The organism is Sphaerisporangium flaviroseum (assembly GCF_039537005.1).
GTDB classification, from domain to species: Bacteria; Actinomycetota; Actinomycetes; order Streptosporangiales; family Streptosporangiaceae; genus Sphaerisporangium; species Sphaerisporangium flaviroseum.
In genome coordinates this window covers 173014-288356 of sequence record NZ_BAAAZR010000028.1, presented here as the reverse complement: position 1 = coordinate 288356, position 115343 = coordinate 173014, and the positions used below count along the sequence as shown (strand labels likewise).

The 115343-nt window shown below is 70.3% G+C and carries 93 protein-coding genes, 1 other RNA gene and 2 pseudogenes (2 of these 96 only partly in view); 66 read left to right on the top strand and 30 right to left on the bottom strand.

Translation table 11 applies throughout. The annotated features are described in order from the left end of the window. From ABD810_RS29225 to ABD810_RS29210, 4 genes are all read left to right on the top strand, one after another. Window positions 1-223, top strand: partial view of a phosphocholine cytidylyltransferase family protein gene (locus ABD810_RS29225; protein ID WP_344947858.1) — the 3' portion only. Its footprint begins 512 nt before the window's first position; 223 of the gene's 735 nt are visible here — the last part of the coding sequence; the start codon falls outside the window, past its left edge; the stop codon is at window positions 221-223. A 76-nt stretch (window positions 224-299) separates the two neighbouring features. Further along, a complete protein-coding gene (locus ABD810_RS29220; RefSeq protein ID WP_344947855.1) occupies window positions 300-1340 on the top strand; it encodes an iron-containing alcohol dehydrogenase family protein in 1041 nt (346 codons plus the stop codon). Beyond that, entirely contained in the window at window positions 1318-2085 is a 768-nt protein-coding gene (locus tag ABD810_RS29215; RefSeq protein ID WP_344947533.1) for a CDP-alcohol phosphatidyltransferase family protein, read from the top strand. The genes ABD810_RS29220 and ABD810_RS29215 overlap by 23 nt, the downstream gene beginning before the upstream one ends. Before the next feature lie 189 nt (window positions 2086-2274). Beyond that, on the top strand, window positions 2275-3174 hold the full coding sequence (locus ABD810_RS29210) for a glycosyltransferase family 2 protein (protein ID WP_344947530.1): 900 nt from the start codon (window positions 2275-2277) through the stop codon (window positions 3172-3174). Window positions 3175-3242: 68 nt separating this feature from the next. On the opposite strand, the gene ABD810_RS29205 is transcribed toward ABD810_RS29210, so the two are convergent. Then, window positions 3243-4928: an ArnT family glycosyltransferase gene (locus ABD810_RS29205; protein ID WP_344947527.1), complete on the bottom strand. Its 1686-nt coding sequence runs from the start codon at window positions 4926-4928 to the stop codon at window positions 3243-3245. A 602-nt stretch (window positions 4929-5530) separates the two neighbouring features. Here ABD810_RS29205 and ABD810_RS29200 point away from each other — a divergent pair. Further along, complete coding sequence (locus ABD810_RS29200; protein WP_344947524.1) at window positions 5531-5986, top strand: hypothetical protein; 456 nt, start codon at window positions 5531-5533, stop codon at window positions 5984-5986. A 319-nt stretch (window positions 5987-6305) separates the two neighbouring features. Here the strand turns inward: ABD810_RS29200 and ABD810_RS29195 are convergent, their stop codons facing one another. Beyond that, complete coding sequence (locus ABD810_RS29195) at window positions 6306-7577, bottom strand: FAD-dependent monooxygenase (RefSeq protein WP_344947521.1); 1272 nt, start codon at window positions 7575-7577, stop codon at window positions 6306-6308. A gap of 76 nt (window positions 7578-7653) precedes the next feature. On the opposite strand from ABD810_RS29195, the gene ABD810_RS29190 reads away from it, so the two are divergent. The 3 genes from ABD810_RS29190 to ABD810_RS29180 all read left to right on the top strand — a co-directional run bounded on the left by ABD810_RS29190 (window position 7654) and on the right by ABD810_RS29180 (window position 9987). Continuing rightward, window positions 7654-8193: a TetR/AcrR family transcriptional regulator gene (locus ABD810_RS29190; protein WP_344947518.1), complete on the top strand. Its 540-nt coding sequence runs from the start codon at window positions 7654-7656 to the stop codon at window positions 8191-8193. 132 nt (window positions 8194-8325) lie between these two features. Then, the gene (locus ABD810_RS29185; protein WP_344947515.1) at window positions 8326-9441 is read left to right on the top strand and encodes a helix-turn-helix domain-containing protein; all 1116 of its coding nucleotides are present in this window, start codon (window positions 8326-8328) and stop codon (window positions 9439-9441) included. A gap of 27 nt (window positions 9442-9468) precedes the next feature. After that, complete coding sequence (locus ABD810_RS29180; RefSeq protein ID WP_344947512.1) at window positions 9469-9987, top strand: PIN domain-containing protein; 519 nt, start codon at window positions 9469-9471, stop codon at window positions 9985-9987. 322 nt (window positions 9988-10309) lie between these two features. Here ABD810_RS29180 and ABD810_RS29175 read toward each other — a convergent pair whose 3' ends face one another. The 5 genes from ABD810_RS29175 to ABD810_RS29155 all read right to left on the bottom strand — a co-directional run bounded on the left by ABD810_RS29175 (window position 10310) and on the right by ABD810_RS29155 (window position 18018). Further along, window positions 10310-11005, bottom strand: coding sequence for an acetoacetate decarboxylase family protein (locus tag ABD810_RS29175; protein ID WP_344947509.1), 696 nt, complete (start codon window positions 11003-11005; stop codon window positions 10310-10312). Window positions 11006-11244: 239 nt separating this feature from the next. After that, complete coding sequence (locus ABD810_RS29170) at window positions 11245-12360, bottom strand: glycosyltransferase (protein WP_344947506.1); 1116 nt, start codon at window positions 12358-12360, stop codon at window positions 11245-11247. A 101-nt stretch (window positions 12361-12461) separates the two neighbouring features. Further along, window positions 12462-14255, bottom strand: a complete 1794-nt coding sequence (locus tag ABD810_RS29165) for an acyltransferase family protein (RefSeq protein WP_344947503.1) — start codon at window positions 14253-14255, stop codon at window positions 12462-12464. 219 nt (window positions 14256-14474) lie between these two features. Beyond that, window positions 14475-16373, bottom strand: coding sequence for an LCP family glycopolymer transferase (locus tag ABD810_RS29160; RefSeq protein WP_344947500.1), 1899 nt, complete (start codon window positions 16371-16373; stop codon window positions 14475-14477). Window positions 16374-16518: 145 nt separating this feature from the next. After that, the gene (locus tag ABD810_RS29155; protein ID WP_344947497.1) at window positions 16519-18018 is read right to left on the bottom strand and encodes a hypothetical protein; all 1500 of its coding nucleotides are present in this window, start codon (window positions 18016-18018) and stop codon (window positions 16519-16521) included. A gap of 222 nt (window positions 18019-18240) precedes the next feature. On the opposite strand from ABD810_RS29155, the gene ABD810_RS29150 reads away from it, so the two are divergent. From ABD810_RS29150 to ABD810_RS29135, 4 genes are all read left to right on the top strand, one after another. Then, a complete protein-coding gene (locus tag ABD810_RS29150) occupies window positions 18241-20376 on the top strand; it encodes a hypothetical protein (RefSeq protein WP_344947494.1) in 2136 nt (711 codons plus the stop codon). A 31-nt stretch (window positions 20377-20407) separates the two neighbouring features. Further along, window positions 20408-21289 carry a permease-like cell division protein FtsX gene (locus ABD810_RS29145; RefSeq protein ID WP_344947491.1) on the top strand — a complete coding sequence of 294 codons (882 nt, stop codon included), beginning with the start codon at window positions 20408-20410 and terminating at the stop codon, window positions 21287-21289. A gap of 138 nt (window positions 21290-21427) precedes the next feature. Beyond that, a complete protein-coding gene (locus ABD810_RS29140) occupies window positions 21428-22312 on the top strand; it encodes a glycosyltransferase family 2 protein (RefSeq protein WP_344947488.1) in 885 nt (294 codons plus the stop codon). 1 nt (window position 22313) lies between these two features. Then, window positions 22314-23393, top strand: a complete 1080-nt coding sequence (locus ABD810_RS29135; RefSeq protein ID WP_344947486.1) for a glycosyltransferase family 4 protein — start codon at window positions 22314-22316, stop codon at window positions 23391-23393. Here ABD810_RS29135 and ABD810_RS29130 read toward each other — a convergent pair. Next, complete coding sequence (locus ABD810_RS29130) at window positions 23348-24292, bottom strand: lysylphosphatidylglycerol synthase domain-containing protein (RefSeq protein ID WP_344947484.1); 945 nt, start codon at window positions 24290-24292, stop codon at window positions 23348-23350. The two genes, ABD810_RS29135 and ABD810_RS29130, sit on opposite strands and share 46 nt — an antisense overlap. A 162-nt stretch (window positions 24293-24454) precedes the next feature. Here ABD810_RS29130 and ABD810_RS29125 point away from each other — a divergent pair, with 162 nt between their 5' ends. The 7 genes from ABD810_RS29125 to ABD810_RS29095 all read left to right on the top strand — a co-directional run bounded on the left by ABD810_RS29125 (window position 24455) and on the right by ABD810_RS29095 (window position 34528). After that, on the top strand, window positions 24455-25297 hold the full coding sequence (locus ABD810_RS29125; RefSeq protein WP_344947481.1) for a class I SAM-dependent methyltransferase: 843 nt from the start codon (window positions 24455-24457) through the stop codon (window positions 25295-25297). Window positions 25298-25345: 48 nt separating this feature from the next. Further along, window positions 25346-26269, top strand: a complete 924-nt coding sequence (locus tag ABD810_RS29120) for a lysylphosphatidylglycerol synthase domain-containing protein (protein ID WP_344947478.1) — start codon at window positions 25346-25348, stop codon at window positions 26267-26269. Window positions 26270-26507: 238 nt separating this feature from the next. After that, window positions 26508-27635, top strand: coding sequence for a glycosyltransferase family 4 protein (locus ABD810_RS29115; RefSeq protein ID WP_344947475.1), 1128 nt, complete (start codon window positions 26508-26510; stop codon window positions 27633-27635). A 14-nt stretch (window positions 27636-27649) separates the two neighbouring features. Further along, complete coding sequence (manB, locus tag ABD810_RS29110; protein ID WP_344947472.1) at window positions 27650-28753, top strand: mannose-1-phosphate guanylyltransferase; 1104 nt, start codon at window positions 27650-27652, stop codon at window positions 28751-28753. Between the two features lie 87 nt (window positions 28754-28840). Continuing rightward, window positions 28841-29713, top strand: coding sequence for a DNA-3-methyladenine glycosylase family protein (locus ABD810_RS29105; RefSeq protein ID WP_344947469.1), 873 nt, complete (start codon window positions 28841-28843; stop codon window positions 29711-29713). Window positions 29714-30028: 315 nt separating this feature from the next. After that, on the top strand, window positions 30029-32584 hold the full coding sequence (locus tag ABD810_RS29100) for a bifunctional FO biosynthesis protein CofGH (RefSeq protein ID WP_344947466.1): 2556 nt from the start codon (window positions 30029-30031) through the stop codon (window positions 32582-32584). Window positions 32585-32755: 171 nt separating this feature from the next. After that, window positions 32756-34528 carry a substrate-binding and VWA domain-containing protein gene (locus ABD810_RS29095; protein WP_344947463.1) on the top strand — a complete coding sequence of 591 codons (1773 nt, stop codon included), beginning with the start codon at window positions 32756-32758 and terminating at the stop codon, window positions 34526-34528. A gap of 9 nt (window positions 34529-34537) precedes the next feature. On the opposite strand, the gene ABD810_RS29090 is transcribed toward ABD810_RS29095, so the two are convergent. After that, window positions 34538-35857, bottom strand: coding sequence for a coenzyme F420-0:L-glutamate ligase (locus ABD810_RS29090; protein WP_344947460.1), 1320 nt, complete (start codon window positions 35855-35857; stop codon window positions 34538-34540). Further along, window positions 35854-36780, bottom strand: a complete 927-nt coding sequence (gene cofD, locus ABD810_RS29085; protein ID WP_344947457.1) for a 2-phospho-L-lactate transferase — start codon at window positions 36778-36780, stop codon at window positions 35854-35856. Before cofD ends, ABD810_RS29090 begins: the two co-directional genes overlap by 4 nt. A gap of 214 nt (window positions 36781-36994) precedes the next feature. Between cofD and ABD810_RS29080 the strand changes: the two genes are divergently transcribed. From ABD810_RS29080 to ABD810_RS29065, 4 genes are all read left to right on the top strand, one after another. Continuing rightward, window positions 36995-39331 (top strand): hypothetical protein, encoded by a 2337-nt coding sequence (locus tag ABD810_RS29080; RefSeq protein ID WP_344947454.1) that lies wholly within the window; start codon window positions 36995-36997, stop codon window positions 39329-39331. 281 nt (window positions 39332-39612) lie between these two features. Then, a complete protein-coding gene (locus ABD810_RS29075) occupies window positions 39613-39855 on the top strand; it encodes a WhiB family transcriptional regulator (protein ID WP_114031515.1) in 243 nt (80 codons plus the stop codon). Window positions 39856-40095: 240 nt separating this feature from the next. Then, complete coding sequence (locus tag ABD810_RS29070; protein ID WP_344947451.1) at window positions 40096-43170, top strand: glycosyltransferase family 2 protein; 3075 nt, start codon at window positions 40096-40098, stop codon at window positions 43168-43170. Further along, the gene (locus ABD810_RS29065) at window positions 43167-44597 is read left to right on the top strand and encodes a DUF5719 family protein (protein WP_344947448.1); all 1431 of its coding nucleotides are present in this window, start codon (window positions 43167-43169) and stop codon (window positions 44595-44597) included. The genes ABD810_RS29070 and ABD810_RS29065 overlap by 4 nt, the downstream gene beginning before the upstream one ends. A gap of 8 nt (window positions 44598-44605) precedes the next feature. Here ABD810_RS29065 and ABD810_RS29060 read toward each other — a convergent pair whose 3' ends face one another. Next, on the bottom strand, window positions 44606-45070 hold the full coding sequence (locus ABD810_RS29060) for a metallopeptidase family protein (protein ID WP_344947445.1): 465 nt from the start codon (window positions 45068-45070) through the stop codon (window positions 44606-44608). A 140-nt stretch (window positions 45071-45210) separates the two neighbouring features. Between ABD810_RS29060 and ABD810_RS29055 the strand changes: the two genes are divergently transcribed. The 5 genes from ABD810_RS29055 to ABD810_RS29035 all read left to right on the top strand — a co-directional run bounded on the left by ABD810_RS29055 (window position 45211) and on the right by ABD810_RS29035 (window position 49330). After that, window positions 45211-45576, top strand: a complete 366-nt coding sequence (locus tag ABD810_RS29055; protein WP_344947442.1) for a DUF3499 domain-containing protein — start codon at window positions 45211-45213, stop codon at window positions 45574-45576. Between the two features lie 75 nt (window positions 45577-45651). Continuing rightward, a complete protein-coding gene (locus tag ABD810_RS29050) occupies window positions 45652-47007 on the top strand; it encodes a phosphomannomutase/phosphoglucomutase (RefSeq protein WP_344947439.1) in 1356 nt (451 codons plus the stop codon). Further along, on the top strand, window positions 47004-47183 hold the full coding sequence (locus ABD810_RS29045) for a Trm112 family protein (RefSeq protein WP_344947848.1): 180 nt from the start codon (window positions 47004-47006) through the stop codon (window positions 47181-47183). The genes ABD810_RS29050 and ABD810_RS29045 overlap by 4 nt, the downstream gene beginning before the upstream one ends. Beyond that, a complete protein-coding gene (locus ABD810_RS29040) occupies window positions 47180-48301 on the top strand; it encodes an SIS domain-containing protein (RefSeq protein WP_344947436.1) in 1122 nt (373 codons plus the stop codon). The genes ABD810_RS29045 and ABD810_RS29040 overlap by 4 nt, the downstream gene beginning before the upstream one ends. 66 nt (window positions 48302-48367) lie before the next feature. Continuing rightward, the gene (locus ABD810_RS29035; RefSeq protein WP_344947433.1) at window positions 48368-49330 is read left to right on the top strand and encodes a cation diffusion facilitator family transporter; all 963 of its coding nucleotides are present in this window, start codon (window positions 48368-48370) and stop codon (window positions 49328-49330) included. A 27-nt stretch (window positions 49331-49357) separates the two neighbouring features. Here ABD810_RS29035 and ABD810_RS29030 read toward each other — a convergent pair whose 3' ends face one another. Next, the gene (locus tag ABD810_RS29030; protein ID WP_344947430.1) at window positions 49358-49693 is read right to left on the bottom strand and encodes a MerR family DNA-binding transcriptional regulator; all 336 of its coding nucleotides are present in this window, start codon (window positions 49691-49693) and stop codon (window positions 49358-49360) included. A gap of 111 nt (window positions 49694-49804) precedes the next feature. Between ABD810_RS29030 and ahcY the strand changes: the two genes are divergently transcribed. From ahcY to ABD810_RS29000, 6 genes are all read left to right on the top strand, one after another. After that, window positions 49805-51232 carry an adenosylhomocysteinase gene (ahcY, locus tag ABD810_RS29025; RefSeq protein ID WP_344947427.1) on the top strand — a complete coding sequence of 476 codons (1428 nt, stop codon included), beginning with the start codon at window positions 49805-49807 and terminating at the stop codon, window positions 51230-51232. An 82-nt stretch (window positions 51233-51314) separates the two neighbouring features. Continuing rightward, window positions 51315-52565: an adenosylhomocysteinase gene (locus tag ABD810_RS29020; protein ID WP_344947425.1), complete on the top strand. Its 1251-nt coding sequence runs from the start codon at window positions 51315-51317 to the stop codon at window positions 52563-52565. Window positions 52566-52946: 381 nt separating this feature from the next. Further along, window positions 52947-53978, top strand: a complete 1032-nt coding sequence (locus tag ABD810_RS29015) for an ABC transporter ATP-binding protein (protein WP_344947422.1) — start codon at window positions 52947-52949, stop codon at window positions 53976-53978. Between the two features lie 126 nt (window positions 53979-54104). Further along, window positions 54105-55172, top strand: coding sequence for an ABC transporter ATP-binding protein (locus tag ABD810_RS29010; protein ID WP_344947419.1), 1068 nt, complete (start codon window positions 54105-54107; stop codon window positions 55170-55172). Continuing rightward, window positions 55169-56176, top strand: a complete 1008-nt coding sequence (locus ABD810_RS29005) for an ABC transporter permease (RefSeq protein WP_344947416.1) — start codon at window positions 55169-55171, stop codon at window positions 56174-56176. Before ABD810_RS29010 ends, ABD810_RS29005 begins: the two co-directional genes overlap by 4 nt. Before the next feature lie 3 nt (window positions 56177-56179). Continuing rightward, window positions 56180-57142 (top strand): ABC transporter permease, encoded by a 963-nt coding sequence (locus tag ABD810_RS29000; RefSeq protein WP_344947413.1) that lies wholly within the window; start codon window positions 56180-56182, stop codon window positions 57140-57142. A 195-nt stretch (window positions 57143-57337) separates the two neighbouring features. Here the strand turns inward: ABD810_RS29000 and ABD810_RS28995 are convergent, their stop codons facing one another. After that, complete coding sequence (locus tag ABD810_RS28995; protein WP_344947410.1) at window positions 57338-58342, bottom strand: RDD family protein; 1005 nt, start codon at window positions 58340-58342, stop codon at window positions 57338-57340. Between the two features lie 39 nt (window positions 58343-58381). Here ABD810_RS28995 and ABD810_RS28990 point away from each other — a divergent pair, with 39 nt between their 5' ends. Beyond that, entirely contained in the window at window positions 58382-59371 is a 990-nt protein-coding gene (locus ABD810_RS28990) for a stage II sporulation protein M (protein WP_344947407.1), read from the top strand. Between the two features lie 33 nt (window positions 59372-59404). On the opposite strand, the gene ABD810_RS28985 is transcribed toward ABD810_RS28990, so the two are convergent. From ABD810_RS28985 to ABD810_RS28960, 6 genes are all read right to left on the bottom strand, one after another. After that, window positions 59405-61081, bottom strand: coding sequence for a penicillin-binding transpeptidase domain-containing protein (locus ABD810_RS28985; RefSeq protein WP_344947404.1), 1677 nt, complete (start codon window positions 61079-61081; stop codon window positions 59405-59407). Window positions 61082-61214: 133 nt separating this feature from the next. After that, window positions 61215-62609, bottom strand: coding sequence for a DUF58 domain-containing protein (locus ABD810_RS28980; protein WP_344947401.1), 1395 nt, complete (start codon window positions 62607-62609; stop codon window positions 61215-61217). After that, the gene (locus ABD810_RS28975; RefSeq protein WP_344947398.1) at window positions 62609-63676 is read right to left on the bottom strand and encodes an AAA family ATPase; all 1068 of its coding nucleotides are present in this window, start codon (window positions 63674-63676) and stop codon (window positions 62609-62611) included. The genes ABD810_RS28980 and ABD810_RS28975 overlap by 1 nt, the downstream gene beginning before the upstream one ends. 23 nt (window positions 63677-63699) lie before the next feature. Then, the gene (locus ABD810_RS28970; protein WP_344947395.1) at window positions 63700-64881 is read right to left on the bottom strand and encodes a DUF4350 domain-containing protein; all 1182 of its coding nucleotides are present in this window, start codon (window positions 64879-64881) and stop codon (window positions 63700-63702) included. Continuing rightward, window positions 64878-65546, bottom strand: a complete 669-nt coding sequence (locus tag ABD810_RS28965) for a DUF4129 domain-containing protein (protein WP_344947392.1) — start codon at window positions 65544-65546, stop codon at window positions 64878-64880. The genes ABD810_RS28970 and ABD810_RS28965 overlap by 4 nt, the downstream gene beginning before the upstream one ends. Continuing rightward, entirely contained in the window at window positions 65543-66925 is a 1383-nt protein-coding gene (locus ABD810_RS28960; RefSeq protein ID WP_344947389.1) for a DUF7847 domain-containing protein, read from the bottom strand. Before ABD810_RS28960 ends, ABD810_RS28965 begins: the two co-directional genes overlap by 4 nt. Window positions 66926-67228: 303 nt before the next feature. Here ABD810_RS28960 and mtrA point away from each other — a divergent pair, with 303 nt between their 5' ends. From mtrA to ABD810_RS28930, 6 genes are all read left to right on the top strand, one after another. After that, on the top strand, window positions 67229-67906 hold the full coding sequence (gene mtrA, locus ABD810_RS28955; RefSeq protein WP_214408661.1) for an MtrAB system response regulator MtrA: 678 nt from the start codon (window positions 67229-67231) through the stop codon (window positions 67904-67906). A 41-nt stretch (window positions 67907-67947) separates the two neighbouring features. After that, entirely contained in the window at window positions 67948-69720 is a 1773-nt protein-coding gene (gene mtrB / locus ABD810_RS28950) for an MtrAB system histidine kinase MtrB (RefSeq protein ID WP_344947367.1), read from the top strand. Beyond that, the gene (locus ABD810_RS28945; protein ID WP_344947362.1) at window positions 69710-71494 is read left to right on the top strand and encodes an LpqB family beta-propeller domain-containing protein; all 1785 of its coding nucleotides are present in this window, start codon (window positions 69710-69712) and stop codon (window positions 71492-71494) included. Before mtrB ends, ABD810_RS28945 begins: the two co-directional genes overlap by 11 nt. A 135-nt stretch (window positions 71495-71629) precedes the next feature. Continuing rightward, complete coding sequence (locus ABD810_RS28940) at window positions 71630-72340, top strand: ComF family protein (protein ID WP_344947359.1); 711 nt, start codon at window positions 71630-71632, stop codon at window positions 72338-72340. Window positions 72341-72922: 582 nt separating this feature from the next. Continuing rightward, the gene (gene hpf, locus ABD810_RS28935; RefSeq protein ID WP_344947353.1) at window positions 72923-73591 is read left to right on the top strand and encodes a ribosome hibernation-promoting factor, HPF/YfiA family; all 669 of its coding nucleotides are present in this window, start codon (window positions 72923-72925) and stop codon (window positions 73589-73591) included. 138 nt (window positions 73592-73729) lie between these two features. Next, entirely contained in the window at window positions 73730-74434 is a 705-nt protein-coding gene (locus ABD810_RS28930) for a response regulator (protein WP_344947350.1), read from the top strand. A gap of 20 nt (window positions 74435-74454) precedes the next feature. Here ABD810_RS28930 and ABD810_RS28925 read toward each other — a convergent pair whose 3' ends face one another. Continuing rightward, complete coding sequence (locus tag ABD810_RS28925; protein ID WP_344947346.1) at window positions 74455-75720, bottom strand: winged helix-turn-helix domain-containing protein; 1266 nt, start codon at window positions 75718-75720, stop codon at window positions 74455-74457. 125 nt (window positions 75721-75845) lie between these two features. Further along, entirely contained in the window at window positions 75846-76133 is a 288-nt protein-coding gene (locus tag ABD810_RS28920; RefSeq protein ID WP_344947341.1) for an HGxxPAAW family protein, read from the bottom strand. Between the two features lie 288 nt (window positions 76134-76421). On the opposite strand from ABD810_RS28920, the pseudogene secA reads away from it, so the two are divergent. Beyond that, window positions 76422-78945: pseudogene (gene secA, locus ABD810_RS28915) on the top strand (preprotein translocase subunit SecA); the annotation flags it as partial. A 122-nt stretch (window positions 78946-79067) separates the two neighbouring features. Next, a pseudogene (locus tag ABD810_RS41140) lies at window positions 79068-79226 on the top strand (SEC-C metal-binding domain-containing protein); the annotation flags it as partial. A 91-nt stretch (window positions 79227-79317) separates the two neighbouring features. On the opposite strand, the gene ABD810_RS28910 reads toward ABD810_RS41140, so the two are convergent. The 3 genes from ABD810_RS28910 to ABD810_RS28900 form a co-directional block, all read right to left on the bottom strand. Further along, entirely contained in the window at window positions 79318-79812 is a 495-nt protein-coding gene (locus tag ABD810_RS28910) for an Rv3235 family protein (protein WP_344947332.1), read from the bottom strand. A 207-nt stretch (window positions 79813-80019) separates the two neighbouring features. Continuing rightward, on the bottom strand, window positions 80020-81363 hold the full coding sequence (locus tag ABD810_RS28905; RefSeq protein WP_344947329.1) for a PTS transporter subunit EIIC: 1344 nt from the start codon (window positions 81361-81363) through the stop codon (window positions 80020-80022). A gap of 30 nt (window positions 81364-81393) precedes the next feature. Continuing rightward, complete coding sequence (locus ABD810_RS28900; protein ID WP_344947326.1) at window positions 81394-82134, bottom strand: GntR family transcriptional regulator; 741 nt, start codon at window positions 82132-82134, stop codon at window positions 81394-81396. Window positions 82135-82292: 158 nt separating this feature from the next. On the opposite strand from ABD810_RS28900, the gene ABD810_RS28895 reads away from it, so the two are divergent. From ABD810_RS28895 to ptsP, 6 genes are all read left to right on the top strand, one after another. Then, the gene (locus ABD810_RS28895; RefSeq protein WP_344947323.1) at window positions 82293-83327 is read left to right on the top strand and encodes an SIS domain-containing protein; all 1035 of its coding nucleotides are present in this window, start codon (window positions 82293-82295) and stop codon (window positions 83325-83327) included. A gap of 40 nt (window positions 83328-83367) precedes the next feature. Beyond that, on the top strand, window positions 83368-83604 hold the full coding sequence (locus tag ABD810_RS28890; protein WP_344947320.1) for a PTS sugar transporter subunit IIB: 237 nt from the start codon (window positions 83368-83370) through the stop codon (window positions 83602-83604). Between the two features lie 31 nt (window positions 83605-83635). Next, window positions 83636-84085 (top strand): PTS sugar transporter subunit IIA, encoded by a 450-nt coding sequence (locus ABD810_RS28885; protein ID WP_344947317.1) that lies wholly within the window; start codon window positions 83636-83638, stop codon window positions 84083-84085. Between the two features lie 31 nt (window positions 84086-84116). Then, complete coding sequence (locus ABD810_RS28880; RefSeq protein ID WP_344947315.1) at window positions 84117-84755, top strand: HAD family hydrolase; 639 nt, start codon at window positions 84117-84119, stop codon at window positions 84753-84755. A 79-nt stretch (window positions 84756-84834) separates the two neighbouring features. Then, window positions 84835-85092 (top strand): HPr family phosphocarrier protein, encoded by a 258-nt coding sequence (locus tag ABD810_RS28875; RefSeq protein WP_344947312.1) that lies wholly within the window; start codon window positions 84835-84837, stop codon window positions 85090-85092. Between the two features lie 23 nt (window positions 85093-85115). After that, window positions 85116-86786 (top strand): phosphoenolpyruvate--protein phosphotransferase, encoded by a 1671-nt coding sequence (ptsP, locus tag ABD810_RS28870; RefSeq protein ID WP_344947309.1) that lies wholly within the window; start codon window positions 85116-85118, stop codon window positions 86784-86786. 24 nt (window positions 86787-86810) lie between these two features. Here the strand turns inward: ptsP and ABD810_RS28865 are convergent, their stop codons facing one another. Further along, window positions 86811-88790, bottom strand: coding sequence for a thiol-activated cytolysin family protein (locus tag ABD810_RS28865; RefSeq protein WP_344947306.1), 1980 nt, complete (start codon window positions 88788-88790; stop codon window positions 86811-86813). Window positions 88791-89210: 420 nt separating this feature from the next. Here ABD810_RS28865 and ABD810_RS28860 point away from each other — a divergent pair, with 420 nt between their 5' ends. After that, entirely contained in the window at window positions 89211-90929 is a 1719-nt protein-coding gene (locus ABD810_RS28860; RefSeq protein ID WP_344947303.1) for a glycoside hydrolase family 3 protein, read from the top strand. A 51-nt stretch (window positions 90930-90980) separates the two neighbouring features. Continuing rightward, window positions 90981-91631 carry an HAD family hydrolase gene (locus ABD810_RS28855; protein WP_344947300.1) on the top strand — a complete coding sequence of 217 codons (651 nt, stop codon included), beginning with the start codon at window positions 90981-90983 and terminating at the stop codon, window positions 91629-91631. Window positions 91632-92200: 569 nt separating this feature from the next. Here the strand turns inward: ABD810_RS28855 and ABD810_RS28850 are convergent. Then, complete coding sequence (locus tag ABD810_RS28850) at window positions 92201-93346, bottom strand: hypothetical protein (protein ID WP_344947297.1); 1146 nt, start codon at window positions 93344-93346, stop codon at window positions 92201-92203. Window positions 93347-93866: 520 nt separating this feature from the next. Between ABD810_RS28850 and ABD810_RS28845 the strand changes: the two genes are divergently transcribed. The 4 genes from ABD810_RS28845 to ABD810_RS28830 all read left to right on the top strand — a co-directional run bounded on the left by ABD810_RS28845 (window position 93867) and on the right by ABD810_RS28830 (window position 96352). Further along, a complete protein-coding gene (locus ABD810_RS28845) occupies window positions 93867-94373 on the top strand; it encodes a DUF6912 family protein (protein ID WP_344947294.1) in 507 nt (168 codons plus the stop codon). A 249-nt stretch (window positions 94374-94622) separates the two neighbouring features. Further along, window positions 94623-95261 (top strand): HAD family hydrolase, encoded by a 639-nt coding sequence (locus tag ABD810_RS28840; RefSeq protein WP_344947291.1) that lies wholly within the window; start codon window positions 94623-94625, stop codon window positions 95259-95261. A gap of 93 nt (window positions 95262-95354) precedes the next feature. Further along, window positions 95355-96062, top strand: coding sequence for an HAD family hydrolase (locus ABD810_RS28835; RefSeq protein ID WP_344947288.1), 708 nt, complete (start codon window positions 95355-95357; stop codon window positions 96060-96062). Between the two features lie 77 nt (window positions 96063-96139). Next, on the top strand, window positions 96140-96352 hold the full coding sequence (locus ABD810_RS28830) for a FitA-like ribbon-helix-helix domain-containing protein (protein WP_425566970.1): 213 nt from the start codon (window positions 96140-96142) through the stop codon (window positions 96350-96352). A gap of 25 nt (window positions 96353-96377) precedes the next feature. On the opposite strand, the gene ABD810_RS28825 is transcribed toward ABD810_RS28830, so the two are convergent. Together ABD810_RS28825 and ABD810_RS28820 are read right to left on the bottom strand one after the other, a co-directional pair. Next, entirely contained in the window at window positions 96378-96557 is a 180-nt protein-coding gene (locus tag ABD810_RS28825) for a hypothetical protein (RefSeq protein WP_344947282.1), read from the bottom strand. A gap of 92 nt (window positions 96558-96649) precedes the next feature. Further along, window positions 96650-97543 (bottom strand): alpha/beta fold hydrolase, encoded by an 894-nt coding sequence (locus ABD810_RS28820; protein ID WP_344947279.1) that lies wholly within the window; start codon window positions 97541-97543, stop codon window positions 96650-96652. A 36-nt stretch (window positions 97544-97579) separates the two neighbouring features. On the opposite strand from ABD810_RS28820, the gene ABD810_RS28815 reads away from it, so the two are divergent. Further along, window positions 97580-98116, top strand: coding sequence for a helix-turn-helix domain-containing protein (locus tag ABD810_RS28815; protein ID WP_344947276.1), 537 nt, complete (start codon window positions 97580-97582; stop codon window positions 98114-98116). Window positions 98117-98370: 254 nt separating this feature from the next. Continuing rightward, window positions 98371-100257 carry an acetoacetate--CoA ligase gene (locus ABD810_RS28810; RefSeq protein ID WP_344947273.1) on the top strand — a complete coding sequence of 629 codons (1887 nt, stop codon included), beginning with the start codon at window positions 98371-98373 and terminating at the stop codon, window positions 100255-100257. A 43-nt stretch (window positions 100258-100300) separates the two neighbouring features. On the opposite strand, the gene ABD810_RS28805 is transcribed toward ABD810_RS28810, so the two are convergent. Further along, window positions 100301-101884: an FAD-binding oxidoreductase gene (locus tag ABD810_RS28805; RefSeq protein WP_344947271.1), complete on the bottom strand. Its 1584-nt coding sequence runs from the start codon at window positions 101882-101884 to the stop codon at window positions 100301-100303. 256 nt (window positions 101885-102140) lie between these two features. Here ABD810_RS28805 and ABD810_RS28800 point away from each other — a divergent pair, with 256 nt between their 5' ends. Both ABD810_RS28800 and ABD810_RS28795 read left to right on the top strand, forming a co-directional pair. After that, window positions 102141-102347, top strand: coding sequence for a hypothetical protein (locus ABD810_RS28800; RefSeq protein ID WP_344947268.1), 207 nt, complete (start codon window positions 102141-102143; stop codon window positions 102345-102347). Between the two features lie 44 nt (window positions 102348-102391). After that, the gene (locus ABD810_RS28795) at window positions 102392-107254 is read left to right on the top strand and encodes an NAD-glutamate dehydrogenase (protein ID WP_344947265.1); all 4863 of its coding nucleotides are present in this window, start codon (window positions 102392-102394) and stop codon (window positions 107252-107254) included. 21 nt (window positions 107255-107275) lie between these two features. On the opposite strand, the gene ABD810_RS28790 is transcribed toward ABD810_RS28795, so the two are convergent. After that, the gene (locus ABD810_RS28790; RefSeq protein WP_344947262.1) at window positions 107276-108325 is read right to left on the bottom strand and encodes a DUF8094 domain-containing protein; all 1050 of its coding nucleotides are present in this window, start codon (window positions 108323-108325) and stop codon (window positions 107276-107278) included. A gap of 83 nt (window positions 108326-108408) precedes the next feature. Here ABD810_RS28790 and prfB point away from each other — a divergent pair, with 83 nt between their 5' ends. The 7 genes from prfB to ABD810_RS28755 form a co-directional block, all read left to right on the top strand. After that, window positions 108409-109527: a peptide chain release factor 2 gene (gene prfB, locus ABD810_RS28785; protein WP_344947259.1), complete on the top strand. Its 1119-nt coding sequence runs from the start codon at window positions 108409-108411 to the stop codon at window positions 109525-109527. Between the two features lie 473 nt (window positions 109528-110000). After that, window positions 110001-110690: a cell division ATP-binding protein FtsE gene (gene ftsE, locus ABD810_RS28780; RefSeq protein WP_114029179.1), complete on the top strand. Its 690-nt coding sequence runs from the start codon at window positions 110001-110003 to the stop codon at window positions 110688-110690. Window positions 110691-110724: 34 nt separating this feature from the next. Next, window positions 110725-111633 carry a permease-like cell division protein FtsX gene (gene ftsX, locus ABD810_RS28775; RefSeq protein WP_344947253.1) on the top strand — a complete coding sequence of 303 codons (909 nt, stop codon included), beginning with the start codon at window positions 110725-110727 and terminating at the stop codon, window positions 111631-111633. Between the two features lie 23 nt (window positions 111634-111656). Then, a complete protein-coding gene (smpB, locus tag ABD810_RS28770) occupies window positions 111657-112124 on the top strand; it encodes an SsrA-binding protein SmpB (RefSeq protein ID WP_344947250.1) in 468 nt (155 codons plus the stop codon). Between the two features lie 25 nt (window positions 112125-112149). After that, window positions 112150-114042: a penicillin-binding transpeptidase domain-containing protein gene (locus ABD810_RS28765; RefSeq protein ID WP_344947247.1), complete on the top strand. Its 1893-nt coding sequence runs from the start codon at window positions 112150-112152 to the stop codon at window positions 114040-114042. Window positions 114043-114395: 353 nt separating this feature from the next. Further along, window positions 114396-114773, top strand: a transfer-messenger RNA (tmRNA) gene (gene ssrA / locus ABD810_RS28760). Between the two features lie 372 nt (window positions 114774-115145). Beyond that, window positions 115146-115343: the 5' portion of a hypothetical protein gene (locus tag ABD810_RS28755; RefSeq protein WP_344947244.1), read on the top strand. Its footprint extends 138 nt past the window's final position; only the first 198 of its 336 coding nucleotides appear in the window; its start codon is at window positions 115146-115148; its stop codon lies beyond the right edge, outside the window.

Here is a 115343-nt window from a genome sequence, read left to right as displayed (position 1 = left end):
CATCGGCGCCACGTTGATCCGCCCGGGAGCCGCCGAGCGCCTCGCCGACGCGCTGAAGGCCACCTTCGAGCGCGACCCCCAGCTCTACTACGAGGACGGGTACGGCGAGATGGTGGCCCGCGGCGAGAAGATCGCCGTCGCTCCCATCGGCAAGGTCGCCTGGGTCGAAGTGGACAACCACGACGACCTCGCCAAGGCCCGGGAGATCGCGTGCACCTACTAGTCGCGCCGCCCTCGGGCCCACGGCTGGTCAGCGTCACGATCACGGTCCGGGAGAACGCATGCCCCTTCTAGCGCGAATGCTCATGGCCCCGCTGACCGTCGAGGTCCGCCGGGGCGCGGTGGCGCAGCTCGGGGCGCTGCTCGCCGACAGCCGCGTGGCCACCTCCGGCCGCGTCGCGGTCGCGGTCGGCGCCGGGCAGGGCGACCACATCTCCAGCATGATCGAGCCCACGCTGGGCGAGGCGGAGGTGTTCCGCGTCCCCGACGGTTCGGTCGACTCGGCCGTCTCCCTGGGCGCCGACCTGCGCAAGGGCGCGTACGAAGCCGTGGTGGGCATCGGCGGTGGCAAGACCATCGACGTGACCAAGTACGCCGCGTCGCTGGCCGGCATCCCCATGGTGGCCGTGGCGACCAACCTCTCCCACGACGGCATCTGCTCTCCCGTCTCCTCGCTGGAGCACGAGGGCGGCAAGGGGTCGTTCGGGGTCCCGATGCCGCTGGCGATCCTGGTCGACCTCGACTTCGTGCACGGCGCGCCCCCCTCCCTCGTACGGTCCGGCGTGGGCGACGTGATCAGCAACCTGTCGGCCATCGAGGACTGGCAGCTCGGCAACATGGAGCGGGGCGAGCCCATCGACGGCCTGGCGGTCGCCATGGCGCGCACCAGCGCCGAGGCCGTGCTCGGGCGCGGCGACTCGATCGAGTCCGACGCGTTTCTCACGGTTCTGGCCGAATCGCTGATCCTGTCGGGCATGTCGATGGTCGTCGCGGGATCGTCCCGTCCCAGCAGTGGCGGGGATCATGAGATCCTGCATGCCGTGGATCAGCTTTATCCAGGCTCCTCGAACCACGGCGAGATCGCCGGCATCGGGGCGGCCTTCTGTTTCTTCCTGCGGGAGGACGAGCACCGGCTGTCGCTGGTCTCCGACTGCCTGCGCAGCCACGACCTTCCTGTCATTCCCGGAGATGTCGGGCTGACGGCCGAGCAGTTCACCGCCGCGGTGATGCTGGCGCCGTCGACCCGTCCGGGGCGCTACACGATTCTCGAGCACCTGCGCCTCTCCGAGGCCGAAGTGCGCGACCGGGTGGAGGAATATGTCCGGGCCCTCGGTCATTGAGCTGCGCGCGGTCGCGCAGCCGCACACGACCATGCAACGCAACTCGGGCGAGCACTGGGCCGGCGCGCTCTACATGCGCAAGCTGTCGATCTACGTGACGTGGGCGCTGGCCCGCACACCGATCACGCCCAACCAGGTGACCGGCCTGATGATCGTGGCCGGGCTGCTCGCCGGCGTGGTGCTGGCCCTGCCGGGCCTGTGGGCGGCCGTCGCGGCCGCCGTCCTGATCCAGGTCTACCTGCTGCTCGACTGCTCCGACGGCGAGCTGGCGAGGTGGACCGCCCGCACCTCGATCACCGGGGTCTACCTCGACCGGGTCGGCCACTACTTCGCCGAGGCGGCCCTGCTGATCGGGCTCGGGTTCCGGGCCTCGGCCACGCTGCCCGACTGGTACACCGTGCTCGGCTTCGCGGCGGCGCTCGGAGCCATCCTGATCAAGTCGGAGACCGACCTGGTCGACGTCGCCCGCGCCCGCTCGGGCCTGGCGGCGACCACGGAGGCGGCGGCCGAGCAGTTCCAGTCGCCGCGGCTGCGCATGGCCAGGAAGGCCGCTGCGGCGCTGCGCTTCCACCGGGTGATACAGGCCGTAGAGTTGTCGATCATCGCCGTGTTCGCGGCCCTGTGGGACGCGGTGGCGGGTGGCCTGACGGCGACCCAGGTGCTGGTCATCGCGTGTGCCGTGTTCGCCGGGCTGCAGACGATTCTCCATCTCGTGAGCATCCTGGCGTCGAGGCGGCTTGCGTGAGATGAGAAACGATCGGAACCGGCGGCGGTCCTCCGGCGTCGTATCTCTGTCAAGGGCCACCGCCGGGCCAACAGTTGTTGTTTGGCGGGGGTTCCCTGACAGTTCCGATACGCTTATTTCGCAGTATGCAGATACAAGCTGGATTGCCCGCTCACACAGACTCGGTGATCATGACTACATGCGTTCTCCATGCGTCGGGGCGATGACGCGTTGAAGATCTCGTGTGTCATCCTCACCATGGGAAACCGGATCGCCGAGCTGGACCGGGCTGTCGAATCCGCGCTCACCCAGATAGACGGTGACGTCGAGGTCATCGTCGTCGGCAACGGCGCCGACGTGCCTCCGCTCGCCGAGGTCCCGCTGCCCGGGGCCGCGTCCGTGCGCACCGTACGCATCGCGCAGAACGTCGGCATCCCCGAAGGCCGCAACCACGGCGTCCGGGAGTGCACGGGTGACGTGGTGCTGTTCCTCGACGACGACGGCTGGTACGCCGACGGCAAGGTGGCCGCGCACGTCCGGGAACGCTTCGCGGCCGAGCCCGATCTCGCGGTGATCTCCTTTCGCGTCATGGACCCCGACGGCGGCGTCGGGCAGCGGCGCCACGTCCCCCGGCTGCGCGCCGGCGACCCGCAGCGCTCCTCACCGGTGACGACCTTCCTCGGCGGCGCGTGCGCGATCAGGCGTTCGGCGTTCCTGCAGGTCGGTGGCCTCCCTGGGCGGTTCTTCTACGCTCACGAGGAGACCGACCTGGCCTGGCGGCTCCTGGGGGAGGGCTACCGCATCGAGTACGACGCGGACGCCGTCATGTACCACCCGCAGGTCCCGCCGACGCGCCACGCCGAGTTCTACCGGCTGAACGCGCGCAACCGGGTCTGGCTGGCCCGCCGCAACCTTCCCTGGCCCCTGGCGGCGCTGTACCTCCTCGACTGGATCGTCCTGACGCTGCTGCGCGAGCGCTCCTCGCTGGCGATCAGATCCTGGTTCCGCGGCTTCAAGGAGGGCCTCCGGGAGCCCGCGGGCGAGCGCCGCCCGATGGCCTGGCGCACCGCCTGGCGCATGCTCCGCCTCGGCCGCCCTCCGATCGTCTGAACCTCGTACGCGCCTGACCCGTCCACCGCCTGCGTCCAGCCCCGCGGATCCAGGTCGGGGATCTCGTGCTAATCCGAGGTCCTCGTCCAGATCTGGTAGGAGCCGTCCCCGAAGGTGGTGGTGAACGGGAGCTCCGCGTAGAGGCGGTACCTGCCGCTGCTCGGCAGGGCCTTCGCGATGGCGGGATCGAACTTCGAGACTCCGGGTTTCTGCAGCACCACAAGGTTGTAGCGGCCGTCATCGATGGCTGCCGTATAGGCACCGGCACCGGTGTGCTTGACGCCCTTGGTATCGGTGTAGGCCAGGTGGTAGGTGCCTGTCCACTGATTCACCTTGGTGACGTTCTGGAAGTAGTAGGTGGGGACCTGCGCGATGTCCGCCAGGTACCGGCCCTCGCTGTTCACGTGTGGACGGAGCACGTTGACGAGCTTCGTCGAGTCGGGCCAGGTCGCGTAGCGCCACTGGGACTGCGCCATGCCGGAGGAGACCGCGAGCACGATGATCAGCAGACCGAGCGCGGTGCGGATGATCAGCAGGCCGACGGCGGTGGGGCGGGAACGCGGGCCGGTCGTGGTGCGGTGGAGGTACGGGCCGGTCATGGTGCGGTGGAGGTACGGGCCTGTTGTGGTGCGGTGGAGGTACGGGCCGACGATCCGGGAGAGGCCCAGCCCGGCCAGCGGTGCGAAGAAGAAGAGGCCGAACCCGACGTGCTTGTGGAGGGACACGGAGGTCGACAAGTGAATCTGGTAGGCCGGGGCGAGCAGACCCGTCCCGCAGAGCAGGAGGCACAGGATCGTGCGCCAGATCCTGCCCGGCTCTGTGCCAGTGGTCTTCTGGGCCGCTGCGGCGACCTCGCCGACCCGGCCGCGCCACACGTAGGACAGCGCCCCGAAGCACGCTAGGGCGAGGGCCGGCCCTATCCATTCGACGGAGACGTTGATCAGCGCGCTCGTGGCGTTGGTGCCGTGAGCACGGGAGGTGGTGGTGAACTGGATGCCCGCCAGGATGGAGCTGCCGTACAGCACCGTGCCGCCGATGGCACCCAGGGCGGCTGACAGCAGCACCCCGCGCCAGAGCGCGCGGGCGCCCCGATGGGGCCAGGCGACGAGGACGGCCAGGACAACGACCGTGGGGATGAACAGTCCGGCGGCGTACTTGGTGCAGAAGGCGAGGACCAGGATCGGTGCGGCGAACAGGACCGCGAACGGATTGGCCCGGTCGGTACACACCACGATCCAGGTGGCGAAGGCCAGCAGGAACAGGGCCGCGGAGTCGTAGGTCGCGAACCATCCCAGGACGATCGTCGACTGGGAGGCCACGAAGAGCACGGCCGCGAACAGGCCCGCGCGCTCGCTGAAGAGGCGGCGGGTGAGCGAATAGAGGAAGCCTGTGCAGGCAAGCATGAAGAACAGGCTCAGGGCGCGTGCCCCGGTCAGGCCGTAGAGATGGTCCATGGCCCCGGCGAGCACGGGATACAGCGAGGGTGAACCCGAGAAGGTGCTGGTGTACCAGGCGTTCACCGGAGCCCCGTGGAAGAGGTGGGCCAACTCCATGTGGCCGGCGGAGATGTACAGCGCCTCGTCCATGAAGGCGGTGTTGTGCAGTCGCACCGACAGCAGTGCCTGCACCACCATGATGAGGGCGAGGACAGCCCGGCGCACCCACGCGCGTTGGCGACCGCCCCGGGCGGACCACCCGGCCGCGGACACGCCGGCAGGTGTGTCGACGAGCGGGGCACCCGTGCTCTCCAGCACGCGCGGGGCCTCCTGGATCGACGAGCGGCTCGCCCGAGGCTCGTCCCCGGACCGCCGCGGAGGAGTGTGTCCGGTTCCGAAGGCTGGGGTGGTGATCTCAGGCTCCATCGGTCGCACGTCGTTGGAAGAAGTGTCTGGCCGGGGTCATGAGCCTCCTATCCTGCGTTCTCCTCGATGACCGCGCCGGTATTCGGCTTGCCGGAACTCTTGGCGACTGCGCGATTCGGTGATCAATCGACTGCGGTGACCGCAGGCCATAGCGTAGCCGCCCGGCGGTGACGCGCCAGGTCGGCTACGTGCTCACGAGTTCGGCCCGGCGGCGTGGAGCTCGAAGGTCGGTTTGATCAGCACGACGAGGCGGCTCGTGTGGCCACAGCCGAAGGCGGTGGCCAAACAGTGACGCGCGGAGAACTAGCGCTAACGGAATCGCATTACTCAGCTTATCGGCCTGCCGTACTCGCCGATCACGACGCCGCCCGAACACTCACTGAGGATTGGGAATGAGTAGGGGGCTACTCATGTGGGCGGGACCCGGTAAAAGCACCATGAGCCTTGAACGGTCATCTGGATGGTGACGACCACGAGACCGAAAGGCAAGAAAAATGAGTAGGGACGCAAAGGACCTTAGGGTCACTCTAGAGGCCGTAAGATGCTCGAAATCCGCAGGAGACCCCGGAGTCAATCTCGAGATCTATGGCCAGCTCGAGGCGCGGGGGGTGTTCATCAACGGCTCGGGAGATCCTGAGCCGGGATTCCGGGAGGTGCTGTGGAGCCAGAGCGAGGATGCCGGTGGGTTCAACATCGCCCCGAACACAGAGATACCCGTCAACAAGACCGCCGGGTTCGTCGTCTTCGAACGTGATTTCCTGTGGATCGGCGGCAAGATAGTCGAAGAGGATGATTTCTCTGACGACGTCCTGGGTGACGGATTCCGGAAAATACACTACAACGACATAAAGAGTGAGATCGTCACGGTCGGCTTCAACAGCGATGATCAAGAGATATTGGCGAGGTACAGAATAGAAATGGTGCGGGTCATCCCCAAGCTTGAGCCGTAGCTCGCGGGCTCCACAGGCGGAAGCGGCCGCGACGAAGTCCTCGACGTCGGCCGCGGCGCCCGGGCTTCCAGATTCGTCCTTGGTAGTCGCCGGCGGGCTTGACTGGCACGGATCGCCACCAGCTGCTGCGTCGCGGCGGGCAGGGTCGAATCGGCCACGACCTTGCCCGCGGAAACGATGTACTTCAGGAACTTCGCCGCGACCGGGTGGCCGAGGTAGTTGATACGGGGGGCCATGCTGATCTCCTTGCCGTGTCGGCTGCTCCACCTCGCTGACGAAATAGCACGGCAAGATGTGACAGCCGACCGAAGGAACGTACCTACGGGTTGGTCCGGGCCGAGGGTTGATGTGTCGTCACGGGGCGGTCGGGGGCCGAGGCTTCTGCGCGGTCTGGGGCCGGATAGTCCTTGACGGTCATCGAGTCGTGCAGGCGCAGGCCCTTGGAGTTGAGCTTGGCGAGGGCCCGGCCGATCGAGACGGGCAGCGCGGAGATCAGCCGTGCGCCCTGGGCCAGGGCCCAGACGCCGAGCCGGGAGGCCGGGATGATGGTCTTGGCGGCGCCCAGCGCGAACGCGCGGCTGTCCCGCACCGGCTCGGCCATCTGGCGTTCGTAGGCGGCGAAGGCGCGCTCGTGATCGCCTCCGGCCTCGGCCAGTTCGCCTGCCAGCACGTACGCACCAAGGACGGCCAGGCTGGTGCTGCCGCCGACGGCGGGACCAGGGCAGTAGCCCGCATCGCCGACGAGCGTCACGCGTCCGCGCGACCAGGTGTCCATGCGGAGCTGGGTGATGGAGTCGAAGTAGAACGCCGGGGTGCGGTCGAGCTCGTCGAGCCAGTGGTCGACGTCGCTGTGCATCCCTTGGAACCTCTCCCGCAGCAACTCCTTCTGCCGCCGTACGTCCCTGTGGTGGTAGTCGAGCCGGCGTTCGCTCCTGAACAGGAAGACCGCCCGCGCGTCGCTCATGTGCCGTGCGCGGTAGAGCCCGGCGGAGCGCCCGGCGCCGAGGTGGCCGAAGTATCCGCCGTCGGGGGTCAGCTCGCCAGGCATCGTCGCCACCGCCAGGTAGGCCCCGATGAACGCGGCGAAGTTCGACTCCTCACCGAAGACCAGGCGGCGCACGTTCGAGTGCAGCCCGTCGGCGCCGAGCACGAGGTCGAAGCGGCGCGGCGCCCCGTTCTCGAACGTCACCTCGCCGTCGGCGGAGATGGAGGTGATGGAGTCGTCGAAGACGTACTCGACGTCGTCGCGCGTGGCGTCGTAGTAGATCTCGCTCAGGTCGTCCCGCATGATCTCGACGTGCCGGTCGGAGGTGGCGCCGAACACCTTGGTGAGGTCGACGATCAGGGGTCGCTCGACGCCTTCCCTGAAGACGGTCATCCGGCTCGCCCCCGTGGCCATCTCCTCGATGCGGGGCAGCACGCCCATCTTCTCGGAGATGTTCATGGCGGGCCGGAACAGGTCGACGGCATGGCCGCCTGTCTTTCGCAGCGTGGGCGCGCGCTCGACCACCGTCACGGTGAACCCGTACCTGGTGAGCCAGTACGCCAGAACCGGCCCGGCGACACTCGCGCCGGAGATGAGGATCCGCATGACACCGCTCCTTACTTAACGATAGGTAAGCATAGCGCATAACTTACCTATCGTTAAGTCAGATAACCTGGGAAGCGTGCCACGACCTTCCGACACCAAGCAGCGCATCCAGGCGGTCGCCCGCGAGCTCTTCACCCGGCAGGGGGTGCAGAAGACGAGCCTGCAGGAGATCGCCGACCGGCTGGGGATCACCAAACCGGCGCTGTACTACCACTTCGACTCACGCGAGGACCTGGTGCGCAGCATCGTGCAGCCGCTGATCGAGGAAGGAGAGGCGTTCGTCACGCAGCAGGAGACACTGGGCGAGGTGGAACCCCGTGCTCTGCTCGAAGGCTATTTCGACTTCCACTACAGGCACCGCGACGAGCTTATGATCGTGCTCACCGAGCTCACCACGCTGGCCGAGCTGGGCATGATCGAGATGGTGCTGACCTGGCGAGCGCGACTCATAACGCTGCTGTTCGGCCCGGAGCCCACGTTGGCGCAGTCGACCCGCGCGGTGGTGGCACTCGGCGGACTCCAAGACTGCACGATCCAATTCCCCCAAGTCCCGGCCGGCGACCTACGCCAAGCCGCGGTCGACGCGGCCTACGGCGCACTGAGTCTCCAGCGCTAGCATCCGGACCCCGGCGACTCAGTGCCTCAGGGGCGGGGGTGTCTCGGGAAAGTAGTGGTGAAGTGGGCTCTGAACAGGGGATTTACCTCATCGCCGTTGAGCGGGCCGACGTGATGTTCTAGAATCGCACATGTGACCGTGGAAGACAGCGACTGGGTGGGGGGGCAGGTCGCCGACGCTCGCCGTCGGGCCGGGCTGACGCAAGCGGACCTCGCCGCGATGATCTCACTCGACAGATCGGCGCTCACGAAGATCGAGAACGGGTCGCGACGTGTCTCCGCGTTGGAGCTTGCGCGCATCGCCGACGCTCTGGGTGAGCGGATCGAGTGGTTCGTCAAGCAGGCGCCTGCTGCGATCGTGTCTCATCGCAACCTCCAAGAGCCGGGAGCGGTAAGTCCCAAAATCGATCGATTGGTGGAGCAGGTCGCCCGGCACGTCGAGTTCGTCCTGGCCCACGACGAGAGGCTGACGCTCGACACCCCCTGTCGGGCGCGGCCGGATTCTGGGGAAAGTGCCGAACGATCGGCCGCCGAGGCCCGTAAGCTGCTGGGGCTGGATTCGGATGAGCCCTTTTCCAACGTATCCGGGAAAGCGGCCGACATCGGCCTTCTTGTGTTCAGTTTCGATCTGGGAGCCGATGCGGCGGATGCTGCGTCGATCATGCTGGGCGAGGGCGGAGTAGCCATCATCAATGGAGGTCTCCGTATCGGGCGTCGCCGTCTGGCCACCGCTCACGAGCTGGGCCACTACCTGTTCCAGGATGAGTACACCGTCGACTGGCGTATCGCCGAGCAAGATGGCGATGATGCGTGGGAGTCACGTCTCGACCGCTTCGCCCGTGCCCTTTTGCTGCCCCCGAGGGGGCTCAGGGAATCGTGGGCCAGGCTCAGGAGGAACGGCGACCTGCGGACCACCGCAGTGAGGGTCGGCAGTGCTTTCCAAGTGGACATGTCCACTTTGGCGCGCCGGCTGCTGGAGCTCGGCATTGTCGGGCCATCTGACGCCAAGCAGGTTCGCATGGTCCGCACGACCAAAGCCGACATCGTCGAGTTGAACCTGGTGGTGCCAGACGAGTTGGCTCCGCCGTATCTGGCAAAACCGTATATCGAGTCGGTTCTACGGTTGTACCGCAACGCCACTGTCTCCACGGCTCGCGCGACCGACCTGCTCATGGACACGTGGAACGAGGACGACCTGCCGGTGCTTCCCCAACTTCCCGACAGCGCCATCTGGCAATTCGTCTCCTGATCACCCGTGGACGTCCATGAAGTACTCGTGTTCGACACGGGTCCGCTCAGCCATTTCGCGATCAACAACTGGCTTGGTCCGCTGAAAGCCGTCGTGGGCGGGCGCCGGGCGCTGATACCCGATGTCGTCGTAGACGAACTACGGGCAGGGGCGGCCAGGCATCACAGCATCACAGCCGTGCTGAACGCACCCTGGATCGAACATTACGAGCTACGCGGAAGGGAGGAGATCACGGCCTTCGGCCGGTTTTCTGAGCTCCTGGTAAGAAAGGAGCGTAACCGGGGAGAGGCGGGAGTATTGGCCCTCGCTTCTACTGTGGGCGGGGTTGCCGTCGTGGACGATCGTGCCGCGCGTAAAGCCGCCGAATCCCACAAAATCAAGACTCGCCCCACTCTCGCTCTTCTGTGCGACGCCATCAGGCAAGGCCTGCTCACGCCTATGCTGGTCGGTGAGCTCGCTGATGACCTTCTTGCCAGCGAGTACCACCTTCCTTTTGGCCCGGGCGGATTCGTCACCTGGGCCACGGAGAACGGTCTCATTCACTAATCCCGCTGAAGTCCCATGGGGACGGGAGCTCGGCTTCATGTGTGGTCTCGCCTTCGCGCTGGGTGCGCTCACCACGGCTCCGGGTAGGGCGCCAGCGTGGGGGCCGTTAGGCCCCTGGGAAGCACGCCCGAGCCGGAGGCGAGGACCGTTTCATGGTCGGGCGTGCGGTGTTTCATGGTCGGGCGTGCGGTGTTTCATGGTCGGGCGTGCGGTGTTTCGCGGTCGGGTGTGAAGCGTCTTGCTGTCGGGTGTGAAGCGTCTTGCTGTCGGGCGTGCGGTGTTTCGCGGTTGGGCGTGGAGCGTGGGCGTGTCGATGAGCGGTTCAGAGCTGGATGGGGTTGTCGAAGGTCATTTTCAGGTGGGACACCGTGGTGGTCATCAGGGCTCGTTTGGGGAGGCCTAGTTCGCTGAGTTCCTTGGCCACGGGGTGGTTGCCCAGCCTGATCAGCGCACCGCCGGGGCGGCTGCGCACGCCGTGGGGGCGCATCGTCCAGCGGGTGCGCCGGGTCACGCCGTCGCGATGGGAGTAGGCGTCCATCGGGGCCGATGAGCCGGGCACGGGCATCCCCGGACGGATCAGCAGGTCGAGGACGAGCCGGCCGTCCTTGCGCAGGATGCAGCGCTTGTACGGCGAGGACATCCGGATGTCGATCTCGGCGAGTTCTTTGGGGAAGCCCCAGATCGAGCGGCCCGCCTCCAGGGTGAACCCCTGGTCGACCGGGAGCCAGTGGATGAACGCTCCGGTGCCGTGCCGGCCGAGGTCCTTCAGCCCGGACAGCACGCTGCGCGGCGGCGGGTGCCCGGCACCCGGTGGCCGGATCATGAAGGCCACCCCGAACTCGTTGTAGGAGTCGAGGTCGCTGTCGACGTAGCGGACGAACACCAGCGTGCACAGCGCCTTGCCCGGCAGCACTTCGGTGATGTCGAGATCGGAATAGGCCAGCACGGCCCGGGCGGCGTCGGCCCGCACGAGGTACATCGCACTGCAGACCGTGGCGTCCCTGACTTCCACGGGCATGCTGACCCGGCGCCCCTGAATGAAGTGGCTAGCCATACCGATAAGTACACCAATCCGCGGTGCAGGGCGCCAGCCGTAGAAGGGGTGGAGCGTCGGCCGGCGGCGACGCGGGTGGAGGGTCAGGCGATGGCACCGGTGGAGCGGCGGGTGGCGGTTGGGGTGGTGGGTCAGGGGGCGGTACCGGTGGAGCGGCGGGTGGCGGTTCGGGTGGAGGGGCGGGTGGCGGTTGGGGTGGTGGGTCAGGCGGCGACGACGCGGTGGACGGTGGGGGCCGGGACGTGTACCGCCCACTGCTCCAGCTTGGCGACGAAGTCGCGTGCGTGGTCGGGCCAGTGGTAGTGGCCCCGGGCCTCGGCGTACCCCCGGGCGCCCATGGTGGCCCGCCGCTCGGGGTCGTCGCGCAGCCGCAGTACGGCCTGCGTCACCGCCTCGACGTCACCATAGGGGACGATCACGCCGCAGTCCGTACGGCCCACGATCGAGGCCGCCATGGGCAGCGGGGTGGTGATCACCGGCAGACCCCTGGCCATGTACTCGATGACCTTGGTGGGTAGGGACTGGCGGTAGTTGGGAACGTCGTGCAGCAGCGAGAGTCCCGCGAGCGCCCCCTGCGCCATGCGCAGCGCGTGGCTGTTCGGCACGTAGCCGAACCAGTCGAGCAGGCCGACCCGCTGGGCGTCGCGCAGCATCGGGCGCACCGTGGCGTCGGCGGCGCCGATCAGATCCAGCCGGATCCCGTGCGGCCGCAGGCTGTGGGCGAGCTCGATCATCTCGCTGACGCCCCTGGCGTGCGAAAGGTGGCCGACGTAGACGACCCGGTTGTCCCCGGGCAGCGGCGGCGGCGTGGCGGGCACGTAGGTGGTGTTGGGGACCACCAGGTGGTTGCCGGTGAACCGGTCCCGGTAGGCGGCCTCGGCCAGGATCAGGCGGACGCGGCGCTCCGCCCGCCTCTCGACCCCGTTGATCAGGTGGGGCAGCATCCTGCGCGCGACCTCGGGAAGGTAGGCCTTGGTGCCAAGGGAGCCGACGAGGTCCTCGTGCACGTCCCATACGGTCGTCGGGCGCCGTCGTGGCAGGGCGAACAGCAGCTCGACGTCGTGGACGAGCAGCAGGTCGGCGTCCTTGGCGCCCTTGCGCAGCGCGCCGCGCGCCGCGCTGAGCGCGTGGCCACGGTGCAGGCCCACGGCGCGTGGCACGTCTATGGCGTGGATCTCCGGGGGCGGAGTGACGTTGCAGTGGGTGAACGGCGCGACATAGGTCACCTCGTGCCCGGCTTCCAGCAACGCGCGGATCTGCCGGTGCATGATCCGGGCGTCCTCCGGGTGGTGGACGATCGTGCCGACACATACCTTCATATGTCGATGCTGAGCGGCGTTCCCTTCCTGCCAGGATGCGCACCGTTAATGAGGGGGGAAATGCCGCTGAACATCCGCTCTGAGATCCGTAAGCAGGTGGCCTACGAGGAGGGTCTGCGGTAGAGCCACACGAGGCGTGGTTCCAGCAGCCACTTGAAGAGCGTACGGGTCTCCGGCAGGCACAGGACGATCGCGAGGGCGAAGCAACTGCTGCTGATCGCCAGGACGCCCAGCGGCCCGTGCAGCCACGGGACCTCCAGCCATCCCATCTCCTTGGCGATGAGCACGGGCACGCCGTGGAGCAGGTAGCAGTAGAGCGTGCGGGTGCCGAGATCGGAGAACCAGGTGTTCCTGCGCGGCACCAGCGCGAGGACGGCGACCGAGACCGTCAGGGCGGCGACCAGCAGGCCCGCGCGCATGCCCATGCCCAGCCACCACGACAGGTTGAGCTCGGCGTAGCTGTCCTTGTAGTAGATGGGTTCGAGCGGCACGTAGGGGGCGAGCAGGATGGCCACGCCGGCGGCCCCGATGAGCACGCCGACCGACAGGATCTTCACCCAGACGCGGTTCAGCAGGTCGAAGTGCCGCGGCTGGAGCCAGAGGCCGAGCACGAAGAACGGCATGAGGCCGAAGAACCGGTCCATGCTGAAGTCACCGGGCAGGTCGGACAGCCCCGCGAGCAGATAGACGGCGACGGCGATCGGCAGGGGGTAGCGCATGCGCTTCCATACCGGCGTGGACAGCCGCCAGAGCAGCAGGGCGAGGAGATACCAGTTGAGCCAGGCCGGGTCGATGATCGTCAGGCTCCACTTGTGACCGAGCGCGAAGCGGAGCACGGCGTAGACGATCTCCACGATCACGTACGGCACCAGGAAGGTGTCGACCAGCTTGTTCGTCTTGGCGTTGGAGTTCCAGAAGTTCCTGCTCAGGTAGCCGCTGATGATGACGAACAGCGGCATGTGGAACACGTAGATGAACAGGTAGGCCGAGCGCGAGGAGTGCGTCGCCAGCGTGGGCACCAGGGAGTGCCCGGTCACCACGAGGGCGATCAGCACGAACTTCACGTTGTCGAGGTACGGCTCGCGGGCACGTTTGGCCGGCGCGGGCGCGGGGGCCTCCACGGCCGCCGGGGGCTCGGGCTGGTCCCACAGGTGGTTCCTGCCGTGTGTGGGCTCCGCGTCGCCTGACCAGGTGGACGGAGCCTTCCCTGACCAGGTGGGGGCGGCCTCGGCCGGGGCTTCGGTGACCGGCCGCCGCTGCCAGTACGAGAAACCGTCGGAGGCGGAGGCCTGCGGCTGCTCCTGCGGCCTGGGAGGCGCTTCCCACGCCGGCACTCCGGACCTGGGGAGGTCGCCGCCGGGTGCGGCAGGCGACGGCGCCGCACCCGGACCCGTACGGACCGGTGAGGGCGCCGTTCCCGGAGCCGTGTGGGCTGCAGAGGGCGCCGTTCCCGGAGCCGTGCGGGCCGGAGGCGCGTCGGCGACGGCTCGGGGAGGCGGTGGCTCGGTCCAGGTGGGCCTGTCGAAGGTGAAGGTCTCGGGATCGTCGTCGGCGGCCGCGGGACCGGCCTGCTCGGCGTGCCGGCCACGATCGGAATGCCGGGCGCGGCCGGGCTCCTCGGGGTTCCCGGCATGCTCGGGGACGGGCCACAGCGGTTCCCTGGCGGCGTGCTCGCCCCCATGGGGCCGGTGGCGTTCCCACGAGCCGGTGGGTGGCGCGGCGTAGTCGGGAACGGGCCAGCGGGCCGTGGGCGCATCCTCGCCGGTGTCCGGCTCCCCGCCGGGGTCCAAGGGCGCCTGCCCCCGGTCGCCGGGGGCCTTGGCCTCGTCGGCGTCGGTGGAGACGCCGTCGGTGCGTGGAGCCGGAACCTGGAAGGAGGATCTGGTGTCACTCACGGGGGAAACGCTCAGCTATCTGTCGGGAGACCAGGTGGCTTCTGACTCTGGAAGGTGCCCTCGAAGGAAGCGGCGGAACGGAGACTACGGGCTCGCCTGCCAGATCATCCACCCTAACGCCCTCGCCAGGAAATGTCGCGACGGAGCCGAAAGTTGGACATGGGGGATCATGTTAACGGCCCGACCCCACAGGGGATCGGGCCGTCAGGATGATCGGGCTCAGGTGCTGCAGACGTCCGTCTTGGAGTCGACCACGCGAGCGCTGTCGGGGATGGTGACGGGCACCTTCACGCCCTTGAAGTCGGCGCCGATGACGAGCTGGATGATCGGGCTTCCGGCCGGCGGTGTGTCGGCCGCGCCGGGGGGAGGCGTGGTGGTCGCCGAGGGGGTGAAGGGGGTGATGAGCCCGGCCTTCACCTTGCCCGAGGCGGGCGTCACCTTGGTCAGCAGCTTCGCGGCCACCGGGGCGGCGTAGTCGGCGCCGTCGGCCGCGCCCTTCGAGTACAGGACCATGGTCTGCGGCCGGTCGGTGCCGTCGGGCTGCCGCGCGTCGCCGATCTGGGTCACCTTGAAGCCCTGGGCGGCCAGCGACTCGGCGACCTCCTTGGCCTTGCCGCCGATGTTGGTGCCGTTGACCACCTGGATCCGCACCTGGCCCGGCTTGATCGCGGGTTTGTCCGGCTTGCCGGACGCGGATGCCGCGGCGCTCGGTTTGGCCGGCGCGGTGACCTCGACGTCGGTGCGCAACGACTCGAACATCTTCCCGGCGTCCGGCTGCTTCCACTGCACGCGGTCCTTGTTCGCGGGGTACGGCTCCCAGGGGACGGTGACGAACTTGACGCCCTTGGCCGTCAGGCTTCGGGCGCTCTGCGCGATCTGGATCAACGTGTCCACGTCGAGCTGGGGATCCATCACCACCGACTGGGCGGCGGCGGTGACCAGGCTCACGAGCTTGCCGGGGTCGGTCAGGGTGTCGCCGCTCGTCGCCTTCTTCACCACCTGGGAGAGGAAGATCTGCTGCCGCTTGATGCGGCTGATGTCGCTGCCGTCGCCCATGGAGTGGCGCGCGCGGACGTAGGCGAGGGCGGTCTCGCCCTTCACGATCTGCTTGCCCGCCTGGAGGTTCAGCTTGGCCTCCCTGTCCTGCACCGCCGTCGGCACGCAGATCTGGATGCCGCCGAGCGCGTCCACGATGCTCTTGAAGCCCGTGAAGTCGACCTTGATGTAGTGGTCGACGCGGATGTTGGTGTTCGCCTCGATCGTGTTGATCGTGCACCCCATGCCGCCCTCGTTGAACGCCGAGTTGATCATGTCGAGGCGGGGAGGCAGCGCGGCCTTCGTCCGGGGGTTCTTGCACGCCGGAATCTGCACCATCGAGTCGCGCGGGAAGCTGATCAGCGTCGCCTTGTCGCGGTTCGGCGAGACGTGCATGAGGATGATCGTGTCGGTGCGCTCGCCGTCACCGCCCATGTGCTGGCCGTATCGCTTGTTGTCGCCCGCGCGGGAGTCGGACCCGACGAGCAGGACGTTGAGCGCCCCGGTGGTGTTGACCGGCCGGTTGGCGTTGAGATCGTCGGTGACGTCGTCGGTGCGGACGTTGCCGAGCAGGTTGCGGTAGAGCGTGTAACCGGTCAGTGCGATCACCACCAGGATGCCGGTGAGCACGATGCTGATCCAGGCCAGGACCCGGCTGCGGCCACCGCCGGCGTCACGGCCGTTCCCGCCGCGGCGGCGCCCGTGATCGTCCGGGCCGTCCGGTGGGAGAGGTGGTCCGGCGGGCCCGCCCCGCTGGCGGCGGGCGTGCTGTTCCTCGGCCGGCGGGCCGCCCGGCGCCCCGTAGGGATGCTGCGCGCCGTATGGGTCCCCCGCGCCGTACGGATCCTGCGCGCCGTACGGATCCTGCGCGCCGTACGGATCCTGCGCGCCGTACGGATCCTGCGCGCCGTACGGATCCTGCGAAGCCGGGGGAACGCCTCGGCGACGGCGGGAAGGACGCTCGCTGTCGGCGGGGGGAGGACCGGCTGGGGACTCCGGCGACCGGCCGCGGCTGGCCCTGCGGCCGGGCCGAGGCGGCTCGGTGCGCTGGTCCCCGGTGGCGCCGTGTCGGTGCTCGCTCATTTCGTCATGAGGTTAGGTCACCGGCCCGGTTCTGGGCGGCATGATCGAAGGAATCGTCTCGTGATCATGCATGCTCCCGAGGGGTTGATCCGGCCGCAAAGCTTACCGATATGAGGATATTGCTCGAATATCGTAATCAGTGGCTTTACTGGATGTTCACAGATTCCACAGGTCGCGGGGCCTCTGACTGATCCGCCTGCCTGGCGGTCATGAGCGCCGCGGCCAGGCACGCGAGCGGCACCGCGGGCAGGACGTACCGGTAGTCGAACTCCGCCGTCGCGGCGGGGACGACGAGCAACGAGACCGACACCGCCCACGGCAGCGTCCACGGCGGCCCCGCCCGCTCACCGCGGCGGCGGCGCACCACCGCGACGACCGGCGGCAGCAGCAGCACCAGCAGCAGGACCGTGCCGGGCACCCTGGCCACGTCCTGGTAGGCCCGCGTCCAGCCCGCGAACGGCTCGACGATCCGCGTGCCGATGGGACCCTCCTCGTAGCGCACGGCCAGTTCCGCGCCGGCCATGGCGGGGGAGCGGGTGGGTGGCGGGGGGGTCACGGCGGGGAACTCATAGGCGTCGTAGATCTCCTGGTCCGGGTACACGGGACGGCCCAGGGTGAAGGACCGCGAGAGTTCCGACAGCACCGAGGCCACGTAGTCGACCGGCTGGCTGCGCAGGGCGAGGAACGCGAACCGCCCGGCGAGCCGCTCGGTCTCCCGGGTGAACGTGATGCCCGGCAGGGCCACCAGGGGAGATCCGGCGTCCCACACGTACTCCTGCGACGGCGGCCGGCGTTCGGGAGGGGTGGGGTCGCACAGCACCGCGAGGTCCGCGGGCGGGCGCATGACCCGGCAGTCGGCGAACGACATGGTCCGCGCGTACAGGAACACCCCGTTGGAGCCCACGATGCCGAACCGGTGGTAGGTCGAGGCGAACCAGGCGGCGTACCCCGCGACCGGCAGCAGGGCCACCAGGACGAGCACCCCCACCAGCCCGGCCTTCGAACGCGAGCCAAAGCGTGCCCGTCCACCCGCGGACGCCGAGCCTGACCCGCGTGCCGCCCGCATCTGCCGGAAGAACGACCATGCGGCCACGACCACGATCAGCGGCAGCCCGATCGTCCGCGTGAGCGTCGCGGCGGCCAGGAGCAGGCCGGCGGCACAGGCGCCGCGCCACGTGAGGGGGCCAAGGCAGGTGAAGACGGCGGCGACGACGAGGAAGGCGAACAGCGTGTCGGAGACAAGGAGATGCTCAAGCTGGATCTGGTAGGCGTCGAGCGCGACCGGCGCCGCGGCGAGCGTCGCCGCCCACCCCCGCCCGCCCAGCCGCAGGACGGCGGTGTAGACGAGCACCACCGTGGCCAGGCCCAGCAGGTGCTGGAGGAAGACCACGAGGCCGAAGCTGTGGAACGGCTCCAGCAGCCGCAGGAACATCGAGTACCCGGCAGGACGCACCAGATCGGGACGGGGCCGCAGCGCCGTCACCACGTAGGTGTAGGAGTCGGGGAACCAGATCGCCGGCCGGTACCCGAGCATGGTGACGATCCGCAGGACCGCGCCAAGGGAGATCACCCCGAGAAACCACCGGTGGCGCCGCGCCGCGCCGGGCACTCGGGCCCGCGCGAAGAGGGCCAGGCCCGCAGTCACCACTCCATCCCCCGCTCGACGCTCGGCGAACATGCACACGACCTGCCGGGCGGCGCGACTCCGTGGGCACCCGCGAAGTCACGCCGCGTCCTGGTGAAAGCCGCATGCGGCATGTCGGCGACCCCCACGGCGATCTGTACGGCAGGGCCGTACGCTACCTGGTCTCCCAGGCCGCGCTCGCATCACCGCACGGCGTCCCGGCGGTTAGGCTCGCGGTCACAGATGGACGGAACCTGGGTCGATCACTCACGATGGCCGTCGGCGGGCCGGGTGCTCGCCGTGATCTCGACCATGCCCGCACTCGCCCTGACCGGCTGGCTGCTCGCGGGCCTTCCCCTTCTCCTGCTCGGCGCCTTCCGCCCGGTGCCCATGCTGCTGCTCGGTGGAGCCCTCGCCACCGCCCTCTGCGTGTACGGCGTTCGGCTCGCCCGCGCGGGGGAGGGGTACGCCGACGCCACGGCGTGGCACGTCGCGGCGGTCGGTGCCATCGCGGTCGCCTCCGCCGTGTTCAACGGCGTCTTCCGCAGCGAGCAACTCGTCATCCGCAGGGACCCGGCGACCTATGCCCAGTACGCCATCTGGCTGGCCGAGCACGGGTCGCTCCCGATTCCCTACGGCACCGCGGCGTTCGGCGGCCCCGACCCCGCGCTGCGCCCCGGCAGCGTCGGTCTCTACGACCACGGCGGCGCGGTCGTCCCGCAGTTCATGCCGGGGACGCCGATGATCGACGCGGTCGGCCACTGGCTGGGGGGCGTCCCAGGACTCCTGCTGGTGCCCCCGGTGCTCGGCGCCCTGGCCGTGCCCACCCTCGCCGGGGTCGTGGCCCGGCTGGTCGGCGCGCGATGGGCACCCCTCGCGGCGCTGGTCTTCGCCGTCGCGCTGCCGATCCTTTACACCTCCCGCACGACCTTCAGCGAGATCCCGTCCCTCATCCTGCTCTTCGGGGCCATCGCGCTGGCCTTCGACGCCCGCCACCGCCCGCGCGCGGCGGCGCTCGCCGGGCTGTCCTTCGGCCTCGCCGTCCTGGTGCGCATCGACGGGCTGCGCGACGTGCTCCCGGTGCTGGCGTACGCCGGGCTGCTGATCGCGCTGCGCGGCAGGCGCGGCCGGGGCGAGACGTACGCGCGGATGGGGCCGCCGCTCCTTGGCGGGCTGGTCGCGGGCGCCGGGCTGGGGCTGGTGGCGGCGTTCGTCCTGGCCCGGCCCTACCTGAACTACCTATCCGATTCGGTCGTTCCCCTGCTCGCCATCTGCGGGCTCGTACTGGCGCTGACGGTGGCCGGCGCGGTCGTCGGGCCCAAGCTGATCCCGGTGTCCTGGAAGGCGGTGCGCACCGGATGGGCGGCGCGCCGGCTGCCCGGCCTGGCGGCGGGGCTGGTGGTGCTGGTCATGCTCGGCCTGGCCGTACGTCCCTGGGCGCAGACCGTGCGCCGGGTGGCCACGACCCAGGACGACGTGCTCAACGCGAAGTTCATCCAGGCGACGCAGGAGGCCAACGGGTTGATGCCCGACCCCGGCCGCCTGTACTACGAGAACTCCCTGTACTGGGTGATCTGGTACGTCGGGGTGCCGGTCGTCGTGCTGGCCACGCTGGCGGCGGCCGTTCTGGCGCGGCGCATGGCGCAGGGCAGGGGCTTCGTCTGGCTGCTGCCGCTGATGATCATCGCGTGGACGACCGTCACCACGCTCTTCCGGCCCGCCATCACTCCCGACCACCCCTTCGCCTCGCGGCGGCTGGTACCGGTGATCGTCCCGGGCCTGATCCTGCTGGCGGCGTGGGGGCTGCGCTGGGCGTGGAACAGAGCGCGGGGCGCCGGATACGGGGTCCCGGCGCAGCGCGCCCTGCTCGCGGTGGGCGGGGTGCTGCTGGTGGCCCCCGCCGCGATCACCTCGATCGGCACGGCGTTCTCCCCCGTCGAGCGAGGGGAGGCGGCGGCCGTCGGACGCCTCTGCTCGGCCCTGCCCTCCGACGCGTCGGTGCTGATCGTCGAGCGGGTCACCGGCGACCGCTTCACCCAGCTCGTACGCGGCATGTGCGGGGTGCCCGCCGCCCAGGTCCATCTGGCCCGTGATGCCGCTGATGCCGCCCCCGGAGCCGTGACGTCGGCGGTGGTGCGGGGCGCCGGCGCCGACGTCGCGGCGCCCGCCGATGTGGGCCGCCTGATCGGGCGCATCCGCTCCACCGGCCGCACTCCGGTCCTCCTCGCGGCCGAGCAGGCGCAGCTCTCCCCGTACGGCCCGGCCGCGCAGGTCATGAGACTCCGCACCCGCCAGGACGAGCGATCCCTCGTCGAGCCGCCGAACGGCACGTGGTCCCTGGCCATCGACGTCTGGATGGTCGTTCCGCGGACGGGTTGACCCTGTGCGCCGGCGACCGGACAGTGGACGCGTGGATCGCTCAGAGGAACCACCGAGCGCGGAGGAGCTGTCGTTCGGGGGAGATACGGATCGGGAGGAGAGGGCGTCGGCCCACCGGGGGCCGCTGGCCTTGGGCGTCGCGGCGCTCGTCCTGCTCGGCGTGCTAGGTGGCGGCGCGTGGTACCTCCGCGACCAGTCCCGCAGGCCGCTCCCGCCGCCGGACACTCCTGTGCCCGAGCAACTGAACTTCCAGGTCGCGATCTGCGATGAGGGCATCGCGCGCTGCCAGACCGACGACGGCAGGGTCATCGGGGACGCGCCGCGGATCGAGGCCGCGTTGCGCGCCATCCCGGAGATCGCCTCCGTGAGGTTCGTCAGCGCGCGCAGCACCTATCAGAGGTGGCGCGACTCACCCGACCGGGCGCCGGGGCCGGACACCGGCTTCACGCTCACCTGGGCCGACTTCATCAACACGTTCGACGGCACCCTGCGCCGCTCGGCCGACTACCCCGCTGTGGCCGCCAAGGTGATGACCATCCCCGGGGTGCAGGACATCACGCGCAAGCCGACCGACTTCTGGGCCGGCAAGGCCGACGCGACGGTGATCCTGTGCGGCCGCGGTGTGGCGAGGGTCTGTGAGTCCATCGCCGGGCGGCAGGCGACCGACGAGCAGAAGCAGGCGATCGTGGACCGCATCCACGATGTCGACGGGGTGGAGAAGATCTACTTCGAGGATCGGGCGCACGCCCTCATGCTGCGGCAGCGCTCCCACCCTGAAGGCACCGCCGGGGAGCCGACCCCGCTCCTCGATCAGATGAGGGAGAGCTTCCGCGTGAAGACCAGCACGCCCGAGGCCGCGGAAGCGGTCAGGAACGCGGTGAAGGAGCTGCCGGGCGTGGAGTGCGTCGAGTAGGCCTGCGGTGTGGCGGTCACGCGGGCGGGAAGAGTTCCCAGGTCGGGATAAGGGGGACTCCAATGCCGGCCGGGCACTGTATCCTCGCCCGACGTGAGTGTGACCGAGACGCCTGAGACTGGATCCGCCGTGGATGCGATGCCGTACGTGACTATCGTCCTGCCGTGTTACAACGAACAGGACCACGTAGTCGAAGAGGTCGAGCGCATCTGCGGCGCCATGGACGTCAGCGGTTACACCTACGAACTGGTCGCCGTCGACGACCACTCCACCGACGAGACGCTCCTGCGGCTGCAGGAGGCGGCACACCGGTTCCCCAACATGCGCATCGTGCCCTTCCACCGCAACGGCGGCTCCGGCACGGTCCGGCGCATCGGCACGCAGGACGCTCGGGGCGAGATCGTCGTGTGGACCGACGCCGACATGACCTACCCCAACGAGCGCATCCCCGAGCTGGTGCAGGTGCTGGAGAAGGACCCGGCGATCGACCAGGTGGTCGGCGCGCGCACCAGCGAGCAGGGCTCCCACAAGATCCTCCGGGTGCCGGCCAAGTGGTTCATCCGCAAGGTGGCCGAGCGCCTGGCCGGGCAGGAGATCCCCGACCTGAACTCCGGACTGCGGGCCTTCAGGAAGTCGGTCTCGCTGCCTTACCTGCGGCTGCTGCCCCCCGGCTTCTCCTGCGTGACGACGATCACGCTGGCGTTCCTGTCCAACCAGCACGACGTGCACTACATGCCGATCGAGTACAGCAAGCGGGCGGGCAAGTCGAAGTTCAGCTTCATCTCCGACGCCTACCGCTACATCCTGCAGGTGCTGCGGATGGTGATGTACTTCAACCCGCTCAAGGTGCTCATGCCGCCGGCGATCTGGCTGGTCGTGATCGGCCTGGGCAAGGGCGTCGTCGACATGGTCCGGCACCCGTTCTACTTCCCCGCGAGCACGGTCATGGTCTTCCTCTCGGGGCTGATCATCGGATCGCTGGCGCTGCTGGCCGACCTGATCGTCCGCTCCCGGGGCGCGTGAGGTGCGGATCGCGATCGTCGGCCCCGCCTACCCGTACAAGGGCGGCGGAGCCCAGCACACCACGGAGCTGGCCCACCGGCTCACGGCACTGGGCCACGACGTAGTGATCGAGTCCTGGCGCGCGCAGTATCCCTCGTTCCTGTATCCCGGTCAGCAGACCATCTCCGCGCCCGAGGGGGAGCCGTTCCCCGGCGTCCGGCGCGAGCTCGACTGGCGCCGCCCGGACGGGTGGGTCCGCTGCGGCCGCCGGCTGCGGAGCGCCGACCTTGTCGTGCTCACCGTGCTCAGCTCCGTGCAGGTGCCCGCTTACCTTGGCATCCTGTCCGGCCTGCGCCGCAGGGCCAAGGTGGTCGCGCTCTGCCACAACGTGCTGCCGCACGAGCGCAAGCCGTACGACGCGCCGCTGATGAAGGCGCTGCTGCGGCGGGTCGGCCACGTGCTGGCGCACTCGGAGGAGCAGGCGAGGCTGGCCCGTGAGCTGGCGCCCGCGCCGGTCCACGTCGCAGGCCTGCCGCCGCACCTGCCGTCGAGGGCCGGGGCCGGGGCGGCGTCCGGCGGAGTGCGGCACCGGTTGCTGTTCTTCGGCATGGTCAGGCCGTACAAGGGCCTCGACCTGCTGCTGCGGGCGCTGGCCCGCGTCCCCGGGGTGTCGCTCACGGTGGCCGGAGAGTTCTGGGGCGGCCTGGACGAGACGCGCGCCCTGATCGCCGAGCTGGGGCTGGGCGATCGCGTGGAACTGCGGCCGGGGTACGTCCCCGCGGACGAGGTGCCGGGGTTGTTCGCCGAGGCGGACGCGCTGGTGCTGCCCTACCGTTCCGCCACGGCGAGCCAGAACGCGTGGCTGGGCCACGAGCACGGGCTACCGGTCATCGCGACCCGGGTCGGGGCGCTGGCCGACCACGTCACCGACGGGGTCGACGGCCTGCTGGCCGAGCCCGGCTCGGCCGACGCGCTCACCGAGGTGATCACCCGGTTCTACGCCGACGGCGAGCCGGAGCGGTTGCGTCTGGGCGTCAAGGCCGTGGACCCCGACCCTTACTGGGCGACGTACGCCTCGGCCCTGCTCGCCTGCGGAGCCTGATTCCGCGCCAGCAGGAAGCCGAGCCCGGCCCAGAGCACGTCGGCCAGGGTGAAGGCCAGCCGCGAGACGATGGCGATGACCAGCGCGTGCGGAGCGTCCAGGACGGGCGCGAGCACCAGCACCATGGCGCCCTCCCGGACGCCGATGCCCGCGGGGACGATCACCGTCAGCAGGCCGGTCACCCACGCCAGCGCGTACGCCCCGGCGGCCACGGCGAACAGCGACGGCCCGCCGGGGGTCATGTCGCCGAGCAGCAGCCAGATGTGCACGCCGTAGAACAGCCAGCCGATCATCGTCCACGCGGTCGCGGCGAGCATCGCCGATCCGGACAGGACATGGTCGAGCGGCTCTTTGCGGGCGATCCTCAGCACCAGGTTGAGCCCGAAGGTCAGCACGCGGGGGTGCAGTCCCACGACGATGAGCGGGATCAGGGCCATGAGGTACCACGTCTGCCGGGCGACCTCCTGCGAGGTGAGGGGCAGGGTGATGGCGGCGAGCGCCAGCGCGCAGCCGAGCGAGGTCACAAGACCCACCACCGTCGCGCCGAACGTGCGGCGGGGCGGGGAGCCGTGATCGCGGGCGAGCTCCATCATCGCGGCGAACGCCCACACCGAGCCGGGGACGTACTTGCCGAGCTGCCCCATGAACAGCACCTTGGCGGCGACGCGCAGGGGCAGGGGGGAGCCGAACCCGGCGAGCACGGCCCGCCAGGCGAGGAGCATGAACCCGAGCCCGATGAGAACCGCGGCCAGCGACCCGGCCACCGTCCACCACGACAGCCGGCCCAGCGCGGCGACGGAGTCGTTCCAGTTCTTCGACAGGCCGTACGACAGGAAACCCAGGGCGACGAACGCCAGCCCCACCCGGAGCAGGGGACTCGACCGAAGGCGGCTCAACATCCGCCTAGCGTACGACTCAATGGTTACCGGCCGGTAGGTTCTCGCTCTCATCGTTACACCGGTGCGGTCGGTGGTGATCGTCGGACGAGGTGCCGAGAATGTCGGGGGCACGGAGTTGGCGTCGGGGACCCACTACTCTTGGGCGGCGTGGGTAAGGAACGGGTGGCGCAGCTCGAGTACTCCGAGTTCCAGGCCGCGATGCTGGATGAGGCCAAGCGACGGCGCAAGGCCGCGAAGATCATCGCTGTGCTCGCGCACTTCCTGGGCCGTGACCCGGACTCCGCGACCCCGGTGCTCGACGGGCTGACCGTGGCCGACATCGGATGCTCGGCCGGGTTCATCGCCGACGAGCTGGCGTCGGCGGGCGCGCGGCGGGCCTTCGGAATGGACATCGACGTGCCAGGCCTGCGCAGGGCGGCCGAGCGGTTCGGCAAGCGGGTGGAGTTCATCTGCGCCGACGGAACCGCGCTGCCCTTCCCCGACCGGTCGATCGATGTGCTGGTGTTCAACCACATCTACGAGCACGTGGTCGACCCCGACGCCATCCTGGGGGAGATGCACCGGGTCCTGGCCGACGACGGCGTGCTGTACCTCGGGCTCGGCAACCGGCTGGGTGTGATGGAGCCGCACTACAAGCTGCCGTTCCTGTCCTACCTGCCCCCCGCGCTCGCCGACCGCTATGTCCGCATGTCCGGCCGCGCCGACCACTACTACGAGCGGTTCCGCACGAGGCGAGGGCTGCGCCGGATGCTCCGGAACTTCCACGTGTGGGACTACTCCTTCCCCGTGCTCGCCTCGCCCGAGCGGTTCGCCGGAGGTGAGCTGTTCCCCGGCGCCGTCGGGCGCACGGCCCAGGCCACGCTGGCGAGGACGCCCCGCACCGCGCTGCGGGCGCTGCTACCGGTCGTGCCGACCTACCTGTGGGTCGCGACCAAGACACCCCGCAGGCCCCTCGGCCCGGCCCTGCCGCAACCGCCCGAGCCCGTACGCACCGACGTCTCCTGAGAACGCCCGATGACCCGTAAGAAAGCCGATGCATCCTGAGAACGCCCGATGACTCGTAAGAAGCTCGTCAGGCTCGCCTTCCTGGTGGTCGCGCTCGGGTTCGGGGGCTGGGCCGTCGCCGGGCGGTGGGGGCAGGTGGCGGACGGCTTCGCCAGGCTCTCCTGGCCGCTGCTCGCCGGGTCCCTCGTCGCCGTGCTGGCGGCGCTGGCGGCCGGGATGATGATGTGGCGGGCGCTGCTCGCCGACCTCGGCTCGCCGCTCCCGTTCCCGGACGCGGCCAAGGTGTTCTTCGTGGGGCAGCTCGGCAAGTACATCCCCGGGTCGCTCTGGCCGGTTCTCGCGCAGATGGAGATGGGCAAGGACCTCGGCGTCCCGCGCCCCCGCAGCGCCGCCGCATTTTTCCTGACATATCCGATCTACCTGGTCAGTGGCCTTTCGGTGGCCGTCGTGACCCTGCCGGCGTTCGCCGGTGACTCCGTGGCGCGGTACGCGTGGGTGCTCCTTCTGCTGCCCGTGCTCGTCGTGGGCCTCCATCCGCGCATCGTCAACGGCGTCCTCGGCTCGGGGCTGAAACTGCTCAAGCGGCCTCCGCTGGAGCGCCCGCTGACCCGCAGAGGCGTGCTCACCTCCGCCGGGTGGGCCTTCGCGGGCTGGGCGGCGTACGGCGTGCACCTCGCGCTGATCGTGGCCGGGCTGGGCGCCACCGGACCGCGGGTGCTGATCCTGTCACTCGGGGCGTTCGCGCTCGCGTGGTGTCTCGGGTTCATCGTGGTCGTCGCCCCGGCCGGGGCGGGAGTGCGCGAGGTCGCCATGGTGGCGGCGCTGGCGCCGGTGCTGGACCCGGGCGCGGCCATCGCCGCGGCCCTCTGCTCGCGCCTCGTCGTGTCGGCCGGAGACCTGATCTGCGCGGCGCTCGCCGGCGTGGCCGCCCGGCGTGCGGAGAACGTTCCAGTGGTTGCCGAAGAAGACTGAAGTTTCCGGATTCGTCCTCCCATTCATGACCGGAGAAGGACGAAATGGCCTGTGATTTCTCTCACGGATTCGGGGACCCTCGCAATAGAGTGAAGCTGATGGGGATCGGGGGCGAGAGCGCCGGCGGCAGCCGGGGGGACACGGCAGTGCCCCCACCGGTTCGCATGCCCGGACGGCCTTCGCCCGCACGCGGTCTCCGTCGTGCACCTGCACGGAGATCCGAAAGGAGCGATCGCTCTTGACGCCCCGAGTGCTCGTCGACGCCGCCGCTGTTCCGGCGGACCGCGGAGCCCTTATCCGCTACGTCGACGGTCTTCTCGCCGCGCTCGATCGGGCGGGCGCCGATCTCGCGATCGTCTGCCAGCCGGCCGACGCCGAGCGCTACGGTCACCTCGCCCCCTCCGCTCGCATCCTCGCCGGGCCTCCGGCGATCACGAGCAGGGGACCCCGTCTGGTCTGGGAGCAGACCGGCATACCTGTGCTCGCCAAGCAGGTCGGAGCGCAGGTGATCCACGCCCCCTACTACTCCATCCCCCTGCATTCCGGGCTGCCCACGGTGGCGACCGTCCACGACGTCACCTTCTTCACCGATCCCGAGCAGCACAACACCGTCAGGGCGTCCTTCTTCCGCTCCGCCACCCGCACGGCCGTGCGCGGTTCGGCACGCGTCATCACGCCGTCCAAGGCCACCCGTGACGAGCTGATCCGGGTGCTCGCGGCCGACCCGACGCGCATCGACGTCGCCTACCACGGGGTCGACCGGTCGCTGTTCCACCAGCCGTCGGAGGAGGAGATCAGGAGGGCCGTCGTCCGGCTCGGCCTGCACGGCCGTCCGTACGTCGCCTTCCTCGGCGCGTTCGAGCCGCGCAAGAACATTCCGAACCTGGTGAAGGGCTTCGGCCAGGCCGTGGCCGACCTGCCGTCCCCGCCCGCGCTGGTGCTGGCCAGCGGAGCCGGCTGGAACGACGAGGTGGACGCCGCGATCAGCGAGCTTCCCGTCGCCGTGCGGGTCGTCCGGCCGGGTTACCTCTCCTTCGCCGACCTGCCCGGGTTCCTCGGCGGCGCGGTGGTGGTGGCGTTCCCCTCGCGCGGCGAGGGCTTCGGCCTGCCCGTGCTGGAGGCCATGGCCTGCGGGGCGCCGGTGCTCACCACCCACCGCACATCCCTGCCCGAGGTCGGCGGCGAGGCGGTCGCCTACACCGAGCCGGACGCCGAGAGCATCAGAGACGCTCTGCGGGCGCTGCTGGAGTCGCCCGAGCGCAGGCGATCGCTCTCCGCCGCGGGCATCGCGCGCTCCAAGGAGTTCACCTGGGAAGCGTCGGCGGAGGCTCATATGGTTTCCTATCAACGAGCGGTCGATCAGTGAGCTAGCCTCGCGTTGTGACGGACAGCTACTCGCCGGAGTCGGCGCACCTTGAGGCGATTCTTCTCGTGGGCGGGCAGGGCACCCGTCTCCGCCCGCTGACTCTGAGCACCCCCAAGCCGCTGCTGCCGACGGCAGGCGTGCCATTCCTCGCCCACCAACTGGCACGTGCCAGGTCGTTCGGCGTCCGGCACATCGTCTTCGCGACCTCCTACCGCGCCTCGATGTTCGCCGAGGTCTTCGGCGACGGCTCGGCGTTCGGCCTCACGCTCGAATACATGACCGAGGACAGCCCGCTCGGCACGGGCGGGGCGATCCGCAACGCCGCCCAGGCGCTCGCCTGCGGCCCCGACGCCCCGGTGCTCGTCCTCAACGGCGACATCCTCTCCGGGCACGACATCTCCGAGCAGGTCGATCTGCACGTCTCGCGCGGGGCGGCCGTCACGCTGCACCTCACCGAGGTCGACGACCCGTCCCGGTTCGGATGCGTGCCGACCGACGAGGACGGCCGGGTGACGGCCTTCCTGGAGAAGACCCCCCACCCCGTGACGAACCGCATCAACGCCGGGTGCTACGTCTTCCAGCGGTCGGCCATCGACACGATCCCGGCCGGGCAGGTCGTCTCGGTCGAGAGGGAGACCTTCCCCGGCATGATCGCCTCCGGTGAGCTGGTGCTCGGGTACGCCGACCGCTCCTACTGGCTCGACGTGGGCACCCCGGCGGCGTTCGTGCAGGGGTCGTGCGATCTGGTGATGGGCCGCCTGGCCTCTCCCGCGCTTCCCGGCCCCTGCGGGGAGTACCTGGCGCTGGAGGACTCGAAGGTCTCGCCGAGCGCCAAGATCTCCGGCGGCACGGTCGTGGGGGCGCGGGCGGTCGTCGAGTCCGACGCCTCGGTCCGCGGGAGCGTGCTGGACGCCGGCTGCGTGGTCGAGTCCGGGGCCACCGTGGTGGACTCCGTGGTGGGCGCCGGAGCCCGCGTCTCCTCGGGGGCGGTGCTGAGGAACGCCGTGATCGGTGACGGCGCCGTCGTCGGATCGGGCAACGAGCTGCTCGCCGGCGCGCGGGTCTGGCCCGGGGTGCGCCTGCCCGCGGGCGCGGTCCGCTTCTCCAGCGACGTCTGATCCCCGGTGCTTCCCGGCGCCCCTACCCTGGATTTCGTGCGAGAACGCAGGTGGCGGCCGGAGGGGCCTCTCGATGTGGAGCCGACGATGGCGCCGCATCGCCGCGGGAGCGGCGACCCGGCCTGGCAGTCCGCCCCTGACCGGGCGATCTGGCGCACGTGCCGCACTCCCGAGGGGCCGGGCACGCTGCGCGTGACGGTGCAGGCGCGCGAGGCCGTCGTGGTGGCCCAGGCGTGGGGCCCGGGGGCCGAGTGGATGCTGGAGACGCTGCCCCAGCTCCTCGGGTCCGAAGACGAGCGATCCGGGTTCGAAGTGCTGGTCGGCCAGATCGAGTCCGGCGGTTACGCGCTGGTCAGGGAGCTGGCCACGCGCTTCAGCGGGGTGCGTGTCGGGCGGACCCAGCGGGTCTTCGAGGCGCTGGTGCCCGCCGTGCTGGAGCAGAAGGTCGTCGGCAGGGAGGCCTGGCGGGCGTGGCGCTGGCTCCTGCGCAAGTACGGCGAGCCCGCGCCGGGCCCGGCGCCGGTGGGCATGCGGGTCTTTCCCCCGCCCGAGGTGTGGCGGAAGATCCCCTCCTGGGACTGGCACCGCGCGGGGGCGGAGGCCGTAAGGGCGAGGACGATCGTCAACGCGGCCGTGTACGCGGAGAGGCTGGAGGCGGCGACGTCCGCCGAGGCGGACAGGTTGCTACGGGCGCTGCCGGGCATCGGGGTGTGGACGTCGGCCGAGACGCGGCAGCGGGCCCACGGTGACCCCGACGCGGTCTCGGTCGGGGACTACCACCTGCCCTCGCTGGTCGGGTGGTCGCTGACCGGCCAGAAGACCGACGACGCCGGGATGCTGGAGCTGCTGGCCCCCTACCGTGGGCACCGCTATCGGATCACCCGCCTGCTCGAACTTGGCGGGCGCAGGCCACCGGCACGCGGCCCGCGGATGGCCGCTCGTGACTACCGGTCATTCTGATCCGCGGCTGCCGGGTGGGTGTGTGTTCTCTGTCGGGCACGAGCGGGGTGCTCGGTCTCCAGTCACGGCCGTCGCGCGTGTCGGCGCCGAACAGCGGGGCGAGGACGGCGGCGGCGACGATGAGGGCGAGGATCAGCCAGGACATCGGGATCTCCTTGGGGGGTCGGGCAGGACTGTGACTCTTCGATTGTGTTCCTCTGCATACATTTAGTCCATCGAGAATCCGTGAGCATTACCCTTAAGGAACGCTAAAGGCCAGTGCTGGCCAGGCCCCCGCCCGTGTGTCGGGCATGGGGGATTCCGTACTGTGCCTGCATGGACGTGAACCCCACAGACGCCGCGCTGCGGCGGGCGCTGGCCAGGGCCAGAGACGGCAAGGCGCTCGACGTGACCGAGGCCACGGTTCTGTTGCATGCCCGAGGAACCGACCTGGACCGGCTCCTCGAATACGCCGGCCGCGTCAGGGACGCGGGGCTGGCCTCGGTGGGACGGCAGGGAGTCGTCACCTACAGCCGGAAAGTCTTCATTCCCCTCACCAGGCTCTGCCGTGACCGATGCGGCTACTGCACCTTCGCCACGGCGCCCGGCAAGCTCCCCGCCGCCTTCCTCAGCCCCGACGAGGTGCTGGAGATCGCCCGCCAGGGCGCGGCCATGGGATGCAAGGAGGCGCTCTTCACCCTCGGCGACCGCCCCGAGGACCGGTGGCATCAGGCCAGAGAGTGGCTGGACGCCCACGGGTACGACGACACGCTCTCCTACGTGCGCGCCATGTCGATCCGCGTGCTCGAGGAGACGGGCCTGCTCCCGCACCTCAACCCCGGGGTCATGACCTGGCAGGACCTGCAGCGGCTCAAGCCGGTCGCCCCGTCCATGGGCATGATGCTGGAGACGACCTCCCGGCGGCTGTTCGAGGAGAAGGGCCAGGCGCACTACGGCTCGCCCGACAAGGATCCGGCCGTGCGCCTGCGCGTCCTGGAGGACGCCGGCCGCTCCAACGTGCCCTTCACGACCGGCGTCCTGATCGGCATCGGGGAGACCGTCGCCGACCGAGCCGAGTCGATCTTCGCGATCCGCCGGGTCGCCCGCGAGTACGGCGGCGTGCAGGAGGTCATCGTGCAGAACTTCCGCGCCAAGCCGGACACGGCCATGCGCGGCATGCCAGACGCCGACCTGCACGAACTGGCCGCCACGATCGCGGTCACCCGGCTCGTGCTCGGCACCAAGATGCGCGTTCAGGCCCCGCCGAACCTCATCGGCGACGAGTACGACCTGATGATCAGGGCCGGGATCGACGACTGGGGCGGGGTCTCGCCGCTGACGCCCGACCACGTCAACCCCGAACGCCCCTGGCCGCAGATCGAGGAACTGGCCACCCGCACGGCCGCCGCCGGGTTCACGCTGAAGGAACGGCTCACGATCTACCCCGAGTACGTGCTGGCGGGGGAGCCCTGGCTCGACCCGCGCCTGTACGGCCACGTGGCCGCGCTGGCCGACCCCGAGACCGGCCTCGCGCTGGACACCGTCCCGGTGGGCAGGCCCTGGCAGGAGCCCGACGGCGGGTTCACCTCGGCGGGCCGTACCGATCTGCACGTGGAGGTCGACACCACCGGCCGCTCGCAGGACAGGCGCGACGACTTCGACAACGTCTACGGCGACTGGGACGCGCTGCGTGAGCGAGTGCCCACCGCGAGCGCCATCGGCGGCGACCTGCGGGAGGCTCTCCGCCGGGCCGCCTCGGATCCGGCGCGGCTCACCGACGCCCAGGCCCTCACGCTCCTGAGCGCCGACGGGGCCGACCTGGAGGAGCTGTGCCGGGTCGCCGACGACCTGCGCAGGGAGGCCGTGGGCGACGAGGTGACCTACGTCGTGAACCGCAACATCAACTTCACCAACGTCTGCTACACGGGCTGCCGCTTCTGCGCGTTCGCGCAGCGCCGTACGGACGCCGACGCCTTCACCCTGTCGCTGGACCAGGTCGCCGACCGGGCGGCCGAAGCGTGGCAGGCGGGGGCGACCGAGGTGTGCATGCAGGGCGGCATCCACCCCGACCTGCCCGGCACGGCCTACTTCGACATCGCGCGGGCGGTGAAGCAGAGGTGCCCGGAGATGCACGTGCACGCCTTCTCGCCCATGGAGGTCATCAACGGCGCCAGCCGTACCGACCTGTCGATCCACGACTGGCTCGTGGGCGCGAAGGAGGCCGGGGTCGACTCGCTGCCGGGCACGGCGGCCGAGATCCTCGACGACGACGTGCGCTGGGTGCTGACCAAGGGCAAGCTCCCGACCAAGGAGTGGGTCGAGGTCATCACCACCGCGCACCGCGTGGGCGTTCCGACGACCTCGACGATGATGTACGGCCATGTGGACACGCCCGCCCACTGGGTGGCGCACATCAGGCTGATCCGCAACATCCAGGAGGAGACCGGCGGCTTCTCGGAGTTCGTGCTGCTGCCGTTCGTCCACCACAGCGCGCCGATCTACCTTGCGGGCATCGCCCGGCCGGGCCCGACGGCCCGCGAGAACCGCGCCGTGCACGCGCTCGCCCGGATCATGCTGCACGGGGCCATCGACAACATCCAGTGCTCGTGGGTGAAGCTCCAGGACGACCTCTGCCGGGCCGTGCTCTCGGGTGGGGTGAACGACCTGGGCGGCACGCTGATGGAGGAGACGATCAGCCGGATGGCCGGCTCCGAGAACGGCTCGTACAAGACGATCACGGAGATCGCCGCGATGGTGGAGCCGACCGGACGGCCGCTCCGCCAGCGCACCACCGGGTACGGCGTCCCGTCAGAGGAGCGTGCGGCGGCGGCGAAGGCCAGCGACGGCGTCTGCGGGAGCGTGCGCCGGACCATCCCGCTGCTGGCGCGGTAGTGGGGCCGACCCGTTAGCAGGGACCGCGCATCTCCCCGAGATCTAGAGTTATCAGACACTGTTATAACAAGTTCTATGTTTCCACCGTGAGGCTACTTGCGCTGCCTACGGGGTCCGTTGGGACAATCGTCGGACTCTTTCCTGTAACAAGAGACACCGAGAGGCAAGCCCGTGGCGTCAGGTCGGCATGGTCGGCACCGCGCGGATCCGATCGTCGAGCCCCCGCGGCGGCGGGACCGCCGCCGCGGGGTCCTGGCGGCTGTCCTCGCCGTCGTCGTGCTCGCCGGCGTGCTGGTGTGGATCGTCGGCCGGCCGGGAGGCCCGTGCTCGTCCCGCGATCCGGTGCTGGTCGGGGTGGACGCCGCGGTGGACATGGCGCCGGTCGCCATGGAGGCGGCCGAGCGGTTCAACGCGACGAAGCCGGCCGTCGAGGGGCGGTGCGTGCTCGTGCAGGTCACCGAGCAGGCGCCGGCCCCCGTCCTGCGCACGCTGATCGGTGACCAGGCCGGGGTCCTCGCCGGACGCCCCGACGCCTGGATCGCCGACTCCTCGGCGTGGATACGGCTGGCGCGCAAGCAGGGCGCGCCCAACCTAGCGCCGAGCGAGACCGTGGTGGCCACCTCGCCGCTGGTGTTCGCGACCCGGCGCTCCCTGGCGCAGCGGTTCGCCACCAAGAAGACCGAGATGAGCTGGGAGATGGTCTTCCCGGCCACGGCGCGGGGGCGGCTCCAGCCGACCGAGGACGAGCCGGACATCGTCCGGATCCCCGATCCTTCCGTGGCGGGCGCCGGCATCGCCACCGTGGCGGCGGCCAGGGACATCGCCGGCACCGGCAGCCAGGGTGACAAGCAGCTCACCGCCTTCGTCCGTATGGCCCAGGCGGGTTCGGCCCCCGACTACCGCGCGATGCTCAGCGCCGTGGACGACCGCTCGTTCTGGCAGCGACCGGTCGTCATCGTGCCCGAGCAGTCGGTGTGGCTGCACAACCAGGGACTGTCCGCCGACCCCGTCGTCGCGCTCAACCCCAAAGAGGGCACGATCGTGCTCGACTACCCGTACGTGGTGACGGCGGCCGACCCGGCCGACGCGGCGGGCGCCCGCCTCTTCGGCGACTGGATGGCCTCCTCCGAGGTGCAGGCGGCGGTGCGTCGCGGCGGGTTCCGGCTCCCCGACGGCAAGGACGCGCCGCTCGGCGCCGGCTCGGAGATTCCCTCCGGCCCGCCGAGACCGCGCCCGTCCATCACCCCGACGGTGATCGACGAGGCCCTGGACGCCTGGAGCCGCCTCGCGCCGCCGACCAACATCCTGGTGCTGGCCGACTCGGGGAAGCACATGGCCGAACCCATCGGCGAGTCCAAGAACGACACTCCTCAGTCGGTCGCGCTCAAGGCCACCCACCTGGGCCTCCAGCTCTTCCCCGGCTCGACCCACATGGGCCTGTGGGAGTTCGCCGATGGGCTGGGCGGCGACAAGGGCCACCGCTCCCTGGTCGGGCTCGGGCCGATCACCCAGCCCGATCGCGACGGCGACCAGTACACCCGCCAGAGCCGGCTGGACCAGTACACCCAGACGCTCACGGTGTACAAGAACCGGAAGAGCTCGCTCTACGACACGATCCTGGCCGGATTCCGCGAGATGACGGGGCGGTACGACCCCGCGATGAACAACGCCCTGCTCGTCATCACGGCGGGAAGGGACGACGGCGTGGGCATCTCCCGGCAGGGCCTGGTCGACAAGCTGCGCAAGGAGTGGGACCCCGACCATCCCGTGCAGATCATCGTGCTCGCCTTCGGGAAGCACGTGGACGCCGCCTCGCTGCGCGAGATCTCCGCGGTCACGAACGGATCCCTGCACGAGGCCACGACGCCCGGCGAGATCATCGACGTGTTCCTCAGCGCCCTGGCCCGCCGCCTGTGCCATCCGACCTGCGCCAAGGCCCGCTGAGCGTCAGGCTCAGCGGATGAGGGTGAAGTCCGCCGCGTCGCGCGGGGGCCGGTCGCGGGGCGGGGCGGCGGGATGGCCGACGGCGACGGCGCCCATGGGGTCCCACGAGCCGGGCAGGTCGAGGACCTCCCGCACGACGTCGCGGCAGAACATCGTGGAGGACACCCACGCCGAGCCCAGGCCCTCGACGGCGAGCTGGACCAGCAGGTTCTGCACGCCTGCGCCCATGGCGACGACGAACATCTCACGCTCGGCCGTGTTCCGGCGGTCGTCGGGGTAGGTGTGCGAGCCGTCCATCACCAGGCAGGGGACCACCAGGTAGGGGGCCCGGCGCAGGACATCACCGCGCCTGACCCGGCGGGCGATCGCCTCCTCGGTGAAGCCGGTGGCGCGCAGGTCGCGGATCCAGGCCTCCAGCATGGCGTCCAGCAGCTTCTCGCGTGACGAGGGCGACTCCAGGAGCACGAAGCGCCAGGGCGTCGTGTGGTGGGGGGCCGGCGCGCTGATCGCGGCGTTGACCGCGCGCCCGACCGCGGCGGGGTCCACCGGCGCGGAGGAGAAGTCCCTGATGGTCCGGCGGGCGAACACCACGTCGGCGGAGCCGTAGCGGAACATGTCCTCGTCGGCGGGCCGCACCAGCGGCCTGACCCCGGGGCCGTCCTCGGTGGTCACCAGGTGGGAGAGCCCGCGGACGATCGCCACGGGCACCCCGTCGAGCTTGCCCTTGACCAGCTCGGCCGCCGCCGCGATCTCGTCGGCGAGCGCGGTCACCGTGGCGGACAGGGGATTGCCGTAGGTGTCGTGCCGGCCGCGGAAGTCGTCGAGCGGCCGGACGCCCGCCGCGCCGATCGCGACGTCGGTCAGGCCGTTGCGCCAGGGGCGCCCGAAGGTGTCGGACAGGATCACCCCGACGTTCGCCTTGATGCCGGACCGGATGCGGCGGGCCGAGGCGTCGGGGTCCTCGGGGAGCAGCAGGACGGTGCCGGGCTCGGTGTTGGAGGCGTCCACTCCCGCGGCGGCCATGACGAAGCCGTGCCGGGTCTGGGCGATCACGGTCTCCCCGCGCCGTGCGACGACGCGCTCGGTCTCCTCCGCGATGGCCGCCGCGCGGCTCTCGCCCTGCCGCACCCGGCCCTCCGCCTTACTGACGATCTTGGAGGTGATGACGAGGATGTCGCCGTCGGCCAGGTCGGGCGCCGCACGCGTGATCAGCTCGGCGAGGTCGTCGCCCGGCACGACCTCGGGCAGCCCCGGCAGGCCGTGGACGCTGACGGCGCGCGCCGCTCCGGCGATCGGGCGGTCCTTCCGCCCGGACCCAGGGTGGTTCATCGGGCCAGCTCCAGCGCGGCGAGGGCGATCTCGGTGGTGGCGTCGAGATCGCTCATGAGCAGGGGGCGGGCCAGCACCCGTACCCCGTCGAGCGCGACGTCCCCGTCCTGCTCGGCGACCAGCCAGCCGTCGATCAGGCGGGAGCCGTACAGCTCCAGCACCGCCTGAGCGCTGGTCTGCACGCCGATCGCGGTGAGGCAGGCGTCGGCCATGCCGCGCACCGGGGCGCCGCCGATGATCGGCGAGACGCCGACCACGGTCTTGGCCTCCAGCGCCTCGCGGATGCCGCGGATCTGCAGGATGGTCCCGATGCTGACCACCGGGTTGGAGGGCGGCAGGATCACCACGTCGGCTTCGGCGATGGCCTCCAGCACCCCGGGCGCGGGCTTGGCGTCGTCCGCGCCCACCAGGATGATCTGCTCGGCCGGGACGGAGGCGCGCAGCCGCACCCACCACTCCTGGAAGTGGATCGCCCGCCGCCCCTGCTCGTCGTTGACGACGACGTGGGTCTCGGCGCGGTCGTCGGTCATCGGTATGAGCCGCACGCCCGGCTCCCAGCGCGTGCACAGCGCCTCGGTGATGGCCGACAGGGGATAGCCGGCGTTCAGCATCTGCGTGCGCACGATGTGCGTCGCGATGTCCTTGTCACCGAGGCCGAACCACTGCGGCTCCATGCCGTAGGCGGCCAGCTCGGCCTTGATGAGGTGGTGCTCGCCTTCCCGGCCCCAGCCCTGTTCCTCGTTGATGCCGCCGCCGAGGGTGTACATGACGGTGTCGAGATCCGGGCAGACCCGCAGGCCGAAAAGAGTGATGTCGTCACCGGTGTTGCCGATGACGGTGATCTCCGCGTGGGGGACGGCGGCGCGAAGTCCGCGAAGAAAACGGGCGCCGCCGATTCCACCGGCCAGGGACACGATGCGCATGTCGCCAAGTGTTCCATTGCCGTCTTCTTGGCTCGGCCGTGGGCCGGACGGCGGGCGAAGTGATCTGCGAAACCCCTGCTCACAGGCCTATACATGGCGATAAATACTTTTTATGGGAGGCTTGCGGGAGTACTGGGGTTGTTGGGTCTCACGCCATCAAAGTGGGCAGATGTGCGAAACTGCGGGTGCCGTATGGACCCATTGGGGGGTAGTTGTGGTCAAGATTGAGCCTGGACGGCTCCGCGAGCCTGCGGCGTGGATCATGCTTGCGGTGGTCTGCGGCCATGTCCTGGTGACGGTCGTGGACTTGTTCTTCGGTGGTCTGGGATCGTCGTTCGGCGACCGTTCCAGGTTCGCTCTCGGGGGATTGACCGCGCCGGCCTACCTGGCGCTCGCACTGGGCGCGGGCGTCCTGGTCACCAGGTTCGGCCCGCCGACCCCGCGTGCCCGCCTGGTGAACCTCGTCGCCATCGTGGCCCTCGGCGTCTCCGTGCTCTTCGCTGTCATCTGCTTGGTGCCCGTCCTGCTCAACAGCGGGGGAGCCTGGAACCTCATCGAAGCCCTGGTGCTCTACCTGCCTCTGGTGGGCCTGACCGCGCTGGGCCTTGCATACGCGCTGTTCGCCGTGTGGCCCGCCCTCCCCCCTGCGGTGGCCCGGCCGCGGAAGGAAAAGACCGGCATGCGTCCCGGCGAGGCGCCGATGCCCGGCGGCCCCGGCTACGGGCCTCAGCAGGGTTACGGCCAGCAGCCCGCCCCCCACGGCAACGGCCCCGGCTTCCACCCCGAGCAGCAGCCGTTCTACGCGCAGGGCCAGAACGGCGCGCCGAACGGCCCCTCCGGGCCCCCCGCCCTGCCCCCCGCTCCGTACGCCCCCCCGCACCCGTACGTGGCCGCCGACCAGCGGCCGGCCGAGGCGTACGCGCAGCACGCGGCACCGGGCTCCGACCCCTACGCGCAGCAGCCGTTCGGCCAGCGCGCGGACCAGCCGTTCCAGGGGGCGGAGCAGCAGTTCGCCCAGCAGGGCGAGCAGCGGTTCGGCCAGCAGGGCGAGCAGCGGTTCGCCCAGCAAGGTGAGCAGCGGTTCGGCCAGCAGGGCGAGCAGCCGTTCGGGCAGCAGCCGGAGCCGCAGTTCGGTCAGCACGGCGAGCCGCAGGCACAGCCCTACGTCCCTCAAGGGGAGTCCGGCGCCGCCCAGGGTGGGGGATACGCGCCCCAGCATTCGCAGCCGCTCGACGCCTATGCGTCGGCGCTCAGGCAGGATCCGCTCGGCCAGGGTGTCCAGGCCGACGCTCTGGCCCCGCAGGCGCCCGGGTCGTACGGGCAGCAGGCAGCGGCTCCGTATGTCCCGCAGCCCTCTTCCCCGATCCCGGACCCCTATGACCGGCAGGGCCAGTCGCAGCAGGCGCCGGATCCGTACGCCGCTCAGCCGGCGTCCCAGTACGCGCCCGCGGGGGCGGGCGGCGGTGCCTTCGGCGCCACGAACGATCCCTTCGCCACCGGCGCCCGCCAGGCCGTTCCCGTGCCGGAGCCGCTCACCTCGCCGACCGCCTTCGACAAGTCCCAGACGTACGGTCAGACCGGAGCCCCGGCCGCCGGCGCATACGGTCAGTCGAGCCCCCTGGACCAGCCGTCGACTTACGGTCAGACCGGCCCGCAGGTGAGTCCCCTGGACCAGCCGTCGACTTACGCTCAGACCGGCCCGCAGGTGAGCCCGCTGGACCAGCCGTCGTCCTACGGCCAGACCGGTCCGCAGGCGGGTCCGCCGGACCAGCCGTCGTCCTACGGCCAGACCGGTCCGCAGGTGAGCCCGCCGGACCAGCCGTCGTCCTACGGTCAGACCGGTCCGCTGGACCAGCCGTCGGCTTATGGCCAGACCGGTCCGCAGGCCGGCTCGTACGGGCAGCCGGGTGGCGGTGAGCCGTACGGCGGCTACTCCGCCGAATTCGGGCGCCAGGCCGAGCCGTCACCGCTCTACGCCGAGGCCGCCGACGCGCGCCAGCAGCAGATCGCCCATGCCTACCAGCAGGCCCAGTCCTACCAGCAGGCGCAGAGCACGGCCGGATCGCCCTCCGACACCCGCGCCGAGCAGGCCGGATCCACCGGCACGCAGGAGAGCACCGGCACCCAGCCGGTACGTTCCCCCGACTACGGCCCCGGCTATGGCAACAGCCCGTTCGGGCATCCGCAGTCGCCGCTGGACTCCCCGGGATACCCGCGCACGCCGGCGGACGCGCCGTCCTACCCGCAGCCCCAGGACCAGTCGTCGTACCAGCAGCCGGACCAGCCGTCGTACCAGCAGGCGCAACCTGCTTGGGAGGAGGCGTCTCCGGAGCGAACCGTACGGTTCGACCCGAAGGCCTTCCAGAACGACCCGCTGAACGCTCCCATGCCGCCGGCCGGCACTCCGGTGCGGCGGGACGAGCCGCTCGATCCGACGGCGATCTACACCCCGGACCGCACCTCTCAGGCAAGGCCCGAGGAAAGCGCCGGTAGAGATCAGACAGCGTCAGGTGTGGAACCGGAAGCCCGCTGGTACGGTTCCGACCGCTGAGGGCATTGAAGATCGGGGATTACAGAAGGCCGCCCCGTCCGCCGGAGGGGCGTCATATGCCGAAGACGGCCATATATTCCGCCGGGGCCTGCATATCGGGGTGAGCTGGTCTTTCCCCGGATACTGTCGTGCTGCTTGACGCCACACGCGACACACGCGTGTAATTACAGCTGTGTTGTTACGCCTTTCACAAGGTGGGTATTGAGGAAGGTGTTCCAAGGGGGGCTCCGTTGCGGAGCGGGCGGGCGATCGGCAGGAGGTGTGCATTGACCGATCTGGTCATGGCACAGGTGCTCGGCGCGGAAGAGCTGGGATGGCAGGAGCGCGCGTTGTGCGCGCAGACGGATCCGGAGGCGTTTTTTCCAGAAAAGGGCGGTTCCACGCGGGAGGCCAAGAAGGTATGCCGGTCCTGCGAGGTGCGAGCGGAGTGCTTGGAGTATGCGCTGCAGCATGATGAGAGGTTTGGGATCTGGGGAGGGTTGTCCGAGAGGGAGCGTCGCCGGATCAAGCGCGAGGCCGGCTGAGTGAACACGATGACCGCCGCACGGCGACGGTCACGATCCGAGATATGACGATCAACGCTGAGCGATCACGGTCACGGCTGAACGGCTAGGGTCAGGGGGGCCATAGCCGCAGGCCGGGCGAGGGGACGTGACCGCCGGCGCGCGTTCGGGATACCCGATTGGGAGAGTGGCCGACCCGGCATGCTCGGGGTGCCGTATCGTGATCGGCGCAAACCACACGAGCCCCCGAGGACCATCTCCGTGCAACCGCCGCGCCAATCCGTAACCGCGATCGTCGTCGCCCACGATGGCGCCCGCTGGTTGACGGAGACGCTCGACGGCGTCCTGCGGCAGACCCGTCCCCTCGACCGGGTCGTGGGGGTCGACAACGGCAGCCGTGACGGCAGCGCCAGGGCGCTCACCGAGGCCTTCGGTGCGAACAGCGTCCTCAGCCTGCCCCGCTCCACCGGCTTCGGCGAGGCGGTGGCGGCGGTCCTGGAGCGGTTGCCGCGCACCGGCGGCCAGGAGTGGATCTGGCTGCTGCACGACGACTGCGCCCCCCACCCGCAGGCGCTGGAGGCCCTGCTGTGGGCCGCGGCCGAGGACGAGAAGGTGGCCATCCTCGGCCCGAAGCTCCGCGACTGGCTCGATCGGCGCATTCTGCTCGAAGTCGGCGTCACGGTCGACCGCTCGGGTCGCCGTGACACCGGCCTGGAGCCCAGGGAGTACGACCAGGGGCAGCACGACGGCGTCCGCAAGGTGCTGTCGGTGTCCACGGCGGGCATGCTGATCCGTCGCGACGTGTGGGAGCGGCTCGGCGGTCTCGACCCGGCGCTGCCCCTCTTCCGCGACGACCTCGACCTGTGCTGGCGCGCCACGGCCGCCGGCTACCACGTCCTCAACGTGACCGCCGCGGTGGCGTGGCACGCCGAGGCGGCGACGCGCCGCAGGCGCCGCATGACCGCCAGCACCGACCACCCCCGCAGGCTCGACCGGCGCAACGCCATGTTCGTGATCATGGCGAACCTGCCGGCGCGGTCGCTTATGTGGTCGCTGGTCCGCAACATCTTCGGCTCGTTCTTCCGCACGCTTCTGCTGATCTTGGCCAAGCAGCCGGCCAACGCCCTCGACGAGGTGGTCGCGGTCGCCTCGGTGGTGGGCGGCCCTCGCCGTCTCCTGAAGGCCCGCAAGGCGAGGAAGGAAGAGAGAAAACAGGGATACGCCCTGGTCAAGCCACTGTTCACTCCCTCGGGGGCGGCCTACCGGCGCCTGGCCGACATGGTCCAGAGCTACCTGTCCGGATCGGGGCCGATCGACTCCGCGGGGCGGCACCACGCGGTGATCAGCGAGCCGTCCAATGACGACGACGGCGACGAGCTACTCACCGACGTGGGGCTGATGCAGCGCGTCTTCAGCCACCCCGGTGTGCTGCTCGGCCTGGCGCTCCTCGCCGTCACGCTGACCGCCGAGCGGTCCCTGCTCTACGGCGACCTGCTCGGCGGCGGCGCTCTGGTCCCGGTCGTGGGCGGCGCCTCCGACCTGTGGCAGTTCTACACCTCCGGCTACCACGCCAGCGGGCTCGGCTCCGACGGCTGGGCCCCGCCGTACGTCGCGGTTCTCGCGGCGCTGTCGACCGTCTTCCTCGGCAAGACGTGGCTCGCCGTCTCGGTCGTGCTGCTCGGCTGCGTGCCGCTCGCGGGCCTGTCCGCCTACGTCGCCACCCGTTCGATGATCTCCTACCCGCTCGCACGCGTCTGGCTTGCCGCGTCGTACGCGCTGCTGCCCGTGGCGACAGGCGTCGTCGCGGCCGGACGGCTCGGCACGGCGGTGGTCTTCGTCCTGCTCCCCGCCTACGCCTCCCTGGCCTCCAGGGTCATCATGGGAGAGCGGCGGAGCGCTCGCCGCGCCGCGTGGGGTCTCGGCCTGCTGCTCGCGGTCGGCACCGCGTTCGCGCCCCTGGTCTACGTCCTGGTCGCCGTGCTCGGCGGCCTCGCCGCGGTGTCGTTCGGCGGTGTGCGGCGCGGCGTCGGAGTCTCGCTGGGCATCGCCATGGCCGTGCCGGTCGTCCTGCTGTTTCCCTGGCTGGTCCAGATCGCCGGCGATCCAGGGCGCATCATGCTGGAGGCCGGTCTGCACCGTCCCGGGCTGGCCGACCCGCGCCTCCCGGCCGACGCCCTGCTGCTGCTCAGCCCCGGTGGCCCCGGCATGCCGCCCGTGTGGGTCACCGGCGGCCTGATCGCCGCCGCGCTCGCCGCCCTGATCTTCCGGCGGCACCAGATGGTGGTCGTCGTGGGCTGGGGCGTCACGGTCTTCGGCATCCTGGTCGCGATCGTGGTCAGCCGCGTCCCGGTGGCGGGCGTCCCGGCCTGGCCCGGCGTGCCGCTGGCGTTCGCCGCGACGGGCCTGATCGTGGCGGCGGCCCTCACCGGCCACCGCATCGTCGAGCTTCGCGAACGCGGGGGCCTGCGCCGGGTCGCCGCCGCGCTGATGGTCCTCGTGGCCTGCGGCACGCCGGTGGCCGCCGCGGGCCTGTGGATGAAGGACGGCACGCGCGGACCGCTCCAGCGGGGCGTGCCCAGCGTGATCAGCGACTTCGCCGCCGCCAGTTCCACCAAGGGCGAGGGCACGGTCGTGCTCCGCTCGGGGACCGACGGGCGGCTCACCTTCACCGTGCTGCGTGGCCGCATCCCCCTGATCGGCGAGACCGACCTTCCGGTGCCCGCCGCGATGCGTGAGCGGCTCTCGGGCACCGTGGCCGGCATGGCCTCCGGGCGTGGCGGCGACGACGCCCTCACGCTCGCCACCTACGGTGTGCGCTTCGTCGCCGTGCCGGCTCCGGTCGACGCCAAGGTGCGGCGCTCCCTCGACTCCGATCCCGCCCTGGTCCGGGTGAACCTCTCGCCGAGTGCCGGGCTGTGGCGCCTGGTCCGGCCTCTCGGCCGCGCCTACCTCGTGGACAAGGCCGGGGCGCGCACCCCCGTGCCCTACACCGAGACGGCGGGCGGCGGCGTGACGGCCACGGTCCCGGCCGGCCAGGGCGAACGCACGCTGGTGCTGGCCGAGCCCGCCGGCGGGTGGACCGCCACGGCCGGCGGCTCCAGCCTCGATGGGCGGACCGTCGACGGCTGGGCGCAGGGCTTCGCAGTCCCTCCCGCCGGTGGCCGCGTGGCCATCGAATACCCCGCCTTCTGGCACGACGTGTGGCTGTGGGCCCAGGTGGTGCTCGTGATCCTGGTCCTGGTCCTCGCCTCTCCGGGCGCTCGCAGCGTGGAACCCGTCGAGGACTACGTCGAGATGCCGGTCGAGCGGGCGGCCGAGGGAGTGCTGGTCCGATGAGGTTGCTGATCGAGAACCGCTTCGGGTTCCTCGCCTTGGTCCTGATCGCCCTGACGGCACTGTTCGGCGTGGCCGCCGTGACCCGTCCCGGCGTCGCCGCCTTGCCCGCCGTCACCCCCGGCAGGGTGGCGGTGGAGTCGGTCGCGACCGTCTGCCCCGACCCGGGGGGCGCACGCGTCAGCACGATCACCCCGCCCGGGGGCAAGGGCAGGGGACGCACCACCATCACGGAGATCAAGGCCAAGGCCGCGCCGCCGGCGACGCTCGATCAGCCAGGTCTGCTCTGGCAGCGCGAGGTGCCCGAGAAGTCGGGCCCGCTGGCGGTCGCCGGTTCCGGCGCGATGGCCGCGGGACTGGAGGCCACGCAGACCACCAGGCGGACCGACGGCGCCCGCCGCGGGCTGGCCGGGGTGCGGTGCGCCGAGCCCGGCTCCAGCACGTGGTTCGTCGGCCCCGGCCCCGCCGCCGCCGACGTCGTGCTCTACCTGACCAACGCGGACGAGGCCGAGGCCGTCCTGGAGGTCATGGTCTACGCCGGCGAGGGTCCGGTGGTCAGCGACACCGGCAACGGCTTCGTGCTCAAGCCTGGCGAGCAGCGCACGATACGGGTGGGCGACCTCGCGCCCTCGCCTCTGGTCATGGCCGTGGAGGTGCGCACCATCAGCGGGCGGGTGGCGGCCGCCGCGCGGGTGGTCGTCCCGAAGGGCAAGGGCACCGACTGGCTGCCGGTGTCGGCCGAGCCGTCGACCAGCGTCGTCGTCCCGGGGATCCCCGGCGGAGGAGGCAGGCGCGAGCTGTACGTCACGGCCCCCGGGGAGGCCGACACCGTCGTGCGCGTGAAGGCGCTGACGGCCGACGGCTTCTACGCCATGAAGAACCGCGAGACGATCGAGGTGGCCGCCGGGTCCACCGGGTCGCTCGACCTGTCGACCGGCATCGGCGGCCAGCCCTCGGCCATCGTGCTCACCGCCGACGTCCCGATCCTGGCGGGCATGCTGGTCACGGGCACCGGTGCCAAGCAGGACATCGCGTTCAGCGCGGGGGCGCCGCCGATCGACATCGGCAGCGTGGTCGCCGACAACCGCAGCGGGAAGAAGATCTCGTCCCGGCTGATCCTTTCCGCGCCGGCCGCGGCCGGGAAGGTGCGGGTGCAGACGCTGCCGAAGCGGGGTCCCGCACCCGCGCCCGTGGACGTCGCGATCGCCGCGTCGCGAACCAAGGAGATCAAGCTCGCTCCGCCGGGAGGGCGCGGCGACTACAGCGTCGTGGTACTGCCCCTGCCCGGCTCGGGGCCGGTGTACGGCGGCCGGGTGATGGACGAGAGCACGGCCGGCGGGCTGCTCGTCACCGCCCAGCCCCTGGCCCTCGCCCGCACCTGGGCCATCGTCCCGAGGACGATCGAGTCTCCCGCGGTGGTCCTGCCCTGAACGCCGCTTCAGTGGCGGTCGTCGTAGCCGGGGTCGACGGTGTCGGGCGAGAGCCCCAGCAGGTTGGCGACCTGCTCGACCACCACGTCGTGCACCAGGGCGCCCAGCGTGTCGCGGTCTCTGGCCCGCGCCTCCAGCGGGCGGCGGTAGACCACGACCACGGGCGCGGAGCCGCCGGCGGCCGGCTGGACCCGGCCGAAGGGGATGGGGTCGGAGGAGAGCCTGCCGGGCCCGTCGATCAGCTCGTCGGCCGGGGGCACCTCCTCGACGGCGAACTCGACGGAGGAGAGCTGCCCACCCCACTTCGGCTTGAGCCGGTCGACCGCGTCCAGCACGAAGTCGTCGAAGCGCTCGCTTCTGGCGCGCGCGATGGGCACGTGCGACGGGGCGAGCGGACCGCGCATGCCGCGGCCGTGCCGGTCGCGCCGCCGCGGGCCGTTGGGGCGGGCCTTGCCGCCTGGGGCCGAACTCACACAGCAAGCCTAGATCGTGCTTCTCCGATCCCGCGCCCACTCCCCGAGGTGCGGATGGCACGTGTCCGAATTGTGGCGACACGCTCGTTAAGAGCTGTCAGGTGGTGGCAATGTGAACGCGGACCGGATACGGTCCCTCCGTGAGCCCCGTCCGCAGCTGTTCCCGTACCGCCTGCAGGCAGCCTGCCGTCTTCACACTCACGTACGTCTACGCCGACTCGACCGCCGTGCTCGGGCCGCTGGCCACGTACGTCGAACCACACTGCTACGACCTGTGCGCGGACCACGCGGAGCGGCTGACGGCCCCGCGTGGGTGGGAGGTCGTCCGGCTGCCGTCGGAGGCGGGGCAACCGAGCACCGATGACCTGGAGGCCCTGGCCAACGCCGTGCGCGAGGCGGCCAGGCCGGCCCCGTCCTCGGGAGAGCCCGTCGGACAGGGCGTGGAGGTCGGCCGGCGCGGTCACCTCCGGGTCCTGCGGTCCGCCCAGCAGAACCTGGAGCGCTGAGGCGCTCCGGTCCCCGCGTGGACCGTCACCCAGTAGGCTCGGTCCGAATGGACGTGACTAGGTGCGGAGCGGTTCGTGGGCGACCTCGCCAAGATCTTCAAGGCGTATGACATCCGAGGCGTCGTTCCCGGTGAGCTCGACGAGGATGTGGCCGAGGCAGTGGGCGCGGCCTTCGTCGAGGTGACCGGAGCCGGCTCCGTGGTGATCGCGCACGACATGCGCGCGTCCTCCGTCCCGCTCGCCGCGGCCTTCGCCCGGGGGGCGACCGGCCGGGGCGCCGACGTGGTCGACGCGGGGCTCGGGTCCACCGACCTGCTCTACTACGCCAGCGGCAGCCTGGGTCTACCCGGCGTGATGTTTACGGCCAGTCACAATCCCGCCCGTTACAACGGGATGAAGCTGTGCCGCGCCGGCGCCGTCCCGGTGGGCACCGGCACCGGGCTCGCCGAGGTCCGCGACCGCGCCGCCGAGTTGCTCGCCTCGTGCGTCCAGGCCACGGGCCGCACGGGGAAGATCACCAAGCGCGACCTGCTCGCCGGGTACGCCGCCCACCTTCGCGGCCTGGTCGATCTGTCGGCCATCCGGCCGCTCAGGGTCGTGGTGGACGCCGGCAACGGCATGGGCGGCCACACCGTGCCTTCGGTGTTCGAGGGTCTCCCACTGGAGGTGACGGCGCTCTACTTCGAGCTCGACGGCACCTTCCCCAACCACGAGGCGAACCCCATCGAGCCCGACAACCTGCGCGACCTGCAGAAGGCCGTGCTCGACCAGGGGGCCGACCTCGGCCTCGCCTTCGACGGCGACGCCGACCGCTGCTGGGTGGTCGACGAGCGTGGGGAGTCCGTCTCGCCCTCCACGATCACCGCGCTGGTGGCCGCGCGCGAGCTGGCCCGGCATCCAGGCGCCACGGTGATCCACAACCTCATCACCTCCAAGGCGGTGCCCGAGATCATCGCCGAGCACGGCGGGGTCCCTGTGCGCACCCGGGTGGGGCACTCCTTCATCAAGGCCGAGATGGCCCGCACCGGAGCCGTCTTCGGCGGCGAGCATTCCGCCCACTACTACTTCCGCGACTTCTGGTTCGCCGACTCGGGCATGCTGGCGGCGCTGCACGTGCTGGCCGCGCTGGGTGAGCAGGACGCCCCGCTGTCGGACGTCCTGCGGCCCTACTCCCGCTACGCCGCGTCCGGCGAGATCAACAGCGCCGTCGACGACGTGGCCGCCGCGCTGGAACGGGTCCGCGCCCTGTACGCCGGCCGTGACGGGGTGAGCGTGGACGAGCTCGACGGCCTGACCGTGTCGGGGCCCGGCTGGTGGTTCAACCTTCGTCCCTCCAACACAGAGCCGCTTCTCCGGTTGAACGCCGAGGCGGCCGACGAAAAGCCGATGGCGGCGATCCGGGACGAGATCCTCGCCGTCGTGAGGAGCTGACAGTGAAGATCGATGACTGGTTGCTCGACATCCTGGCCTGCCCGGCCTGCAAGTCGCCGCTCAACGCCGTGACCGAGAGCGATGAGCTGGCGTGCAGTTCCGAGACGTGCGGGCTGGTCTATCCAGTGCGCGACGACATCCCGGTGCTGCTGGTCGACGAGGCTCGCAAGGCGTGAGCTCGTTCGAGCCCGAGCGGCTGGATGACGCGGCGTTCCTGTCCGAGGGCGACCCGTCGGGCATGCTGCCCGCGGTGGCCTCCTCCGGTGCACAGGTGCGCACCTCCCACCGAGACGCGCTGGAGGCGGGCGTCTCCCGGCTCTCCGGCCGCGACCGCCCGCGGGCGATCGTGGTCGCGGGCATGGGCGGTTCCGCCATCGCCGGCGACATGCTCGCCGCCGTGTGCGGTGGCGGTGTGCCGATCCCCATCCTGACCGTCCGCTCCTACCGGCTGCCCGGCTGGGTCGGCGCCGCCGACCTGGTCATCGCGGTGTCGAGCTCGGGCACCACCGAGGAGACCCTGACCTTGGCGCGGGAGGCCGTGCGCCGGGGCTGCCGCCTGCTCACCGTGGGCCGCGCGGGATCGCCGCTGGCGGCGGTCGCCGAGCAGGCCTCCGGGCTGCACGTGCCGGTCGTGCCGGTCCCCGGGGCGGTCAAGCCGCCTCGGGCGAACCTGTGGGCCCTGACCATGCCGCTGATCGCCGTGGCGTCGGCGCTCGGGCTGGTCGAGGTGGGCCCCGACGAGGTCGAGTCCACGGCCAAGCGCCTGGAGGACGTCGCGCACCGCTGCCGCCCGTCGAGCGAGTCGTTCATCAACCCGGGCAAGACGCTGGCGCTGGAGCTCGCCGACACGATCCCGATGGTCTGGGGCACCTCGCCGATCGCGACCGCGGCCGCGTACCGGCTGGTCACCCAGCTCGGCGAGAACGCCAAGTACCCCGCCATCTGGGGAGAGATCCCGGAGGCGAACCACAACCAGGTGTCGGCCCTCGACGGGCCGCTCGCCCAGCGCGACATCTTCGGCGACGCGTCGTCCCTGGCCCTGCGGCTGTTCGTGCTGCGCGACCTGGAGGAGCACCCCCAGGTGAGCAAGCGCCGGGCGATGTCGGTGCGGCTGGCCGGCGATCGCGGCGTGCCGGTCAGCGAGATCACCGCCGAGGGGGCGCATCCCCTGGAGCGGCTGGCCTCGCTGGTGGGCCTGGTCGACTACGGCAGCGTGTACCTCGCGCTCGGTTTCGGCATCGATCCGGCTCCCGTGCGGGCCATCGCGGAACTCAAGGCGCGAATTTCCCAATAAGCTCTCTGCTGACCGCTTTGCCAGCGGGAACAAGAGCACGATTCGACGGATGGGTGGAGACTGCGGGTGAGCGCGGGCGGCGGTACCAAGGCGATCATCGCGGCGCTGGGGGCCAACCTGGCGATCGCGGTGGCGAAGTTCGTGGCGTTCCTGTTCACGGGGTCGTCTTCGATGCTCGCCGAGTCGGTGCACTCGGTCGCCGACTCCGGTAACCAGGCGTTACTCCTGTTGGGAGCCAAGCGGTCGAGGCAACGCGAGAACCGCAAGCACCCGTTCGGGTACGGCAGGGAGCGCTACTTCTACGCCTTCGTGGTCGCGGTCGTGCTGTTCACCATCGGTGCGGTGTTCTCGCTCTACGAGGGCTTCGAGAAGATCCGGCACCCCCATGGCGTGGAGTCGCCGATCTGGGCCTTCGGCGTGCTGATCTTCGCCATCCTGGCCGAGTCGGTGTCGTTCCGGACCGCGATCGTCGAGTCCAAGGCCATCAAGGGCGACATCGGATGGGTCGCGTTCGTCCGCAGGGCCAAGGCCCCCGAGCTTCCCGTCGTGCTCCTGGAGGACCTGGGGGCCCTGCTGGGCCTCGTATTCGCGCTCTTCGGCGTGACGATGGCCGTGGTCACCGGCGACGGCGTCTGGGACGGCATCGGCACCCTCATGATCGGCGTCCTGCTGGCCATCATCGCGGTGATCCTGGCGATCGAGACCAAGTCGCTGCTCATCGGCGAGAGCGCGACGCAGGAGACCGAGGAAAAGATCTGTGCCGCTCTGGAGAGCTCCCCGGAGATCACCAGGGTCATCCACCTGCGCACCCTGCACCTCGGCCCCGAGGAGTTGCTGGTCGCGGCGAAGATCGCCGTGCACAACGGCGACACGGCCGCCGACATCGCCCAGGGCATCGACGGGGCCGAGCGGCGGATCCGCGACGCCGTTCCGATCGCCAGGGTCATCTACCTGGAGCCCGATCTCTATCGCCCCGACAAGGCGGGCGCCGCGCCGAACGCCGCGCCCGCAGACGAGGGCCATTCCTGAGGCATCGAGTTCACCTCGCCAAGCCGCTCAGCGGTCGCGGCGGAGCAGCCGCAGGGCCTTCTCCTTCTCGAAGTCGAGGGCGCGGCGCGGGGCGTGGATGCGGCCGATGCGCAGCCCGAGGTCGCGTACGGCCTGCGCGACCGCCGGCTCGCTGAGCACCCGCATGCCGAAGGCCAACTCGGCGGGTGACACGTCGAACCGCCGCTCCAGGTCCATGGCCTGGGTGACGGCGGCCAGTTCCTCTGGGCCGAACCGCCGGTGCGAGCCCTTCTCACGCGTCGGCGGGAGCAGGCCGAGCGCCTCCCGGTAGCGGAGCATGCGGGGGGACAGTCCAAGCCGCCTGGCCGCCTCAGTGATGCGCATACGCCTGATTCTTACATTCTTTTGTCAGGTTCGCAGATCTGGGGATGCGTTGGGGTGTGCACGCCTCTTAAACTCGCAGTGACGCATTGACCGGGTTGAGGAGAACACACTATGGACTTCAAGGTCGCCGACCTTGCGCTGGCCGACTTCGGCCGCAGAGAGATCCAGCTGGCCGAGCATGAGATGCCGGGCCTGATGGCCATCCGCCGCGAGTACGCCGAGGCGCGCCCGCTGACCGGGGCCAAGATCATGGGCTCGCTCCACATGACCATCCAGACGGCCGTGCTGATCGAGACCCTCGTCGCGCTCGGCGCCGACGTCCGGTGGGTGAGCTGCAACATCTTCTCCACCCAGGACCACGCTGCGGCCGCGGTCGTCGTCGGCCCCGAGGGTACCGTCGACGCCCCCAAGGGCGTGCCGGTGTTCGCCTGGAAGGGCGAGACGCTGGAGGAGTACTGGTGGTGCACCGAGCAGGCGCTCACCTGGCCTGGCGGCGGTGGCCCCAACATGATCCTCGACGATGGCGGTGACGCGACCCTGCTCGTCCACAAGGGCGCCGAGTACGAAAAGGCCGGGGCCGTCCCCTCCGCCTCCGAGGAGGACGCGGAGGAGTGGAAGATCATCCTCGACCTCCTCCACCGCACGGTCGGCCCCGAGGGCCGCTGGACCGCCGTGGCCAAGGAGATCAAGGGCGTCACCGAGGAGACCACGACCGGCGTCCACCGTCTCTACGAGATGTTCAAGTCCGGCTCGCTCCTGTTCCCGGCGATCAACGTCAACGACTCGGTGACCAAGTCGAAGTTCGACAACAAGTACGGCTGCCGCCACAGCGTGATCGACGGACTCAACCGCGCCACCGACGTGCTCATCGGCGGCAAGGTCGCCGTGATCTGCGGCTACGGCGACGTGGGCAAGGGCTGCGCCGACGCGCTGCGCGGCCAGGGCGCCCGCGTGATCGTCACCGAGATCGACCCGATCTGCGCGCTGCAGGCCGCCATGGACGGCTTCCAGGTCACCACGCTGGAGGACGTCGTCGGCATCGCCGACATCTTCGTGACCACGACCGGCAACTTCGACATCATCACGGCCGACCACATGAGCCGGATGAAGCACAACGCGATCGTCTCCAACATCGGCCACTTCGACAACGAGATCGACATGGCCGGCCTGGCGAGGATCCCCGGCATCGTGAAGACCGAGATCAAGCCGCAGGTCCACACCTGGACCTTCCCCGACGGGCACTCGATCATCGTGCTCGCCGAAGGCCGCCTGATGAACCTCGGCTGCGCCACCGGCCACCCCAGCTTCGTGATGTCGAACTCCTTCACGAACCAGGTGATCGCGCAGATCGAGCTGTTCACCAAGACCGAGCAGTACCCCATCGGCGTCTACGTGCTGCCCAAGCACCTCGACGAGAAGGTCGCGCGGCTCCACCTCGACGCGCTCGGCGTCAAGCTGACCACGCTCACCAAGGCGCAGGCCGAGTACATCGGCGTGGCCCCGGAGGGTCCGTACAAGCCCGACCACTACCGCTACTGATCGACCGGCCTTCCGGCCAGGCGAGGTCCCCGCGCGTGCTGTGCGGGGACCTTTCGCCACTCAAGGCAACACAGGGGGAACCGTGGATGTCGGGGACGCGTCGCTCGCCGAGGCGGGGGAGCGGCGGATCGACTGGGCGCTGCGCTCGATGCCGGTGCTCCGGGCGATCGGGGCGCGGTTCGACGCCTCGCGTCCGCTGGAGGGCCTGAAGATCGCCGCGTGCCTCCACATCACCGCCGAGACCGCGGTGTTCGTCGGCGCGCTGAAGGCGGGCGGCGCCAAGATCGCCCTGGCCGCGTCGAACCCCCTGTCCACCCAGAACGACGTGGCGGCGGCGCTGCGCTCGTACGACGTCGCCGTGCACGCACGGGCGGGGGTGGACCGTGACACCTACTACCGCCACATCCACCAGGCCCTCGACATCGGGCCCGACATCGTGCTCGACGACGGCTGCGACCTGGTCAACACGCTGCACACCGAGCGTGTGGAGTTGCTCGACGGGGTCACCGGAGGGTGCGAGGAGACCACCACGGGCATCATCCGGCTACGCCAGATGGCGGCCGAGCAGGCCCTGAGGTTCCCCGTGGTGGCGGTCAACGACACCCGTACGAAGCGGATGTTCGACAACAGGTACGGCACGGGCCAGTCCACGCTCGACGGCATCGTGCGGGCGACCAACACGCTGCTCGCCGGCCGCACGGTCGTGGTGGCGGGGTTCGGCTTCTGCGGGCGCGGCGTCGCCGAGCGGGCCAAGGGGCAGGGCTCCCGCGTCATCGTCACCGAGATCGACCCGGTCAAGGCGCTGGACGCCAGCCTGCAGGGCTACGAGGTGCTGCCGATGGCCGAGGCGGCGCGCGCGGGCGACCTGTTCATCACCGTCACCGGCAACCGCGACGTCATCCGGGGCGAGCACCTCGCCGAGATGAGGGACGGCGCCATCCTCGCCAACGCCGGCCACTTCGACGTCGAGATCGACGTGCGGGCGCTCGAGGACATGGCGGAGACCGTCCATCTCGGTGTGCGGCCCCACACCGACGAGTACGTCCTCGCCGACGGGCGGCGGCTCCTGCTGCTCGCCGAGGGCCGTCTGGTCAACCTCACGGCCGCGGAGGGGCATCCGGCGGCCGTCATGGACATGTCCTTCTCCGCGCAGGCGCTGGCGGTCGCCTGGCTCGCCGAGGAGCGCTCACGGCTCGCGCCCGGCGTGTACGACGTGCCCGCGGAGATCGACGCGGAGGTCGCGCGGCTGAAGCTGGGGGCGGCCGGCATCGAGATCGACGCGCTCACCGCCGTCCAGGCGGACTATCTGCGGTCGTGGCGCTTCGGCTCCTGACACCCGCCGTTTTCTGATCATCGACGCAGGCCAGGGCCATGGTCCCGGTCTGTGGAACCGTTATGTCGCGATTCGCTGACGTTTCATCATCGAACTGGCATCACTTACGGATCGCGCCTCGCCAACGGTTGGGTAACCGCCCTCGACAGTCACCCCTCCGGAATGGGTTCCTTCAGTGAGAGCAAGCCCGGCAGGCCGCAGGGTGTGCGCTCGCGGTACCGGCACAGAGCCCTGTATCGGCCACCCGGCACACAGGCCCCCGCCGCCGGCCACCCGGGATCCCATCTCGGCACGAGGAGGGCAGATGGCCGGCACGAACGCCAGGCGGCTGTTCTCGCAGCCCTTTGATCTCACCAACGCTTGGCTGGACCCGCCGACCCGATGAGCCTTCTCGAAGTGAAAGATCTCAAGGTCGGCTTCCAGGCCGTGGACGGCCTGGTCCAGGCCGTCCGCGGCCTGTCGTTCAGCGTCGAGCCGGGACGGACGCTGGCGATCGTCGGGGAGTCGGGCAGCGGCAAGACGGTGAGCACACAGGCCATCCTCGGCCTGCTCCCCGAGGCGGACATCTCCGGGACCGCGTTGTTCGAGGGGGCGGACCTTCTCAAGCTCGGCGAGGAGCGGCTGCGCCAGATCCGTGGCGCCGAGATAAGCATGATATTTCAGGATCCGTTGACCAGCCTTCATCCGCTCTACAAGGTGGGCCGGCAGATCGCGGAAACGATCCGCGTCCACGACTCCGGCGTCGGCCGCGCCCAGGCCCGGCGGCGGGCGGTGGAGTTGCTGGGCCTGGTCGGCATCCCCGGGCCGGACCGCAGGGTCGACGACTACCCGCACCAGTTCCCGCGCGGCATGCGGCAGCGGGTGATGATCGCGATGGCGCTCGCGCTCAACCCCAAGCTGGTGGTCGCCGACGAGCCCACCACCGCGCTCGACGCGACCGTCCAGGCGCAGATCCTGGAGCTGATCACCGAGCTGCAGAAGCAGTTCGGCATCGCGCTCGTCCTGCTCACCCACGACCTCGGGGTGGTCGCCAGGGTCGCCGACGAGGTCATCGTGATGTACGCCGGGCTCCCGGTGGAGCGGGCCGACCGGCGCACGACCTACTACCGGCCGCATCACCCGTACACCAAGGGCCTGCTGGAGTCGATTCCCGGGAGTACGGGGGTCCGGCAGGGCAGGCTCCGGCCGATCCCCGGCCGGCCGCCCAGCGTGCTCGCGGTGCCGCCGGGGTGCGCGTTCCACCCGCGCTGCGAGTACGCCATGCCCGTGTGCGCGGCGGAACGCCCGCCGCTCGGCCGGGTCACCGGGGACGGCGACCATGCCTCGGCGTGCTGGCTGCCGCACCAGGCCATCGGCCTCGGCGCGGAGGCGGAGGCCGTGCGGTTGCGCGTCTCGGGGGCCGAGACGCGATGAGAGCCGAGACGCGATGAGAGCCGGGATCCGATGAGAGCCGGAATTCGATGAGAGCCGGGATCCGATGAGGAGCCGGGATCCGATGAGCGTTCGGGGCCGGGCGGGAACCCCGTGAACGGAGACCGGGTGAACCTTCTCGAAGTCGACGGTTTGGTCAAGCACTTCCCGATCCGTGAGGGCGCCGTGCTGCGCCGTACGGTCGGGCAGGTGCACGCCGTCGACGGGGTCAGCCTCACCCTGGCGCCCGGCGAGACGCTCGGCCTGGTGGGGGAGGCCGGCTGCGGCAAGTCCACGCTGGCACGGTGCATCGCCGGCCTGCATCCCGTGACGGCGGGCAAGGTCAGCTTCGACGGCCAGGACATCACCAACCTGTCGCGGAGCGCGATGCGGCCCTTCCGCAGGGACATCCAGGTCATGTTCCAGGACCCGTACGGGTCGCTGAACCCGCGCAGGCGCGTCGGGTCGATCATCGCCGACCCGCTGGTCATCCATGGAGTGGGCACCCCGGGGGAGCGGCGGCGCGCGGTCTCGGAGCTGATGGAACGGGTCGGGCTCGATCCGGGGCACCACAACCGCTTTCCCGCCGAGTTCTCCGGCGGCCAGCGGCAGCGCATCGGCGTGGCCCGCGCCCTCGCGCTGAAGCCCCGGCTGATCATCTGCGACGAGCCGGTGTCGGCCCTGGACGTGTCGATCCAGGCCCAGATCCTCAACCTGCTCAAGGACCTGCAAAACGACCTGGGGCTGACGTACCTGTTCATCGCGCACGACCTCTCGGTGGTCCGGCATGTCAGCGACCGCATCGCGGTGATGTACCTCGGGCGGGTGGCCGAGCTCGCTCGGGCCGACGAGTTGTACGAGCACCCCCGCCATCCGTACTCCGACGCCCTGCTGGCCGCCACGGCGGTCGCCGATCCGGACGTCGCCGACCGGCGCGCCCGCGTCGTCCTCACGGGCGACGTCCCCTCCCCGGTCGACCCTCCGTCCGGCTGCCGGTTCCACCCGCGCTGCCCACGGGCGCGTGAGGTCTGCGCGATCCGGCAGCCGGCGCTGGAGGGCACGACGCACCTGACGGCCTGCCACTTCCCGATCGGCCCGGACTCCCCGATGGGCCCGGACTTCCCGATCGGCCCGGACTCCCCTACTCGGCCGGACGACGAGCGGCCGTACGGCGAAGGGGGCGCCGGGTGGCGGTGACCGGGATTCGTCCGGAGGCGGTCCCGGGCGAGGCCATCGCCGGGCGCGGCCCGTGGGCGCTGGCCTGGGCGCGCGTGCGCACCGACAGGGTGGCGCTGGCGTCGGCGGCGATCGTGGTGCTGCTGCTCGTGCTCGCCGCCGCGGCGCCGCTCATCGCGCAGTGGAGCGGCCACGGCCCCGACGACCGGTTCCGTGACATCGGCATGACCGCCCAGGGGCTTCCGGTCGCGCCGAACGGCACGTTCTGGTTCGGCACCGACCGTCTCGGCCGCGACCTGTTCATCCGCGTCCTGTACGGCGCCCGTGTCTCGCTGGTCGTCGGCGTGCTGTCCACCGGGCTCGCGGCGGTCCTCGGGGTCGCCGTGGGGCTGCTTGCGGGGTTCTACGGCGGGGTGATCGACACGCTGCTGTCGCGCCTGATGGACGTCGTGCTGTCGTTCCCGTACCTGATCTTCGCCCTCGCGGTCGTCTCCATCGCCGGGCCCTCGCTCACCGCGACGGCGGGGGTGATCGCGCTCTACTCCTGGGCGGCGATCGCCGGCGTCGTGCGCGGCCGGACCCTGTCGATCAAGGAGAGGGAGTACGTCGAGGCGGCCAGGTCGCTCGGCGCCGGCGACGCTCGCATCATGTTGGTCGACATCCTGCCGAACCTGCTCGCCCCGGTCATCGTGCTGGTCACCCTGCTGATCCCGGCGGCCATCGTGTTCGAGTCGACGCTGTCCTACCTCGGGCTCGGCATCGCCGCGCCGACGCCCTCGTGGGGAAACCTGCTCGGCGAGGCGCAGGGCTTCTCCCGGGTCGCCTGGTGGTACCTCGTCTTCCCCGCCGGGACCCTGCTGGTCACCACGCTGGCGTTCAACCTGCTGGGCGACGGCGTCCGCGACGCCATCGACCCGAGGACCGAACGGCTCTTCGGCAGGCGCGGGGGTGTGCTGAGCAAGCGGAGCCGCCGCGGCAAGGGCAGGGACGGCGGGAGTGGGGCCGCGAAGACCATGGAGGGCTGACCGATGTTGCGGCGCTTCCTCATCCGGCGGGTGCTGCTCGGCGTGATCGTGCTGTGGCTGGTCACGCTCGGGACGTTCCTCATGTTCTTCGTGGCGCCCGGCGACCCGGCCCGTACGCTCTCCGGGCGGCATGCCACCCCGGACCAGGTCGACATGGTCCGGCGCGACCTCGGTCTCGACCGGCCGATCCTCGTGCGGTACGGCGGCTACATGGGCCGGCTCCTGCGCGGCGACCTCGGCACGTCGTACTCCAACGGGGAGCCGGTGGGACGGCTGGTCGCCGCCCACCTGCCGCCGACCCTGTCGCTGGTCGCCGGCGGGGCGGTGCTGTGGTTCGCGGTCGGCGTCGGCGCCGGCGTGCTCAGCGCCACCCGGGCCCGCTCGCTCCTCGACAGGTCCCTGACGTTCCTGGCGCTCGCCGGCGTCTCGATGCCGACGTTCGTCATCGGGCTGCTCCTGCTGTACCTGCTGTTCTTCCAGCTCACCAATGCCGGAGTGCCGATCTTCCCGTCCGGCTCCTACGTGGACCTCTCCCAGAACCCGGCCGAGTGGGCACGGCATCTGATCCTTCCCTGGGTCACACTCGCCACCGTGCAGGCCGCGAGCTACCTTCGCCTCACCCGGGGGTCGATGCTGGACGTGCTGGGGGAGGACTACATCCGTACGGCCCGCGCCAGGGGCGTACCCGAGCGGCGCGTGATCGTCCGGCACGGCCTGCGGTCGGTGATGACCGCGATGGTGCCGACGCTCGGTGTGGACGTCGGCACCCTCATCGGAGGCGTGGTCGTCACCGAGTCGGTCTTCGGGCTCGGCGGCGTCGGCCAGGCGGCCGTCCAGGCGTTCGTGAGCGGCGACCTGCCGGTGGTCATGGGAGTGGTGCTGATCACCTCTGCGGTGGTGGTCGTCGCGAACCTGCTGGCCGACATGGCCTACGCCCTGCTGGACGCCCGGGTGCGGCCGGCCTGACCACATCGGCGACCGCCGCGACCCGCTTTTCGCGGGCCGGTCACCCGGCGCCGGAGTTGGATGCGGCCCGGCGCGACCTCTCCCTTTCGCGCCGGGCCACACCCGATTCCCACGTAGCGGGCTAATGCCCCAGTAGCCCGCTGCACCACCCCGTGCCCGACCATTACCGATGTATGCATGAGCTTGGCGAGAAACTTACGCCGGGGCGATGAATCCAGCGGAGCTCGGTGACGTCTCCGCTGGTGGGGGCGGTGAAACGGAAGGCGCGAACGTCACCTGAGACGCGCCGGGCGGGGGCGGCAGCGGGACGGGCCGCCCGCTGGGCGGCGGAGCGGGGTACCGGCCGGCGCCGGGGGACCCGTTCGGCGACGGAGGCGGACTCCCGTTGAACGGCATGACCGGGTATCTCCCCGGAGAGGGACGGAAGGCGGCCGCTCCGTACGCCGAGTTCTGCCGCATCTGGCGTGCCAGTCGCACCTCCGTGCGGCGGCGGCGCTCGGCCAGGACCGCGGCGAGGTAGGCGTGGGGCGGGGCGGACGGTGGAGGCGGTGGCGAGACGAAGGACGCGAACTGGCCGGCGATCCGCATCCCCATGTCGTACTGGACCTGGGGGGACAGCTGGTGCCAGCGCGTGAGGTACTGCCGCGCGGTGGCCGCCAGGTCTTCGGGCAGCCGGGAGAGCTCCAGCGTCGTCGCCCAGCCGGCGAGGGGAGCGGGCATCTGGAGCGGCGGGCCCTGGCGCGGCACCCGTTCGGAGATCACGATGGTGCCCGAGAAGATGTCGCCGAGCCGCTTGCCCTGCGGGGATATCAGCGAGCTGATCAGCGCGGGGGCGCCCAGGAACATCCAGAACTCCAGCACCCCGGACAGGCCACGGAACAGCGCCTGCCGGAACCGCTCGGGACCTCCGTCGTCGCTGACCACCCGCAGCCCCATGGCGAGCTTGCCGAGGCTCCGCCCCCGGCTGAGCGTCTCGAAGATCACGGGATAGCCCACGGCGACGAGCGCGATCAGCAGGATCGTGAGCGCCACGGCGAACGCTTCCTCGGTGACGACCGTGAGCATGCCGAGCAGGAAGTTCAACCCGAGGATCGCCGCGAACTGCAGCGCCAGGTCGATCGACAGCGCGACGGCGCGGCTGGCCATCTGGGCTACCCGGACTTCGACGACCACGGCCTCGCCGGTCACGACATCGGACACGTCCCCCACCCTATCCGCCGGGCCAATAGGCTCTCGTGCGTGGACATCGACGCGTTTGTCTCCGCGCACAAGCCGACATGGGACCGGCTCGAGACCCTGGTGCGGCACCGCGGCTCGCTGAGCGGTCCGGAGGTCGACGAGATGGTCGACCTCTACCAGCGCGTCGCCACGCACCTGTCCATCGTCAGGTCCGGCTCCGACCAGCTGCTGGTGGGCCGTCTGTCGGCGCTGGTGGCGCGGGCGCGCTCGGCGGTGACCGGGACGCACACGCCGGCCTGGCGGGAGTTCATCCGGTTCTTCGCCGTCTCCTTCCCCGTGGTCGCCTACCGCGCCCGGTGGTGGTGGGCCGTGACGGCGGCGCTGTTCCTGGTCGTCTCCACGGTGGTCGGCGCGTGGGTGGCACGGAATCCCGATGTCCAGGCCGCCATCGCGGGCCCGGAACAGATCAAGCAGCTCGTGGAGCACGACTTCGCCGACTACTACTCCGAGCATCCGGCGGCGGGGTTCGCCGGGCAGGTGTGGCTCAACAACGCCTGGGTGTCGATGCAGGTGATCGCGACCTCGGTCCTGCTCGGGATCCCGATCCCGTACATCCTGTGGGAGAACGCCGCGAACGTCGGAGTCGCCGGCGGGCTGATGGCCTCCCGTGACCGGCTCGACATCTTCTTCGGCCTGATCACGCCGCACGGCCTGCTGGAGCTGACGGCCGTCTTCCTGGCCGCCGCCGTCGGCATGCGCCTGGGCTGGGCGGCCATCGACCCTGGACCGAGGAAGCGTACCGAGGCGCTGGCCGAGCAGGGCCGGGCCGTGGTGAGCGTCGCGCTCGGCCTGGTGGTGGTCCTGCTGGTGTCGGGCCTGATCGAGGCGATGGTGACCCCGTCCCCGCTGCCCACCTGGGCCCGCGTCGGCATCGGGGTGATCGCCGAGGGCGCGTTCCTGGCGTACGTGGTGATCTTCGGTCGCCGCGCTTCGCGGGCGAACGAGACCGGCGACCTCGAACGCGCCCCGGACGTGGCTCCGTCGAACTGAGGCTCCGGCGCCGGGGGCGCGGGCGGTACAAGGTCAGGTGCTCGGGAGCGCCTTGAGTAACTTCGCGGCGATCGGCGCCGCCACCGCGCCGCCGCTGCCGCCGTTCTGGACCAGCACCGCGCAGGCCAGGGAGCCGCGGTACCCGATGAACCAGGCGTGCGTTCCCGCGCCTTGGACCTCCGCGGTGCCGGTCTTGCCGAAGGTGCCCGAGGGGAGGCCGGCCAGTGTGGCCGTGCCCTGGGTCACCGCGGCGCTCATCATCGCCCGCAGGCCTTCGGCCACCCTCTGGTCGAGCGGTACCGGCGACGGCGAGCCGGCGGGAGGCACATCGGTCATGATGGCGGGCCGCCACACGCCGCTCGCCACCGCGGCGGCGACCTCGGCCATGCAGAGCGGGCTGGCCTGCACCGAGTTCTGCCCGATGGAGTCCGCGCCCAGCTCGTTCAGGTCCTTGTGCGCGTGGATGCGGCAGGAGCTCAGTCCGGGCTTCTCCCGGAATCCGAACCGATCGGCGGCCTCGGCGCGCAGCCGGTCGTCGCGCAGGCGCTCGTAGGCCTGCTGCACGAACGTGGTGTTGCAGGAGTACGCGAAGGCCATGGTGAGGCTCACGGTGCCGTGGTCGGCGCCGCCGTCGTTGGCGAAGCTCCGGGCGTTGGGCAAGGTGTACCGCGCGGGGCATCCGACCGATGACTCCGGGGCCAGCCCGGAGCGGAGGAGCGCCGCGGCGGTCACCACCTTGAACGTCGAACCGGGCGGGTACAGGCCGTTGAAGGCCCGCTTGCCGCCCAGCGTGTCCGCCACGGCCCGCACCTGCCCCGTCTGGGTGTCCACGGCCACGACCGCGGCGGGCGGTCCGACGCCGTCGAGCGCCCGGGCGGCGGCGGCCTGCACGGGCTCGGAGATCGTGGTGCGGGTCGCCTGCCGGGGCTCGGACGGGGAGGCCAGCAGCACCCGCCCCGAAGGCACCTCCTCCAGGGTCAGGCGCGGGGCCGTGGGCGCCTGCGAGGCGAAGTAGTCACCCGCCTTGCTGTCGGGAGGGAACGGCCGGCCCTCGCGGGTCAGAATGGCGGGGGTGGCCGGGCTCTGCCTCAGCCGCAGCGTGCCGCCGTTCCTGAGCGAGGGGTGCAGCGTCTCCGGGGCCCACAGCACCCTCCACGCCCCGTTCCGCAGTGCCAGGCGCAGGACCGAGGAGAACGGCCACCGGCCCAGGCCCATGACCTCCCGGACGCCCTGGAACGGCACCTCGGCGGCGTCCTCGCCCTGGCGGCGCGGCCGGCCGGGGGTGAGCGACAGTGAGGAGATCCGCAGTTCGGCGGTGAACCGCCGGTGCCGGTCGGCGAAGTCGGGCGGGGGATCGGCCACCAGCCCTGTCATGGTGGCGAAGTCGCCGGCCTGCCAGGCGGTGAGATACCGCGTCGCCGTCGTTCCTGGATCCTCCGGCGTGGCCTGCGCCGGAGTGGTGGCCGGTGCCTGCGCGGGAGCGCCGGTGGCCGTCTGCTGGGGCACGATGGGGTCGGCGCCGGTCGAGGCCTGTGGTGGCGCGCCGGTCGAGGCCTGTGGCGGTGCGCCGGTCGAGTGGGCGGGCGTGCCGGACCGCCGCGACGTGGGCTGTGCGTCCACGGGATCGGGGCCGGTCGCCAGCGCGAACGCGCCGAACGCGACTATCAGCACCACCGCGGCGAGCATCGCGAGAGGCCATCGATCACGCATGACGCCGCACACTCCCGGTTTCCACACGCAGATGGTAAAGCTCGTGGCCGGCCATGGACCAGCCGCCTTCCATGCCTCCCGGGCCCGCGGACGCCTTCCGGAGCCCCGCCCCAGCCGGTTCCGTGGACCGGCGTCAAAGGCGGCCGGCGGCCTTCAGCGCGAGGTAGGCGTCGGCGAGCGCGGGGGCCAGGTCGTCGGGGACGGCGTCCACGACCTCGACGCCGTGGCGGCGTAGCCGGGTGGTGAGCCTGGCCCGCTCCCCGCGAAGGTGCTCGGCCGCGGCGGCATCGTAGACCAGCTCGGCCGAGCCGCGTCCCTGCGCCATCTCCGCGACGCGCGGGTCGGCGACCGAGGCGACCAGCACGAGATGGCGCGAGGCCAGCTGAGGAAGGACGGGCAGCAGCCCCTCCTCCATGGCCGCCGGGTTGAGATCGGTCAGCAGGACGACCAGGCAGCGCCGCTTGGCCCGCGACATGACGGCCGCCACCATGCTCTCGGCGTCCGCCTCGACGAGCTCGGCCTCGATCGGGGCCATCACGTTGACCAGCGCCGACAGCGAGTCCGTACGAGAGGCGCCGGACATCCACGCCCGCGCCGCCCGGTCGTGGGCCAGGAAGTCGACCCGGTCCCCGGCGCGGGTCGCGAGGGCGGCCAGGAGCAGGGCGGCGTCCATCGACCAGTCGAGCCGCGGCCATCCGGCGGCGGCCGCCGTGCCGGAGACCCCGCCCGCGCGCTCACGGGACCCGCCGCCAGGCGCGCCCGGAAGATCGTGGGGCCGTACGGGGAAGGGGGAGGCGCCGACGCGGCCCGCGGCCGTGCGGCCGGTGTCGAGGACGATGAGTACCCGCCGGTCCCGCTCGGGACGCCAGGTCCTCACCACCACATCGGCGCGGCGGGCCGTGGCACGCCAGTCGATCGAGCGCACGTCGTCGCCCACGACGTACTCGCGCAGGGAGTCGAACTCCGTCCCCTGCCCGCGCACCAGAGCCGGGTGCTGTCCCTCCAGCTCGCGAAGCCTGGACAGCTTCGCGGGCAGGTGCTTGCGGCTCAGGAAGGGCGGCAGGACCCGCACGCTCCAGGGCACGCGGTGGGATCCCTGGCGCGCGGCGACGCCCAGGGGCCCGAGCGACCGCACGGTGACCGTGGCGGCCTCGCGGTCGCCGCGCCGCGTGGGCGTCAGCGTCGTGACGAGGCGGCGGCGCTCGCCGGCCGGGACGTCGAGGCGCAGGTGACGCGGGCTCGCTCCCGCCGACGGCGGCCATGCGTCCCGCAGCCTGCCCCGTACGCGCCGGCTTCCCGGGTTCTCCACGATCAGCTCAACGGTCACCGACTCGCCCAGCCGTACGAGACGCTCCCCGCCGCGCTGGAAGCGCAGCGGGCGGACCCCGCCGGCGAACACCAGGTCGATCACGACCAGCGCGCCGAGCGCCAGCAGCAGGCCGAGCACGGCGTAGTCGGGCCGCGGCGCGACCAGCACGCCGATCGCGCCCAGCGCGGCGATCAGCCCGGCGCGGCCGGTCAGTGCCATCAGCGGGGGACCGGGACCGAGGCGAGCACGCCGTCGAGCAGCCCGTCCGGCGTCGCGCCCTCCAGCTCGGCTTCGGGACGGAGCTGGACGCGGTGCCGCAGGGCGGGCTTGGCCAGGGCCTTCACGTCGTCCGGCGTCACATAGGAGCGGCCGGACAGCCACGCCCAGGCGCGGGCCGCCGCCAGCAGCGCGGTGGCGCCACGCGGGGACACGCCCAGTTGCAGCGAGGGCGACATGCGGGTGGCCCGCGCGAGATCCACGACGTACCCGAGCACCTCCGGGGCCACGTGGAGCTTCGCGACCTGGGCCCGGCCGGCGGCGAGATCCTCGGCCGAGGCCACCTGCTTGATGTGCGACAGGTCCTTGGGATCGAAGCCCAGCGCGTGGCGTTCGAGCACCGCTATCTCCTGGTCGCGCGGCGGCAGCGGCACGGTCAGCTTGAGCAGGAACCGGTCGAGCTGGGCCTCCGGCAGCTGGTAGGTGCCTTCGTACTCGATCGGGTTCTGCGTGGCGACCACCACGAAGGGGTCGGGCAGCTTCATGGGCGAGCCGTCCACGCTGACCTGCCGCTCCTCCATGGCCTCCAGCAGCGCGGCCTGCGTCTTCGGAGGGGTGCGGTTGATCTCGTCGGCGAGCAGCAGGTTGGTGAAGATCGGGCCCTCCCGGAAGGCGAACTCCGCCGTCTTGGCGTCGTACACCAGCGAGCCGGTGACATCGCCCGGCATCAGGTCCGGGGTGAACTGCACGCGCTTGAAGTCGAGCGAGAGGGTGGCGGACAGCGTTCGCACGAGCAGCGTCTTGGCCACGCCGGGGACGCCTTCCAGCAGCACGTGCCCCCGGCACAGCAGGGCGATGACCAGCCCCGTCACCACGGCGTCCTGTCCGACGACCGCCTTGCCCACCTCGGCGCGCAGCGCCCCGAGCGCGTCTCTCGCCGGATCGCCGCCGGCGGCTGGAGGCTGGTGGGCGTCGGAGGGTCCTTCGGCCGAGGCCGGCGCGGATGCCGTGGGCGGCGGATACGCCGTAGAGGGCGCCTGGGGCCAGGAGTGACCGGGCGATCCGCTCAAGGGGCCTCCGGGCGGAGGTGTGGTCACGGCTCTCGTACCTGCCTTTCCAAGGTGTCGAGGTGGCCCGCGAGGGCCACGAGCCCGGCGTCGGTTGCCGGTATCGGGCCGTACATGACTGAACGCACCCAAACCGCATCATGCCCGGTTCGGAGGGCGGTCGCGGCGATGATCTCGTCGGGAGTCGCGTCGCCGGACAGCCCCAGTCGCGGGGTGAGCCGCGACACGCACGCCGCGCGCAACGTGGCGGAGGCGCGGTCGCGGGCCCGGCGGGCACGGTAGAGGCGGCCACGCCCCTCGACGGTCTCCGCCGCGCGGACGATCACGGGCAGCCGCTCGACCACCACCGGACCGAGGCGCCGGCCCCGCCAGAACGCCACCACCAGCACCGCGACGCAGAGCTGGAGCACCGCCCAGGGCAGCCCCCGAGGGATCAGATCGGCGGCGCTCGCCTGCCCCGACCCGGGCGTCACCTGAGGCCGGTCCGGCGGGACGAGCCAGATGAGCACGGGCCTGGCGCCCGCGAGGTTGATCGCCAGGGCGGAGTTGCCGTCCTCGGCGAGCCGCTGGTTGGTCATGAACCCGCCGTCGCCGACGACGGTGATCGTGGGAGATCCGGACGTGCGCACGAGGGTCGGCCCGTCGGCCGAGGGATAGCAGCCCACGGCCCCGGCGGGCACGGTGAGCGCCGCGCCGCCCATGTACGCGCTTCCCGCGCGGGCCACGGGCGGCAGGTCGCAGCCCGGCTCCCTCGATCGCACGGCCGCCTCGGTGCTGGGCGTGATGCCCGGGGCCAGGGTGGACAGGCCGTTCACCGAACCGACGATCAACCGGTCGGCCCGGGTGCGGGAGAGTCCCTTGATGTCGTCCCGGCTGAGGAACGAGGTGCCGGACACCAGGAGCTGCGCGCCCGGCCCGTCGAGCCGGACGACCTCCGCGAGGGTCGAGACCCGCTCGACCTGAACGCCGCGCCGGGCCAGGATCTGGGCGAGGGCCTTGCTTCCCGCGAGCGTCGTGTCCGCGGGGTCCAGCCGGCGGTTCTCCGTGGAGGCGCCGGTGAACAGCGCGGTGAGCGCGGCGACGAGGATCACCAGCACGCCAAGGACGATCATGCCCCGGTTGCGGCGCCACATGCTCCGCGCCGTCGGGGACGTGGAGGTCGAGGGCTCGGCAGGAGCGTTGGCGCGCTCGGACGCGGTGACGGTCACGGGGCGCCCGCCGGGGTGGTCGCGCGCGCGGCCGGTCTGGCGGCGCGGAGACCCTCGTCAAGATCGGCCATGGTCCGGTAGCCCTCCGCCGTTCCCGGCACCTCGCCATAGGTCACGTCGTCGAACAGGCGGGCCGCCGCCGCCAGGCCCGCCGCGAACGGGGGAAGCTCCCGGCCGGCGGCCTCGGCCAGCTCGTCGGCCGTGCGCCCCGGCTGCGGCGCCACGATGGCCCGGTGTTCCAGGTCGCGGGCGATGGCGCGAAGCCGTTCACGGATGGCCTCCGACCAGCGCGACTCCCCGGCGAGGCGATCGGCCTCGGCCCGGTGCTCCGCGGCCGTGCGCTCCCGCGGCCCGAAGAGGCCGTCGGCCGCGGCCCGGTGGGCGCGGGTGGCCCTCCGGGCCTGCCAGGCGATGAGGGCGACCAGCGCGGCGACGATGAGCAGCACGATGGCCAGCGCGAACACGCCCCCGGCCACGCCCTTGGGCGCGCTGTCGGTCAGGCCGTCGACGAAGTCCTGGATGGTCCTGAAAATGCGCTCGGCCAGCGACTCCTGCTGGTACTCGGGCTTGATGAGCTCTTCGACGGCCCTGCGGCGCGCCTCGTCCCGCCCGATGTCGTCGAGCACCATGGCGCCGGTCACGGCGGGGATCACAGTGACGATCACGGCGCTCCGGGGGTGCCGGTGGGCTGGGGGCCGGCCGCGCCGGCGGCGTGGGAGGGGTGCCACAACTCGTCGGCGGTGGCGGGGACCCAGCCCTGACGCTGCTGCTCGATCGCGGCGGTCTGCAGCACGAGGTCGAACGCCTCGGCGCGCATCCGCCGGTCGGTGTAGAGCAGCCCGTTGACCCCGGCCTGGATGGGGTAGGTGATCATGGAGCTCAGGATGCCGCCGAGGGTGAACAGGATCGTCGTGATCACCGTGGCCGCCAGGCTCCCCTGGCCGGCGAAGATCACGACGACGCTGACGATGTTGATCGGCACCGACAGGATGCCGCCGAGGAAGCCCACCATGATCTGGGTCAGCAGCAGAATACCGAGCACGCGCCAGAAACTGCCTCTGACCAGCGACCACGACCTGCGCATGGAGTCGATGACCCCACGCCGCTCCAGCACCACGGCCGGAGCGGCCAGGGCCAGATGGGTGCTGATGAACAGGGCGTACGCCAAGTAGGCGAGGGCGAGGAGCAGGCTGACGCCCACGAGGGCTCCCACGCCGGCGCCCGCGGCGTAGAGGCCCACCACCAGCGCGACGGCGACGGCGAGCGGCGCCAGCGCGATCAGGCCGGTGAGAAGGGCCAGGCCGAACAGCGCGGGCAGACGGGACCGGGTGAGGCGCCAGGCCTCCCCGACGGTGATCCGCCCGCCGAACACCGACCGGCCGAGCACCCGCGTCAGGATGCCGGTCAGCACGGTGACCAGGAAGAACTGGATGATCAGCGAGAGGAGGGCCCCGCCTAGCTGGGCGACCAAGCCGCCCACCGGCACCTCGGAGCCCGACTCAAGAGCCGAGGGGTTCGCCAGCAGGTCGCCCATGGAGCGGTAGTACACCGCCTGGCCGATCGCCAGGGGAAGCGTGCCGATCGCCGCGGCGATGGCCGACAGGCCGAGCGTGGCCTTGGGGTTGGAGCGGATCAGCTTGATCGTTCCGTCGAGGATGTCGCCGAGGGCCAGCGGACGCAGCGGGATGATCCCCGGTCGCAGCGCCTGGGGCGGCGGGTGGTAGCCGGACGGCCGGCCGTATCCGGGCGCCTGACCGTAGGGCCCGTACGGCGCCTGCCCGTACGGGGGCTGGGCCCGGCCGTCGTGGGGAGCGTATGAGGGCGGCCCCTGCGGAGGCTGCCCATACGGCGGGGCCTGCCCGGGGACCACCTGGCCCTGGGCCGCCTGACCTGCGGGGACCTGGCCCGAAGGCGGGGCATCGGCGGGAGGGCCTGAGTCGCCGGGGGCGGTCCACGGCGTCTGGCCCTGGCCGGCGTATGGCGGAGGCTGGTTCTCCGCCCAACGGGGGGGCGTGCTGGGCTCGGAGCCGTGACCGTCTGACATATCCCAATCCTGGCATGTCGCACCGCTCTTCGTGGTGGCCAGTCAAGCGATCAAGGCGTGGGATGGCCGAATAGGACCCACATGGCGCATGCTTGGTGAAGGGCCGAACGGGTCCGCGCCACGCCACGTGACAAGCTCATCGAGCCAGATCATTGGCGGGTTCCGTAACCTGCGCCTAAAATTCGGCTTTTGGTGAAGCCAATGTTCGGCCGTTTATCACCCAGCGATGACTCGCAGGTAACCTTCGGTCGGTCGTACGGCTTCCGCCTCAACTCCAAAACTGTGCATAACGAATGAGGGGCCATGAAAGGTCGCGTGCTGGTCGTCGACGACGACGCCGCTCTCGCCGAGATGCTTGGCATTGTCCTTCGAGGCGAGGGCTTCGAGCCGTCGTTCGTGTCCGACGGGGACAAGGCGCTCGACGCGTTCCGTGACACCCGTCCCGACCTGGTACTTCTCGACCTGATGCTGCCCGGCGCCGACGGCATCGACGTGTGCCGCCGTATCCGCGCCGAGTCCGGCGTGCCGATCGTCATGCTGACGGCCAAGAGCGACACCATCGACGTGGTGCTCGGCCTGGAGTCCGGAGCCGACGACTACATCGTCAAGCCCTTCAAGCCCAAGGAGCTCGTGGCACGGGTGCGGGCGCGGCTGCGCCGCACCGACGAGCCGACGCCCGAGGTGCTCCAGATCGGCGACATCACCATCGACGTCGCGGGCCACTCGGTCAAGCGCGAGGACGAGACCGTCAACCTCACCCCGCTGGAGTTCGACCTGCTGGTCGCGCTCGCCCGCAAGCCGCGCCAGGTGTTCACCCGCGAGGTGCTGCTGGAGCAGGTCTGGGGCTACCGCCACGCGGCCGACACCCGCCTGGTCAACGTGCACGTGCAGCGGCTCCGCGCCAAGATCGAGAAGGACCCCGAGCACCCCGAGATCGTGGTCACGGTGCGCGGCGTAGGCTACAAGGCAGGCCCGGCGTAAGCGGCGAGGCCGCTCCCACGCTGTGACCCCTGGACATCCCCATGGCCCCTCCCCCCCTGTCTTCCGGCTCCGCCCGCACCACGGGAGGGCCCAAGACGAAGAAGAAAGCCCGGCGTACGCCCCGCCAGATCGTCCGCGGCGTCCGCAGGCGAGCACGGCGCGCCGCGGGGCGGATACGCCGGGCCTGGCGGCGCTCCCTCCAGCTGAGGGTCGTCACGAGCACGCTGGTCATCTCCATGATCGTGGTCGCGGTGCTGGGCTTCTTCCTGATGTCGATGATCGACACGGCGGTGCTCCGGGGCCGCGTCAACTCCGCGACGGCCGAGGCGCGGGCCAACGTGACGACGGTGGCGAGCTACCTCAACAGCCAGCCGACGCTCGCCGGGGTCAAGCAGGACGCGGCCGCCCAGGAGGACGACAGCTCCGCGATCACGATGAAGAGCGCGGTCGACCAGGCGGCCTGGGCCCTCGCCCAGCGGGCCGACTCCCGCTACAGCGTCCTGATCCTCAACGTGCGCGAGGTCGGTGAGGACCGCGGCACCGGCGACATCGATCCGAAGAGCGTGACCCCCAAGCTGCGCGACAAGGTGCGGCAGGCGCAGGGCCAGCCCCAGGGGCAGTACACCTCGATGTTCTACGCGGGCGAGAACCGGCCGGTGCCGGCGCTGGCGATCGGCGCGCTGGTGCCCAACGTGTACGGCGACGACTACGAGGTCTACCACTTCTTCCCGCTCGAAGACGACGTCGGCACGCTGTCCGCGGTCCAGCAGTGGCTCATCTTCGTCGGCGTGGCACTGGTCCTGCTGCTCGCGGCCATCGCCTCCCTGGTCACCCGGCAGGTCGTGACCCCCGTGCGGCTGACGCGCCAGGCGGCGGAGCGGCTCGCGGCCGGGAGGCTGGAGGAGCGGCTGAAAGTGCGGGGCGAGGACGACCTCGCCCGCCTCGCGACCTCCTTCAACGAGATGGCCTCCACCCTGGCACTGAAGATCCACCAGTTGGAGGAGCTGTCGCACGTCCAGCGGCAGTTCGTCTCCGACGTCTCCCACGAGCTGCGCACCCCGCTGACCACGGTTCGCATGGCGGCCGACCTGCTCTACGAGAGCCGCGAGGACTTCGATCCCGCCGCCGCCCGGTCGGCCGAGCTCATGCAGAACCAGCTCAACCGCTTCGAGTCCATGCTCGCCGACCTGCTGGAGATCAGCCGGTACGACGCCGGGGCCGCCACGCTCGACATCGACTCGGTCGACATGCGCGATGTGGTCCTCAGGGCGGTCGGCGACTCCCAGCCGCTCGCCGAGCGCAAGGCCACCCGCCTCGACCTGCGGCTTCCCAACGAGCCCTGCATGGCCGAGGTCGAGAGCCGCCGGGTGGAGCGCATCCTGCGCAACCTGCTGGTCAACGCCATCGAGCACGGCGAGAGCCGCGACATCGTGGTCACGCTGGGCGCCGACCGCGACACGGTGGCGGTGGCCGTACGCGACCACGGGGTCGGGCTCAAGCCCGGCGAGGAGAACATGGTCTTCGACCGGTTCTGGCGGGCCGACCCGTCACGGGCCCGCACCATCGGCGGCACCGGCCTGGGCCTGGCGATCTCCCGCGAGGACGCCATGCTGCACGGAGGCTGGCTGCAGGCGTGGGGCATGCCGGGCGAGGGCTCCCAGTTCCGCCTGTCGCTGCCCCGGCAGGCCGGGGCGGAGCTGCGCGGCTCCCCGCTGCCGCTGGTGCCACCGGAGATCGAGATGCGGCGCACCTGGAGAGGGCAGGCCACGCCGGTCCTGTCCCCGGCCATCGAGGGAGGTTTCGATGCCGACTAGCGCCGTCCCCCGGGCCCCGCGGGTGCCATCGAAGGCGGCGCTGCGAGCGCTCGCCGCGGTCGTCGTCATCCTGGCCGGAGCCGCGTGCTCCACCGTGCCCACCGGAGGCGCCATCTTCGCCGCCGGCGGCGAGAGCGAAGGCGATCCGCTCAGCCAGCCGTACGTCCGCATCCTCGCCGCCCTGCCCAAGCCGAAGGGCACGCCCCTGGAGATCGTCAACGGCTTCCTCGCCGCGGCGGCGAGCTTCGACGATCCCCTGCGCTCGGTGGCCCGGCAGTACCTCACCGGGGAGGCCCGGCGCACCTGGAGTCCCTTCGACTCGGTGACCATCTACGACGACAGGAAGCCCGGCGGTGACTCGACCGGGGACGTCCAGACGGCCCAGGTGGAGCTGAAGGCCATCACCCAGGGCACGCTCGACGGCGACGGTCACTACGTGCCGAACGCCTCGTCGAGCGAGCTGAGCAAGGACTTCACCCTGGTCAAGGTGGATGGCCAGTGGCGCATCTCCGCCGCGCCCCCGGGGCTGCTGCTGTCCAGCGACGACTTCAAGCGGGCTTACCGGTCCTTCGACCTGTATTTCGCGGCCCACCAGTCGGCGGGCCTGGTGGCCGACCGGGTGTGGGTGCCGATCAATCCCAGCGAGGGACTGGGCAAGTCGCTGGTCGGTCGGTTGCTCGTCGGGCCGACCGCGCCGCTCAGGGGCGCCGTCGAGTCCGCCTTCGGACAGGACGACGACGTCAACGACGTCTTCGTCGAGGGTGACACCGTCGTGGTCGACTTCACCTACGGCATCGTCGACTCGGCCAGGGCCACCACCAACAGGGAGGCGCTGTCCGCGCAGCTCAGGTGGACGCTGAAACCGCTCACCGAGTCGCGGCGCATCGAGGTGAGGGTCAACGGCGAGCAGTTCCCCGGCGGGCCGTTCTTCATCGAACCGCACGACTACGACCGCTTCGACCCTGATGTGCTGACCTCCTCGCCCAGCGCCTACTACCTGCAGCAGGGCAAGCTGCACCTCGTGGACCAGGAGCGCAAGAACCCCGTCATGCCGGGCATCGGCCCGGTCCAGGCGCGGCAGTTCACCCACCTCGCCGTGTCCGGTGAGCAGCCGCCCAAGGTGGCCGCCCTGGAGAAGCAGGGCGGGGTGTGGGTCAGCGGGCTCACCCCGGGAAGCCAGTGGCAGCGCTGGCTGGAGGGGGCCAAGCTCACCCCGCCGTCGTGGGACCGCTACGGCGATCTCTGGACGGTCTCCCGGCAGGGTCCCCGCAAGTCCGAGGTGCTACGGGCGCACGACCCCTCGCGTCAGTTCCCGGTGAGCGCGCCGGGCCTGGAGTCCACCGACGTCAAGGCGTTCCGCGTCGCCAGGGACGGCTCCCGCGTGGCCGTCATCTCCGACGACGGGCACGGCCAGCGGGTCATGGTGGGATCGATCAACAGGTCCTCCTGGGCGATCCAGAACCTGCGCACGCTGGTCCCGGCCGAGAAGAGCCAGGAGATCACCGACATCGCCTGGCGGGACGCCAGCACGCTCCTGGTCCTCACCAACACCAAGCCGGACCGCGTGCTCACCCCGTGGTCGGTCACGGAGGGGGTGCGGGACGAGGAGCCCAAGGCCGCCACCCGCATCGAGTCCATCTCCGCGGCCCCCGATCCGTCCGAGGTCCTCGCCGGCACGGCGGACGGCGGGGTGCTGGTCTGGAGCCGGCAGAAGAGGACATGGATCACGCTGATCGAGCGCGGAGCGGGCATCCCGGTCTACCCGCTGGGCTGACCTCGCGGCCGGGCGGGCGCGAGGAGGCCCTGGGGGCGGCTAGGGGCTGTGGAAAAGTCCTGGACCCGGCGAGGGTTGTGGACAGGTCCTGGGGCGGCCCGCGGTCCTGTCGGTGGCGGGTCGCATGGTGGCCGGGTGCCGAACGCCTTCCTCGACGTGATCCTGCCCCCGAGCTGCGCCGGGTGCGCGCGCCCTGGCGCCGTCCTCTGCCCCGCCTGCGCGGCCGAGTTCCACGACGACCCCCGGCCGAGGTGGCCGAGCTCACCACCTCCAGGGCTGCCCGACTGCTGGTCGGCCGCCGACTACCAGGGAGCGCCCCGGCGGGCCATCCTGGCGTACAAGGAACGGGGCCGCACGGCGCTGGCCCGGCCGCTCGCCGCGTGCCTGGTGTCCACTCTGGTGGCGGCACGGGCGTCGCCGGCCTGGCCGTGCGGGCGTGACCGGCCGCTCGTTCTCGTTCCCGTCCCCAGCTCGCGCAGGGCCGTACGACAGCGCGGCCATGATCCCGTGGGGCGGCTCGCGGCGCTCGCCGTGCGGGGCCTGCGGGCGCGGGGCTGGCCGATCGCCCTGGCGCCGGTGCTCGAGCAGCGGCGGCGCGTCCGCGACCAGGCGGGCCTCAGCGCCGCGCAGAGAGCCGCCAACCTGGCCGGGGCCTTCGGTGTACGCAGGGCGGCGCAGGCCAGGCAGCGCGCTTTCTGGGGACGGGCAGAGCCGGTCGCGGCGCTGGTCGACGACATCGTCACCACCGGGACCACCCTGGCCGAGGCCGCCGGGGCGCTGCGCCACGCGGGGGTCGCGGTCCCGCTCGCGATCACGCTGGCCGCCACCCGGCGGAGGGAAGGCTGACCGGAATGGGACAGGGGCGCGACACGCCCGGGATAGATCCAACTCTTAAAGATTACGAAGAGTAATGAATTCGTCAAATCGTAAACCTACCCCCGTAGTCACATGTTGCTGGCGCCGTCGTCGAACCTCCCTGCTCAACCGACGCTGGAAGCCTTCGCACACGGCCCCCGGCGACACCGACGTTCAGGCGCGCGACCCCCCCGGGAGCCCCAAGCAAATCACTTAAAGTGATCCTTTAGTCGATCCCACGGCTGACATTCGGGCCGGTAGCGACTAGCGTTCGAGCATGGCACCCGTTCGGGTCCGTGGTTGCGCCGGACCGACCCCCTCAAGGGGACCGGAATGGCTAGCCGATGCCAGCCGCAGGCGAAACGGCCCACGTAAGGCGACTCTTCGTCGACCGATCACGGTGCGGCTTAGAGGTAAGTCCTGCCTTCCCGGAGGTCCAGATGTCCTCCGACAGAAGAGAAGGGCAGTAGTGGCGACTGAGCCGCGAACCCCTCAGCAGGCGGATGTGGGGACGAAGACCAGGTCGGCCGAGCGGGTGTCCTCCTCGCAGTCGAGACGAAGGGGGGCCTTTGAGTGGACATCATCGTCAAGGGACGGCACACCAGTGTGAGTGACCGGTTCCGCGATCATGTGACAACGAAACTGGCCAGGATCGAACGACTGGACAACAAGCTCATACGAGTGGACGTGGAGGTGTCCAAGGAAGCGAACGTGCGGGCGACCGACGAGCGCGAACGGGTGGAGTTGACGATTCACTCCAAAGGCCCGGCGGTCCGGGCGGAAGCATCCGCCGACGACCGCTTCGCGGCACTCGACATCGCCCTCGGCAAGCTCGAAGGACGGCTTCGGCGCATCGCCGATCGCCGGAAGGTCCACCACGGTAACCACTGCCCCCCATCGGTAGCCGAACTGACCTCCGCCCTGGCCGACACCTACGAGCCGTTGCCGCAGCCGCTTCCCGCGGAGCCCCAGGCTCAGGAGAGATACGAGACCGACAGGTCGCCACACGACGCCGCGTACGAGGAACCCATCGTTCCGATCGAGATGGACGGCGACGGCCCCCTCGTCGTCCGCGAGAAGTTCCATGAGGCCGATCCGATGACCATCGACCAGGCACTGCTGGAGATGGAGCTCGTCGGGCACGACTTCTACCTGTTTAGGGACAAGGAGTCAGGGCACCCCAGCGTCGTGTACCGGCGCGTCGGGTACGCCTATGGCGTGATGCGGCTCGTAGAACAGTAACCAACGCGTTCGAAGATCCTCTCGACCACGCCCGCGCGCCGGAATCCCATGTAATGATGGCGGTTCCGACGGCGCGGGAGCGTCGCGCGGTAGGGATCGACCTACCTGGCGCGATCTGGCTCCCCACGAGGAGGAGGCGTGACGCAGACCGACGAAACGGCCGGCCGCTCCGGGCGCGACGAGCCGATCCGCGTGCTGATCGTTGACGATCACGCGTTGATCCGGCGGAGCCTGGAGCTGGCGCTGACCGCGGAGCCGGACATCGAAGTGGTCGGTGAGGCCAGCGACGGGCAGGAGGCGGTCGAGATCGCCGACCGCCTGCTCCCCGACGTCGTTCTGATGGACGTCCGTATGCCGCGTCAGGGCGGCATCGAGGCGACCAAGGTCATCAAGGCATCGGTGCCGAGCGCACGGATCGTCATGCTGACCGTGAGCGACGAGGAAGAGGACCTCTTCGAGGCGATCAAGGCGGGAGCCACCGGCTACCTGCTGAAGGACGTGCAGATCGACGAGGTACCCGACGCGGTCCGCGGCGTGCACGAAGGCCAGTCGCTCATCAACCCGGCCATGGCGGCCAAGCTCATCACCGAGTTCGCCAACATGAGCCGCAAGGAGGCCGAGCGCCCGCCGCAGCTTCCTGTGCCCCGGCTGACCGAACGCGAGATGGAAGTCCTGCGCCTGGTCGCCAAGGGCATGAACAACCGCGAGATCGCCAAGCAGTTGTTCATCTCAGAGAACACCGTGAAGAACCACGTACGCAACATTCTGGAGAAGCTGCAGCTCCACTCCCGGATGGAGGCCGTGGTCTACGCCGTGCGGGAACGCCTCCTCGAGATCACCTGAGCGGGCCGGGCCCCCACCGATCAGACGAGACCGGTGGGGGCCCGCCGCAGGGCCGCCTCCAGCGGTGCGGCCAGGTCCGATGCGCCGACCCGTTCGACGCGCACGTCGTCGCAGCCGACCCAGGCCGCCGCCTCCCAGAGCGCCTCGGCCATGGCCTCGACCGAGCCGGCGCGGACGGCGCCCGCCGCACGGCCGGTGACCGGCTCGAAGCCCACCTGCCTTGCGACGAACGTCGACCCGTCACGCGCGGGGTCGACCCGCCCGATCAGGCGGCCGCCGGCCAGGACCGGCATGGTGAAGTAGCCGTGGACGCGCTTCTCCTTCGGCACGTACGCCTCGAGCCTGTGGGTGAAGCCGAACACGCGCTCGGTGCGCGCGCGGTCCCACACCAGGGAGTCGAACGGGGACAGCGGAGTCGTGCGGTGGCGGCCGCGCGGCGCGGTCTCCAGCGCGGCGGGATCGGCCCAGGCGTTGGGACCGGCGGCCGTCGCGCGGCCGTCGCGCCCACCGGCCCAGCCCGCCACACGCACCGGCACGAGCCCGGCCGTGCCGTCGAGCAGGGCCTGGTCGAGCATCGCCGTGTGGGCGCCTCTCAGGCGCAGGAAGTCGACCAGGTCGGCGCGGGTGGCGACTCCCAGCGCGATGCCGGCGACGCGTGCCAGCCGCACGACGCACTCGGTGTCGGTGAGCTCCTGGCCGAGGAGGGCGGAGGGGACGACCCGCTCGGCCACGTCGTAGACGCGGCGCCAGCCGACCCTGCGCGTGCAGACGACCTCGCCGATGTCGAGGAGGAACTCCACGGCGATCTTGACGTCGGACCAGTCCCACCAGGGGCCGCCGTTCTTGGCGCCGCCGAGGTCGGTGGTGGTCAGCGGCCCCTCGCTCCTGACCTGCTCCAGCACCTTGTCGATCGTGGGCGGGACCTCGTGCCAGCGGAACCGCCGCTCGCGGTAGGCCCGGCGGCGGAACGCATAGAGGGGCCAGTCGTCGATCGGCAGGACGCAGGCGGCGTGGCACCAGTATTCGAAGGCGAGGGCGGGGTCATGCCAGTAGGCCCGCTCCACCTTGGCCCTGCCCACCGAGCCGAGCCGCGCGTACGCCACGAGCTCGTGGGAGCGGGCCAGCACCGAGATGGTGTCGAGCTGCACGGCGGCCAGGCGGCGCAGCATGGCGGTCACCCCGCCCCGGCGGGAGTCGGCGCCCAGGAACCCCTGGGCGCGGAGGATGACCCGGCGCGCCTCGTCGGCGGAAAGCTCTAGCACGGGGGCGGGGAGACCGTTCGGCATGACCCGATGGTAGGACGTGGCACCGACAAAACCGTTACATAGGTGTCGCCCGGGTGCCCGCGCTCGGAGATGGACGCCCCCACGGGCGCCTCGGCACGATGGGGGCGAACGGAATCCCCGAGCGGTCAGGCGTGGTCGCCGCGACGCTCGAAGGGGGAGTGGTGCTCCTGGACGGCGATGTCACGGGGAGCGTCCTCGATGACATCGGAGAAGATGTCGAAGACCAGGGCCAGCACGCCGCCGACGGCGATGACGCCGCCACCGATCCAGAACAGGAACCAGTTGGGGCCCATCACCAGGGCGACACCGCCGATGGTGAAGCCGAGCAGGATCACGGTGACGGCGAGCCACGATGTGGGTCTCCCCGCGTGTGACTGCCCGCTGTGTGCCTGCGCCGGTGCGCTCTCGGCCATCCTGACTCCTTGATCTTGTTCAATTCCCGTGCTGTAAGAGGGGCGCCACGAGGCAAAGATTCCCTCCCCTTACCATCGCACGATATACAACCTGGCTCTCCCTCCCGCAGGCCGTGCCCGGTAAAGGCCTCAGGTGAGGGCATCAGGGAACCTTCGGGGCCCGAACAGCGTCGTTGACGATGGCTGTGTCCGGTGGTGAAACCGCCTACCATGGCTACGGGGAACCATGTCTGTCCTCATGTCCCGGCCGTCGGGCCGCGGTCAGACCTGCGAGGAGCTTTACAAAAAGTGCCAGCCATTCTCGACAAGATTCTTCGCGCCGGCGAGGGCAAGGTCCTGCGTAAGCTGAAGCGGATCTCCGAGCAGGTCAACTCCATCGAGGCCGACTTCACGAGCTTGAGCGACGCCGAGCTGCGCGCGCTGACAGATGAGTTGAAGCAGCGCCATGCCGACGGCGAGTCGCTCGACGATCTGCTTCCCGAGGCGTTCGCGGCCGTGCGCGAGGCCGCGCGCCGGGTGCTCGGCCAGCGCCACTTCGACGTGCAGATCATGGGCGGTGCCGCGCTGCACCTCGGCAACATCGCCGAGATGCGCACCGGTGAGGGCAAGACCCTGACCTGTACGCTGCCCGCCTACCTCAACGCGCTCGCCGGCAAGGGCGTCCACGTCGTCACGGTCAACGACTACCTCGCCAAGCGCGACGCCGACACCATGGGCCGGGTGCACCGCTTCCTCGGGCTCGAGGTCGGCGTGATCCTGGCGAACATGCAGCCCGACGAGCGCCGCAGGCAGTACAACGCCGACATCACCTACGGCACGAACAACGAGTTCGGCTTCGACTACCTGCGCGACAACATGGCGGTGTCCCTGGAGGAGTGCGTCCAGCGCGGCCACCACTTCGCGGTCGTGGACGAGGTCGACTCCATCCTCATCGACGAGGCCCGCACGCCGCTGATCATCTCCGGCCCCGGCGAGCAGTCCGGCAAGTGGTACCAGGAGTTCGCGAAGATCGTCCCGCGCCTCCGCCGCGGCGTCGAGGGCAAGGACGGCGAGGAGAGCACCGGCGACTACATCGTCGACGAGAAGAAGCGCACGGTCGGCGTCCTTGAGGCCGGTGTCGAGCGGGTCGAGGACTGGCTGGGCATCGACAACCTGTACAAGCCCGAGCACACCCACCTGGTCGGCTTCCTCAACAACGCGATCAAGGCGAAAGAGCTCTACAAGAAGGACAAGGACTACATCGTCGTCGACGGTGAGGTCCTGATCGTCGATGAGTTCACCGGTCGCGTGCTGCATGGGCGCCGCTACAACGAGGGCATGCACCAGGCCATCGAGGCCAAAGAGTCGGTGAAGATCAAGGACGAGAACCAGACCCTCGCCACGATCACCCTGCAGAACTACTTCCGCCTCTACGGCAAGCTCGCCGGCATGACCGGCACGGCCACCACCGAGGCGAACGAGTTCCACCAGACCTACAAGCTCGGCGTCATCCCGATCCCGACCAACATGCCGATGATCCGCAAGGACCAGGCCGACGTGGTCTACAAGAGCGAGGACGCCAAGTTCAACGCCTGCGTGCTCGACATCAAGGAGCGCTACGAGCGGGGCCAGCCGGTCCTGGTCGGCACCACCTCGGTCGAGAAGTCCGAGCGGCTCTCCAAGATGCTCAAGCGGGTCGGCGTCGTGCACGAGGTGCTGAACGCCAAGAACCACGCGCGTGAGGCCACGATCGTCGCCGAGGCGGGCCGCAAGCACGCCGTCACCGTCGCCACCAACATGGCCGGTCGAGGCACCGACATCATGCTCGGCGGCAACTCCGAGTTCCGCGCCGACATCGAGCTCCAGCAGCGCGGCCTGTCCCCGTCGGAGACCCCCGACGAGTACGAGAAGGCGTGGCCCGAGGCGCTGGAGAAGGCCAAGGAAGCCGTCAAGAACGAGCACGACGAGGTCACCGAGCTCGGCGGTCTGTACGTTCTGGGCACCGAGCGCCACGAGTCGCGGCGTATCGACAACCAGCTCCGTGGCCGCTCCGGCCGTCAGGGTGACCCGGGCGAGTCCCGCTTCTACCTGTCGCTCGAGGACGACCTCATGCGGCTGTTCAACTCCGCCCGCGTCGAGATGATCATGACGCGGCTGAACATCCCCGAGGACGTGCCGATCGAGTCGGGCATCGTCTCCAAGGCCATCGCCTCGGCCCAGCACCAGGTCGAGCAGCAGAACTTCGAGATCCGCAAGAACGTCCTCAAGTACGACGAGGTCATGAACCGCCAGCGCAAGGTGATCTACGCCGAGCGCCACCGGGTTCTGGAGGGCGCCGACCTGCACGAGCAGGTCCGCGACTTCGTCTCCGAGGTCGTCGAGGGGTACGTCCAGGCGGCCACCTCCGAGGGGTTCGCCGAAGAGTGGGACCTCGACAAGCTCTGGAAGGCGTTCCAGCAGCTCTACCCGATCTCGGTGACCGTCGACGAGCTGATCGAGCGCGAGGCGGGCGGCGCCCGCGAGAACCTCACCCCGCAGGTCATCACCGACTGGGTGAAGGCCGACGCGCTCGCGGCCTACGAGCGGCGCGAGGAGGAGCTCGGCACCGAGGTCATGCGTGACGTCGAGCGCCGCGTCATCCTCTCCGTGCTCGACCGCAAGTGGCGCGAGCACCTCTACGAGATGGACTATCTCCAGGAGGGCATCCAGCTGCGGGCCTATGCCCAGCGCGACCCGCTCATCGAGTACCAGCGCGAGGGCTTCGACATGTTCGCGGCCATGCTCGACGGCATCAAGGAGGAGTCGGTCGGCTACCTGTTCAACCTGGAGATCCAGGTGCAGGAGAACCCGATCGTCGAGGAGTCCGCCGTCCAGGACGCCAACGTCACCGAGGCCGGGGCGATCATCTCCAAGGCACTGCGCCGGCCGCAGCGTCCCACTGAGATGATCTACACCGCTCCCGGTGAGAACGGCGAGGTCGAGCAGACCCGGGTGCGCACCACGGCGGCGGAGCGTGCCGCCTACGGCAACGTCGAGCGCAACGCCCCCTGCCCCTGTGGCTCGGGCAAGAAGTACAAGCGTTGCCACGGCGACCCCAAGCACGTCGACGCCTGACCGCCCCCGGCCCGCTGTGACGGGCTGAGACGGCCCGCCAACGGCCCCGCGACCGATCTTCGGCCGCGGGGCCGTTCGCGTCGTCACGCGCTCATGCGGTCTCGAAGTCGGTGCACAGCCACTGCACGCCGTGCCGTTCGAGGCGGATCGCCAGCACGTGGCTGCGCTCGCCGCAGTGGACGAGCACGCACACCTCGACGGCCCCGTCCCGCGGCTGGTTGACGTGCGGCGACCCGACCATCGGCGGGCGTCTGGTGTGGATCATCTTCCCTGCGCGCACCAGCTCGGTGTACGCCCTGTCGGTCAGGCGGTCGGCGACGCTGCTCGGCGGCCGCCTGCCCGCCAGGATCTCCGCCATGGCCTGCCCGAGGCTCCGCAGCCTGCGCTCGTCGGGCAGGGAGCCGGTCACGGCGCCCACGGGCGTCCGGGCGCCAGGAGGCGGGTCGTAGGCGAGGGCGAGCGCCCCCTGGGTCGGAGGAGGGCTCGCCGGCGTGGCCCCGGAGCCCCGCTCGTCGTCGTAGGGCGGGTCGGCCGGGGGCAGGTAACGCAGCCGGGGGAGGGTGGCCGGACGGGAGGGACGGGGCATCGGGCACTCCGCTGTCGTCGGTGGATCCTGACGCACTAAGGAGTTTCCGGACCGGCCTGGTGATACGGGCTTCGCCAACTTCCCGTTCAGGCAGGCGTTTCGTATGGGTTGGGGGTTAAAGATCACTGCGAGTTGGAGCGCTGGGTGACCCGGCGGCCTCCGGTTTCGGCCGGCTCGCGCCGTGGAGGTGGGCGTCCGAAAATGCGGTCAGGGAGTGGTGGCGCGTGAACCCGGTGGCCCGGCCACCTCGCCGGAGTCCAGATCCGCCTCCGGTTCTCGTCCCGGGGTCATGATATTGAGTCGCTTGATCAGGAAGGTGAACACGACGTAGTACACCACCGCGTAGATCAGTCCGATGACCATGATCTGCCAGAACCTGTCGGTGTTGGACTTGGTGGCGTTGAGCGTCGCGTCGATGGCCCCGGCCGAGAAGCTGAAGCCGAGGTGCCCGTCCAGCGCGGCGACCAGGGCCATCGACAGGCCGGTGAGCAGGGCGTGGATCACGAACAGCAGCGGCGCGACGAAGATGAAGGCGAACTCGATCGGCTCGGTGATCCCGGTGACGAAGGCCACGAGCGCCGCCGAGATCATGATGCCGCCGACGGCCGGGCGCCGGTGGGCCGGAGCCGCACGCCAGATCGCGATCGCGGCGGCGGGGAGGCCGAACATGATGACGGGGAAGAACCCGGCCATGAACTCGCCGGATCCGGGATCGCCCTGCAGGTAGCACGTGAGGTCGCCCGCGAACTGCCTGCCCGCGACCGTGCAGTCGGGGACCTGGAACCACACGATCGAGTTCAGGAAGTGGTGCAGGCCGAAGGGGATGAGCAGCCGGTTGAAGACCCCGTAGATCCCCGCTCCGGCCGTCGAGTGCTCGGCGAGCCACCGGCCGAAGCCGGTCATCCACTCCCCGACCGGCTGCCAGAGCAGCCCGAACACCACGCCGAGCAGGAGCGCGGCGAAGGCCGTGACGATGGGCACGAAACGGCGGCCGCCGAAGAACGCCAGCCAGGTCGGCAGCTTGATGCGGTAGTAGCGCTGGTAGAGCAGGGCCGCGGTGATCCCGATCACGATGCCGCCCAGCACACCGGTCGGGTTGCCCGCCGCCAGGTTGATCACTTCCGTGGGCCGGCCGTCCGCTCCGACGACCGTCTGCGCCACCCTCTGATGGACGGCGAAGCCGGCGGAGGCGTCGAAGAACAGCAGTTTGGACACCCGGTCGAAGACGAGGTAGCCGATGAGGGCGGCGAGGGCCGTGGATCCGTCGGAGCGGCGGGCGAAGCCGACGGCCACGCCGATGGCGAAGAGCATGGGGAGGTTGTCGAACAGCACTCCACCCGCGCCTCCCACCACCTCCGCGATCTTGTCCAGGGCGGCGCTGTCGGTCCGGCCGAGCAGGTCGTCCTGGCTCAGCCGGAGCAGCAGGCCGGCGGCGGGCAGGGCGGCGATCGGCAGCATCAGGGAGCGGCCGATGCGGGACAGGATCGCCATGAGAGCGGAGGCGGATGAGGGGGCCGCGGGCGGTGCGGCGTCGGCCGAGGTGGAGCTCATCGGCTTTCCTCCAGGAAAGGGATGGGAGGACTAGCTGCGCCGCGTCGGTATCTCCAGCACCGTGCGGAGCTGGTACCGGTCGGCACGGTAGGTCGAGACCCCGAACTCGACGCAGACGCCGCCCGAGAACGACCGGCGCTGGAGCAGCAGCACGGCGCCGCCACGGGGCAGCTTGAGCAGATCGGCGTCGCCGGGATCGGCGATGCCACCGTCGATGGTCAGCTCTCCCGCGTCCAGCACCACTCCGTGGCGCGTCTCGAGCAGCGCGTAGAGCGATCGGCCCGACAGGTCGAACGACTCCAGGTCGGGCGCGAAGGACACCGGGATGTGGGCCCGTTCGATGCACAGCGGCTCTCCGTCCGCCGTGCGCAGCCGTTCGATGAAGTGCACGGCCTCGCCTGGCTGGATGCCGAGCTCTCGTGCGAGGTGGGCGCTGGCCCGGACCACGCGCCGGTCCAGGTCGCGGGAGCCGGGTTCCATGCCCCGGGCCCGCATGTCGTCGCTGAACGAGGTCAGGCGCAGCGCCATCTCGATCTTCGGACGGGCCACGAAGGTGCCCTTGCCCGCGACGCGATGCAGCCGTCCCTCGGAGACCAGGTGGTCGACCGCCTGGCGTACAGTCATCCGCGACAGGCCGAAACGCTGGCAGAGCTCTCGCTCGGAGGGGATCGCCGCGCCGATCGACAGCTCGTTGTTCTCGATGAGGTCGAGGAGGATCTCGCGAAGCTGGAAGTACTTCGGCACGGGGCTGTCGGGGTCGATCCGGGCCACCGCGTCCTCTCCTCTCGATCTCGTTGCAGGAATAAGTTAAGGTTTGTACTGGTCTAGTCCGGACTAGACCACATGCCAGAAATGAGTGTCAACGTACGGACCGGCGACGGATCGATAACGGCCCGATCTCGCCCTCCGCGGCTGAAGGACGGGCACGGATGACGACCAAGATGCGCAGCGAGATAGCCGAGCAGCCGGCCGCCCTGCGGGCCACGCTGGAGGCCCTGCTCCCGCGGATCGACGAGGTGAAATCGCTGGCAGGGCAGTCGCGCCAGCTCGTCTTCATCGCCCGGGGCACCTCCGACAACGCGGCGGTCTACGGCCGCTACCTGATCGAGGCGCACGCGGGCAGGCTCTCCTCGCTCGCCGCCCCCTCCATCGCGACCACCTACAAGCGCAGGCTCGACCTCACCGGCGTGCTCGCCGTCGCGCTCTCCCAGTCGGGCCGGACCGAGGAGATCGTCGAGACCCTGGCCTGGGCCAAGGACTGCGGCGCCTCGACGGTGGCGATCACCAACGGCGGGGAGCGGTCGCCGCTGGCCGAGACCGCCCACCTGGCCCTGTGCACCGAGGCGGGCGAGGAGAAGGCCGTCCCGGCCACCAAGACCTACACCACCCAGCTCGCGGCGCTCGCCGTGCTGGCCCTGGGTCTCGGCGCCGACGTGGACATCGACGACCTCAACCGCGTTCCGGACGCCGTCGAGGAGCTGATCGCCGACCCGGGCGACCTCGACGCCGTGGTGGAGGGGCTGGCCCACGTCTCCGGCGTGGTGGTCTCGGGCCGGGGCATGGCGTTCTCGACCGCGCTGGAGACCGCGCTGAAGCTCAAGGAGGCGTGTTACCTGCACGCCATGGGCCTCTCGTACGCCGACCTGCTGCACGGCCCGATCGCCGTCGTGGACGAGAGCACGCCGGCGCTGCTGGTGGCGGCCGACGAGGGCCCGACGCTGCCCGGCACCATCGCGCTGGCCCGCCGGGTCACCGGCGCCGGGGCGTCCTCGTTCTCCGTGGGCGGTGGCGCGGAGCTGGCGGCGGCCTCGACGGCGTCGCTCAACGGCCCGGCCCTTCCCGAGTGGGTGGCGCCCATGGGCCTCATCGTCCCGGGGCAGCTGCTGACCGAGGCGCTCGCCCGCAGGCGGGGCATCGACCCCGACTCTCCTCGCGGCCTGAACAAGGTGACGCAGACGGAATGACGTCGTTACCTTTGCCGGGGGCGTTATGAGGAGGACGGAAATGGCGGCAGACGCTAACGCGATCATCGCCGGGCTCGGTGGCGCGGCCAACATCATCGAGATCGAGCCGTGCATCACCCGCCTTCGCACCGAGGTGCGTGACGCCTCCAAGGTCGACCACGCCGCCCTGAGGGCGGCCGGCGCCCACGGCGTCATGGCGGCGGGCAACGTCGTCCAGGTCGTGGTGGGTCCCGACGCCGACACGATCGCCTCCGACATCGACGACATCATCGCTTGAGCCCGCGCCGGGACGCCTAGGTGGGAGGACCGTGACCACTGTTCTCGCTCCGGTGGCGGGGTCCGTCGTGGGGCTGGCCGCCGTGCCGGATCCGGTGTTCGCCGAAGGCCTCGTGGGGCCGGGCACGGCCATCGACCCCGACAGGGAGCCGGGCAAGGTCCTGGCGCCCATCGCGGGGACGATACTCAAGCTCCACCCGCACGCCTACGTGATCGTGGGCGAGGACGGCAGGGGTGTCCTGGTGCACCTCGGGATCGACACGGTGCAGCTCAAGGGCGAGGGGTTCCGGCTCCTCGCCAGCGAGGGCGAACGGGTGCGCGCCGGGCAGCCCGTCGTCGCCTGGGATCCCGCCGCGATCGAGGCCGGGGGCAGGTCACCCGTCTGCCCGGTGGTGGCGCTCGAAGCCGTGCCGGGTACTGTGAGCCCCGTCGTCGCGGCCGGGCCCGTACGAGCCGGAGACGAGCTTCTCCAGTGGGACTGAGTCCGCTGAGCGACAGTCAGGGGGACGGCAGGTGGCAGCGAGAGCCGCGCTCTTCGACCTCGACGGCACGCTGATCGACAGCGAACGGCGCAGCCTGGTGCTCTGGAGCATGCTGCTGGTCAACCACGGGGTCGACCACGACGAGACCCTGCTGCGGGAGTTCATGGGCCGCCGCGGGCCGGACGTGCTCGCGGAGAAGGCCCTGCTCTTCCCCGGCAGGCGCGTCGAGGACCTGATGACGGAGCTGAGGTCCTACTACGACCATCCGGAACTGCCGCGGATCAGCCCGGTTCCGGGCGCCGTCGACCTGGTCCGGCGCATCGGCCGCCACGGCCTGCCGGTGGTGCTCGTCACCTCGGCCCGGCGCTGGTGGGCGGTGAGCTGCCTGGAGCTGCTCGGGATCGACGACGTGGTGCGGTCGATCGTCTCGGGGGAGGACGTCGCCGTCGGCAAGCCCGATCCCGCCTGCTTCCTCGCCGGGGCCGTCGTGGCCGGGGTGCGGCCGGAGGAGTGCGTCGCGTTCGAGGATTCGCTCGCGGGGATCGCCGCGGCCAAGGCCGCGGGTATGACTTGTGTCGGGGTGGCGACCACCCACCACGTGAGTGAACTGTCCGCTGCCGATCTGGTCGTCTCCGATCTCACCGGTGTTGACTGGCCGTTGTCGCTGTAAGAGATCTTCTAGGAACACGGCGCTAGCCGTACTGTTCGATCGGGTGGTATGGACCGCCCTGGCGAGTTGAGGAGGAACCGTGCCCGAGCGCAAGGTCATCGTGGAGTCACAGGTAGGACTGCACGCCCGTCCCGCCGCGACGTTCGTGCAGACCGCCGCCAAGTCGCCCATCGACGTCACCGTCGCCAAGCCGGGCGGAGCTCCGGTCAGCGCGAAGAGCATTCTTTCCATCCTGGCGCTCGACGTCAGGCACGGGGAGGTCATCGTGATCCACGCCGACGGAGAGGGCGCCGACCAGTTGCTGGACGAGCTGGCCGCGATCGTGTCCGCTCCCTGAGACCGCACAGAGACGGCGGCGCGATGGAGAGGATGACGGGGGCGGGGGTGAGCCCCGGTGCGGGATTCGGTCCCGCGTACCTGCTGGGAGGCGTGGTTACCGAGCCGCCCTCGGGGGCCCGGCACGACGACGACCCGGTGGGCGAGACGGCGCGGGCCGAGGCCGCGGTGGAGTGGGTGGCCGCGGAGCTGGAGTCCCGGGGGGAGTCGGCCGGCGGAGACGCGCGGGACGTGCTGCTCGCCCAGGCCATGATCGCGAGAGATCCGGTGCTGTCGGCCGAGGTCGCCGAGCTGATCGACGCCGGTACGGCCGCCGAGCGCGCTGTTTACGACGCTTTCATGAGATATCACGACATGTTGGCGGAGATCGGGGGGTATCTCGGGCAGCGGGTCGCCGATCTCGACGACATCCGCGATCGGGTCATCGCCCAGCTCACCGGGGTGCCGATGCCCGGTCTCCCCGAGCAGGGCGAGCGGCCGTACGTGCTGGTCGCCCGCGACCTCGCGCCCGCCGACACCGTGCTGCTGTCGAAGGAGATCGTCGCCGCCTTCGTCACCGAGCAGGGCGGTCCCACCAGCCACACCGCCATCCTGGCCAGGTCCATGGGCGTGCCCGCCGTGGTGGCCTGCGCCGGCGCGACGTCGATCGTGAACGGGACCCTCGTGCTGGTCGACGGCACCACGGGCATGGTCGGGGTCGAGCCCTCCGAGGAGGAGGTCACGGTCCTGATGCGGGAGGCCGCGTCCCGCGGCGCCGCCCTGGCCACGGCCACCGGTCCCGGCGCGACGGCCGACGGGCATCCGGTGGCGCTGCTGGCCAACGTCGGAGGACCGCGCGACCTCGCGGCCGCGCTGGAGTACGGCGCCGAGGGGGTGGGGCTCTACCGTACGGAGTTCCTGTTCCTCGACCGGGAGACGGCCCCCTCGGAGGAGGAGCAGGAGGCCGCCTACCGCGAGGTCCTCGACGCGTTCCCGGGCGGCCCGGTGGTCGTGCGGGTGCTGGACGCCGGCGCGGACAAGCCGCTGGGCTTCCTGCCGCCCACCGGAAACGAGCCCAACCCGGCCCTGGGCGAGCGCGGAATCCGGATTCTGCGCATATTTCCTGATGTGATGCTGGGGCAGCTCCGGGCGCTCGCGCGCGCCGCCGAGGGCACTTCGGCCGACCTGCACGTCATGGCCCCGATGGTGGCCGGCCCGGAAGAGGCCACCTGGTTCGCGGGCGCCTGCCGGGCGGCCGGGCTGCCGTCCGCCGGGGTCATGATCGAGATCCCCGCGGCCGCGCTGCGGGCCGCAGACCTCGCGCCCGCGGTGGACTTCTTCTCCGTCGGGACCAACGACCTCGCCCAGTACGTCTTCGCGGCCGACCGCGAGGTGGGGGCGCTGACGACCTACCAGGATCCCTGGCAGCCCGCCCTGCTCGACCTGATCGCGATGGCCGCCTCCGCGGGCGTTCCATGTGGCGTCTGCGGGGAGGCGGGCTCCGATCCCGCGCTCGCCTGCGTCCTGGTCGGGCTCGGGGTCACGTCGCTGTCGATGGGGGCTCCCGCCCTCCCGTGGGTCCGGGCCACCCTCGCCCGCCACACCCTCGCCCAGTGCCGGGCCGCCGCCGCCGCGGCCCGGGCCACCACCACCGCCGAGGCCGCCCGCGCCGCCGCGCGCACGCACCTCCCCGGCCTGGCGGACTTATCCCTCTAGGGATCGGCCCGCCCTGCCGCCCACTCAGATGAACACGCCCGCGGACCCGGCGTCTCCGCGCCGGATCTCGACGGTCGACTCGAACTTGCGCCAGTCGTTGCCGTTGAACGGGTTGTTGTCGTTGATATTGAGCAGCAGCCTGCCGGGCCGCCCGTTCGGGGGCGTGCCCTCCCAGAAGGGCCCCGCCTCGATCCAGCTCCCGGCGGCGCCGCCGAACGAGACGAGCAGCGCGAAGGCGGTCCCGTCCGGCTTGGGAGCGGCGCCGTCCGCCTTGTGACCCGGCCAGCCCTGCGGGCCGTGCAACCCCGCCGCGAAGATGCCGGACCAGATCTCGCCGCCGGTGCTGACCGTGACCCGGTCGCCGGGGTTGACGTTGATCCCGGTGTTGACCAGGCCTCCACCCGGACCGTCGTAGGGGTGGAACTTGGCCCCGACCACGTCGGAGCCCTGAGCGGACAGCGGCTGGACGTACTCGGCCGCGAGGGCGACCCGCGCGAGCGTCCCGTCGGCGACGTGACGGGCGGTGAACGACACCGGAGCGCCGAGGTTCTGACTGTTGAACATCAGTCCGCTCCGGTAGACCTGCTGCAACTCGGCGATGGGGTCCGCGAGGGTCTGGAAGTTACGCCCGCCGGGAACCCCGATCGTGTAGGCCTTGACCTGGGAGTTCTCAAGCACTTCCTTGGCGCGGACATCGACGCTGCCGGTCAGCGACGTGGCCCCCTGGACATTCGCCTTCAGCGCGGCCGTGAGCTCGGAGCTGGAGAAGGAGCCCTGCGCGGTCAGGCAGATGAGCCGGCCGTACTGCACGCTGTCGATGTAGAGCGGCGGATTCCCCGGTCCGGCGAACGGCGCGACGTCGTCGAAGCCGACGTCGCCCGGCCAGAATCCCGCTGCCTGAGGTCCGCCGGGGGTGAAGGTGACCGAGTAGAAGACCTGCCGGATCACGGCGACGGCGACGCTCTGCTTGTAGCTCTGGGTGAGGGACGCGTTGGCGTCGACGCCGAAGCTCGATCCCTTGACCGTGAGCCCGAGCTTGACGCCGGCCTCACGCAGTGTCGAGGCCTTGTCGACGCCGACCTTGAGAATGCCGGGGGAGTCGATCGGGCTGACCTGCTGGATGATCGAGCGGCGCGCGGCGTCGACGGCCGCCGAGGAGGGATCCTGCACGACCCGGCTCTGCCCCGCGCCGGGGCTGTTGGAGATGAGGTCGGTGACGACGCTGATCGTGCCCGGGACGCGTGGGAACGGTCCAATCGGTGCGACGTCGCCGGACAGCAGGGCCCTGCCCTGGATCACCTGTCCCGGCCAGACGCCCATCGCCGCGATGTCCTGGAGGAACGCCTGCTCGACGATCTCGTTGACCAGCCGGCGACGCTGCTCGGTGACGACATAGGCGACCCCGCCGGCGTCGACGGTGGAGGACTGGGGCGGTGCGAGGTCGCTCGACCCGGTGATCACCGGAGGGAGCCGGCCGAGTTGGTCCAGAGAGGCCGACAACGTGGGCGGGGCGTTGACGAAGCCCGCCGCGGGGATGCTTCCCGCGCCGCCGGGCACACCGGTCGCCCAGATGGCCCGGTCGCCCTCGTGCCGGATGACGAGGTTCCCGTCGTCCTGCAGGACCAGGAAAGGACCGGTGAAGGCCGGACCCCACGTCCCTGATCCCCACCGGGGCACGTTGTGCTCGTCGTACAGCACGAAGTGCCCGTCGGCCTGCATGACCGCTCTGATGGGCCGCTGCTCCTCGGGAAGCGCCCACGTGTCGGTGGACCAGTAGGCGGCGGACACCCCGTCGGGGAACCTGGTGCCGCGGGTGCCGATCGGCCGGAGCGGGTCGCGTCCAGGAGCTGGGAGCGGCGGAATGGGCGGTACGGCGACGGGAGCCGTCTGCTGGTACAGGACGAGATTGCCGTCGGCCTGCATTACCAGCTCGAACAGCCCATTGGCCGAAGTGAGCTTTTCATTGACGTCGAGTTGTTCGCCGGAAAGTAGTCGGTCGGGCATTTCCGTCCCTTTCTGCGGGTAAGGGCGCGGCTTTTTCGCTGGTGTGCCGCTGCTGTGGTGATCCGCACATTACGGCCGCGATGAACGCATGTTCATGGGAGGAAATACGTATTGACCTGGGGCTGGTCCATGAGTGTCGCGGTGCCGTCAGCGCTGCTGGGGGAGCGCCGGAGGGTAAGTGGTGAATGAAAAGTCACGCCGCTGTCGCGGTGACGGCGGCGATTATGTGCGAGCGGCCGCAGGGGTGCGGACCTCCAGAAGGTGGGCGTCTCCCGTCCGGCCGGATGCTCCAGGAGTACGGCCTCGGCGACATCGGGTGCGGACCTCCAGAAGGTGGACGTCTCCCGTCCGGAGGGTGGAACAGCGGGTCGTCCACGCGGTGACGCCGATAGCGTGGGGGCCATGGGTGGACCTCTCCGCGTGACGGCGCTTCTGGTGATCGCGACGATGACCGCCGGATGCGCCGGCGCGGCCTCCGACGCGCCGGTGTCCCCGGCGACCGGCTCGCGTGCCCCGTCCACCCCCGCCGTCTCCTCGCCCTCCGCGTCCTCCGTCTCCCCGGCGAGCACGGCCGCCGGCCCGTCGGTCTCGGCCACGCTCGCCGCGATGAGCCTGGAGGAGAAGGTCGGCCAGCTGTTCATGCCGGTCCTGTACGGCTCCCGCCCGGATGGCGCCCACGGTGACAACCAGGCCAGGTTCGGTGTGGGCAGCCCGGCGGGAGCGGTGCGCAAGTACCATCCAGGCGGCGTCATCCTGTTCCCCTGGGCCGGCAACATCGACGACGCCGGCCAGATCGTCAAGCTGACCCGCGGCCTGCAGAAGGCGTCGAAGATCCCGCTGATCATCGGGGCCGACCAGGAGAACGGCGTGGTCTCCCGGCTGAGCCCCCTGGTCACCGACGTTCCCGGGAACATGGCGATCGGCGCGACGCGCGATCCCGCCGCCGCCCGCGCCGCCGCCCGGGTGACCGGCGAGGAGATGCGGGCCCTCGGCCTCAACTTCGACTTCGCGCCGGTCGCCGACGTCAACGTCAACCCGGCCAACCCGGTGATCGGCGCCCGCTCGTACGGATCCGATCCGGCGCGGGTGGCGACCATGGTCGGCGCCGCCGTGCAGGGCTTCCACGATGCGGGGGTGGGCAGCGCGGCCAAGCACTTCCCCGGGCACGGCGACACCAGGGTCGACAGCCACAGCGGCCTGCCGGTGATCCGCCACTCCCGGTCCCAGTGGGAGAAGCTCGACGCGCCGCCGTTCAAGGCGGCCGCCCGGCACGGGGTCGACATGGTCATGTCCGCCCATGTCGTGATGCCGAAGCTCGACCCCTCGGGTGACCCCGCGACGCTGTCCAAGCCCATCCTGACCGGGCTGCTGCGCAAGAAGCTCGGCTACAACGGCGTGGTGACCACCGACGCCCTCGACATGGCGGGCGTGCGAGAGAAGTACGGCGACGCCGAGGTGGCCGTGCGCGCCATTCTCGCCGGCGTCGACCTGCTGCTCATGCCGCCCGACTTCGCCAAGGCCCACGGCGCGGTGCTGAGCGCGGTGAAGAGCGGCCGCATCTCGCGCGCGCGGCTCGACCAGTCGGTCACCCGGCTGCTGACGCTGAAGGCCGCCCGCGGGATCCTGGACGGCTCCGTCGCCGGCTCCGGCCAGGTCAAGACGGTCCTGCGCTCCGACGAGCACCGCAAGATCGTCCAGAGCATCGCGGACCGCTCGGTGACAGCGGTGAAGGGCGTTCGGGGGCTGCCCGTGAAGGGGGACGTGCTGGTCACCGGCCCGGCGGGCAAGCGCCTCGCCGGCATGCTCGACAGGGCGTCAGCGTCGGGCACCGGGGACACCCCGACGGCCGCCCAGATCGCCGGCGCCCGGACCGCCGCCACCAGGGCCGACACCGTGGTCGTCACCACCAAGGACGCCGGCCCCGCGCAGGCACGCCTCGTGTCCGCGATGGCGGGCACCGGCAAGAAGGTGGTCGTGGTGTCGATGGGCGCGCCGTACGAGCTCGCGCGGCTCCGCGGTCACCACACCGCTCTGGCCGTCTACTCCGACGGGGACGCGTCCCTCAAGGCCGCCGCCAAGGCCCTGACCGGCGCTCTCACCCCCAAGGGGGTCCTTCCGGTGGGGCTGGGCGCCCGGTAGGGATACCGTGCGGCTTACTCTGAAAGGCCGAGCCGGAGGTAAGGAGCAGCTGTGGTCAAGGGTGTACTCATCGATTGGGGTGGAGTGCTCACCACGAGCCTGCACGACTCGATCACCGAATGGATCCTCGCCGACGCCATCGACGGCTTGCACTACCGCGACCTCATGAACGAGTTCGTACGCCACGCGTACGACCACGGCGCCGGGGGAGAGAACCCCATCCACGCCTTGGAGCGCGGAGAGGTCGACGTCGCGACCTTCGAGCGCGAGCTGGCGGCCAAGCTCCTGACGATGGACGGCGTGCCGCCGATCGCCGAAGGGCTGCTCACCCGCATGTTCGCGGGATTCCGCCCGGTGCCCACCATGTACGAGATGCTGCGCTCCGCCCGCGCGGCGGGGCTCACCACGTGCCTGGTCTCCAACTCCTGGGGTGACCACTACCCCCGGGAGGACTGGGACGAGTACTTCGACCAGGTGGTGATCTCCGGCGAGGTGGGCATGCGCAAGCCGGAACCACGAATCTTCCACCACGCGCTCGGCCTCGTCGGGTTGCGCCCGCAGGAATGCGTCTTCATCGACGACATCGAGGCGAACATCACCGCCGCCCAGGCACTCGGCATCGTCGGCCTCCACCACCGCGACCCCGACGCCACGATCGCGGCCGTCGAGGGACTCTGCCGACTTCCCCTCCGCAGCGCCTGACGCTTGCTGTGGGGTGCGCTTAAGGGCGCGCTTGGGGTGTCTTAAGGGTGTGCTTAGGGGCGCGCTTGGGTGTGCTTAAGGGCGCGCGACTATATTTGCGCGGCCGAATTCGTGGTGCGGCGTTTTTAGCCGTTGTTATCGAGGGGTCGGGTTTTCATCGTAGGTCGGGTTGTTTGATCGATGGGATTTAGGCCCTCCCGGTACCCGTTTGATTGGGTTGCTCGGTTGCTGCCCACCCGGCCTGGACACTTCCAGTCGTGCGAGGAGTGGCCTGAGCTGTCGGGCCGGGTGGATCGGGCGGGTGGCGAGTGGCCGGAGATATCGGGCGCGCGGGCAGTGGCTTGAGGTACCGAGTCGGGTGGGGAGTGGTGGCTTGAGGTACCGAGTCGGGTGGGAGTGGTCTGAGGTACCGAGTCGGGTGGGGAGTGGCTTGAGGTGCCGAGTCGGGTGGGGAGTCGCCTGAGGTATGCGGTCAGGGCGGGAGTGGCGTTGGCCCGATCAGTCAGGTGAGGGCACTGGCGCTCTTTGGGTGAGCCGGACAGCGCCGGGACCAGCGGCCGGCTACCGGTCTAGCTGAGTTCGTACACCCGTGAGGTCGCCTCGCCGCGCCGGGAGCCGGTGGGGGTGCGGCGTTCGGTGTGCACCCAGAGGCGCTTCGTGCCGGGTACGGGAGCGACATCCACGATGCGGTCGGCCGGACCGCCCTCCCTCAGGGTGGACCTGGTCCACCTGCCGTCACGCAAGTTGAGCACGTAGGGAGCGCCGGAGGCGGGGTTGGCGGCTATCCACAGGCCGCCCACCGGATCCGTGCGCGGGGCGGTCAAGGCCGTCCTCACCACGTTCAGGCTCACCTGCTGCCATCGGCTACGGTCCCAGTGCAGCACGACCGGACTGCCGCCGTCTGCCCAAGGGGGACCGACCGCCCACGCGTGGCCGTCCGCCCGTACCGCCAGGCTCAGATGATCGAGGTAGGACCGCCCGCGGCATGGCGGCCGGGGGGATGTCACCGCGCATGGGTACGCGACGTCCTGCCACGACGCGCCGTTCCAGTGCTGCATCGGGCTCCCTGGTCCCCTACCCAGGATCCACACATCGTCGGGGCCCGCCGCGGCGACCGCGGTCAGGTCGAAACGGGCGGGGTGCTGCTGTTCACGCCATGCGCTCCCGCTCCAGCGCAACACGTCCGAGGGGGCGCCATCGGGGTCCATGGCGGTGACGAACCAGGCGTCACCCCAGGTATCGACCGCGATGTCGATCACTCCGGTCCAGGTCGCGTTCCGGGAGAGCCGGTGTGTCCAGCGCCCGTCGGAGAACCGCCACAGATGCTCTATAACGTCGTCTTCCCCGTGAGAGACGTTCGCGGACGCCCAGATCGTCTCCCCGGACGGGGAACCGCCGACTTCGATCCACCAGGCCTTGCCGAACTGCGCGGGTAGCACGGCGCGTTTCCAGGAAGTCCCGTCCCACCGCAGCATCGACCAGCCGGGCCCTCGTCCCTCCTTGACGAACAGCGACGTCCTGCCGCCCGCCGCCGGGACCATCCGCAGGGGGAAGTCCTTGTCCTGGCCCTGGATGGCGTACTTCAGTGTCCACCGGGACGACGACTCGACGGCGTGGCCGGTCGTCCGTCCGGCAGCGTCCGGGGCCGTGTCGGCGGCCGTCGCACACACGCTCGCGAGGAGCAGGGCGGTAAGCGCCCACCTAGCGGTACGCATAGGGCAAAAGGATCACACAACCCCCAGGACCACGGGGACCGCTACGTCACATCACCGTTCCGGAGATCACCGTTTCCGGTAATGCCGATCATCGGTTGATGTGTCGCTTGCCGGTTGTGAGTGGTCCCCTGCCGCAGGTCCGCAGATGGCCGCTCGCCCCAGCGCTGCCGTGGGTCGCTCGCCCCAGCGCTGCCGCTGGTCACTTGCCGCAGGGTGCCGGCCGGACCCACGCGCTGTCCTTGTGGGGTGTTCAGGTGTGGGTGGGTGGCAATGGGTGCCCCGGTCAAATGGGTGCCGGGTGGGCCGAGCACGGGCGCGTCAATGCGTGCCGTGTTCCCCGTCCAGGCGCGGGCCGCAGGCTGTGCCCGGGGTGTCGCTCGGCTTCCGGTCGCCGGTGGGCGTCTGTGGCCGGGGTTGTGTGATCCTGTGCGGCCGGTGACGTGGGGGCTGGCACACTCATGTAGGTGATCGGCGCCGCTCGGACGCCGATACTTCGAAATAGTGATTGAGGAACCAACGCATGCGCGTCTACCTGCCGTGCACTCTTCCCGCGCTGGCCCGTGTGGCCGCCACGGGGGAGGTCGGCCCGGCCCCGCTGACCGGCTACGCGGTGACTCCCGCTCTGGTCGAGTGGTACGTCTCGGGTGACACCGAGGAACTGGAGTACGTCGCCCTGACCGACGCCGCCAAGGCCTCCCTGCGGATGCTGGCGGCCGACCGCGCCGACGGCGTGGAGGTCCCGGCCCGCCGTGTCGTGATCGCCGCGGAAGTCCCGGACGATGTGATCAAGGCGGGTGCGGACATCGAAGAGCGGTCAAGGGTACGGATCCCGGTTCCGGTCCCGATGACCAAGATCGCTGCGGTCCATGTGGACGATCTGCAGGCCGTACCCGACGTCGAGACGGCGATCATGGCGGTGTTCGCCGCCGACAACGGCGATGTCGACGCCAAGTTCGACGTCGACGGCGCGGAGGCCCACGAGCTGATGTGGTACGCCACCCAGGAGATCCCCGACGTCCTCTCCTGACCCGTAAAAGCTCTCTATGAGGTGTATCCGGGTAGAAGATCCCTCACGTCCTCTTTTGACCCGTACAGCTCCCTGATGACGTGTATCCGGAGCTGCCGCGTGACCCAGGAGGTCCCCGGTGTCGTCCTCGATCGACATGGATCCGGAGCTCGTGCCTGACCAGGAGGTTCCCCTGACGTCGTCTTCTGCAGACACACCGTTCATGATCGATACGGAATCTCGGCCCGGTGTTCTAACCTTTACTTCTATATGAAGCACATCATCTGGGACTGGAACGGCACGCTTTTCCACGACATCGATGCCGTGGTGGGAGCCACGAACGAGGTGTTCAAGCCGTACGGCGTGGCGGCCTTCGACAACGACGGCTTCCGCGCCGCGTACACCCGCCCCATCTGGGTCGCCTACGAGCGCATCCTCGGGCGGCCCCTGCGCGAGGGCGAGTGGGAGCGGCTCGACCAGGCTTTTCACGACCACTACCACCGGCTGATGCTCTCGTGCGCGCTCGCCGAGGACGCTCTGCACTGCCTGCGCACCTGGGCCGGGTCAGGACGCACCCAGTCGCTGCTGTCGATGTGGGCCCATGACCGGCTGGTGCACAAGGCGGACGAGCTGGGCATCGCCGAGTATTTCGTGCGCATCGACGGCCTCAGCGAGGGCGCTCCCGGCGGGGCCAAGGCGGAGCACATGGTCGCCCACATCGAGTCGCTCCCGGTGGACGCGAGCGACATCCTGGTGATCGGCGACAGCGTCGACGACGCGCACGCCGCCCAGCACGTCGGAGCGTCGGCCGTCCTGTACACCGGCGGCATGACCAGCCGCGCCGACCTGTCGGCCTCAGGCGTTCCCCTCGTCGACACCCTCTCCGAAGCCTTCACCCACGCCGGGTGACGAGTTGAGCATGGGTCGCCGCCGGAGGCGCGAGATCGTCGTACTCTGAGCGCACTCGTTTCGTGCGTTCGGAGGCCCCCCATTAATCGTCTCGTGCTATGGAACGTCGACCTCACCCTGGTCGACGTGGCGATCGTCACCCGTGACGCCTACGCCGACGCCTTCCGGCAGGTCACCGGCCGCCCGCTGGTGAAGCTCGCGCCCGCCATGGGCCGTCCCGACTCAGAGATCATCTTCGAGACGCTCGCCATCAACGGCATCGTGACCGGTGACGACCATCTGCCCCGGTTCATCGATGCGCTCGCCGTGGCCTTCGCCACCAAGGGCAGGCGCCTTGGCAAGGAAGGGCGCGTGATGCCCGGCGCCAAGGACGCGCTCAAGGCGGTCGCCAGGCTCGACGGCGTGGTCCAGTCGGTGCTCACCGGCACCATCAAGAGCAACGCCATCCTCAAGCTCAAGGCGTTCGGCCTGGAGAAGTTCGTCGACTTCGAGGTCGGCGGGTACGGCGAGGAGGTCTACCCCAAGGCGACGCTGCTCCAGGTCGCCCAGGGCAGGGTCAAGCGCATGTACGGCTTCGCCTGTGGCGGCGCCAACACCGTGCTCATCGGCGACTCGGCCAGAGACGTCCAAGCGGCGCGGATCGCCGGAGCATCGATGATCGCCGTCGCCTCGGGCCGCTCGACCACGGCGGAGCTACACGAGGCCGGCGCGGACGTCGTCCTCGAGGACCTCACCGACACCCCCGCCCTCGTCGCCGCCATCACCCACCTCACCACCCCCCTCAACCGCAAAGCCGTCTGACCCACCGCGCCCGTCTGGCCATGGTCACGGTCATGGTCTTCGCCTGCGGCTCAGGCGGTGCGTGCTGTAATACACGCGTGGGAACTCTTCGTATCCGGGACATCCCTGAAGAGACCGAGCGAGTGCTGAAGGCGCGGGCCGAAAGCGAAGGCAAGTCGTTGACGACGTACGTGCGCGACCTGCTGACCGAGGAGGCGGCCACCCCGACGCCGAACGAGGTGATGGCCAGGATCGCCGCCGACGAGCCGGTGCCGTACGATCCCGACTTCATCCGCGGGTTTCGCCGGTGACTTGTGCGGCGTGGGTGGATGGGTGTCAGCTGGCCCTGTCGTCTGTTTCCTCGGCCATTTCGAGCAGGATGTCGGCGGCGTCCTGGTTACCGCCGCCGGCAAGGCGGCGTAGTTCGCCGATGTCGTCTCGTTCTTGCGCCAGCTCGACGAGCTGATCGACGGCGTCCGCGCTGCCCGCGTCGGCAAGGCGGCGTAGCTCTTCCATGTCGCCGTGCTCGGCCGCGAGCTCGACGAGTTGGCCGACAGCGTCTGGCTCGCCGTCCGTGATCCCGAGAATGGCCAGGTAATCATCACGGTTCAGGCCGTACCCCTTGCCGCTTCTTCTCCGTCGGCCGTCGGCTGGATGCTGATGAGCAGGTCGGCGATAGCGTCTCGCACCGCCTGTTCGCCGCGCAGGTGGATCGTGACATGGCCGGCTTCGACCGGCCGGACTTCTCCTCCGGGTACTGAGTTGGCGAAGTCGGTATAGAGCCGGAACTTGGCGTCGATCTCCTCCTGCAGGAGGGTCTCGGGGATGCCTTGGGAAACGATCGTCTTGAACGGGTCGACCTTGGTGGAGGAAAGGATGACGAGCGGGACGTCCGGCAAGGGACCGGCCGCGCGTACCTCGGCGTACAGCTCCTCGACGTTGCTCGCTTCCTGGAGCCCGGCCTTGAGGCCGTGCGGGCTGACGTGGTAGTCGATGAGCGGCTCGCGGACCTCGGCGGGCCAGTCGGCCAGCTCTTGGGCGAACAGGCCACGGTATAGCCGTACCAGCTCGTCGGGCAGGTTCTCGAATGCCGCTGCGGCCTCTGCGGCGTCGAAGCCTTCCCACCGCTCGCGCAGTTCCTGCGGCATGCGGGCGTTGTAGTCCTCGTGTGCCGGGTCGAGCAGCAGCAGCCCAGCGACCTCTCCGGGGAACCGGATCGCGTAGTGGCGGGCGTACAGGCCGCCCAGTGAGTGACCGACCAGTACATACGGCCCCTCGATGGCCGCATCGCGCAGCAGCACCCGCAGCTCGTCTGTCACCTCGGTACTGGTGCGGGGCAGCTCCGCGGGTGACCCGTCGCCCGTGCCCCCGCGGTCGTAGATCACGCTTGTGGTCAGTTTCGCCACCTCGCGGTGCACGTTCCAGTAGTCACGGCCGACCAGGCCGCCGCCGGGCAGAAAGACGACCGCCGGGCCGCCGTCGGCCGTTCCAAGTGTTTCCATATTTGGGAATAGTACCAGATGTGGAAAGATGTAGATGTGAACACCGTCGACCTCCTGCTTCACCCCGTGCGGCTACGCATCGTGCACGCCTTCGCCGGTGGACGCACCCTCACCACCGCCGACCTCGGCCAGCGACTGCCCGATGTGCCCAAGACCACCCTCTACCGGCACGTAGGAACACTGGCCGCGGCCGGGCTGCTGGAGGTCACCGGGGAACAGCGCGTGCACGGCGCAGTCGAGCGGTCCTACCGGCTCGACCGGTCCGGCACCCGCATCAGCCCGCAGCAAGCCGCCGCGATGACCATCGATGACCACAGGCACGGCTTCACGGCCGCCGTGGCCGCCCTGCTCGCCGACTTCAACGCCTACCTCGACCAGCCCGGCGCCAACCCCCCCGCCGACATGGTCGGGTACGTCCAGGTGCCGCTATGGCTCAGCACCCAGGAGCTGGAGTCCATGGCCGAGCAGTTCCGCGCGATGCTCGTCTCCAAAATGGACAACGAACCGGGTGAGGGGCGCCGGCTCTACCTCCTCAGCCCCATCGTCTTCCCGATCGACCACGAACAGGCGTGAGCCCTGGGCACGATCAGATCGCGTCGATCGTGGCGGCGGCCTCGGCGAGGAAGGATGACGCAGGGCCGGTGAGTTCGACGTCTGAGCGGCACACCTCGGGAGCCCTCGCCTTCGGCGGGGGCTCTTTCGTTACCGGGAGTGCCTTGCGCTGCGGGAGGCGCAGGTCGTCGCGGGGGCTCGGCGCCAGGTGGGGCGGCTGGGATGTGTGGGTGGGAGGGATGGCGTGGGGGGTGGGGCGGGGGCAGGATGGGGGCATGGTTGAGGAAGGTGCGCTGCTCTGGGAGCCGTCCCCCGAGGTGGTCCGCGACGCGAAGGTGACGCGGTACGCCGCGTGGCTCGGGCGTTCCGAGGGGGAGTACGAAGATCTTTGGCGCTGGTCGGTGGATTCGCCCGAGGAGTTCTGGACGTCGGTCTGGGACTACTTCGGGGTCGTGGGGGAGCGTGGTGACGGGCCCGTCATCAGTGGGACGATGCCGCACGCGAAGTGGTTCGCGGGAACGACCCTGAATTACGCCGAGAACGCGCTGCGCGGTGATCCCGGCCGGCTCGCGGTGATCTCCCGTGATGAGGCCGGCGAGCGGCGCACGCTCACGTACGGGGAGCTCGCCGCTGAGGTGGCCCGGGTGCGGGCCGGCCTGGCGCGGCTCGGGGTGGGGCGCGGCGACCGCGTGGCGGCCTACCTGCCCAACACGGTGGAGGCGCTGGTCGCCTTCCTGGCCACCGCCGCTCTCGGCGCCATCTGGTCGTCCTGCTCGCCCGACTTCGGCGCCTCCAGCGTCGTCGACAGGTTCACCCAGATCACGCCGAAGGTGCTGATCGCGGTGGACGGCTACCGCTACAACGGGCGCGACTTCGACCGCTCGGCGGTCGTGACGGACATCGCCGCCAAGCTGCCGAGCCTCGCGGCGACCGTCGTGGTGGGCACACCGTCCTGGGACGAGTTGCGCGCCGCGTCCGCCGAGGTCACGCCGGAGTTCGAGCGGGTGCCGTTCGATCATCCGCTGTGGGTGGTCTACTCGTCGGGGACCACCGGGCTGCCCAAGCCGATCGTCCACGGGCACGGCGGCATCGTGCTGGAGCACCTGAAGGCCCTCACCTTCCATCAGGACCTCGGCGAAGGCGACGTGTTCTTCTGGTACACCACGACCGGCTGGATGATGTGGAACTTCCTCGTCGGCGGGCTTCTCGTGGGCAGCACCGTGGTGCTCTACGACGGCAGTGCCACGCATCCCGGGCCCGACGTGCTCTGGCGGCTCGCGGCCGAGGAGGGCGTGACCTACTTCGGGACCGGTGCGCCGTACATCATCGCCTCCATGCGGGCGGAGCTGAGCCCGTCGGGTCTCGAAAGGCTCAGGGGGGTCGGCTCGACAGGTTCGCCGCTGCCGCCCGAGGGGTTCGCCTGGTTGTACGGCGTCCTGCCGGGCGTCCTGCTCGGATCGTTCTCCGGCGGCACGGACGTGTGCACAGGCTTCGTGGGGGCGGTGCCGGTGCTGCCCGTCAGGGCGGGCGTGATCCCCTGCCGCTGCCTGGGTGCGCTGGTGGAGTCGTACGACCCTGAGGGCCACTCCGTGGTCGGCGAGGTCGGTGAGCTAGTCGTGACCCGCCCCATGCCGTCGATGCCCGTCATGTTCTGGAACGACCCCGACGGCACGCGCTACCAGGAGAGCTATTTCGCCGAGTATCCAGGCGTCTGGCGGCACGGCGACTGGATCAAGATCCTGTCCGACGGCGGGTGCGTGATCTACGGCAGGTCCGACTCCACGCTCAATCGCGGCGGCGTCCGCATGGGCACCAGCGAGTTCTACCGGATCGTCGAGCGGTTCTCCGAGATCGAGGACAGCCTGGTGATCGACACCGGCCAGCTCGGGCAGGAGGGCCGGCTGCTGCTGTACGTGGCGATGGCCGAGGGCGGCTCGCTGACCGACGAGCTGGTCGCGAAGCTGAAGGAAGCGCTACGGGGAGAGTTGTCGCCCCGGCACGTGCCCAACGAGATCCGCCAGGTGCCCGGCATCCCCCGCACGCTCAGCGGCAAGAAGCTGGAGGTGCCGGTACGCAAGATCCTGCTCGGCACCCCCGTGGACAAGGCGGCCAACACCGGAGCCATGGCCAACCCGGAGGTCCTGGAGCACTTCGTCCCCTAGCCGGGTCGAGCGAGACCGCCGGTGAGGATCGGCTCGGGAACGGTCAGATCGACTGGGGGAAGCGGAAGAGGCGGCCGGGGTCGTAGGTCGCCTTGACCTTGGCGAGGCGGCCGGCGTTGGCGCCGTAGTAGGCCTGACGCCAGCCGCTCAGCGCCGGGTCGATGTAGTTGACGTAGGCGTGGTCGCCGAAGTGCGGTGCCATGGCGGCGTGCGCGCCGCGCAGCCAGGGGGCCGCGCCCCTCATATGCGCGTAGTACTGGACGCTGAACAGCGCCGCGCGGTGGGGGAAGGCGGTGGCGTCCGGTCGTACGCGCCCGACCGCGCCGCCGAGGGCGTCCAGGAGCACGGCGTGGCGGCCGGGACGGGCGGTCTGGTCGACCAGCGCGCCGATGCCGGAGGCCGACAGCGGCCGGTAGGCCAGGTGCGACTTGGCGCTGAAGGCGTCACGGGGGAACCGGCCGTCGGCGGTCCGCCCTGGCAGATCCCCCTGCCGGTGGCACTGCGACACCGTACGGCCGGAGCAGCCCGCCTCGATCATCATGGCCTTCTGGTAGGACGTCTGGGTGACGTACCGGCTGGAGGGCCCGGATCCGATCGCGGCGATCAGCGGTTCGAGCCGCCGCTCGCAGCCCGCCCGCGAGCCGAGGTAGAGACCCCCGATCTGGACGTCCAGCGCGGGGTCCTGGCTGAGGTGGAGGTTCGACCACATCGCGTCCGGCTCGTGAGGCGCCCACGCCTGCCAGGCCGCGACCGCCTTGCGGGCGCGCGACCAGGGCCAGTGCAGGAAGAAGACCGTCACGTCTCGTGTGGCGTGGGTGCGGAAGGTGAACGAGACGGCGACCCCGAAGTTGCCGCCCCCGCCGCCGCGTGACGCCCAGTACAGGTCGGGGTTGTGGTCGGCGTCGCAGGTGAGCACGCGGCCGTCGGCCGTGACGATCCGCAGCGACTCCAGCACATCGCAGGTGAGGCCGTACTTCCTGGCGACGACGCCGAGGCCCCCGCCCAGCGTCAGCCCGGCGATCCCGACCGTGGGGCAGGAACCGGCCGGGATGCTCACCCCCTGGGCGGCCAGCCGGTCGTAGACGTCCACGAGTTGCGCGCCCGCGCCCACGACCGCGCGCCCCGAAGCGGCGCGAACGGTGTTCATGCGGGAGACGTCGATGACGAGCCCGGTGCCCGTGGACCAGCCCGCGTAACTGTGGCCGCCGGAACGTGAGGTCACCGGTACGCGGAGCCGCCTGGCGAAGTCCAGGCATTCCGCGACGTCGGAGGGGTTGGCGCAGTACGCCACGCCACTGGGCCGCACGCCGTCGAAGGAGGGGTTGTAGAGGCGGCGGGCCGCGTCGTAGGAGGCGTCGCCTGGGCGGATCAGCCGCCCGGCCAGCCCTCGGCCCAAGGAGGTCCAGTCGGAGGGCGAGGGGCCGGTCCGCGCGCCGACACCCGCACCGGCGGACCCGGAGGCGCCCGCACCGGCGGAAGCGGACGCGCCCGCGCCGGCGGACCTGGAAGCGGGAGTGGCGGCGGGGGTGCGCGCGGCCGCCTCGGTGTTGCCGCAGCCGCCGGCGACGACGGCCGCCGCGACAGCGGAGACGCGGAAGAAGCTCCGGCGGTCGAGCGCGGGGCGCATGGTCACTCATCCCCTAACAACGGGTCATCGGTCGCGAAAGGTCGCGCTCGTTCAATGAGACGTCCGCAAGGCTGGCTTGGTTTATCACAGATTGGTCACGGTGCACGTCGCGGGCGCGGGAGGCTTGCCCGAGCAGGGAACTGAGCACGATTCAGGACAAGTTGACGTTTCTGGTGTGATGGGCTGATATCGAGTACGGCGGGTAAGGGCTCCGGTCAACGGGGATCGGTCGCCTACTCGCCGATGGAGGTGTCGCGTGTCCGAGAGCGTGCTGGGTGGCGCGGTCGACGGCGCGGTCGGTGGCATGGTCACCGCCGGTGGCGGCACGGGCGGATCACACCCTGACCGGCTCTACCGGGCCTGTGGGATGCTTGTGCCACCGCCTCCCTCCCCGCTGTGGACACAGCCTGTCCGCGCGACCGTGGACGTCCCCCCTGTCGTGGAACCCCGGCCCCGGCTGTGACCCCCAGGAACAAGGCGAATCCTCACAAAGGAGTGAGAGCAGACATGCCGTTCGACGAGGCAAAGGATCGGCTTCTCCGATCCGCTGCCGAAATCTGTGCCGAAACGCGAAGCGAGCACTTGGACAGTGAGAGCATCCTCGCCTTCCTCCGGGTCTACTACCGGCATGTCGCGCCAGAGGACGTGATCGATCGCGACCCCGCGCAGCTGTACGGGCCTGCCATGGCGCACCGGCGGCTCGCGGACTACCGCCCGCAGGGCAGGGCGCTGGTCCGCGCCTACACCCCAACGGTCGAGGAGCACGGCTTCGACCTCGGCGTCTCCGTCGTCGAGGTGGTCACCGACGACATGTCCTTCCTCGTCGACTCGGTCACGATGGAGCTCGACCGACACCAGATGGGCACCCGCATGAGCGTGCACCCGCAGATGCGGGTCCGACGCGACATGACGGGCAAGATGCTCGGCCCCGGGCGGACCGACCTCACCGGGCAGATGCTGGTCGAGTCGTGGATGCACATCGAGATCGAACGCCAGTCCGACCCCGAGGTGCTGGCGCAGCTGGAGAAGGACCTGCAACGGGTCCTGCAGGACGTCCGCTACGCGGTCGAGGACTTCCCGAAGATGCGGGCCCTCGCCGTGCAGATCGCGTCCTCTCTCGAGGCCGCCCCGCCGCCCCTCCCTCCCGGAGACGTGGACGACAGCCTGGAGCTGCTCCGCTGGCTCGCCGACGGGCACTTCACCTTCCTCGGGTACCGCGAGTACCGCCTGGAGGTCGGGCCCGACGGTGACGGGCTGCGCGCGCTGCCCGGCACGGGCCTCGGCATCCTGCGTGCCGACAAGGCCGGGTCGGCGAGCTTCGCGGCGATGTCGCCCGAACTGCGGGCGAAGGCTCGCGAGAAACAGCTGCTGGTCGTCACCAAGGCCAACAGCCGGGCGACCGTCCACCGGCCCGCCTACCTCGACTACATCGGCGTCAAGCTCTTCTCGCCCGAGGGCGAGGTCATCGGCGAGCGCCGCTTCCTCGGGCTCTTCTCGCACGTCGCCTACAGCGAGTCGATCACGCACATCCCCGTGCTGCGCCGCAAGCTCGACGAGGTGCTCGACCAGGCCGGGTTCACTCCCGAGAGCCACGACGGCAAGGACCTCATCGAGATCCTGGAGACCTATCCGCGCGCGGAGCTGTTCCAGGTGCCGGCCGAAGACCTGGTGCCGATGGCGCTGGGCGTGCTGCGCCTTCGCGAGCGCAAGCGGGTCAAGCTGTTCCTGCGCCGCGACGACTACAGCCGCTACATCTCCTGCCTGATCTACCTGCCGCGCGACCGGTACACCACCGACGTGCGCATCCGCATGCAGGACATCCTGCTCCAGGCGCTCGGCGGCAAGACCCTCGACTACAGCACGATGATCGGCGAGTCGCCGCTGGCCCGCCTGCACGTGGTCATCCGCGGTGAGCGCGGCAAGCCGCTGAGCGGCACCGAGATCGACCTTCCGGCGCTGGAGGCCCGCATCGCGGCGACCACCCGCTCCTGGGAGGACGACCTTGTCACCGCCCTCGGGGAGCTGGCCTCCGAAGACCAGGCATCCTCGCTGAACCACCGCTACGCCGCCGCCTTCCCCGAGGGCTACAAGGCCGACTTCACGCCCGCCACCGCCCTCGCGGACCTGCGCCACCTGGAGCGTCTGGCGTCCGGAACCGACGAGATCGGGATGGACCTGTACGAGCCGCGCGACCGGACGTCGGGGGAGTGGCGGTTCAAGATCTACCGAATCGGCTCGGCCCTGTCGCTCTCGCAGGTACTGCCCCTGCTGTCGCGGATGGGCGTCGAGGTCGTCGACGAGCGGCCGTACCAGATCACCAGGAAGGGCGAGGAGCCCGCCTGGATCTACGACTTCGGCCTGCGGTTCACCCTCACCGAGCTGACCGGCCACGTGCAGTTCAAGCGGCTGTTCCAGGACGCCTTCTCGGCGTTGTGGCGCGGCGAGATCGAAAGTGACGGCTTCAACGGGCTGGTGCTCGGTGCGGGCCTGACCTGGGAGCAGGCCCAGATCCTGCGCGTCTACGCCAAATACCTGCGCCAGGCGGGCACCGCCTTCAGCCAGCGCTACATCGAGAAGGTCCTTCTCGGGAACATCCGGCTGGCCAGGCTGCTCGTCCAGCTGTTCGAGGCCAGGCTCGACCCGCGCCGCTCCGACGAGGTGCGCGAGGACCTCGGCGCGGCCCTGCGTGAGGAGGTCCTCGCGGCCCTGGACGAGGTCGCCTCGCTCGACGAGGACCGCATCCTGCGCGCCTACCTGGAGATGATCCAGGCCACGTTGCGCACCAACGCCTTCCAGACGGTGGACGGGAGGCGCAAGCCGTACATCTCCCTCAAGTTCGACTCCTCCGCGATCAGCGTGCTGCCGCTGCCCCGGCCCAAGTACGAGATCTTCGTGTACTCGCCCCGGGTCGAGGGCGTGCACCTGCGGTTCGGAAAGGTCGCGCGTGGCGGCCTGCGCTGGTCCGACCGTATGGAGGACTTCCGGACCGAGGTGCTCGGCCTGGTCAAGGCACAGATGGTGAAGAACACCGTCATCGTTCCCACCGGGTCCAAGGGCGGCTTCGTCGTGAAGCATCCCCCGGTGAGCGGCGGGCGCGACGAGCTCATGGCCGAGGGGGTGGCCTGCTACCGCCAGTTCATCTCGGGCCTGCTGGACGTCACCGACAACCTGGTCGACAACAAGGTCGTCCCGCCGCCCGACGTGGTACGGCACGACGGCGACGACACCTACCTCGTCGTGGCCGCCGACAAGGGCACGGCGACGTTCTCCGACATCGCCAACAGCGTGGCCGAGGACTACGGCTTCTGGCTCGGCGACGCCTTCGCGTCAGGCGGCTCGATCGGGTACGACCACAAGGCCATGGGCATCACCGCCCGGGGAGCGTGGGAGTCGGTCGCCTACCACTTCCGCTCGACGGGGATCGACGTCCAGACCACCGACTTCACCGTGGTCGGCGTCGGCGACATGTCGGGTGACGTCTTCGGCAACGGGATGCTGCTCTCCCAGCACATCAAGCTGATCGCGGCCTTCGACCACCGGCACATCTTCGTCGACCCCTCGCCGGACCCCGCGCAGAGCTTCGCGGAGCGCTCGCGCCTGTACGCGCTGCCCCGCAGCTCGTGGGCCGACTACGACTCCGGGCTCATCTCGACCGGGGGCGGGGTCTGGCCCCGTACGGCCAAATCGGTGCCGATCTCCCCGCATATGCGCGTGGCCCTGGGCATTCCCGACGGCGTGCAGGCGCTCACCCCGAACGACCTGATCAACGCCATCCTGAAGGCTCCGGCCGACCTGCTCTGGAACGGCGGCATCGGCACCTACGTCAAGGCCTCCTCCGAGAGCCACGCCGACGTCGGCGACAAGGCGAACGACTCCCTGCGGGTCAACGCCTCCGACCTGCGGTGCAAGGTCATCGGCGAGGGCGGCAACCTCGGCCTGACCCAGCTCGCCCGCATCGAGTTCGCGCTGGGCGGCGGCTACGTCAACACCGACTTCATCGACAACTCGGCCGGCGTGGACACCTCCGACCACGAGGTGAACATCAAGATCCTGCTCGACCGCGTGGTACGGGACGGCCGGCTCACCGACGACCAGCGCGACCAGCTCTTCCTCGACATGACCGACGAGGTCGCCGGGCTCGTGCTCCGCGACAACAAGGCGCAGAACATCGTGCTGGCCACCGCCCGGTCCCAGGCCCCCGACATGCTGCACATCCACGCCCGCTACCTGCGCAAGCTGGAGCGTGAGGGCCTGGTCAACCGGGAGCTGGAAGCGCTGCCGTCGGACAAGATGCTCGCCGAGCGGCGGCAGGCGGGGCTGGGGCTCACCGCTCCGGAGTTCGCGGTCCTGCTGGCCTACACCAAGCTGGTGGCCGACCACGAGCTGCTCGCCTCCGACCTGCCCGACGACCCGTTCCTGGAGTCGTGGCTGGTGTCCTACTTCCCCTCGGCGCTGCGCGACCGGTTCCGTACGGCCATGGACAGCCATCCCCTGCGGCGCGAGATCATCACCACCTGCGTGGTCAACGACCTGGTCAACGCGAGCGGCACCACGTTCATGTTCCGCTTCGGCGAGGAGATCGGAGCCTCCACGCCCGACATCGCCAGGGCGTACCTGGTGTCCAGGGACGTCTTCGAGCTGCCGGGCTTCTGGCGGGCGGTGGAGGCGCTGGACAACCAGGTCGACACCGCGACCCAGCTCGCCATGCTGCTGGAGGGCCGCAAGCTCGCCGAGCGCGGCGCGCGGTGGCTGCTCGGCAACCGCAGGCCGCCGCTCGACCTGGCGTCCACCGTGAGCTTCTTCGTGGACGGCGCGGACGGGCTGCTCCCGCACCTGCCCAAGCTGCTCACCGGACCCGACCTGGCGGCCTTCGAGGAGCGCCGTGACGGGTTCCTGGCGCGGGGCGTCCCGGCCGACCTGGCCGAACGCGCGGCGGTGATGGTGCCGGCGTACTCGACGTTCGACCTGGTGGAGATCTCCGCCCGAACGGGCCGTCCGGTGAACGACGTCGCGGAGGTGTACTTCGACCTCTCCGAGCGGCTGCAGCTCGCCCGGCTGAGGGAGCGGGTGATCGCGCTGCCGCGCGACAACCGGTGGAACTCCATGGCGAGGGCCGCCCTGCGTGACGATCTGTACGCCTCGCACGCGACGCTCACGCTGGCGGTCCTGACGCACAGCGAGCCGGGGCTGTCGCCGGAGGAGCGCCTGGCCCGCTGGTCGGAGGCGAACTCGGCGGCCGTCGCCCGGGCGCGCCACACGCTGTCGGAGATCTGGGAGAGCGACCACTTCGACCTGGCGACGCTGTCGGTGGCGCTGCGGGCCGTCCGTACCCTGGTCGCGACCAGCAACCTCCCGCACGCGGAAGGCTGATCGCTCACACGCCGGACGGCGTCACTTGAAGCTGACGCCGGTGGTGATGCCGTCGAACCCGATGATCGTGGCGGGTTCGGCGGCACCCTTGCGCGGCACGTGGCCGACGTACTGCTGCGTCTCGACCAGACGCAGCATCCGCGGGACCACGACGCCGTTGACGGCCCACCGCACGTTCTTGGGCACGGGCACCAGCCCCGTGGCCTGCTTGGCCTTGGCCTCCCGCAACGTGGTGCGCCTCAGCGAGTACAGGACGACGGCGCCGCCGTCGGTCGTGCGCAGGGCGTAGATCGGGAAGGCGGTGGCGGCGAAGAGCGAGTCGTACAGGAACCCGCGCCGCTTGTAGTCGGGCCGGACCCGCTGCACCTCGGTGAAGTAGCCGGTGGTCTGGGGTCCGGCCGCGATCAGGCTCGCGGCGAACCCCTTCGGCCCCTCCTCGGCGATCGTGGCGTGCAGCGGCGCCATCAGGTGCGGGCTGATCGCGGTCGAGTCGTCGCGGGTGGCCAGCGCGGTGGCGTACCCCTGTGGATCGAGGGTGACCGCGGGCAGGCTGGTGCCCGGGTAGAGCAGGGAAGTGAAGCCGAGTTGCCAGCGGGAGTACTCGTACTGCTTCATGAACGACAGCACGGCGGTGCGGCTGTCACCCCTCGCGTCCCGCCGTTCGACGACCGCGGCGAACCAGTAGGGGAAGCGGTCCTGCTCCATCCGGGGCACCAGAAGCGTCGGCTCGCCCCAGGTGTAGCGGGAGGGTTTCTCGGCCGACTGGAAGGCGGTCGCGGTGATCTCGGCCTGCGCGTCGCGCGTCTGGGTCAGGGCGTAGGACTCGACGCCCTGGTCCCTGACCACGTCGTCGGTCTGGAGGATGGCGCGCACGATCTTTGCCGCCTCCTCCAGGGTGACCGCTGGGCTCTCCACCGTGGCGGAGGGGGACGGCGTGGGTGTGGGCGAACCGGTGGCGGCGGCGGGGCTGGTCGCCGCGGTGCGCGGCGCCTGGGCGGCCGGCGAGCAGGCGGACGCCGCCAGGATGACCGGCAGCAACGAGGCCAGGGCGACACGCATGGTCCTGGTCACGCTCGCCTCCCCGATGAGTCCCCCGCAGAAGGCCATGCTAGCCACGCGCGAGGTGGCGTCGGCGTCGCGTACCCTTGGCAGATGTGGCAGCCATCGATCCCGCAGAAGAGATCAACGAGCTTACCGGCACGCTGAGGGGCATTCAGGACGTGCTGGACCTCGACGTCATGCGAAAGCAGATCGCCGAGTTGGAGGAGCAGGCTGCCGCGCCCGATCTGTGGAACGACCCCGATCAGGCGCAGAAGATCACCAGCAAGCTGTCCCACATGCAGGGTGAGCTCAACCGCGTCGAGAGCCTCACGCGCCGGCTGGACGACATCGTCATCCTGTACGAGCTTGCCGAGGCCGAGGACGACGCCGAGACGCGCGAGGAGGCCGGGCGGGAGCTCGCCTCCCTCCGCGCCGACGTCAACGCCCTCGAGGTGCGCACGCTGCTGTCGGGGCCGTACGACGCCCGAGAGGCGCTCATCACCATCAACTCCCAGGCCGGTGGCGTCGACGCGGCCGACTGGGCGCAGATGCTGCTGCGCATGTACCTCCGCTGGGCCGAGCGCAAGGGCCATTCCACCGAGGTGTACGACACCTCCTACGCCGAAGAGGCCGGCATCAAGTCGGCCACCTTCGTGGTGAAGGCGCCCTATGCCTACGGCACTCTGAGAGGGGAGCACGGCACCCACAGGCTGGTCCGCATCAGCCCCTTCGACAACCAGGGCCGCCGTCAGACCTCCTTCGCCGGCGTCGACGTGGTGCCGGTCGTGGAGAAGACCGACCACATCGATATCAACGAGGACGACCTCCGCATCGACGTCTACCGGTCGTCGGGTCCCGGCGGCCAGGGCGTCAACACCACCGACTCCGCCGTGCGCATCACCCACCTGCCCACCGGCATCGTCGTCTCCTGTCAGAACGAGCGCTCCCAGCTCCAGAACCGCGCCTCCGCGATGACGGTCCTGCAGGCCAAGCTGCTCGAGCGCAAGCGTCAGGAAGAGGCGGAAAAGATGTCCGAGCTGCGTGGCGAGTCGACCACGTCCTGGGGCACTCAGATACGCAACTACGTCCTGCACCCCTACCAGATCGTGAAGGACCTGCGCACGTCGGTCGAGGCGGGGAACCCCAGCGCGGTGCTCGACGGTGAGCTGGACGAGTTCATCGAGGGCGAGATCCGCTGGACGCGCCGCCAGGAGTCGGGCACGGCGGACTAGCCCCCGTACGGACCCCGACGCATCGGGATCCGCACAGACGTCCGGTCAGGTGCCGTACAGGTGCCTGAGTGCAAGCGTGCCCGCAAGCAGGACAATCAGCACGATCGCGATGACCGTGGGCGAAAGCCCCCCGAACCCATGGTGATGCACCCTGTCCCTGCTGGCCCTGCATGCGGGGCACCGACCTTCCACCACCGGGCCGGCGCACTGGGCACAGATGAGATGTTCGCAGCTCACGGGATATCTCCCTCTCCACGAAGGTCGCTTTACCAGCCTGTTAGCGAGTGTGGAATCGTTTTGTTTCCGTTATGGACGTTCCATGCCAGTGTTACCCCTAGACTGAGCCTCGGCCAACCGGAACGTCGATCATTGGTAAAGAGCGGCGCCCCCCGGCCGGCGAGCAATGCGATGTGGCTCACTCGGCCACTTCCGCAACCGTCCTAACCCCTAGACTGGCATGCCGTGATGCGCCTGTGATCCATTTCGATAATGTCACCAAGGTCTACGTTAACCAGAACCGGCCCGCCCTCGACCACGTCAGTGTCGACGTCGACAAGGGTGAGTTCGTGTTCCTGGTCGGTCCTTCGGGGTCGGGGAAGTCGACCTTTCTCCGCCTGGTCCTGAAGGAGGAGCGCCCCAACTCGGGCGCGATACATGTCGCCGGCAAGGATCTGGCGCGCCTGTCGAACTTCAAGGTGCCGCATCTGCGCCGCCGCATCGGCTGCGTGTTCCAGGACTTCCGGCTGCTGCCCAACAAGAACGTCTACGAGAACGTGGCGTTCGCGCTGGAGGTCATCGGCAAGCCAAGGCGGTTCATCCGCAAGGTGGTCCCCGAGGTCGTCGAGCTGGTCGGCCTCGAAGGCAAGGCCCACCGCATGCCCGACGAGCTGTCCGGAGGTGAGCAACAGCGGGTCGCCATGGCCCGCGCATTCGTGAACCGCCCGATGATCCTTCTCGCGGACGAGCCCACGGGCAACATCGACCCCGCGACCAGCATCGGGATCATGAAGGTGCTCGATCGCATCAACCGGACGGGCACCACCGTCGTCATGGCCACCCATGACGCCGCCATTGTCGACTCCATGCGCAAACGTGTGGTCGAGCTGGAGGACGGCAAGATCGTCCGAGATCAGTCGCGCGGCGTCTACGGTCAGGCGTACTGATCACCAAGAGAGAGCAACAGAGGACACCCAAAGCATGCGGGCAAACTTCATCTTCTCTGAGGTCTGGATCGGCCTTCGCCGCAACCTCACGATGACCATCGCGGTCATCGTGACCGTGGCCATCGGCATGGCGCTGCTCGGCATTGGGCTCATGATCAACGCACAGGTCGGCAACATGAGCACCTACTGGTCCGACAAGGTCCAGTTGTCGGCCTTCCTGTGTAAGAAGAACGACCCGTTCCAGGCCTGCAAGGGCCGCGGCGCGGTGAGCGAGCAGGAGAAGGCGGCGTTGAAGTCGCAGATCGAGTCCATGGGACAGGTCGACACGGTCTTCTTCGAGGGCCAGGAGAAGGCCTACGAGAACTTCAAGGCCGCCTACAGCAGCAACAGCGTGTTCCTCACCGCCGTCAAGGTCGAGGACATGCCCGAGTCCTTCCGGGTGAAGCTCAAGGATCCGAACGACTACAAGGCCGTCTTCGACCGCCTCAGCGGGGCGCCGGGCGTGTCCAACGTCGTGAACGACCAGCAACTGCTCGACAAGTTCTTCGGGCTGATGAGCAAGCTGCGCTGGGCCGCGTTGATCGTCGCGCTCATCCAGGTGTTCGCCGCGATCTTGCTGATCGGTAACACGGTGCGGCTGTCGGCGTACAACCGAAGGCGGGAGACCGGCATCATGCGCCTGGTCGGCGCCTCGAACCTCTACATCCAGTTACCGTTCGTCATGGAAGGCACCATCGCCGGCCTGGTCGGCGGTGTCATCTCGGCGGTCCTGCTCATGTTCGCCAAGATCGTGCTGTTCGACGGCATGCAGAGTTACTTCGTGCTGTCCACGCAGCTCGGCTGGAGCGAGGTGGCCCAGGTGATCACGCTCACCACCGTGGTCGGCGTGCTGATCTGTATCCTCGCCTCCTTCGTCACCCTCCGGCGATACCTGAGGGTGTGACACACCCCGGTAGGCTCGCAGTCATGCCACGTGAGACCGGGCGCAAGCTCATCGCCCAGAACAAGCGTGCCCGGCACGACTATCAGATCGAGGACACCTACGAGGCGGGGCTCGTCCTGATGGGCACGGAGGTGAAATCCCTCCGTGCCGGCCGGGCGAGCCTGACGGACGGGTTCGCCCAGGTGAGAGATGACGAGGTGTGGCTGATGAACATCCACATCCCGCAGTACCACATGGGCACGTGGACCAACCACGCCGCGCTGCGCCCCCGCAAGCTCCTGCTCCACCGCAAGGAGATCGGGAAGATCATCAACAAGACCAAGGAGTCGGGCCTGACCCTGGTCCCCCTCTCCCTGTACTTCAAGGACGGCAAGGCCAAGGTCGAGATCGGTGTGGCCAGGGGCAAGAAGACCTGGGACAAGCGGCATGATCTCGCCGAGAAGCAGGCCACCCGGGAGATGGCCCGCGCCCTTCGTCACCGGAATCGATGAGGCCCGATCAGCCGTGGCGCTAGCCGTGCGTGTCAAAAGGGTGGTGTCGGCCGGCCTGTCGCTGGCCGCGGTCGTTCCCCTGCTGTCGGCGTGCTTCTCCGAGCCCTCGCCGCATGAGGCCGTCAGCGAGTTCCTGGTCGGGTGGCAGACCGGCGACTACTCCGCCGCCGCCGGGCGCACCGACGGCGATCCCAAGGTCGTGCGGCGGGCCCTGGAGGACGCCGGCCTGCAGCTCGACGCCGCGTCGATCCGCTTCGCGCTCAAGGGCCTGCGGACCACCGGCGACGCCGCCGACGCGAAGTTCCGCGTCGAGGTCGACCTCGGGGACAACAACCCCATCTGGCAGTACGACAACGATCTCCCGCTCCACCTGGTCGACGGCACGTGGAAGGTCCGCTGGTCGCCCAGCGTCATCCACCCGCAGCTGCGCGAGGGCCAGCGCTTCGCGGTGGAGGTCTCGCCCGAGGGGCGCCAGCCCATCGAGGACCGCAACGGCGACGCGCTCCAGACCGAGGAGACGCTGTACCTCGCGGGTGTCTATCCCGCCAGGGTGAAGGATCCGGTCGGGCTGTGCGAGCGGCTGTACCAGCTCACCGGCTTCGCCCAGGACCGGTTGCTCAGCCGCATCCGGTCGGCGCCGCCCCAGGACTTCGTGCCGCTGGTGACGTTCAACGCCAGGAAGTACGCCCAGCTGCTCGACCGGCTCGACGAGATCGGCCCCGATCTGAAGATCGAGAAGAAGTCGCAGCCGGTCGCGCCCGCGCAGCCGGTCGACATCATCGGCAAGGTGGGCGCGATCACCCCCGAGACCGAGCAGCAGCTCGGCGGCCCGCAGCGGGCCGGTGACACCGTCGGCCAGGGCGGCCTGCAGAAGGCCTACCAGGACCAGCTCACCGGGTCCACCGGCACCAAGGTCATCACCTACGACCTGAAGACCAGCGAGAGGGTGGCCGAGCTGGCCAAGTGGCCGGGCCGCACCAATACGACGCCGGTGGAGACCACCATCGACAAGGGCGTGCAGCGGTCCGCCGATCTGGCCGTCAGCGGCACTGTTCCCGCGGTCCTGGTCGCGGTCGACACGCAGACCTCCGAGATCCGGGCCGTCGGGTCCCACGAGATGCACCAGGAGCGGGAAGCTCTGGCCGGCCGCTTCCCCCCGGGCACCGCCTTCTCGATCGTCGCGGCCGAGGGCATCCTCGGGCCTGGGGGAGTCGACCTCAAGCAGAAGGTGCCCTGCCCCGCCGACCGCACGGTCGGAGGCGCGCGCTTCCAGCAGACGGCGAGCCCTGTGGGCACGGCGCCCAGCGTCACCGCGGGCTTCGCCCATGGATGCGTCACCGCGCTGGCGTCGCTGGCCCGGCGGGTGGGCGCGAACGCGCTGACGCAGTCGGCCACCCGCTTCGGCATCGGCGGAGACTGGAGCCTGCCCCTGCGGTCCTTCAGCGGCACCGTCCCCGAGCCGACGAGCGACGCCGCCAAGGCGAAGATCATCGCTGGTCAGACCGTGCGGGTCAGTCCTCTGTCGATGGCCCTGGTGGCGGGCGCCGTCGCCTCCGGCACCTGGCGGCCGCCCACCCTGGTCACCGCGCCCGCCGCGCCCGACCTCACGTCCGACGTCGCGCCGGTGCCCCCTCCGCGGCCGGTGCAGCTCGACTCCGGCACCGTGGCCAAGCTGCGGACGCTCATGCGGGCAGGGGTCACCTCCGGCACGGCCGCCACCGCCAACGCGCCGGGTGACAAGGTGTACGGCATCTCCTCCGCGATCACCTACACCGACAAGAAGCGGGCGAGGAGCCTTTCGTGGTTCGTCGGGTGGCAGGGCGACCTGGCGGTGGCCGTGCTGACCGAGACGAACGACCCGGCGGCCTCCGCGCAGATCGCGGGCCAGTTCTTCCGCAGTGCCCGCACCGCGGCCTGAAAATAGTTTCAGGGGCGAGCAACCATTGGACGTTCGTCCTGCGTCTTTATGGATGACTGGGTGCCGCTTGGGGGTTGCGGGCTCAGTCGCCGTGATGAGACCAGGGCTTCATCTCGGGGGAAGCCCTGCCGTCCGGACCGGCTCGACCCTGCCGGTCGGCCCCCGGGGGCGTGCGCGATGTGCCACGTCTCCGGGGGTTTCGGCGTCCGCGGGGCGAGCCGGGGGCGGTGCCGCGTGGACGTCGAGGCCCGCGCCCAGGGGATGCCCGGGGGAATCAAGTTGGCGCCGGGGGTGTTGACTAGAGTATCTTCAGGATGCTCGGTCTTTCGCGAGACCGTGTTGACAACTCCACAGGGGGTGACTGGTTTCGACTTCGACATGTCGCGCCAGGGGAAGCGGGTCGAGGACTGCGGACATAACCTCGTTAATCCTGTGACCGCAAAACAATAAGTGCCAATAACACGCGCACTCAGGGCCACATGGCCCTCGCCGCCTGAGCGAGGACCAAGCCCTTGTCAGCCCGGGACCGCCTCCGGCCCGGACCTGGCATCGCTAGGAGGCTAAACCGATCGACCCGGTCACGGGGCCGATAGGGAAACCAAACAGTGACTGAGCCCGTCGGTGACTCGCCTGCGTGATCACCGGGGCTGAGAAAATCTCAGCAGGCTGCACCCGGAGAAGCCCTGTCGTGGTGTTGAAGGACGCGGGTTCGATTCCCGCCACCTCCACCACCCGTCCCGTACGCGGGACAGATCGCCCAAGGGCGGTCGGTCGGCGACATCGCCGCCCGGCCGCCCTTGATCTTTTTCTGGGCGAAGATCGGGTTTCACCCGTCGTGAACCGCGTCTTCGGGTGGTTCGGAGCCGCCTAGGTTGGGCGCATGAGCGATCTGCGCACCGCGTCGGTGAACGGCATCCGGCTGGCCTACCAGGTGGCGGGTGCGGCGGGCGCTGGGGTGTCGCCGGGCATCGGGCGCCGCGCGCGGGCAGGGGTCAGCGTAAGCAGGAGCCGGGGTGCCATGGCGGCGGGTGGCGACACGCCGTATTGCCTGGGGTTTTGTCAGAGTTGTAGGGAAATGGCTGGTCAATCGCGACAATCCGCCCATGGCCCAATCCATCCAGCGAGACGATGTCGCCGCCACGCTCGCCGCCCGACGGGAGCTCGGCGGGGACTACGAGGAAGCGCTCGCCGACGCCCTCGTCGACCGCATCGGCAACACCATCGACGAGCGGATCGACGCCAAGCTCGCCACGCGCCCACCAGGCCGTACCGGCGTGAAGATCTCGCCCTCGACGGCGGCC

Bases quoted from the DNA above. Each gene is read 5' to 3' on its own strand.
- ABD810_RS29220 (WP_344947855.1), top strand. From the start codon at position 300: ATGCTCATGGCCCCGCTGACCGTCGAGGTCCGCCGGGGCGCGGTGGCG.
- ABD810_RS29215 (WP_344947533.1), top strand. From the start codon at position 1,318: ATGTCCGGGCCCTCGGTCATTGAGCTGCGCGCGGTCGCGCAGCCGCAC.
- ABD810_RS29210 (WP_344947530.1), top strand. From the start codon at position 2,275: ATGCGTCGGGGCGATGACGCGTTGAAGATCTCGTGTGTCATCCTCACC.
- ABD810_RS29200 (WP_344947524.1), top strand. From the start codon at position 5,531: ATGAGTAGGGACGCAAAGGACCTTAGGGTCACTCTAGAGGCCGTAAGA.
- ABD810_RS29195 (WP_344947521.1), bottom strand. From the start codon at position 7,577: ATGCGGATCCTCATCTCCGGCGCGAGTGTCGCCGGGCCGGTTCTGGCG.
- ABD810_RS29175 (WP_344947509.1), bottom strand. From the start codon at position 11,005: ATGCCCGTGGAAGTCAGGGACGCCACGGTCTGCAGTGCGATGTACCTC.
- ABD810_RS29170 (WP_344947506.1), bottom strand. From the start codon at position 12,360: ATGAAGGTATGTGTCGGCACGATCGTCCACCACCCGGAGGACGCCCGG.
- ABD810_RS29160 (WP_344947500.1), bottom strand. From the start codon at position 16,373: ATGAGCGAGCACCGACACGGCGCCACCGGGGACCAGCGCACCGAGCCG.
- ABD810_RS29150 (WP_344947494.1), top strand. From the start codon at position 18,241: ATGGACGGAACCTGGGTCGATCACTCACGATGGCCGTCGGCGGGCCGG.
- ABD810_RS29140 (WP_344947488.1), top strand. From the start codon at position 21,428: ATGCCGTACGTGACTATCGTCCTGCCGTGTTACAACGAACAGGACCAC.
- ABD810_RS29130 (WP_344947484.1), bottom strand. From the start codon at position 24,292: ATGTTGAGCCGCCTTCGGTCGAGTCCCCTGCTCCGGGTGGGGCTGGCG.
- ABD810_RS29120 (WP_344947478.1), top strand. From the start codon at position 25,346: ATGACTCGTAAGAAGCTCGTCAGGCTCGCCTTCCTGGTGGTCGCGCTC.
- ABD810_RS29105 (WP_344947469.1), top strand. From the start codon at position 28,841: ATGGCGCCGCATCGCCGCGGGAGCGGCGACCCGGCCTGGCAGTCCGCC.
- ABD810_RS29100 (WP_344947466.1), top strand. From the start codon at position 30,029: ATGGACGTGAACCCCACAGACGCCGCGCTGCGGCGGGCGCTGGCCAGG.
- ABD810_RS29090 (WP_344947460.1), bottom strand. From the start codon at position 35,857: ATGAACCACCCTGGGTCCGGGCGGAAGGACCGCCCGATCGCCGGAGCG.
- cofD (WP_344947457.1), bottom strand. From the start codon at position 36,780: ATGCGCATCGTGTCCCTGGCCGGTGGAATCGGCGGCGCCCGTTTTCTT.
- ABD810_RS29075 (WP_114031515.1), top strand. From the start codon at position 39,613: ATGGCACAGGTGCTCGGCGCGGAAGAGCTGGGATGGCAGGAGCGCGCG.
- ABD810_RS29065 (WP_344947448.1), top strand. From the start codon at position 43,167: ATGAGGTTGCTGATCGAGAACCGCTTCGGGTTCCTCGCCTTGGTCCTG.
- ABD810_RS29030 (WP_344947430.1), bottom strand. From the start codon at position 49,693: ATGCGCATCACTGAGGCGGCCAGGCGGCTTGGACTGTCCCCCCGCATG.
- ahcY (WP_344947427.1), top strand. From the start codon at position 49,805: ATGGACTTCAAGGTCGCCGACCTTGCGCTGGCCGACTTCGGCCGCAGA.
- ABD810_RS29015 (WP_344947422.1), top strand. From the start codon at position 52,947: ATGAGCCTTCTCGAAGTGAAAGATCTCAAGGTCGGCTTCCAGGCCGTG.
- ABD810_RS29000 (WP_344947413.1), top strand. From the start codon at position 56,180: ATGTTGCGGCGCTTCCTCATCCGGCGGGTGCTGCTCGGCGTGATCGTG.
- ABD810_RS28985 (WP_344947404.1), bottom strand. From the start codon at position 61,081: ATGCGTGATCGATGGCCTCTCGCGATGCTCGCCGCGGTGGTGCTGATA.
- ABD810_RS28980 (WP_344947401.1), bottom strand. From the start codon at position 62,609: ATGGCACTGACCGGCCGCGCCGGGCTGATCGCCGCGCTGGGCGCGATC.
- ABD810_RS28960 (WP_344947389.1), bottom strand. From the start codon at position 66,925: ATGTCAGACGGTCACGGCTCCGAGCCCAGCACGCCCCCCCGTTGGGCG.
- mtrA (WP_214408661.1), top strand. From the start codon at position 67,229: ATGAAAGGTCGCGTGCTGGTCGTCGACGACGACGCCGCTCTCGCCGAG.
- mtrB (WP_344947367.1), top strand. From the start codon at position 67,948: ATGGCCCCTCCCCCCCTGTCTTCCGGCTCCGCCCGCACCACGGGAGGG.
- ABD810_RS28945 (WP_344947362.1), top strand. From the start codon at position 69,710: ATGCCGACTAGCGCCGTCCCCCGGGCCCCGCGGGTGCCATCGAAGGCG.
- ABD810_RS28925 (WP_344947346.1), bottom strand. From the start codon at position 75,720: ATGCCGAACGGTCTCCCCGCCCCCGTGCTAGAGCTTTCCGCCGACGAG.
- ABD810_RS28920 (WP_344947341.1), bottom strand. From the start codon at position 76,133: ATGGCCGAGAGCGCACCGGCGCAGGCACACAGCGGGCAGTCACACGCG.
- ABD810_RS28910 (WP_344947332.1), bottom strand. From the start codon at position 79,812: ATGCCCCGTCCCTCCCGTCCGGCCACCCTCCCCCGGCTGCGTTACCTG.
- ABD810_RS28905 (WP_344947329.1), bottom strand. From the start codon at position 81,363: ATGAGCTCCACCTCGGCCGACGCCGCACCGCCCGCGGCCCCCTCATCC.
- ABD810_RS28895 (WP_344947323.1), top strand. From the start codon at position 82,293: ATGACGACCAAGATGCGCAGCGAGATAGCCGAGCAGCCGGCCGCCCTG.
- ABD810_RS28890 (WP_344947320.1), top strand. From the start codon at position 83,368: ATGGCGGCAGACGCTAACGCGATCATCGCCGGGCTCGGTGGCGCGGCC.
- ptsP (WP_344947309.1), top strand. From the start codon at position 85,116: ATGGAGAGGATGACGGGGGCGGGGGTGAGCCCCGGTGCGGGATTCGGT.
- ABD810_RS28865 (WP_344947306.1), bottom strand. From the start codon at position 88,790: ATGCCCGACCGACTACTTTCCGGCGAACAACTCGACGTCAATGAAAAG.
- ABD810_RS28850 (WP_344947297.1), bottom strand. From the start codon at position 93,346: ATGCGTACCGCTAGGTGGGCGCTTACCGCCCTGCTCCTCGCGAGCGTG.
- ABD810_RS28845 (WP_344947294.1), top strand. From the start codon at position 93,867: ATGCGCGTCTACCTGCCGTGCACTCTTCCCGCGCTGGCCCGTGTGGCC.
- ABD810_RS28840 (WP_344947291.1), top strand. From the start codon at position 94,623: ATGAAGCACATCATCTGGGACTGGAACGGCACGCTTTTCCACGACATC.
- ABD810_RS28825 (WP_344947282.1), bottom strand. From the start codon at position 96,557: ATGGAAGAGCTACGCCGCCTTGCCGACGCGGGCAGCGCGGACGCCGTC.
- ABD810_RS28820 (WP_344947279.1), bottom strand. From the start codon at position 97,543: ATGGAAACACTTGGAACGGCCGACGGCGGCCCGGCGGTCGTCTTTCTG.
- ABD810_RS28810 (WP_344947273.1), top strand. From the start codon at position 98,371: ATGGTTGAGGAAGGTGCGCTGCTCTGGGAGCCGTCCCCCGAGGTGGTC.
- ABD810_RS28805 (WP_344947271.1), bottom strand. From the start codon at position 101,884: ATGCGCCCCGCGCTCGACCGCCGGAGCTTCTTCCGCGTCTCCGCTGTC.
- ABD810_RS28795 (WP_344947265.1), top strand. From the start codon at position 102,392: ATGCCGTTCGACGAGGCAAAGGATCGGCTTCTCCGATCCGCTGCCGAA.
- ftsX (WP_344947253.1), top strand. From the start codon at position 110,725: ATGCGGGCAAACTTCATCTTCTCTGAGGTCTGGATCGGCCTTCGCCGC.
- smpB (WP_344947250.1), top strand. From the start codon at position 111,657: ATGCCACGTGAGACCGGGCGCAAGCTCATCGCCCAGAACAAGCGTGCC.